The 90,024-nt window shown below is 68.3% G+C and carries 83 protein-coding genes, 3 pseudogenes and 1 riboswitch; of the genes and pseudogenes, 34 read left to right on the plus strand and 52 right to left on the minus strand.

All coding sequences use genetic code 11. The annotated features are described in order from the left end of the window. Positions 1–88: 88 nt before the first annotated feature. Both rraA and A5648_RS12090 read left to right on the plus strand, forming a co-directional pair. A complete protein-coding gene (rraA, locus tag A5648_RS12085) occupies positions 89–562 on the plus strand; it encodes a ribonuclease E activity regulator RraA (RefSeq protein ID WP_065024845.1) in 474 nt (157 codons plus the stop codon). Positions 563–567: 5 nt separating this feature from the next. Then, entirely contained in the window at positions 568–1,287 is a 720-nt protein-coding gene (locus A5648_RS12090) for a YggS family pyridoxal phosphate-dependent enzyme (protein WP_065024775.1), read from the plus strand. On the opposite strand, the gene A5648_RS12095 is transcribed toward A5648_RS12090, so the two are convergent. Both A5648_RS12095 and A5648_RS12100 read right to left on the minus strand, forming a co-directional pair. Next, a complete protein-coding gene (locus A5648_RS12095) occupies positions 1,284–2,843 on the minus strand; it encodes an HNH endonuclease signature motif containing protein (RefSeq protein ID WP_065024776.1) in 1,560 nt (519 codons plus the stop codon). The two genes, A5648_RS12090 and A5648_RS12095, sit on opposite strands and share 4 nt — an antisense overlap. A 162-nt stretch (positions 2,844–3,005) precedes the next feature. Continuing rightward, a complete protein-coding gene (locus A5648_RS12100; RefSeq protein ID WP_065024777.1) occupies positions 3,006–4,475 on the minus strand; it encodes a flavin-containing monooxygenase in 1,470 nt (489 codons plus the stop codon). Between the two features lie 76 nt (positions 4,476–4,551). Between A5648_RS12100 and A5648_RS12105 the strand changes: the two genes are divergently transcribed. Next, the gene (locus A5648_RS12105; RefSeq protein WP_065024778.1) at positions 4,552–5,187 is read left to right on the plus strand and encodes a TetR/AcrR family transcriptional regulator; all 636 of its coding nucleotides are present in this window, start codon (positions 4,552–4,554) and stop codon (positions 5,185–5,187) included. 7 nt (positions 5,188–5,194) lie between these two features. Here the strand turns inward: A5648_RS12105 and A5648_RS12110 are convergent, their stop codons facing one another. After that, positions 5,195–5,620 carry a hypothetical protein gene (locus tag A5648_RS12110; protein WP_065024846.1) on the minus strand — a complete coding sequence of 142 codons (426 nt, stop codon included), beginning with the start codon at positions 5,618–5,620 and terminating at the stop codon, positions 5,195–5,197. A gap of 145 nt (positions 5,621–5,765) precedes the next feature. Between A5648_RS12110 and A5648_RS12115 the strand changes: the two genes are divergently transcribed. Next, on the plus strand, positions 5,766–6,632 hold the full coding sequence (locus A5648_RS12115; RefSeq protein ID WP_065024779.1) for an LLM class F420-dependent oxidoreductase: 867 nt from the start codon (positions 5,766–5,768) through the stop codon (positions 6,630–6,632). A 390-nt stretch (positions 6,633–7,022) separates the two neighbouring features. On the opposite strand, the gene A5648_RS12120 is transcribed toward A5648_RS12115, so the two are convergent. Together A5648_RS12120 and gltB are read right to left on the minus strand one after the other, a co-directional pair. Next, on the minus strand, positions 7,023–8,474 hold the full coding sequence (locus A5648_RS12120; protein WP_065024780.1) for a glutamate synthase subunit beta: 1,452 nt from the start codon (positions 8,472–8,474) through the stop codon (positions 7,023–7,025). Next, the gene (gene gltB / locus A5648_RS12125; protein WP_065024781.1) at positions 8,467–13,062 is read right to left on the minus strand and encodes a glutamate synthase large subunit; all 4,596 of its coding nucleotides are present in this window, start codon (positions 13,060–13,062) and stop codon (positions 8,467–8,469) included. The genes A5648_RS12120 and gltB overlap by 8 nt, the downstream gene beginning before the upstream one ends. Positions 13,063–13,323: 261 nt before the next feature. On the opposite strand from gltB, the gene glnA reads away from it, so the two are divergent. Together glnA and A5648_RS12135 are read left to right on the plus strand one after the other, a co-directional pair. Beyond that, entirely contained in the window at positions 13,324–14,748 is a 1,425-nt protein-coding gene (gene glnA, locus A5648_RS12130) for a type I glutamate--ammonia ligase (protein WP_065024782.1), read from the plus strand. A gap of 103 nt (positions 14,749–14,851) precedes the next feature. Next, positions 14,852–15,904, plus strand: a complete 1,053-nt coding sequence (locus tag A5648_RS12135; protein ID WP_082966452.1) for a MinD/ParA family ATP-binding protein — start codon at positions 14,852–14,854, stop codon at positions 15,902–15,904. Here A5648_RS12135 and A5648_RS12140 read toward each other — a convergent pair. Further along, the gene (locus tag A5648_RS12140; protein ID WP_064853767.1) at positions 15,892–16,347 is read right to left on the minus strand and encodes a MaoC family dehydratase; all 456 of its coding nucleotides are present in this window, start codon (positions 16,345–16,347) and stop codon (positions 15,892–15,894) included. The genes A5648_RS12135 and A5648_RS12140 overlap by 13 nt on opposite strands. A gap of 17 nt (positions 16,348–16,364) precedes the next feature. Continuing rightward, complete coding sequence (locus A5648_RS12145; RefSeq protein ID WP_065024784.1) at positions 16,365–17,567, minus strand: CoA transferase; 1,203 nt, start codon at positions 17,565–17,567, stop codon at positions 16,365–16,367. Positions 17,568–17,792: 225 nt separating this feature from the next. Here A5648_RS12145 and ag85C point away from each other — a divergent pair, with 225 nt between their 5' ends. Continuing rightward, positions 17,793–18,785, plus strand: coding sequence for a diacylglycerol acyltransferase/mycolyltransferase Ag85C (ag85C, locus tag A5648_RS12150; protein ID WP_065024785.1), 993 nt, complete (start codon positions 17,793–17,795; stop codon positions 18,783–18,785). Positions 18,786–18,866: 81 nt separating this feature from the next. Here the strand turns inward: ag85C and A5648_RS12155 are convergent, their stop codons facing one another. Both A5648_RS12155 and A5648_RS12160 read right to left on the minus strand, forming a co-directional pair. Then, positions 18,867–19,547 (minus strand): YoaK family protein, encoded by a 681-nt coding sequence (locus A5648_RS12155; RefSeq protein WP_065024786.1) that lies wholly within the window; start codon positions 19,545–19,547, stop codon positions 18,867–18,869. A gap of 30 nt (positions 19,548–19,577) precedes the next feature. Then, a complete protein-coding gene (locus A5648_RS12160; RefSeq protein WP_065024787.1) occupies positions 19,578–20,621 on the minus strand; it encodes a S1C family serine protease in 1,044 nt (347 codons plus the stop codon). A gap of 138 nt (positions 20,622–20,759) precedes the next feature. On the opposite strand from A5648_RS12160, the gene A5648_RS12165 reads away from it, so the two are divergent. From A5648_RS12165 to A5648_RS12185, 5 genes are all read left to right on the plus strand, one after another. Continuing rightward, complete coding sequence (locus tag A5648_RS12165; protein WP_065024788.1) at positions 20,760–21,167, plus strand: TIGR03668 family PPOX class F420-dependent oxidoreductase; 408 nt, start codon at positions 20,760–20,762, stop codon at positions 21,165–21,167. An 18-nt stretch (positions 21,168–21,185) separates the two neighbouring features. Further along, positions 21,186–21,992 (plus strand): HugZ family protein, encoded by an 807-nt coding sequence (locus A5648_RS12170; RefSeq protein ID WP_065024847.1) that lies wholly within the window; start codon positions 21,186–21,188, stop codon positions 21,990–21,992. A gap of 99 nt (positions 21,993–22,091) precedes the next feature. Continuing rightward, positions 22,092–24,194: an elongation factor G-like protein EF-G2 gene (locus A5648_RS12175; protein WP_065024789.1), complete on the plus strand. Its 2,103-nt coding sequence runs from the start codon at positions 22,092–22,094 to the stop codon at positions 24,192–24,194. Between the two features lie 40 nt (positions 24,195–24,234). Then, on the plus strand, positions 24,235–24,717 hold the full coding sequence (locus A5648_RS12180) for a hypothetical protein (RefSeq protein ID WP_065024790.1): 483 nt from the start codon (positions 24,235–24,237) through the stop codon (positions 24,715–24,717). Between the two features lie 38 nt (positions 24,718–24,755). Further along, on the plus strand, positions 24,756–25,511 hold the full coding sequence (locus A5648_RS12185; protein WP_082966458.1) for a L,D-transpeptidase: 756 nt from the start codon (positions 24,756–24,758) through the stop codon (positions 25,509–25,511). 4 nt (positions 25,512–25,515) lie between these two features. Here the strand turns inward: A5648_RS12185 and A5648_RS24050 are convergent, their stop codons facing one another. The 4 genes from A5648_RS24050 to A5648_RS12200 all read right to left on the minus strand — a co-directional run bounded on the left by A5648_RS24050 (position 25,516) and on the right by A5648_RS12200 (position 32,684). Then, the gene (locus A5648_RS24050; RefSeq protein WP_165607339.1) at positions 25,516–25,692 is read right to left on the minus strand and encodes a hypothetical protein; all 177 of its coding nucleotides are present in this window, start codon (positions 25,690–25,692) and stop codon (positions 25,516–25,518) included. Positions 25,693–26,012: 320 nt separating this feature from the next. After that, complete coding sequence (gene car, locus A5648_RS12190; protein WP_065024791.1) at positions 26,013–29,528, minus strand: carboxylic acid reductase; 3,516 nt, start codon at positions 29,526–29,528, stop codon at positions 26,013–26,015. Positions 29,529–29,685: 157 nt separating this feature from the next. Then, positions 29,686–31,743, minus strand: coding sequence for an acyltransferase family protein (locus A5648_RS12195; protein ID WP_109470780.1), 2,058 nt, complete (start codon positions 31,741–31,743; stop codon positions 29,686–29,688). 146 nt (positions 31,744–31,889) lie between these two features. Continuing rightward, positions 31,890–32,684 (minus strand): rhomboid family intramembrane serine protease, encoded by a 795-nt coding sequence (locus A5648_RS12200; protein WP_065024792.1) that lies wholly within the window; start codon positions 32,682–32,684, stop codon positions 31,890–31,892. 54 nt (positions 32,685–32,738) lie between these two features. On the opposite strand from A5648_RS12200, the gene A5648_RS12205 reads away from it, so the two are divergent. Then, positions 32,739–33,380 (plus strand): class I SAM-dependent methyltransferase, encoded by a 642-nt coding sequence (locus A5648_RS12205; protein ID WP_065024793.1) that lies wholly within the window; start codon positions 32,739–32,741, stop codon positions 33,378–33,380. Between the two features lie 29 nt (positions 33,381–33,409). Next, positions 33,410–33,853: a hypothetical protein gene (locus A5648_RS12210; RefSeq protein WP_065024794.1), complete on the plus strand. Its 444-nt coding sequence runs from the start codon at positions 33,410–33,412 to the stop codon at positions 33,851–33,853. A 7-nt stretch (positions 33,854–33,860) separates the two neighbouring features. On the opposite strand, the gene A5648_RS12215 is transcribed toward A5648_RS12210, so the two are convergent. The 4 genes from A5648_RS12215 to A5648_RS12230 form a co-directional block, all read right to left on the minus strand. After that, a complete protein-coding gene (locus A5648_RS12215; protein ID WP_065024795.1) occupies positions 33,861–34,205 on the minus strand; it encodes a DUF732 domain-containing protein in 345 nt (114 codons plus the stop codon). Then, entirely contained in the window at positions 34,202–35,503 is a 1,302-nt protein-coding gene (locus tag A5648_RS12220) for a PPE family protein (RefSeq protein WP_065024850.1), read from the minus strand. Before A5648_RS12220 ends, A5648_RS12215 begins: the two co-directional genes overlap by 4 nt. Beyond that, positions 35,503–36,762, minus strand: coding sequence for a PPE family protein (locus A5648_RS12225; RefSeq protein ID WP_065024796.1), 1,260 nt, complete (start codon positions 36,760–36,762; stop codon positions 35,503–35,505). The genes A5648_RS12220 and A5648_RS12225 overlap by 1 nt, the downstream gene beginning before the upstream one ends. 196 nt (positions 36,763–36,958) lie before the next feature. Continuing rightward, complete coding sequence (locus tag A5648_RS12230; protein WP_234787405.1) at positions 36,959–37,576, minus strand: TetR/AcrR family transcriptional regulator; 618 nt, start codon at positions 37,574–37,576, stop codon at positions 36,959–36,961. A 123-nt stretch (positions 37,577–37,699) separates the two neighbouring features. Between A5648_RS12230 and A5648_RS12235 the strand changes: the two genes are divergently transcribed. The 4 genes from A5648_RS12235 (at position 37,700) to A5648_RS12250 (ending at position 43,205) form a co-directional block, all read left to right on the plus strand. Next, positions 37,700–38,146 carry an MmpS family transport accessory protein gene (locus A5648_RS12235; protein WP_165607340.1) on the plus strand — a complete coding sequence of 149 codons (447 nt, stop codon included), beginning with the start codon at positions 37,700–37,702 and terminating at the stop codon, positions 38,144–38,146. Further along, positions 38,143–41,058: an RND family transporter gene (locus tag A5648_RS12240; RefSeq protein ID WP_065024798.1), complete on the plus strand. Its 2,916-nt coding sequence runs from the start codon at positions 38,143–38,145 to the stop codon at positions 41,056–41,058. The genes A5648_RS12235 and A5648_RS12240 overlap by 4 nt, the downstream gene beginning before the upstream one ends. 82 nt (positions 41,059–41,140) lie before the next feature. Beyond that, the gene (locus A5648_RS12245; RefSeq protein ID WP_065024799.1) at positions 41,141–42,541 is read left to right on the plus strand and encodes an FAD-dependent oxidoreductase; all 1,401 of its coding nucleotides are present in this window, start codon (positions 41,141–41,143) and stop codon (positions 42,539–42,541) included. Beyond that, positions 42,534–43,205, plus strand: a complete 672-nt coding sequence (locus A5648_RS12250; RefSeq protein WP_065024800.1) for a maleylpyruvate isomerase family mycothiol-dependent enzyme — start codon at positions 42,534–42,536, stop codon at positions 43,203–43,205. The genes A5648_RS12245 and A5648_RS12250 overlap by 8 nt, the downstream gene beginning before the upstream one ends. A gap of 2 nt (positions 43,206–43,207) precedes the next feature. On the opposite strand, the gene A5648_RS12255 is transcribed toward A5648_RS12250, so the two are convergent. From A5648_RS12255 to A5648_RS12270, 4 genes are all read right to left on the minus strand, one after another. Further along, positions 43,208–43,819: a hypothetical protein gene (locus A5648_RS12255; protein ID WP_234787412.1), complete on the minus strand. Its 612-nt coding sequence runs from the start codon at positions 43,817–43,819 to the stop codon at positions 43,208–43,210. Positions 43,820–43,856: 37 nt separating this feature from the next. Then, on the minus strand, positions 43,857–44,699 hold the full coding sequence (locus A5648_RS12260) for an LLM class flavin-dependent oxidoreductase (RefSeq protein ID WP_065024802.1): 843 nt from the start codon (positions 44,697–44,699) through the stop codon (positions 43,857–43,859). A 13-nt stretch (positions 44,700–44,712) separates the two neighbouring features. Continuing rightward, positions 44,713–46,170 carry an aldehyde dehydrogenase family protein gene (locus tag A5648_RS12265; RefSeq protein WP_065024803.1) on the minus strand — a complete coding sequence of 486 codons (1,458 nt, stop codon included), beginning with the start codon at positions 46,168–46,170 and terminating at the stop codon, positions 44,713–44,715. 261 nt (positions 46,171–46,431) lie between these two features. Further along, a complete protein-coding gene (locus tag A5648_RS12270; RefSeq protein WP_065024804.1) occupies positions 46,432–47,370 on the minus strand; it encodes an oxidoreductase in 939 nt (312 codons plus the stop codon). 51 nt (positions 47,371–47,421) lie between these two features. Between A5648_RS12270 and A5648_RS12275 the strand changes: the two genes are divergently transcribed. Continuing rightward, a complete protein-coding gene (locus A5648_RS12275) occupies positions 47,422–48,648 on the plus strand; it encodes a cytochrome P450 (RefSeq protein WP_065024805.1) in 1,227 nt (408 codons plus the stop codon). Between the two features lie 12 nt (positions 48,649–48,660). Here the strand turns inward: A5648_RS12275 and A5648_RS12280 are convergent, their stop codons facing one another. Both A5648_RS12280 and A5648_RS12285 read right to left on the minus strand, forming a co-directional pair. After that, entirely contained in the window at positions 48,661–49,164 is a 504-nt protein-coding gene (locus A5648_RS12280) for an SRPBCC family protein (RefSeq protein ID WP_065024806.1), read from the minus strand. A gap of 27 nt (positions 49,165–49,191) precedes the next feature. Further along, positions 49,192–50,955, minus strand: a complete 1,764-nt coding sequence (locus A5648_RS12285; protein ID WP_065024807.1) for an N-acyl-D-amino-acid deacylase family protein — start codon at positions 50,953–50,955, stop codon at positions 49,192–49,194. 81 nt (positions 50,956–51,036) lie between these two features. On the opposite strand from A5648_RS12285, the gene A5648_RS12290 reads away from it, so the two are divergent. Continuing rightward, positions 51,037–51,630: a TetR/AcrR family transcriptional regulator gene (locus A5648_RS12290; protein WP_234787406.1), complete on the plus strand. Its 594-nt coding sequence runs from the start codon at positions 51,037–51,039 to the stop codon at positions 51,628–51,630. Here A5648_RS12290 and A5648_RS12295 read toward each other — a convergent pair. Genes A5648_RS12295 through A5648_RS12305 form a run of 3 tightly spaced genes read right to left on the minus strand, consistent with a single transcriptional unit; the run spans position 51,625 to position 55,546 of the window. Further along, positions 51,625–52,236 (minus strand): TetR/AcrR family transcriptional regulator, encoded by a 612-nt coding sequence (locus tag A5648_RS12295; RefSeq protein WP_065024809.1) that lies wholly within the window; start codon positions 52,234–52,236, stop codon positions 51,625–51,627. The two genes, A5648_RS12290 and A5648_RS12295, sit on opposite strands and share 6 nt — an antisense overlap. Before the next feature lie 14 nt (positions 52,237–52,250). After that, on the minus strand, positions 52,251–55,112 hold the full coding sequence (locus tag A5648_RS12300; RefSeq protein ID WP_082966454.1) for an RND family transporter: 2,862 nt from the start codon (positions 55,110–55,112) through the stop codon (positions 52,251–52,253). After that, positions 55,109–55,546, minus strand: coding sequence for an MmpS family transport accessory protein (locus A5648_RS12305; protein WP_109470782.1), 438 nt, complete (start codon positions 55,544–55,546; stop codon positions 55,109–55,111). Before A5648_RS12305 ends, A5648_RS12300 begins: the two co-directional genes overlap by 4 nt. Before the next feature lie 212 nt (positions 55,547–55,758). On the opposite strand from A5648_RS12305, the gene A5648_RS12310 reads away from it, so the two are divergent. Beyond that, the gene (locus A5648_RS12310; protein ID WP_065024810.1) at positions 55,759–56,940 is read left to right on the plus strand and encodes an acyl-CoA dehydrogenase family protein; all 1,182 of its coding nucleotides are present in this window, start codon (positions 55,759–55,761) and stop codon (positions 56,938–56,940) included. Positions 56,941–56,949: 9 nt separating this feature from the next. Here A5648_RS12310 and A5648_RS12315 read toward each other — a convergent pair whose 3' ends face one another. From A5648_RS12315 to A5648_RS12335, 5 genes are read right to left on the minus strand one after another with little or no spacing between them, the layout of a single operon-like run. Continuing rightward, positions 56,950–58,203: an amidohydrolase family protein gene (locus A5648_RS12315; protein WP_065024811.1), complete on the minus strand. Its 1,254-nt coding sequence runs from the start codon at positions 58,201–58,203 to the stop codon at positions 56,950–56,952. A 10-nt stretch (positions 58,204–58,213) separates the two neighbouring features. Then, positions 58,214–59,542 carry an amidohydrolase family protein gene (locus A5648_RS12320; RefSeq protein ID WP_234787407.1) on the minus strand — a complete coding sequence of 443 codons (1,329 nt, stop codon included), beginning with the start codon at positions 59,540–59,542 and terminating at the stop codon, positions 58,214–58,216. Then, complete coding sequence (locus A5648_RS12325) at positions 59,496–60,710, minus strand: amidohydrolase family protein (protein WP_065024813.1); 1,215 nt, start codon at positions 60,708–60,710, stop codon at positions 59,496–59,498. Before A5648_RS12325 ends, A5648_RS12320 begins: the two co-directional genes overlap by 47 nt. 4 nt (positions 60,711–60,714) lie before the next feature. Beyond that, positions 60,715–61,518, minus strand: coding sequence for an acetoacetate decarboxylase family protein (locus tag A5648_RS12330; RefSeq protein ID WP_065024814.1), 804 nt, complete (start codon positions 61,516–61,518; stop codon positions 60,715–60,717). Then, positions 61,515–62,465: an SDR family NAD(P)-dependent oxidoreductase gene (locus tag A5648_RS12335; RefSeq protein WP_065024853.1), complete on the minus strand. Its 951-nt coding sequence runs from the start codon at positions 62,463–62,465 to the stop codon at positions 61,515–61,517. The genes A5648_RS12330 and A5648_RS12335 overlap by 4 nt, the downstream gene beginning before the upstream one ends. 60 nt (positions 62,466–62,525) lie before the next feature. Here A5648_RS12335 and A5648_RS12340 point away from each other — a divergent pair, with 60 nt between their 5' ends. Next, positions 62,526–63,416, plus strand: coding sequence for an IclR family transcriptional regulator (locus A5648_RS12340; RefSeq protein ID WP_065024815.1), 891 nt, complete (start codon positions 62,526–62,528; stop codon positions 63,414–63,416). Between the two features lie 10 nt (positions 63,417–63,426). Here A5648_RS12340 and A5648_RS12345 read toward each other — a convergent pair whose 3' ends face one another. Next, on the minus strand, positions 63,427–64,170 hold the full coding sequence (locus A5648_RS12345; protein ID WP_065024816.1) for an SCO6745 family protein: 744 nt from the start codon (positions 64,168–64,170) through the stop codon (positions 63,427–63,429). Positions 64,171–64,198: 28 nt separating this feature from the next. On the opposite strand from A5648_RS12345, the gene A5648_RS12350 reads away from it, so the two are divergent. After that, positions 64,199–64,636, plus strand: a complete 438-nt coding sequence (locus A5648_RS12350) for a hypothetical protein (protein WP_065024817.1) — start codon at positions 64,199–64,201, stop codon at positions 64,634–64,636. A gap of 81 nt (positions 64,637–64,717) precedes the next feature. Next, a complete protein-coding gene (locus tag A5648_RS12355; RefSeq protein ID WP_065024818.1) occupies positions 64,718–65,746 on the plus strand; it encodes a fused (3R)-hydroxyacyl-ACP dehydratase subunits HadA/HadB in 1,029 nt (342 codons plus the stop codon). Between the two features lie 54 nt (positions 65,747–65,800). Here the strand turns inward: A5648_RS12355 and A5648_RS12360 are convergent, their stop codons facing one another. After that, the gene (locus tag A5648_RS12360) at positions 65,801–66,379 is read right to left on the minus strand and encodes a TetR family transcriptional regulator (RefSeq protein WP_065024819.1); all 579 of its coding nucleotides are present in this window, start codon (positions 66,377–66,379) and stop codon (positions 65,801–65,803) included. A 56-nt stretch (positions 66,380–66,435) separates the two neighbouring features. Here A5648_RS12360 and A5648_RS12365 point away from each other — a divergent pair, with 56 nt between their 5' ends. Both A5648_RS12365 and A5648_RS12370 read left to right on the plus strand, forming a co-directional pair. Continuing rightward, positions 66,436–66,930, plus strand: coding sequence for a hypothetical protein (locus A5648_RS12365; RefSeq protein WP_065024820.1), 495 nt, complete (start codon positions 66,436–66,438; stop codon positions 66,928–66,930). Next, positions 66,927–67,793 carry an alpha/beta fold hydrolase gene (locus A5648_RS12370; RefSeq protein WP_065024821.1) on the plus strand — a complete coding sequence of 289 codons (867 nt, stop codon included), beginning with the start codon at positions 66,927–66,929 and terminating at the stop codon, positions 67,791–67,793. Before A5648_RS12365 ends, A5648_RS12370 begins: the two co-directional genes overlap by 4 nt. Here A5648_RS12370 and A5648_RS12375 read toward each other — a convergent pair. Beyond that, a complete protein-coding gene (locus tag A5648_RS12375) occupies positions 67,729–68,265 on the minus strand; it encodes a nuclear transport factor 2 family protein (RefSeq protein WP_065024822.1) in 537 nt (178 codons plus the stop codon). The genes A5648_RS12370 and A5648_RS12375 overlap by 65 nt on opposite strands. Positions 68,266–68,276: 11 nt before the next feature. Further along, positions 68,277–69,128, minus strand: coding sequence for an LLM class F420-dependent oxidoreductase (locus tag A5648_RS12380; protein ID WP_065024823.1), 852 nt, complete (start codon positions 69,126–69,128; stop codon positions 68,277–68,279). Positions 69,129–69,241: 113 nt separating this feature from the next. Here A5648_RS12380 and A5648_RS12385 point away from each other — a divergent pair, with 113 nt between their 5' ends. The 4 genes from A5648_RS12385 to A5648_RS12400 all read left to right on the plus strand — a co-directional run bounded on the left by A5648_RS12385 (position 69,242) and on the right by A5648_RS12400 (position 72,916). After that, a complete protein-coding gene (locus A5648_RS12385) occupies positions 69,242–70,090 on the plus strand; it encodes an SDR family NAD(P)-dependent oxidoreductase (protein WP_065024824.1) in 849 nt (282 codons plus the stop codon). After that, positions 70,071–70,682 carry a TetR family transcriptional regulator gene (locus tag A5648_RS12390; RefSeq protein ID WP_065024825.1) on the plus strand — a complete coding sequence of 204 codons (612 nt, stop codon included), beginning with the start codon at positions 70,071–70,073 and terminating at the stop codon, positions 70,680–70,682. Before A5648_RS12385 ends, A5648_RS12390 begins: the two co-directional genes overlap by 20 nt. Before the next feature lie 266 nt (positions 70,683–70,948). Further along, positions 70,949–71,121, plus strand: a riboswitch (M-box (ykoK) riboswitch). Positions 71,122–71,402: 281 nt separating this feature from the next. Next, positions 71,403–71,702 (plus strand): PE family protein, encoded by a 300-nt coding sequence (locus tag A5648_RS12395; protein WP_065024854.1) that lies wholly within the window; start codon positions 71,403–71,405, stop codon positions 71,700–71,702. 11 nt (positions 71,703–71,713) lie between these two features. Beyond that, positions 71,714–72,916, plus strand: coding sequence for a PPE family protein (locus A5648_RS12400; protein ID WP_234787408.1), 1,203 nt, complete (start codon positions 71,714–71,716; stop codon positions 72,914–72,916). 55 nt (positions 72,917–72,971) lie between these two features. Here A5648_RS12400 and A5648_RS12405 read toward each other — a convergent pair whose 3' ends face one another. The 9 genes from A5648_RS12405 to A5648_RS12445 form a co-directional block, all read right to left on the minus strand. Then, positions 72,972–73,634, minus strand: a complete 663-nt coding sequence (locus tag A5648_RS12405; protein WP_065024826.1) for a hypothetical protein — start codon at positions 73,632–73,634, stop codon at positions 72,972–72,974. A 2-nt stretch (positions 73,635–73,636) separates the two neighbouring features. Continuing rightward, positions 73,637–74,332 carry a DUF1906 domain-containing protein gene (locus A5648_RS12410; protein WP_109470784.1) on the minus strand — a complete coding sequence of 232 codons (696 nt, stop codon included), beginning with the start codon at positions 74,330–74,332 and terminating at the stop codon, positions 73,637–73,639. A 106-nt stretch (positions 74,333–74,438) separates the two neighbouring features. Next, positions 74,439–75,035, minus strand: a complete 597-nt coding sequence (locus A5648_RS12415) for an HD family phosphohydrolase (RefSeq protein WP_065024828.1) — start codon at positions 75,033–75,035, stop codon at positions 74,439–74,441. 30 nt (positions 75,036–75,065) lie between these two features. Continuing rightward, positions 75,066–75,983, minus strand: coding sequence for an LLM class F420-dependent oxidoreductase (locus tag A5648_RS12420; RefSeq protein ID WP_065024829.1), 918 nt, complete (start codon positions 75,981–75,983; stop codon positions 75,066–75,068). 27 nt (positions 75,984–76,010) lie between these two features. Next, positions 76,011–76,826 (minus strand): SDR family NAD(P)-dependent oxidoreductase, encoded by an 816-nt coding sequence (locus tag A5648_RS12425; protein WP_065024830.1) that lies wholly within the window; start codon positions 76,824–76,826, stop codon positions 76,011–76,013. A 28-nt stretch (positions 76,827–76,854) separates the two neighbouring features. Next, positions 76,855–78,297 (minus strand): aldehyde dehydrogenase family protein, encoded by a 1,443-nt coding sequence (locus tag A5648_RS12430; RefSeq protein WP_065024831.1) that lies wholly within the window; start codon positions 78,295–78,297, stop codon positions 76,855–76,857. After that, entirely contained in the window at positions 78,294–78,911 is a 618-nt protein-coding gene (locus A5648_RS12435) for a VOC family protein (protein ID WP_065024832.1), read from the minus strand. Before A5648_RS12435 ends, A5648_RS12430 begins: the two co-directional genes overlap by 4 nt. Further along, positions 78,908–79,855 carry an acyl-CoA thioesterase gene (locus A5648_RS12440; RefSeq protein WP_065024833.1) on the minus strand — a complete coding sequence of 316 codons (948 nt, stop codon included), beginning with the start codon at positions 79,853–79,855 and terminating at the stop codon, positions 78,908–78,910. The genes A5648_RS12435 and A5648_RS12440 overlap by 4 nt, the downstream gene beginning before the upstream one ends. 72 nt (positions 79,856–79,927) lie before the next feature. Then, a complete protein-coding gene (locus tag A5648_RS12445) occupies positions 79,928–80,785 on the minus strand; it encodes a carotenoid biosynthesis protein (RefSeq protein WP_234787409.1) in 858 nt (285 codons plus the stop codon). Positions 80,786–80,861: 76 nt separating this feature from the next. Here A5648_RS12445 and A5648_RS12450 point away from each other — a divergent pair, with 76 nt between their 5' ends. Beyond that, positions 80,862–81,662 carry a DUF1906 domain-containing protein gene (locus A5648_RS12450; protein ID WP_065024835.1) on the plus strand — a complete coding sequence of 267 codons (801 nt, stop codon included), beginning with the start codon at positions 80,862–80,864 and terminating at the stop codon, positions 81,660–81,662. A 29-nt stretch (positions 81,663–81,691) separates the two neighbouring features. Here the strand turns inward: A5648_RS12450 and A5648_RS24640 are convergent. Further along, positions 81,692–82,063 (minus strand): annotated as a pseudogene (locus A5648_RS24640) (DUF4267 domain-containing protein); the annotation flags it as partial. 36 nt (positions 82,064–82,099) lie between these two features. Continuing rightward, positions 82,100–82,819, minus strand: coding sequence for an NUDIX hydrolase (locus A5648_RS12455; RefSeq protein WP_065024836.1), 720 nt, complete (start codon positions 82,817–82,819; stop codon positions 82,100–82,102). 82 nt (positions 82,820–82,901) lie between these two features. Here A5648_RS12455 and A5648_RS12460 point away from each other — a divergent pair. After that, positions 82,902–83,693: pseudogene (locus tag A5648_RS12460) on the plus strand (MBL fold metallo-hydrolase); the annotation flags it as partial. 323 nt (positions 83,694–84,016) lie between these two features. Here A5648_RS12460 and A5648_RS12465 read toward each other — a convergent pair. Next, a complete protein-coding gene (locus A5648_RS12465) occupies positions 84,017–84,463 on the minus strand; it encodes a type II toxin-antitoxin system VapC family toxin (protein WP_234787410.1) in 447 nt (148 codons plus the stop codon). Next, on the minus strand, positions 84,423–84,668 hold the full coding sequence (locus A5648_RS12470; RefSeq protein ID WP_065024839.1) for an AbrB/MazE/SpoVT family DNA-binding domain-containing protein: 246 nt from the start codon (positions 84,666–84,668) through the stop codon (positions 84,423–84,425). The genes A5648_RS12465 and A5648_RS12470 overlap by 41 nt, the downstream gene beginning before the upstream one ends. A 129-nt stretch (positions 84,669–84,797) precedes the next feature. On the opposite strand from A5648_RS12470, the gene A5648_RS12475 reads away from it, so the two are divergent. Together A5648_RS12475 and A5648_RS12480 are read left to right on the plus strand one after the other, a co-directional pair. Continuing rightward, positions 84,798–86,297, plus strand: coding sequence for a bifunctional phosphatase PAP2/diacylglycerol kinase family protein (locus A5648_RS12475; RefSeq protein WP_065024840.1), 1,500 nt, complete (start codon positions 84,798–84,800; stop codon positions 86,295–86,297). Then, positions 86,294–87,388, plus strand: coding sequence for an NAD(P)/FAD-dependent oxidoreductase (locus tag A5648_RS12480; protein ID WP_207511683.1), 1,095 nt, complete (start codon positions 86,294–86,296; stop codon positions 87,386–87,388). Before A5648_RS12475 ends, A5648_RS12480 begins: the two co-directional genes overlap by 4 nt. A 4-nt stretch (positions 87,389–87,392) precedes the next feature. Here the strand turns inward: A5648_RS12480 and A5648_RS12485 are convergent, their stop codons facing one another. The 4 genes and pseudogenes from A5648_RS12485 to A5648_RS12500 all read right to left on the minus strand — a co-directional run. Continuing rightward, positions 87,393–88,772: an acyl-CoA dehydrogenase family protein gene (locus A5648_RS12485; RefSeq protein ID WP_065024841.1), complete on the minus strand. Its 1,380-nt coding sequence runs from the start codon at positions 88,770–88,772 to the stop codon at positions 87,393–87,395. A 104-nt stretch (positions 88,773–88,876) separates the two neighbouring features. After that, positions 88,877–89,362: an SRPBCC family protein gene (locus A5648_RS12490; RefSeq protein WP_065024842.1), complete on the minus strand. Its 486-nt coding sequence runs from the start codon at positions 89,360–89,362 to the stop codon at positions 88,877–88,879. Positions 89,363–89,365: 3 nt separating this feature from the next. After that, the gene (locus A5648_RS12495) at positions 89,366–89,707 is read right to left on the minus strand and encodes an ArsR/SmtB family transcription factor (RefSeq protein ID WP_065024843.1); all 342 of its coding nucleotides are present in this window, start codon (positions 89,705–89,707) and stop codon (positions 89,366–89,368) included. Between the two features lie 39 nt (positions 89,708–89,746). Then, a pseudogene (locus A5648_RS12500) lies at positions 89,747–90,024 on the minus strand (PE-PPE domain-containing protein); the annotation flags it as partial.

Raw genomic sequence — 90,024 nt, forward strand, 5'->3', positions numbered from 1 at the left:
GCACCGACTTGAGCAGCGCGTTGTCCTGGAAGCAGCGGACCGTGCTGATCCGGCCGGCGAACTCGGTGCGGCCGCCGAGTTGGCGGAACTGCAGGTCGCAACTGCGCACGCCGGCGCCGATGTCGTCGACCAGGTCGGCGGTGGGCCGAAAGCCTGCGTTCAAGGGCTCAGCCGCGGCGGCCGCACCGAGTTCGCCGGCCGGATCAGCACGGTCCGCTGCTTCCAGGACAACGCGCTGCTCAAGTCGGTGCTGTCGCAGCCCGGCGACGGCGGGGTGCTGGTGATCGACGGAGCCGGCTCGCTGCATACCGCGCTGGTCGGTGATGTGATCGCCGAGCTGGCCCGCAGCAACGGGTGGGCCGGGCTGATCGTGCATGGCGCCGTGCGCGACGCCGCGACACTGCGCACGCTCGACATCGGCATCAAGGCGCTGGGCACCAATCCCCGCAAGAGCACCAAGACCGGTGCCGGCGAGCGAGACGTCGTCGTAGAACTCGGCGGCATCGCTTTCGTGCCCGGCGAGACCGCTTACAGCGACGACGACGGCATCGTCGTCGTCTAACGCCGATGGACGACGGCCTGCGGGCGCGCTGGGAACGGCTCCGGGACCGGGTCGACGACGCCTGCCGCGCCGCCGGCCGAGATCCCGGCGAGGTCACCGTGCTGCCGGTGAGCAAGACCTTCGGACCGGAGGCGATCCGCGAAGCCGTCGGTTTGGGGCTGCACCGGTTCGGCGAGAACAAGGTCCAGGAGATCCGGGACAAGCACGAGCCGCTGGCCGACTGCGGGATCGACTGGGTGATGATCGGGCACCTGCAGACCAACAAGGCCGGGATGGTGGCGCGGCTGGCCGCCGAGGTGCAGTCGCTGGACCGGCCCAAGCTGGCCGCGGCCCTGGACCGGCAGCTGCGCGCCGAGAACCGGGTCATCGACATGCTGGTGCAGGTCAAGACCTCAGACGAGCCGAGCAAGTACGGCCTGGAGCCCAAGCAGCTGCCGGCGTTCCTCGACGAGCTGGCCGGCTACCCCACGTTGCGGGTGCGGGGATTGATGACGTTGGCCATCAACACCTCCGACGCCGACGTCGTCCGCGGCTGTTTTCGCCGGTTGCGGCAGCTGCGCGACGACGCCGCGGCCCGCGGCCACGACCTGCCGCGGCTGTCGATGGGAATGAGCGGGGACTTCCCGCTGGCGATCGCCGAGGGCGCCACCGAGGTGCGGATCGGCACCGCGATCTTCGGCGCCCGGCCCTACCCCGACTCCTACTACTGGCCGGAACGCAGCTAGCCGTCGTCGGGGTAGCCGTACTGGCGCGCGAGTTCGCCGTAGTCGATGGTGTCGTAGCTGCGCATGAGGCTTTCGAAAACTTCGTCGAAGCCGGGTTCGCCGGGTTGGGGTTCGTCGAGATCGGGCCAGTCCGGTGGTGGTTGCGGATCGGGTACATCATCGTCGGGTTCGCGGCAGCGGATCGTCTGGTGGTAGTCGATGACCGATTCGATGAAGTGAAACGGGTTGGCGCGGGGCTGGCCGTGGTCGAGTTTGGGCGGTGGGATCCATTCGACCCGGCCGGCCTCGCCGAGCCGGGTGGTCCAGCCCTGCTCGCTGGCCATCCGGTTGTCCGGCGCGCAGGCCAGGGCCAGGGAGTCCACATCTGTCTGCCCGTTGCGGGCCCAATCGCCATCGAGGTGATGGGCTTGGCTCAAATACCCGGAGACCGTACAGCCCGGCCGCGTGCAGCCGCGGTCGCGGGCGTGCAGCACGATGCGCTGATCCGCTGAAGCAAGTCGCTTGGTGCGGCCCAGCCACAATGCCCGACCCTGGCCGTCGAAGATCGTCAGATAGTTGTAGGCGTGCGAAGCCATCCGCAGCAGATCACCCATCGGCAACAAGCTGCCGCCGGCGGTGTGGGCCTTGCCGGCGCCGGCCTGCAGCTGGTCCAGAGTGGCCGAGACGATCACCGTGACCGGTAGGCCGTTGAGCCGCCCGAGATCCCCGCAAGCCAGAGTGGCCCGCAAGGCGGCCAACAGCGCATCGTGCTGGCGTTGCTCGCGGGTGCGGTGATCCTGCTCAATCTGCTCCTGCGATGGCGTGCCAGACACGCAGGGCTTCTCATCGGCACTGTTGCACATCCCAGGTGCGCCGAGTTTGGCCAGCACCGGCTCCATGGTGGCTCGCAACTCCGGCGTGATCGTGCCACTGAGGCTGCTCATCCCGTCGGGGCGTTGCGGTCCCAGTCGCAGCCCGCGCCGGGCTTGGCGTTCCCGGTCGTCGGGCTCGTCGCCGTCTTGATCCAGCACAGCGATCAGATGAACAGCCAGGCGTTGAAAGGTCTCCGGGGCGAACAAGGTGGCCAGCTCCGCCAGATCACGCTCGGCGCGCTCGCGAACCGCAGCCGAAACCCCGGCGGGGATCTTGGCCATCGCCGTGCGGGCGATCGCCACCTGCTCCGGGCCGACCTGACCAGCAGCCTGGGCCGCCGCCAACGCTCGCAGTACCGGTTCCAGGGGTTCACCGGTCATCGCGGTGCGCGGGCCCAACTCAGCGGCTTCATCGATGCGCCGCCGGGTTTCTTTCGTGCTGATCCGTAACCGCTCCGACAGCGCCTTGGCCAGCGAGCACCCCGCCAACACCTCCGAATGCCCCTCGGCCACCAGCCGGGCCAGGATCTGGTGATCGATTACCGGCGCCTGCCACGCCAAGGCTTCGCGGCGGACCAGTACCTCCACCAATTCTTCGGAGCTCAACCCATCAAACGAGCACCGCGCCAAGCTGGCGTTAGCCGCCTCAGCCGCATCGAGACACTCCATGATGGTGTCCCGATCTGCCAGCGCATCCCTGCCCATACGTCGAACACTAGTGCGACGGTACGACAGAAAACGGCCCGATCAAGGCATCAGCATTTTAAGAAGACAATGAGGAATCGGAACTCGCCACACCGAGTGTCCGTGCCGTCGTTACCAGCGCATCGGTACCGGCCGGCAGAGCCGGCCGGTACCCGAGCGCAACTAGGCGTTCACGGCAGCGCGCTGCTTGGTGAAGCGCAGTACGTCGTCGTCGACCTTGCCGCGCCGGATCAGCTGCAGGTCCAGCAGGTAGTTCTGCTTGAGCCGCCAGGGCGCGCGCGACCCCGCATTGGGCAGGTAATCCAGGGCCCGAAGCACGTAGCCGGGGGTGAAGTCCATCAGCGGCCGGTTCTCGATATCGCCGGCGGGCTGGCCCGGAACCACCGTTTCGAAGCCGTTGGCGTCCATGTAGTTGAGCACCCGGCAGACGAATTCCGAGACCAGGTCGGCCTTGAGCGTCCAGGACGCGTTGGTGTAGCCGATGGTGAACGCCATGTTCGGCAGCCCGGTGAGCATCAGCCCCTTGTAGGCCATGGTGTCGGTCAGCGCCACGGACTCACCGTTGCGCCGCACGTCGGCCCCGCCGAACAGCTGCAGGTTCAGACCGGTCGCGGTGATGATGATGTCGGCCGGCAGTTCCTCGCCCGAGCTCAGTTTGATGCCGGTCTTGGTGAACCGCTCGATGGTGTCGGTGACGACGTCGGCCTTACCACTGCGGATCGTCTTGAACAGGTCACCGTTGGGCGCCAGGCACAGCCGCTGATCCCAGGGGTTGTAGCTCGGGCCGAAGTGCTTCTCGACGTCGTAGCCCTTCGGCAGCCGCCGCTGGGCCATCGTGAGCAGCGTCTTGCGCATGAACGCCGGGAAGCGCCGCGACAGCTGGTACTGGAAGGTGGAAAAACCGATCGCCTTCCAGCGGTTGGCGACGTGCGCGGCGTGTGCGGGCAGCAGCTTGTTCGCCCGCTCGGCGAACGGGTCGACCAGCGGCAGCGAACCGATGTAGGTCGGCGAGCGCTGCAGCATCGTGACGTGGCCGGCACCGGTGTTGACCAGACTCGGGATCAGCGTCACCGCGGTGGCGCCGGAACCGATCACCACCACCCGCTTGCCCGCGTAGTCCAGGTCCTCGGGCCAGTGCTGCGGGTGCACGATGGTGCCCTCGAAGTCCTCGGCGCCTTCGAACTTCGGCAAGTAGCCCTCGTCGTAGTTGTAGTAGCCGCTGCAGGCGAACAGGAACGAGCAGGTGAGCTGGCTCTCCTTGCCGTCGCTCTGCACGGTGACGGTCCAGCGGTTCTCGGCGTCGGACCAGTCGGCGGCCACCACGTGCTGCCGGTAGCGGATATGGGAGTCGATGCCGTTCTCGGCGGCCGCCTCCTTGATGTAGGCCTTGATCGAGGCGCCGTCGGCGATCGAGTGGGCCGAGCGCCACGGCTTGAACCGGAAGCCGAGGGTGAACATGTCGGAGTCCGAGCGGATGCCCGGGTACTTGAACAGATCCCAGGTGCCACCGAGGTCGTCGCGGCGCTCCAGGATCGCGTAGCTCTTGTTCGGGCAGCGGTTCTGCAGGTGCCAGGCCGCGCTGATGCCGGAGATGCCGGCGCCGACGATCACAACATCGAGGTGTTCAGTCATGCCGACAGGTTATCAACGGGGTGTCGAGTCGGTCAACACCCTGTTGAATTAGTCGACGTCGTGTAAAGTAGCGGCCATGGCCAGCCCCAATGCGACCCGTTATGGACGCCGCGCGACACGGCCGTCCGGCGACGACCGGGAGCTGGCGATCCTGTCCACCGCCGAACGACTGCTCGAGCAGCGGCCGCTGGCCGAGATCTCCGTCGACGACCTGGCCAAGGGCGCCGGGATCTCCCGGCCCACCTTCTACTTCTATTTCAAGTCCAAGGACGCGGTGCTGCTCTCCCTGTTGGAGCCGCTGATCGCGGCCGCCGACTCGGAGTTCGTCGGGGCGGTGCAGCGGCTGCCGACCGACCCGCGCCGAATCTGGCGCAGCGGTATCAAGGCGTTCTTCATCGCATTCAGCTCGCATCGGGCGATCGCCCGGGCCGGCACCGAGGCGCTGGCCACCAGCCCGGAATTCAAGGCGATGTGGAACGGCTTCATGGGCAGATGGATCGACCAGACCGCGACGATGATCACCGCCGAGCGAGAGCGGGGCGCCGCGCCGCACACCATCCCCGCGCTGGACCTGGCTACCTCGCTGAATCAGATGAACGAGCGCACCATGATGGCCGCCTTGGTCGCCGAGGAACCGTCGATCGCCCATGACCGGGTGGTCGACACGCTGACTCACATCTGGGTCAGCAGCATCTACGGCGAAGCGCTGTAAGTCGGGGTCAGAACTCGCCGACGCCGAAACCGGCCAGCAGCACCGCGAAACCGCCGATCTCCCCGACGATGAGCAACACCATGCCGACCTTCAACAGCGGGCCGGCCTTCTCGAACTGGTTGGTGGTGTCGCGCAACGCGCCGTGCAGCATGTAGCTGCCGATCGCGGTGACGAAGAAGTACACCATCACCATCGCCGCGGTCATGTTCACCCAGGTCGGCCAGCCGCTGAGCTCGACGAACACCGCGACCAGCAGCGTGGCGAAGGAGTACAGCAGCGCCGCCCGGTGGGCGATGTCGACGTAGATGTGGGCCTGATGGTTCTCCGAGGTGGCGATCTGCTGGTACTTCCATGCTCCCAGCAGCAGGGCCAGCAGGAAGATCAGCCCGGCCGCCAGCAGAGTCACCTTGGTGTCGATCCCCAGAATCACCATGTCCACGTCGGGGAGCCTATCGGGCGCTGGGTTTCCTCCGCTCGCAGTCCCCCAGCGGGGGCACCCCCAGCGAAAGCCCCCAAATCGGGCCGTCGATGGGCGCTTTCACGTCTGGTCGCGGGAGAAAGGCACTAACGTCGGCGGGATGCGCTTCGCGTTCAAGACCTCCCCGCAGAACACCACCTGGGCCGACATGCTGGCCGTCTGGCAGGCCGCCGACGACATCGACGTCTACGAGTCCGGCTGGACCTTCGACCACTTCTACCCGATCTTCACCGACTCGACCGGGCCGTGCCTGGAGGGCTGGACGACGCTGACGGCGCTGGCCCAGGCCACCACCCGGCTGCGGCTGGGCACCTTGGTCACCGGCATCCACTACCGTCATCCCGCCGTGTTGGCCAATATGGCCGCCGCGCTCGACATCATCTCCGGGGGCCGGCTGGAGTTGGGTATCGGCGCGGGGTGGAACGAGGAGGAGTCCGGCGCCTACGGGATCGAGCTGGGCAGCATCCGCGAGCGCTTCGATCGCTTCGAGGAGGCGTGTGAAGTCCTGGTCAGCCTGTTGAGCACCGAGACCACCACCTTCTCCGGCACCTACTACCAACTGGACAACGCGCGCAACGAGCCCAAGGGCCCGCAACGCCCGCACCCCCCGATCTGCATCGGCGGCAGCGGGGAGAAGCGCACCCTGAAGATCACCGCGCGGTATGCCCAGCATTGGAACTTCGTCGGGGGCACGCCGGCCGAGTTCGCCCGCAAGCGCGATGTGTTGGCCGGTCACTGCGCCGACATCGGCCGCGACCCGGGCGAGATCACCCTGTCTGCGCATCTGCGCCTGGACCCCGACCATGACTACCGCAAGGTGGTCGAGGACGCCGCGGCACTCGGCGCCGAGGGACTGGACCTGGCGATCGTCTATCTACCGGTGCCCTATGACCCGGCGGTGCTCGAACCGTTGGCCGAAGCGATCCGCGATTCCGGGCTGCTGAAGCCGGGCGACCCCGGCGCATGAGGGATCCCGCCCGGATAACGCGTAGCAAACTTTTCAGGCGCAGGGCCCGGTGAAGCCCGGAAGAACCTACGTCGCGTAGCGCAGCAGTTCGTCGGCCGTGATCAGGCGCTCGTGCTTGGCCGGAAACTCACGGCTGCGGCGCGGATACCGCAGCAGTGACCAGGCCATTCGGCCCATCCGGTATCGATATATCGGGTTGACGTACACGGTGAAAGACCCCCGCCCCGGTTCGGACCAGATTGGAATAACGCGGACCAGGTCAACACATTGTTAACGCGGCGCACATTGCTGACCATTAGACACCGCTGTGGTGGCAAACAACACCCGACGCGCCGGAATGTGATACAGAAGTTACTTAAGTGACGGTTGCGGTTCCAGGAGGAAGCTGCCTCAGTGGATCGGCGCCGCGGTCGACGCGATCGGGACGGGCAACGCCGTGGCGCCCATCAGATACCGGTCGGCGGCCGCCGCGGCGGCACGGCCCTCGGCGATCGCCCAGACGATCAGCGACTGCCCGCGCCCCATGTCCCCTGCGACGTAGACACCCGGCACCGCGGTGGCGAACTCCGCGTCGCGCTCCACGGTGCCGCGCGCGGTGAATTCCACCCCCAAGTCACTAAGCAGCGCCGACCGTTCCGGGCCGACGAAACCCATCGCCAGCAGCACCAGATCAGCTTCCAGCTCGAAGTCGGTGCCGTCCACCTTCTCGAAACCGCCGGCCCCGCGGCGGACCTCGTGGGCCCGCAGCCCGGTGACGTGACCGTCGCGACCGAGGAATTCCTCGGTGTTGACCGAGAACACCCGGTCGCCACCCTCCTCGTGCGCCGCCGACGCCCGCATGATCAGCGGCCACATCGGCCACGGCGTGGACGGGTCACGGGTTTCCGGCGGACGCGGCATGATCTCGAACTGGTGCACGCAGGTGCCGCCCTGGCGGTGCACGGTGCCCAGGCAGTCGGCGCCGGTGTCGCCACCGCCGATGATGATCACCTTCTTGCCGTGCGCGGTGATCGGCGGCTCGGACAGGTCCCCGGCCTGCACCCGGTTGGCCCACGGCAGGTACTCCATCGCCTGGTGAATGCCGTCGAGCTCCCGGCCGGGGATCGCCAGGTCGCGCCATGCGGTGGCCCCGCCGGCCAGCACCACGGCGTCGAAGTCGCGGCGCAACTGAGCGGCTGTCACATCCACGCCGACGTTCACGCCCGTGCGGAACACCGTTCCCTCGCCGGCCATCTGTTCCAGCCGCCGGTCGACGATGCGCTTCTCCATCTTGAATTCCGGTATGCCATACCGCAGCAGCCCACCGATGCGGTCGTCGCGCTCGAACACCGTCACCGTGTGTCCGGCCCTGGTGAGCTGCTGTGCGGCGGCCAGCCCGGCCGGCCCGGAGCCCACCACCGCGACGGCCTTGCCGGTTCGGACTGACGGTGGGATCGGTTGTGCCCAACCTTCTTTGAATCCGCGTTCGACGATCTCGTATTCGATCTGCTTGATCGTCACCGGTGGTTGGTTGATACCCAGCACGCAGGCCGGCTCGCACGGGGCCGGACAGAGCCGCCCGGTGAAGTCCGGAAAGTTGTTGGTGGCGTGCAGCCGGTCGAACGCATCACGCCAGCGTCCGGTGCGAACCAGGTCGTTCCATTCCGGGATCAGATTGCCCAGCGGACAGCCGGTGTGGCAGAACGGGATACCGCAGTCCATGCACCGCCCGGCCTGCTCGCGCAGGGTGTCCTCGGCGAAGTCCTGATACACCTCGTTCCAGTCGCCGACTCGCTCGGCGACGGGGCGGCGCGACGGCAGCACACGCAGCGGGAGTTTGAGGAAGCCTTTCGGGTCAGCCATGAGCCGCCGCCATGATCGCCTCGTTCGGGTCAGCGCCGCTCGCCTTCGCCTCGGCCACCGCGGCGAGCACCCGCCGGTAGTCGCGCGGCATCACCTTGACGAAGTGGTGACGATGGGTTTGCCAGTCGGCCAGGATGGCGTGCGCGGGTGCGGAGTCGGTGGCCTCGGCGTGGGCGGCCAGGATGCCGCGCAGCCAGCTGATGTCGTCGCCGTCGAAATCATCGAAGGAATCCAGCTCCACCATCTCGGTATTGAGCCGGCCCGGAAGTTCGGCGTTCGGGTCGTACACGTAAGCGATTCCTCCGGACATCCCGGCGGCGAAGTTGCGCCCGGTGCGGCCCAGCACCACCACTTTGCCGCCGGTCATGTATTCGCAGCCGTGGTCGCCGACGCCCTCCACCACGGCATGCGCCCCGGAGTTGCGCACCGCGAACCGTTCGCCGACCACCCCGCGCAGGAACACCTCACCGCTGGTGGCGCCGAACAGGATCACGTTGCCGCCGATGATGTTGTCCTCGGCGACGTAACCGCCGGGTGCATCGGTCGGTGGCCGGATCGTGATCCGGCCACCCGACAGGCCCTTGGCGACATAGTCGTTGGCGTCACCGAACACCCGCAGGGTGATCCCGGGCGGCAGGAAAGCCCCGAAGCTGTTGCCGGCCGACCCGGTGAAGGTGATGTCGATGGTGCCAGCCGGCAGGCCCTGAGCGCCATAAGCTTTGGTCACCTGGTGGCCGAGCATGGTCCCGACGGTCCGGTTGACGTTGGAGATCGCGGAGGTGAACCGGACCGGGGTGCCCGAGTCGAGCGCCTCGCGGCTCATCACGATCAACTGCTGATCCAGCGCCTTGTCCAGCCCGTGGTCCTGCCCGGAGCTGCAGTACAGGTCCTGGTTCATGAAGGCGGACTCCGGCTCGTGCAGCACCGGATCGAGATCCAGCTTGTGGGCCTTCCAGTGCGCCCGGGCCAACGTGGTGTCCAGCGCGCCCACCTGACCGACCGCTTCGTTGAGGGTGCGGAAGCCCAGCGCCGCAAGGTATTCGCGCACCTCCTCGGCGATGAACCAGAAGAAGTTCTCGACGAACTCGGGTTGGCCGTTGAACCGGCTGCGCAACTCCGGGTTCTGGGTGGCGACCCCGACCGGGCAGGTGTCCAGGTGGCAGACCCGCATCATGATGCAACCCGACACCACCAGCGGTGCGGTGGCGAAGCCGAATTCCTCGGCGCCGAGCAGAGCGGCGATCACCACGTCGCGGCCGGTCTTGAGCTGACCGTCCACCTGCACCACGATCCGGTCCCGAAGGCCGTTGAGCAGCAACGTCTGCTGGGTCTCGGCCAGCCCCAGCTCCCAGGGCGCCCCGGCGTGCTTGAGCGAGGTCAGCGGCGCCGCTCCGGTGCCGCCGTCGTGCCCGGAGATCAGCACCACGTCGGCGTGCGCCTTGGACACCCCGGCGGCCACCGTCCCGACACCGTTCTCCGCGACCAGCTTGACGTGGATGCGGGCGTCCGGGTTGGCGTTCTTCAGGTCGTGGATCAGCTGTTTGAGGTCCTCGATGGAGTAGATGTCGTGGTGCGGCGGGGGCGAGATCAGCCCGACGCCGGGGGTGGCGTGCCGAACCTCGGCGATCCAGGGATACACCTTGTTGCCCGGGAGTTGGCCGCCCTCACCGGGTTTGGCGCCCTGGGCGATCTTGATCTGTAAGTCCGTGCAGTTGACCAGGTAGTCGCTGGTGACCCCGAATCGGGCCGAGGCGACCTGTTTGATCGCGCTGCGCCGCCAGTCTCCGTTCGGCTCGCGCAGGTATCGGTCGGCGTGCTCACCGCCCTCGCCGCAGTTGGACCGGCCGCCGATCCGGTTCATCGCGATCGCCAGGGTCTCGTGCGCCTCAGCGGAGATCGAGCCGTAACTCATCGCGCCGGTCGCGAACCGCTTGACGATCTCGGTGGCCGGTTCCACCTCCTCGATCGGAACCGGCTGCCGTACCCCGGTTTTGAGCTTCAGCAGACCGCGCAGGGTGGCCAGTCGCTCACTTTGATCATCGACCAGCGCGGTGTACTCCTTGAAGACGGCGTACTGCCCGGTGCGGGTGGAGTGCTGCAGTTTGAACACCGTCTCGGGGTTGAACAGGTGGTACTCCCCCTCGCGGCGCCACTGATACTCGCCGCCCACCGGCAGCTGCCGGTGGGCCCGCTCCTCGGGCCGGTCGAGGTAGGCCAGCCGGTGGCGGGCGGCGACGTCGGCGGCGATGTCATCGAGGCTGATGCCGCCGATCGGGCAGTACAGGCCGGCGAAGTATTCGTCGAGCACATCCTGGGAGATGCCCACCGGCTGGAACAGCTGCGCGCCGGTGTAGGAGGCGCGGGTGGAAATACCCATCTTGGACATCACCTTCAGCACGCCCTTGGCGGCGGCCTTGGCGTAGTTGTAAACCGCCTTCTCGTGGTCGAGCCCTTCGATCAGACCCTGATCCAGCATGTCCTCGACGGACTCGAAGGCCAGGTAGGGGTTGACGGCGGCGGCGCCGAAACCCAGCAGCGCCGCCAGGTGGTGCACCTCGCGCGCGTCGCCGGATTCCACCACCAGGCCCACTTTGGTGCGGGTGCGTTCGGCGACCAGATGGTGATGCACCGCCGAGGTGGCCAGCAGCGACGGGATGGGTGCCATCGTCTCGTCGGATTCCCGGTCGGAGATCACGATGAAACAGGCGCCGTCGTCGATCGCCGCCGACGCCCGGGCGCAGACCTGCCGCAACGCCTCGCGCAACCCGGCGCCGCCCTCGGCGACCGGATACAGGCAGTGGATTACGGCCGTGGACAGGCCGTGCCGGCCCCGGGAGCCGATGCGCCCATCGGGGTCCAGGCTGACCAGCTTCGCCAGGTCGGCGTTGCTCAGGATCGGCTGGGGCAACACGACCTGCCGCCACGTGGGTTCTCCGGTCTCGAGCAGGTCGCCCTCGGGCCCGACGGCGCCCTGCAGGCTGGTGATCACCTCTTCGCGGATGGCGTCCAGCGGCGGATTGGTGACCTGGGCGAACATCTGCTGGAAGTAGTCGAACAGCATGCGCGGCCGCGCCGACAGCACTGCCACCGGGGTGTCGGTGCCCATCGACCCGATCGGCTCGGCGCCGGTGCGGGCCATCGGCGCGAGCAACAGGTTCAGTTCTTCGTAGGTATAGCCGAACACCTGTTGGCGCAACAGGATCCGATGGCGTTCCATTCGCGGTGCGTCACCGGGCGGCAGCTCATCGATTCCAATCAGGGCCTCGTCGATCCACTGCTGGTAGGGGCGCTCGGCGGCCAGCGTCGACTTGATCTCGGCGTCGGAGATGATCCGGCCGGCGGCGGTGTCCACCAAAAACATCCGGCCGGGCTGCAGCCGTTGCCGACGCACCACGGTGGCCGGATCCAGGTCGAGCACGCCCGCTTCCGAGGCCATCACCACCAGTCCGTCGTCGGTGACCCAGATCCGCGACGGCCGCAGACCATTGCGGTCCAGCACCGCGCCCACCAGGGTGCCGTCGGTGAAAGTCATCGAGGCCGGGCCGTCCCAGGGCTCCATCAGCGAATCGTGGTACTCATAAAAGGCGCGAGTAGGCCCGTCCATATTCTCGTGCCGCTCCCAGGCTTCCGGGATCATCATCAGCACCGCGTGCGGCAGACTGCGGCCGCCCAGATGCAGCAGTTCGAGCACCTCGTCGAATCGGGCCGTGTCGGAGGCACCCGGGGTGCAGATCGGAAACAGCTTGTCGGCCGCGCTCCCGTCACCGAAGACGTCGGTGCGGATCAGCGCCTCGCGGGCCCGCATCCAGTTCTCGTTGCCGGTGACGGTGTTGATCTCCCCGTTGTGCGCGATGCGCCGAAACGGATGCGCCAGCGGCCAGGACGGAAAGGTGTTGGTGGAGAACCGGGAATGCACGATGCCCAGCGCACTGTGCAGGCGCTCGTCGGCAAGATCGGGATAGAAGGCCTTGAGCTGCGGGGTGGTCAGCATGCCCTTGTAGACCATCGTCCGGCCGGAAAGACTTGGGAAATAGACGGTTTCCCGGCCCGGGCCGTCCTGGCCGGGGCCCTTGCTGCCCAGCTCGTGTTCGGCGCGCTTACGGACCACATAGGCGCGCCGCTCCAGGGCCATCCCGGACGCCCCGCCGATGAAAAGTTGCCGGAAGGTCGGCATCGCGTCGCGGGCCAGGGCGCCCAGCGAGGAGTCGTCGATCGGCACCTCGCGCCACCCGAGCACCTGCAGTCCTTCGGATTCGACGATCTTCTCCACCGCGGCGCAGGCGTTCGCCGCGTCTTTGGCCGACTGCGGCAAGAATGCGATACCGGTGGCATAGGCGCCTTCGTCGGGCAGTTCGAAATCGGTGACCGCACGCAGGAATTGGTCCGGCACCTGGATGAGGATGCCGGCGCCGTCGCCGCTGTGCGGTTCGGCTCCGGCGGCGCCGCGGTGTTCGAGGTTGAGCAGCGCGGTGATCGACTTCTCGACGATACTGCGGCTACGCCGGCCGTGGATGTCGACGACCATGGCGACCCCGCACGCGTCGTGTTCGAACGCGGGGTTGTAGAGCCCGACCCGGCTGGGTGCCATCACTACCTGACCCTTCGCACTTCGGCCTCAATTCGTCTGGCATAGACGATCGATCGAGGGTTGGTCCGTGCGACGTTGAACGGGCGGTTCGCCTGAAATTTGCACAGGCAACGTCACGATATACCCGGATCTGGGCGGCGTGCTACCTGCTGAGCAAATGCTCATACTCACGTTTTGTGTTACCTGCACGCAATAACCAGATGATGTCCAGGAAATGTGGACTGCCTATCGTCTGGCTGTCTGCGCGCAAAGGAGACCACGATGGCCGACGATATATTCAAGCTCGTCGCCGAAGAGTCGGTCGAGTATGTCGACATTCGGTTCTGCGATCTGCCAGGTGTGATGCAACATTTCTCGATCCCGGCATCGGCGCTGGACGAGAGCATCTTCACCGATGGATTGGCGTTCGACGGTTCCTCGATCCGCGGCTTCCAGTCCATCCACGAGTCGGACATGCTGCTGCTGCCCGACCCGGACACCGCATGGATCGATCCGTTCCGGGCGGCCAAAACTCTCAATCTGAACTTCTTTGTGCACGACCCGTTCACCCGCGAGCCCTATTCGCGCGATCCGCGCAACATCGCCCGCAAAGCCGAGAGCTACCTCGCCAGCACCGGCATCGCCGACACCGCCTACTTCGGCGCCGAAGCCGAGTTCTACATCTTCGACTCGGTGAACTTCGACTCGCAGATCAACGGTTCGTCCTACCAGGTGGATTCGGTCGCCGGCTGGTGGAACACCGGTAGGCCCACCGAGTCGGACGGCAGCCCCAACCTCGGGTACAAGGTCCGGCCCAAGGGCGGCTACTTCCCGGTGGCGCCCAATGACCAGTACGTCGACCTGCGCGACGCCATGACCACCAACCTGACCAACGCCGGCTTCATGGTCGAGCGCGGCCACCATGAGGTCGGCACCGGCGGCCAGACCGAGATCAACTACCGGTTCAACACGCTGCTGCACGCCGCCGACGACCTGATGCGGTTCAAGTACATCATCAAGAACACCGCCTGGGCGCACGGCAAAACCGTCACCTTCATGCCCAAACCACTCTTCGGCGACAACGGCTCAGGCATGCACGTCCACCAGTCGGTCTGGCAGGACGGCGAACCCCTGTTCTACGACGAAGCCGGTTACGCCGGGCTGTCGGACGCCGCCCGGTACTACATCGGCGGCATCCTGCACCACGCGCCGTCGCTGCTGGCGTTCACCAACCCCACCATCAACTCCTACAAGCGCTTGGTGCCGCACTACGAGGCGCCGATCAACCTGGTCTACAGCCAGCGCAACCGTTCGGCCTGCGTGCGCATCCCGATCACCGGCACCAACCCGAAGGCCAAGCGGCTGGAGTTCCGTTGCCCGGACTCCTCGGGCAACCCCTACCTGGCGTTCGCCGCCATGCTGATGGCCGGCATCGACGGCGTGAAGAACAAGATCGAGCCGGCCGCCCCGGTCGACAAGGACCTCTACGAACTGCCGCCCGACGAGGCCGCCGACATCCCGCAGGCGCCCACCCAGTTGTCCCAGGTGATCGACCACCTCGAAGCCGACCACGAATACCTCACCGAAGGCGGCGTTTTCACCCCGGACCTGATCGAAACCTGGATCAACTACAAGCGCGAGCACGAGATCGCCCCGATCAACCTGCGCCCGCACCCCTACGAGTTCGCGCTGTACTACGACTGCTGAGCACAGCTGACCCGAGGCTGACCCGGTATCGGCGCCTCCGCGACTAAGCTGCAGGACTATTGGGCCAGTTGGCCGTGCCGTAGCCGTATGCCTCAAGGAGCCTATGAACCCCGACGACGACTTCCGGCGCAGTCGGCCCGCACCGCACCAGTACCAGCAGCAGCAGCAGCACCAACCTTGGGCACCGCCACCACAGCAGCACCCGCCTTACCCGCACCCGCCTCCGGGTCCCCCGCCCCGGCCGCGCCCGGCCCGCGGTTGGCGGCGCCTGGTGCTGTCCGCGACGCTGGGGCTGGTCAATCTGGGTCCATCACCGGCCGAGCGGGAGGAGGCCGCCTACGAGGCGGCCATCCGGTCCATGCCGAACGGCAGTTACAAGGTCGGCGTCCTGGGCAAGGGCGGCGTGGGCAAGACGACGGTGGCGGCCAGCGTCGGTTCGGTGTTCGCCGCGCTGCGCCGGGCCGACCACGTGGTGGCCGTCGATGCCGACACCGCCTTCGGCCGGCTCGGTAGCCGCATCGACCCGCGCGCCACCAGCTCCTACTGGGACCTGGCCGCCGATCAGAGCATGCAGTCGTTCGCCGACATCAGCAGCCGGGTGGGCGCCAACGCCGCGGGACTGTACGTGCTGATCGGCGAGCCGGCCGCGGGTGGGCGCCGGACCCTCGACGCGGCGCTGTACCGGGAGGCGGCGCTGCGCCTGGACCGGCACTTCACCATCTCGATCATCGACTGCGGTTCGACGATGGACTCGCCGGTCACCCAGGAGGCGCTGCGCGACCTGGACGCGCTGATCGTGGTGTCCTCGCCGTGGGCCGACGGGGCCGGCGCGGCCGCCAAGACCATGGAGTGGCTGGCCGACCGCGGCCAGGGCGGTCTGCTGCAGCGCAGCGTGGTGGTACTCAACGACTCCGACGGCCACGCCGACAAACGAACCCGCTCGGCGCTGACCGCGCAGTTCGTCCAACACGGTCAGGCGGTGGTCGAGGTGCCCTTCGACCCGCACCTGCGGCCCGGCGGGGTGATCGACCTGACCAGCGAGATGGCGCCGGCCACCCGCCGTCGCTTCCTGCAGATCGCGGCGATCGTCGCGCGGCACTTCTCCTCGCGGCCTGGCGGCCGGGACACCAAGAGCGGCCCGACTCAGAGCATGTAGCGCACCACGCTCTCGGCGACGCACGCCGGCTTCGTACCGCCCTCGATGGACACCGTGGTCGACAAGGTCACCTGGTGGGCGCCACCGCCGGCGTCGGTCACCTCGACGACCGAGGTCTGGGCCCGGACCTTGGAACCGACCGGCACCGGCGCCGGGAAGCGCACCTTGTTCAGTCCGTAGTTGATCGCCAGCTTGACCCCCTCCAGGCGGTACATCTGGTGCATCAGCTGCGGCAGCATGGCCAACGTCATATACCCGTGCGCGATCGTGGTCCCGAACGGCCCGCCGGCGGCCCGCTCGGGGTCGACGTGAATCCACTGGTGGTCACCGGTCGCGTCGGCGAACAGGTTGACGGCGTCCTGGGTGATGGTCACCCAGTCGCTCTGGCCGATCGGCTCGCCCTGGCATGCCGCGAGTTCCTCGATCGATCGGAAGGTACGCACCTGCTGTCACTCCTTACTTAATCCGTTGCCACCGTGCCGTTTTGGCGCAGTCGGTCGATCTCGTCGATGCTCATTCCCAGCTCGGCCAGCACCTGCCCAGTATCGGCACCCAGCTCCGGCGCCGCCACCGCGGGCGGGTGGGCGCCGTCGAGGGACGCCGGCAGCCCGGCCGCCAGGTAGTCCCCGACCCGGGGCTGATGCAGCGCCGTGAACATCGCGTTGTCGCGCAGCCGCTCGTCGGCGGCCACCTCGGCGAAGCTGCGGTAGCGGTCCCACAGCAGCGAGGTGCCACCCAGGGCCGCTTCGATCTGTGCGCCGGTCCGCTCGGCGAACCAGCCGTTGAACAGCCCGGTCAGCACCTCGCGGTGCCGAAAGCGCTGGCCCTCATCGGTGAAGTCGATGTCGCGCGCCTGGGCCAGTGCGGCAATGACCTTCGTGGTTCCGGTCAGCTCGGTCAGGTCCCGGAAGTGCCGGTCGGTCAGCGTGACGACCATGAAGGACGCCCCGTCGCTGCCGGTGAAGGTCTGGCCGTACTGGCCGTAGAGCGCGTTGCCGATGCGCTCCCGTCGGGTGCCGTTGACCATCGCCTCGGTGAGAAAACCCAGCGCACTGGCGGTACCCAACGCGACGTCCTCCAAGGCCAACCGGATCCGGCAGGCCTCGCCGGTGCGGTCCCGGCGGTGCAGCGCGGCGACCACCGCCAGCGCGCCGTGCAGCCCGCAGGCGATATCCCACGCCGGCAGCACGTGGTTGATCGGTGCGCCATAGGCCGCCGGGCCGGTCACCAGCGGAAAGCCGGTCGCCGCGTTCACGGTGTAGTCGACGGCCGTCGAGCCGTCGGCGCGTCCGAGCACCTCGAGGTGGATCAGGTCAGGGCGTTCGGACACCAGAGTGTCGAACGAAAGCCATTGCCGGCCCGCCATATTCGTCAGCACCACACCGCTTTCGGCGATCAGGCGCCGCACCAGGTGCTGCCCTTCCGGCGCGCGCAGGTCGGCGACCACCGAACGCTTGCCCTTGTTGAGCCCGGTCCAGTAAATGGATGTGCCGTCTTCGGCGACCGGCCAGCGGCGGTAGTCGGCCGCCCCGCCGACCGGGTCGACCCGCACCACGTCGGCGCCCAGCTGTGCCAGCGTCATTCCGGCCAGCGGCACGGCGACGAAACTGGCGATCTCGATGACGCGCACCCCGGCCAGCGGTCGCGGCGCAGTCGGCTGCATGACCTGCTCCTTGCGTCGATGATTACGTCGACTATAGGCCTACCCGGATAGCGGCTCGGCGGGGAGCGAGTCCGCGCCGATTCCCAATCGTTGCCGAACCGCGATATGAAAAGCCGTGGCGGCGAACAGGACACGGCCCGGCACCGTGTTTGACTTCCCGCAGTAGGACAAAACCAGGCATCATTCCGCAGTTTGCGGAGCGACCATTGGGATGGGAAACAAGCTATGAAGAGCGTAGAGAAGTTGCGTCACGCGGCCAGTCGGCTACCGCGCCGGCTGGGGGTCGCGGCGGTGGGGGCCGCGTTGCTGGCCGGTCTCGTCGGAGTTACCGGCGGTTCGGGCGACGCGTCCGCGTTCTCCCGCCCGGGGCTTCCGGTGGAGTACCTGCAGGTGCCCTCGGCGTCGATGGGCCGTGACATCAAAGTGCAGTTCCAGCCGGGCGGCGCGCACGCGGTCTACCTGCTGGACGGGCTGCGCGCCCAGGACGACTTCAACGGCTGGGACATCAACACCCCGGCGTTCGAGGAGTACTACGGCTCGGGCCTGTCGGTGATCATGCCGGTGGGCGGACAGTCCAGCTTCTACTCCGACTGGTACCAGCCGTCGCAGGGCAACGGGCAGAACTACACCTACAAGTGGGAGACCTTCCTGACCCGGGAGATGCCCGCCTGGATGCAGGCCAACAAGAGCGTCTCGCCCAACGGCAACGCCGTGGTGGGATTGTCGATGGCGGGCGGTTCGGCGCTGATCCTGGCGGCCTACTACCCACAGCAGTTCCCCTACGCCGCAGCGCTTTCGGGCTTCCTCAACCCCTCCGAGGGCTGGTGGCCGACGCTGATCGGGCTGGCCATGAACGACGCCGGCGGTTACAACGCCAACAGCATGTGGGGCCCGTCGTCCGACCCGGCCTGGAAGCGTAACGACGCGATGCTGCAGATTCCGCGCCTGGTGGCCAACCGCACCCGCGTCTGGGTGTACTGCGGCAACGGGACACCGAGCGATCTGGGCGGCAACAACATGCCGGCCAAGTTCCTGGAGAGCCTGACGCTGCGCACCAACCAGACCTTCCAGCAGAACTACATGGCTGCCGGCGGCAACAACGGCGTGTTCAACTTCCCGCCCAACGGGACGCACGACTGGCCGTACTGGAACGAGCAGCTGGTCGCGATGAAGCCCGACATCCAGCGAGTGCTGGGCGTGGGCGTCGACCCGACCTGATCGATCCCCCGAAACCGGCGTTTTGCAGAAGAAGCCCGAGAGCGGGTCTGCGAAACGTCGGTTTCGGTGTTTGCGCCGCCTTCACTGCCACATCCCCCGGCGATCGACGTAGCCGTAGGTGTAGCCGGTGGCCAGCACGCAGACGACCGTGGCGATACCCAGCATCCAGGTGCCACCGGCCACCAGACTGATGACACCGCCGACGACCGCCCCGGAGACATAGCCGGCGAAGAGCATGAAGTGCCCGAGCCAGTCGTGAACGGTTCCGCCGCTGAGGTGGCGTTCGATGCCCTGGCCCAGTTTCACTACCGTGCCGGTGACGTAGCTCAACGGCGTCGACACTTCGCCGTCGCGCACGAAGGTGGTGTTCAGCGCGCCGACTCCGAACGCGACCAGCAGGATCGGCAGCAGCGGCAGCGGCAGCGTCGGCCCGCCCTCCACGAGCCAGTCGACCAGCGTCGCCGTCAGCAGCGCGGTCGCGGTCAGCAGCAGCGCGCCGTGCGGATGCTGAGGCCAGACCCGGCGCCGGCACAGCGACGCGATCACCACACCCGCCAGAAAGGAGAACAACAGTGCGGCGGCCGAGATCGACAGCCACTCGTTACCGTCGAACACCCCGAGCACCGCACGTCCGGCGTTGCCGGTCATGAACGTGACGAAGTAGCCCTCGGAATGGGTGTATGCGGTGGCCGCCAGCACCCCGGCCAGGGCGGCAAGCACCCAGGACAGCTTGGTTTCGCTGTCGTAGTACCGACGTATCACGCGCGCCTGGAACTGATGGGGTTACCTAGCTCAGCCGACCGGGCCCGGCACCAGGGTCACCTCGGCGCTGTGCTCGCCGCCCATCGGGGTACGCCAGGTCAGCCTGACGGTGTCGCCCGGGTGTTGCTGGTCGAGCACGTCGGTGAGATCGGTGGCCGAGTTCACCGGCCGGCCGTTGACCGAGGTGATGACGTCGTCCTTGGCGATGCCGCTGGCGGCGGCCGGGGTGCCGTCGAGCACCTGCGCGACCCGCGCCCCGCCGTTGTTGTCGATCACGCCGACACCCATGAACGCCGTCTCACCGATGTGCACGGTGGCTGAGGAGACCCCGGACCGGATCTGGTTGGCGATGGCCATCGCCTGGTTGATCGGGATCGCGTAGCCTTCGCCGCCGGGCTGGGCGAACTTGTAGTTGTCGCTGGCCGCGGTGTTCATCCCGATCACCTGGCCGGCCGCGTTGACCATCGGACCGCCCGAGTCGCCGGGGCGGATTGCGGTGTCCGCCTTGATCATGTTGCTCAGCGTCTCGGTGCTGCCGGTCAGCTCGTCGGCGGCCGACACCGTCTGGTTGAGACCGATGACGTTGCCGGGCACCGCACTCGGCGTCCCGCCCTGGCCGCCGGCGTTGCCCATCGCGACCACCGGGTCACCCACGGCGACCCGCGACGAGTCGCCGATGTTGGCCGCCTGCAGGCCCGAGGCACCCCGCAGCTGCAGCACCGCCACGTCGTGGCTGCGGTCGAAGCCGAGCACGTCGACCTCGTAGGTCTGGCCGTTGCCGACCGACACCACCGTCAGCCCGGTGGCCCCGGCGATGACGTGGTTGTTGGTCAGCACAATGCCGTTCGGATCCAAGACGATGCCGGTTCCGGCACCGACCGCGCTCTGGTAACCCATCTGGGTGTCGATGTTGACCACCGCGGGACCGACCTGAGCGACCGCCGCCGACGGGTCGAGCGGGGGCTTGGGCAGCGACGGCGCCGCCTGAACCGGCGCCGTGGCCAGGCCAAGCCCGGCCACCATCGCTGTCACGCTGAGCAGCCACCACCGGCTAGGGCGATGCGATCCGCTCATTGGGTTACCTCCTGAGGGTCAGGTGCAGGCGCCCCGCCAAATCCCCGCGCGCCGCTCATGCCGGGTTAGCGAAACAAACACAGCAAGCTTAGCGGAACCACCGGTTCTGGCTCCAAGCGATGGCCGTAGGCTGGCGCGATGGGCGGTCTCGACCCGCAAGCCCGGTTTGCGCGGGGCCGGGTGGCGCGGCTGGCGACCGTGGCGCCCGACGGCTCCCCGCACCTGGTGCCGGTGGTGTTCACCCTGCTCGACGACGTGATCTACACCGCGGTGGATGCCAAGCCCAAGACCACCAAGCGGCTGCGCCGCCTGAGAAACATCGAGCGCAATGCGCGGGTCAGCGTCTTGGTGGATCAGTACGACGACGACTGGTCGCAGCTGTGGTGGGTGCGAGCCGACGGGACGGCGACGCTCCACCACGACGGCGCGGCGATGGCGACCGGCTACCAGGCCCTGCGGGCGAAGTATCCGCAGTACCAAACGGTTGCCTTGGCCGGGCCGGTGATCACGATCGCCGTCGAACACTGGGCATCCTGGCGAGCCTGACCGGGTACTGTGCCGGGCATGGCCAACCGGGATCACGGCGACCCGGGCGATGCGCCCTCGGTGCCACCGGCGTTGACGCCCCTGGCGAACGACGCCCGGCCGTCGGCGGCCGAAGAGGCCCGCACGATCACCGCCGCCACCAACGCCGCCACCCTGGCGACGCTGACCTCCGACGGCGACCCGTGGGCGTCGCTGGTCACCTATGCGCTGTTGGGTGGCGCGCCGGTGCTGTGCGTGTCGCAGCTGGCCGAACACGGCCGCAACCTGGTCCGCGATCCGCGGGCCAGCCTCGCCGTGGTGGAGCCCGGCGCGCACGCCGACCCGCTGGCGAGCGGCCGCGTCACGCTGGCCGGGGCGGTTTATCAGCCCGCCGGCGACGACTACGCCGCGGCGCGCGACGCCTACCTGGCGCAGGTGCCGGCCGGCAAGTACTACATCGACTACAGCGACTTCTCGCTGTGGGTGCTGCAGGTGCAGCGGGTGCGCTGGGTGGGCGGATATGGCCGGATGGATTCGGCGACCGGCACGGACTACCTTGCCGCGCAACCGGATCCGGTCGCCCCGCAGGCCGCCGGCGCCATCGCTCACCTCAACGCCGACCACGCCCGGGCATTGGTGGCGATGGCACAGGCGCTGGGCGGATACCCTGACACCACCGAGGCGACCTGCACCGGCGCGGACCGCTACGGCCTGGACCTCCAGGTCGTCACCGAACGCGGGGTGGCCTACACCCGGGTCGGCTACCGGCGCCCGATCGATTCGATCGATGAGCTGCGCGCCGCCGCCGTGGAATTGGTGCGATCAGCCCGCGAACAAAGCCGGTAGTCCCTACCCGCTCGCCGTTTTCCCCGTATTCCTTGTGCTGGGCGGTTCTTGGGGGAAGGCTGGCTATTCAGAGCATGCCGGACACCAGGAGCGGCACCGATGGCAGACAAGACGACCACGCCGGGACACGGGGCGGCGCCGCCCGCCGACAGCCCCGCCGCCATCCGTAACGTCGTGGTAGTCGGCCCATCCGGCGCCGGAAAGACCACCCTGATCGATGCGTTGCTGGTCGCGGCCGGGGTGCTGGCTCGGCCCGGGTCGGTGGCCGGCGGCAACACCGTCTGTGACTACGACGACGCCGAGATCCGCCAGCAGCGGTCGGTGGGACTGGCGCTGGCCTCCCTGCCGCATGCCGGCGTCAAGGTCAACCTGATCGACACCCCGGGGTACGCCGACTTCGTCGGTGAACTGCGGGCCGGATTGCGCGCCGCGGACTGCGCCCTGTTCGTCATCGCCGCGAACGAGACGATCGACGAACCGGCCAAATCGTTGTGGCAGGAGTGCGATCAGGTCGGCATGCCCCGTGCGGTGGTCGTCACGAAACTGGACCACGCTCGGGCGAACTACCCGCAGGTGCTGGCCGCCGCCCAAACCGCGTTCGGCGACAAGGTATTACCGCTGTATCTTCCGGACGGCGACGCACTGATCGGGCTGCTGGGCCCGGATGCGGCGCACGCCGAGGCCGTCGAGGAGCAGCGTGGCGCCCTGATCGAGGGCATCATCGAAGAGTCCGAAGACGAGTCGCTGATGGAGCGTTACCTGGGCGGGGAACAGATCGACCGCGCAGCACTGATCGATGATCTGGAAAAGGCCGTCGCCCGAGGCTCCTTCTTCCCGGTGATCCCGGCATGCAGCACCACCGGGGTCGGCCTGACCGAACTGCTGGACGTCGCCACCAGCGGCTTCCCGTCGCCGCTGGAACACCCGCTGCCGGAGGTCTTCACCCCGCAGGGTGCACCCCATCATGGTCTGCGCTGCGATTGTGCCGAACCGCTGCTGGCGGAGGTGGTCAAGACGACGTCAGACCCCTATGTCGGCCGGATCAGTCTGGTCCGGGTCTTTGCCGGAAGTCTCCGCCCCGACGCGACCGTCCATGTGTCGGGGCATTTTTCAGCGATCTTCGGCCCACAGAGCACCCATGCCGACCACGACGAGGACGAACGCATCGGCACGCTGTCGTTCCCGCTCGGCAAACAGCAGCGGCCGGCGCCGGTCGTGGTGGCCGGCGACATCTGTGCCATCGGCCGGCTCAGCCGGGCCGAGACCGGCGATACGCTGTCGGACAAATCGGAGCCGCTGGTGCTCAAGCCGTGGACCATGCCCGACCCGCTGCTGCCGATCGCCGTGCAGCCCCACGCCAAAACCGATGACGACAAGCTGTCGGTCGGGTTGGCGCGGCTGGCTGCTGAAGACCCGACCCTGCGCATCGAACAGAATCCGGAGACGCACCAGACGGTGCTGTGGTGCATGGGCGAGGCGCATTCGGGCATCGTGCTCGACAGTTTGGCCAACCGCTACGCGGTCGCGGTGGACACCGTCGCCCTGCGGGTGGCGTTGCGGGAGACCTTCGCCACCAAGGCCAAAGGACACGGCCGGCATGTCAAGCAGTCCGGCGGGCACGGCCAGTACGCGGTCTGCGATATCGAGGTCGAACCGCTGGCGCAAGGTTCCGGTTTCGAGTTCGTCAGCCGCGTGGTCGGCGGCTCGGTGCCGCGCCAATTCGTCCCCAGCGTGGAGAAGGGTGTTCGTGCGCAGATGGAGCGCGGTCTCACCGGCGAGGCCGGCGAGGAGGGCTACCCGGTAGTCGACATCCGGGTCACCCTGCTCGACGGCAAGGCGCACAGCGTCGACTCGTCGGATTTCGCGTTCCAGATGGCGGGTGCGGCGGCGCTGCGCGACGCGGCGACAGCCGGCCGGGTGCGGTTGCTCGAGCCGATCGACGACGTCACGGTGCTGGTGCCCGACGACCTGGTCGGTGCGGTGATGGGCGATCTGTCGGCCCGCCGCGCCCGGGTGGTGGGCACCGATAAAGTCGGTGCGGACCGCACACTGGTGAAAGCCGAAGTGCCCCAGACCGAGCTGATCCGGTACGCGGTCGACCTGCGTTCGCTGACGCACGGCGCCGGCTCGTTCACCCGGGTGTTCGCCCGCTACGAGCCGCTGTCGGAGTCGGCGGCCGCGCACGCTTACAGCAACGCCTGATCCGCGCTGGAAACGGCGGGGCCGAATCGAGAGGACACCGATGACGACTATCGCCGGGCTGCCCGCACATGTCCTGCTGTTGCACTTCGTGGTGGTGCTGGTGCCGTTGACCGCGGTCCTGCTCATCCTGTGCGCGGTGTGGCCGGCGGCGCGCCGGAGGCTGGTCTGGCTGGTGGCGATGTTGGCGGGCCTGACGCTGCTGGTCACCCCGGCGACGGTCAACGCCGGCGAATGGCTGGCCGACACCGGCAAGATCGGGGGGTCGCCCGACCTCGACAGGCACATGGCCGCCGGCGAGTACGGCCTCTACATGGCGTTGGGGCTGGCCGTCGCGGCGGCGCTGCTGGCCGGTCTGCACGTGGCCCTCTCCCGCGGCGGCGCGGTGGCGCCGGTGCTGCGGTTGGGGATCGTCGTGGTGGTGATCGCGCTGGCCGGCGGGTCGATGTACGCGATTCACACCATCGGCGAATCCGGGACCAAGGCGGCCTGGGGCAGCCTGCTGGCACCGGCGGAGAATCGCTAAATCTGCGCCGCACCCTGGCGCTTGGCACAATGGATGCCATGTACAGCGTGTGGCGGGGAATTATGGCGATCGCCGGGTCAGTGGCCCTGGTGATGGGGGCGTCGACCGGTATCGGCCAGGCGGCGCAGCCAACACCGGCACCGGGGTTCGCCGTCGCGGCGATCGAGCCGGCCGACGGTGCGGTGGTGGGGGTGGCCTACCCGGTGATCGTGCGGTTCGCCGGGCCGGTCGGTGACCGGGCGGGTGCTGAGCGAGGCATCCACATCGCCTCATCGGGAAACTCCGCCGGCCACTTCGAATGGGTCAGCGACGATGTCGTGCAGTGGGTTCCCGACGGCTACTGGTCACCGCACAGCACGATCAGCGTGGAGGCCCACGGCATGTCGACGGGGTTCGAGACCGGTGACGCGGTGCTGGGGGTCGCCGACATCTCCGACCACACCTTCACCGTCAGCGTCAACGGCGAGACCCTGCGGGTGATGCCGGCATCGATGGGTAAACCCAAGCGCCCCACCCCGATCGGTTCGTTCACCGCATTGTCGAAGGAGCGCAAGATCAAGTTCGATTCGCGCACCATCGGCATTCCGCTCAACGACCCCGAGGGCTACCTGCTCAACGGCGAGTACGCGGTCCGGGTGACCTGGAGCGGGGTGTATGTGCATTCGGCGCCGTGGTCGGTGGACTCGCAGGGGTATTCGAACGTCAGCCACGGCTGCATCAACCTCAGCCCGGACAACGCGGCGTGGTACTTCGACACCGTGCACCTGGGCGACCCGATCGAGGTGCAGGCCTAGCCGTTTAGCAGGCGCCCAGCACGGCCGTCGGCATGTGCGCCACGTAGCGCTCGGCGCGCTGCTGCGGGCCCATCTCCAGCCGAGCACCCAAGGGGCGCAGCCAGCCGGCCATGCGGCGACCGGCCTGACAGACCAGCGAGCCATGGGTCGTCGAAATACGGTGGGTGACAACAAAATCCATGATTTTCTCCTGCCGGGATGCCCGACACGACCCAAGGGGTCGGCGGAATTCGCGGTTCAGGCCGCGGCGGAGACGCCGGGGCCGGTGAGGGACAGACGGATTGGACACGGATACGGCCCGTCGCTGGGACTCACGTAGCCCTCACCTCCTTCCGGCCAAGACATGCGGGGATGTCGTTGTCGTCCATCGTGGCACCGAAATCCGGGACCGTCAAACGCGAACGCGCCAAAGCCTTTCGGCGCGAGCAGTCGCGAAAGCCCCCTGCGAAGGTTCCGTCAGGGGGCTTTCGCGACTGCTCGCCGGGAGAAATCTGTTGAGTGCTACAGCAACCCGAGCAGCTGCAGATCGGTGATGTACTTGACGATCACCGCCGGCGTGACGTGCGGGATGTCTGGATACCCGGCGCCGGTGCTGGTCCTGGCTTCCTGCACCGCAGTCCGGAATCGATCGGTGGGTGCGATCGACCCGCAGATCGGCGGCTGCGGCTTCTGGTAGTTGTGCAGCAGCGGCAGCAGGGACGCCTGACGCTGCCGCTCCGGCAATGCCCGCAGGGTGGTCTCGAACCGCTGCAGCCAGTCGCCGTAGTCGGCGATCCGCCGAATCGGGTAGCCGGCCTCGATCAGCCAGTCCACGAACTCGTCCATGCCCAGGCCGTCGTCGTAGGGGTTCATCACGTGGTAGGTGGCGAACCCGTGACCGGCAGCGGCACCCAAGGTGGTGGACGCCTCGGCGATGAACTCCACCGGCAGCCCGTCGTAGTGGGCGCGGCTGCGGTTGCCCTCGGCGTCCAGCTCGTAGAACGAACCGGGTGCGACACCGGAGGCGACCAGGCTGAACATCATCCGGGTGAACATGTCCGGCAGGTTGAGCTGGCCGGCGTAGCTGGTGTCGGCCAGGATCATGTCGCAGCGGAACACCGCGACCGGCAGGCCGCACAGGTCGTTGGCCTCGCGCAGCAACACCTCCCCGGCCCACTTGCTGTTGCCGTAGCCGTTGGCGTAGCCGTCGTTGATCGCCCGCACCGGGCTCATCACTCGCACGTCGGCGTCCTCGGTGAACTTGCCCAGCGGGATCTGGTCACCGACACCGATGGTGGAGAAGTAGGTGAACGGCTTGATCTTGCCGGTCAGCGCGACCCGGATCAGCTCGGCGGTGCCGACGGCATTCGGGCCGAACAGCTCGCTGTAGGGCAGCACGTGGTTGACCAGCGCTGCCGGGTCGACGATCACGTCGACAGTGTCGGCCAGCCGCTGCCAAACGTCTTGCTCCAGCCCGAGATTCGCCTCGCCCTTGTCGCCGGCCAGCACCTCCAGGTGGGTGGCCGCCAGTTCGGTGTAGCGGGCCAGCAGCTTCGCGTCACCGCTGTCGAAAGTCGCATCGAGCCGACGACGTGCACCCTCATCGGAGCGTGCCCGCACCAGGCAGATCAGCTTGCCGTCTATCGGGGCCAGTCGCTCCAGCCACTCGAGGGCCAGATAGCGGCCCAGGAAGCCGGTCGCGCCGGTCAGCAGTACAGTGCGCACCTGCTCGGACGGACCGGGCAATGAAGGTGCCGCCGCCAGGGTGGCCTCGTCGAGGAACTTGTCCAACGTCAGGTCGGCGGCGGCCACCTCGACGGCATCCCGGCCGTGCACCGAGGCGAATGTCGGCCGTTTCGATCCACTCCGCTGGGCCTCGACGTAGTCGGCCAGCGACGCCAGATCGCTTGCCGGGCTGACGATCACGCCGACCGGAACATCGACATCGAAGATGTCGCGCAGCAGATTGCCGAAGGTCAGGGCCGACAGGGAGTCCCCGCCCAGATCGGTGAAGTGGGTATCGGGGGCCAAGTCGGCGGTCGAGGCGCCCAGCAGTGCGGCCGCGGCCCGGCTGACGGTCTCCAGCGCGGGGCGATCAGCCCCGTGCGCGCGCAGTTCGCTCAGCTCATTGGCCTGGCCCTCGGCCAGCTCGGTGTAGAGCCGTTCGAGGCGAGGGCCGTAGTGCGCCTTCAGTTTTGGCCAGGCCAGCTTGCGGATGCCGGTTAGCAGGCCGTTCTCCAAGGTGAACGGTTCGGTCTCGACGATGAAGTCACGTGGCACCTCGTAGGACTGCAGGCCGGCGTCGCGGGCCACCTGCTGAAGCGACTCGGCGATCGCCGGCTTGAGGCCGGCGGCATCGAAGCGCGCTACGGCGTCCTCAGTGGGCACCACCACAGCCAACAGGTAGGGCTGCGCGCTGTTGCCGTAGACATAGATCTGGCGCACCAGCGCGCTGTTGCCGAACTCGGCCTCCAGCTTGGCCAGGGTGACGAACTCGCCCTGGGCCAGCTTGAGCACGTTGTTGCGCCGGTCGACGTAGACCAGCTGGTCGGGGCCGACCTCGGCGACGACGTCGCCGGTGCGGTAGTAGCCGTCGGCGTCGAACACCTCGGCGGTGATCTCGGGGCGCTTGTAGTAACCGGGGAACAGGTTCTCGCTCTTGAGCAGCAGCTCACCGCGCGGGTGCGGCTTGTCGGTGCCGAAGTAGCCCAGGTCGGGCACGTCGACCAACTTGTAGTCCAGCACCGGGGGCCGCTGCACCACGCCGTCGAAGAGCACCATGCCGGCTTCGGTAGAGCCGTAGCCGTTCAGCACGTGCTGTTGGGTGAGGCCCTCGACCCAGGTGCGCAGTTCTTCGGAGATCGGCGCGGAACCGGTCATCGCGAAGATGCAGCGTCCGCCGAGCAAGTCACGGCGCATCCGCGCGAGCACCTCCGCCTCGGCGGCCGGGTCGCCGGCGGAGGCGTCGAGCTCACTCTGGAAGTGCTGGTAGAGCATCTCCCAGATCCGGGGCACGAAGTTCATCTCGGTGGGCCGCACCAACGCGAGGTCCTCCAAGAAGGTGGAGAGGTCACTGCGGGCGCTGAAGTAGGCGGTGCCGCCGTTGCCGAGGGTGCCGTAGAGGATGCCGCGGCCCATGATGTGGCTCATCGGCATGAAGTTCAGCGTGATCGACGCGGCGCTCGGGCCGAACCAGTTCTTGGCCGACCGCACCCACATCCGCTCCACGTTGCTCTGCGGGTACATCGCCCCCTTCGGTGCGCCGGTGCTGCCGGAGGTGTAGACCAGCAGGGCCAGCGGGTCGCTGTCCTCGCCGGCGTCGCGGGCGGGCATGCCGGCGGGCGACAAAGACCGGCCGCGGCTGAGCAGCTCGGCCAGCGGCTCGACGACGACCTCGACGCCGGCCAGGGCGGCGCGGGCGCCGGCCAGCGCGTCGCGGTGGTCATCGACCTGCTCGTGGAAGTCGAAGACCACCAGGCGGGTGGGGGCGGGGCCGGCGGCCACCAGCTCAACCGCGTCGGCCAGCGAGTCGACGCTGGCAGCAACGACGCGGGGCTCGGTTTCGGCCACGATCGGGGTCAGGGTGTTGACCGCCGCGGAGGTCTGCAGCGGCACCGAGACCGCACCGATCTGGCCCAGCGCCACGTCGATGACGGTGTAGTCGACGCTCGTGAAGCCCAGCACCGCGACCCTGTCTCCGGGCCGGACGGCGGCGGCGACCAGCGCGGTCGCCAGGGCGCGGACCCGCTCGGCCAGCTCGGCGTAGGTGATGGTGTCGTAGCGGGGCAGCAACTGCGCGACGGTGCGACCGGTCGCCGGGTCGGCGACATAGTCGACGGCACGCTGACCCAGCGCGGGCCGGTCGGCGTATCCGGTCAGCACGGTCTGCACCAGCTGCGGCAACCCCAGGCCGGGCCGGCCGGCGGCATCGGCGACGGCGTGGTCGGGCTGGGCGGCGGCGAATTGGGGGTCGGTGGCGGCCAGCTCGGCAACGCGGCGGGCCTGCTGGTCGTCGGAAAAAGAAGTAGCAGTCGTCATAACGGAACCTCTAAATAGATATCTCGCGGAAGTGGTTTGCGAAGGGGCGCGACGCTGCGCCGATAGATACTACGTTAGCAAAACTAAGTTTATTCCAGCACCTGGCGAGCCCTGTGACGTTGCGCTCAGTGCTGGTCACGGGGAGTGCCCCGCCACATCAGCTGATCGACTCCTCCAGCCACGGCAGCAGCCACTTCACCCCTTCGGGAGTGAGGTGAATGCCGTCGCTGCGCACCTTGATGCCGTCGACCTTGGCGGTGTAGGTGCCGTTCGGCCCGAGCTTCTTGTTCAGATCCATCACCGACACGGCGTCGCGCCCAGCGACCACCCGGCGCAGCAGCGCGTTCCAGCGGTCGACGCGCTTGGGATCGTCTTCGGGCCACAGCTTGCCGTCGGGCCGCTCGCCGTAGCGACTGTAGGGCACGGTGGTCACCACCACCCGGCTGCCGGCGGCCTGCAGGACGTCCAGGGCGTGCCGAAGTTCCGCGGTCAGGTAGGCGTCGAAGGTCGGGTCACCGATGTGGGTCCACTGGCCTTCGTTGACCCGGTCCACGGTCTCCCAGCGGCCGGCGAACAGCAGCACCACGTCGGGCCGGTCGGCCCTGACCTGCCGGGCCCACCGGGCCGGCCACCCGTCGCATTCCGACCCCTGCTCGATGGTCTTGCCGGCCCAGCGGTACGGCCCGGCCCGCACGATGCTGCAGCCGACGACGGTGTGGTCGATGAAGTCGTAGCCCGGGGTCGGCGGCAGGTAGTGCATCACGGTCCAGCCGATCGAGTCGCCGAATACCGAGACGGTGCGCGGCCGGTGGGGATCGTGGCGCACTGGCGCCGGACGGGTCCGGGCCGGCGGTGACGGTGACACCGCGGCGGCCGCGGCGATGTCCGGGGTCAGGCCGGTCTCGGCGGTGGGCCGCTCGACGACCGGGACCACGAACACCGTGACCGCCACCGCGGTGGCGCTCACGGCCGCCCCGAGTGGCAGCAGTGACACCTGCGCCGGCCGCCAGCGCCGGATCGGCTCCTCGATGACCCACCACGACACCGCCGCCACACCCACGGTGACGGCGCATCGCGCGGCCAGCAGCGCCCCTCCCGACCACCCGGTGCGCTCGCCGTTGAGCACCAAAAAGATCGGCCAGTGCCACAGGTAGATGCCGTAGGAGATGGTACCCAGCCACACCAGCGGAGCCCAGGCCAGCGCGCGGGCCACTAGCCCGCTCTGGTGCAGCGCAACCGGCGCGATCACCGCGATCGCGGCGACGGCGACCAGGGTCAGCAGCCCTCCCCGGAACTCCGCGGCACTGCCGGTGGCGCGGTGCGCGGCCACCGCCAGCAGGGCCAGCCCGGCCAGCGGCAGCAGCCGCGCGACCCAGCGTCCCCAGCCGGTGCGGATCACCGGCCAGCCGGCGGTCAGCGCGGGCCAGTCCCGCACCAGCAGCGCCGCCGCGGCGGCGCCGATCAGCAGCGCCTGCGCCCGGGTGTCGGTGCCGAAGTAGACCCGGTCGCGGGTGGCATCAGAGGCCATCACCTCGGCCGCTGTCGCCGACACGGCCGCGCCTGCGCTGGCCAACAGAAAGACCGTGAGGCGGACCCCGCCGACGGTGGCCAGGCTGCCGCGGCGCCGGGCACGAAACGCCAGCAGCAGGGCGATCGTGATGAGCAGCAGCGGCCAGAGGAAGTAGTACTGCTCCTCGACGCCCAGCGACCAGGTGTGCTGCAGCGGTGACGGGGTTCCCGCCTCGGTGAAGTAGTCGGTCTGCTGGGCGACGAACCGCCAGTTGGCCACCCAGAAGAACGCGGCGATCGCGTCCTCGCGCAGGCCCACCACCGCGTCGGAGGGCAGCAGCTCGTGGGCGATCGCCACGGTCAGCACCATCAGCACCAGGGCGGGCAGCAGCCGCCGGCCGCGGCGGATCCAGAACCCGCCGAGGTCGATCCGCCCGGTCCGGTGCAGCTCGTCGATCAGCAGCGAGGTGATCAGGAATCCGCTCAGGACGAAGAACAGGTCCACGCCGATGAACCCGCCCGACACCCCGGGGACGCCGCCGTGGTCGGCGAGCACCAGCGCGACGGCTACCGCGCGCAGACCGTCGAGAGCGTGAATGCCCGGCCGTCGCCGGTCGCGCCGAACCCGGTCCGCGGCACGTGCCGTGGCCAACCGGGCGGCACGCGGGGCCGGCGCAACCCAGCGGGACTTGCCCGAAGTGCGCATCGAGGTGGCCCGGCGAGTCCGGCTCCCGGCCGGTCGACTCATCTCATCCTGGTCGCCGTTGGCGCCGATTGGTCGATCCTCTCGCTGGTGGACCACCGAAAGCTTAGGGGGCGAGCAGCCGTCCTAACGGGAGGACACGCTTGAGGTCACGCGACCAATTCGGTAGTGCGCCACCAGATCAGCGCGACGAACAACGCCAGCAGCGCGATGCTGACCAGCGCTTGGACCCGGTTGCGGTGCGCCGGTGCGGGATAGACATAGGCGAACGCCACCAGCAGCCCGGTGATCAGGCCGCCGAGGTGCCCCTGCCAGCTGATCCGCGGGATGGTGAAGGTGAAGACCAGGTTGATCACAATGACGGCGACGACCCAGCCGACGTCCATCCGCAGTCGTCGGCCGACGATCAGCGTCGCGCCGAACAGACCGAAGATGGCTCCCGAGGCGCCGGCGGTGGCGGTGGTCAGCGGCGCCAGTAGATAGACCGCGACCGAGCCGCCCAGCGCGCTGAGCAGGTACAGCGCGCTGAACCGTGCCCGGCCGAGCAGGCCCTCCAACGACGGGCCCACCACATACAGCGCCCACATGTTCAGCAGCAGGTGCATCGCGCCGTAGTGCAGGAACGCCGAGGTCAGCAGGCGGTAGATCTGCCCGTCGGCCACCGCCGGTGACCACAGCACCAGTTCGGAGTCCAGCTGGGCCGACGACATCTGCCCGATGAACGCCAGCACGTTCAGGGCGATCAGGCCGTAGCTGACCACCGGTGTCCCCGAGGCGCGCCGGACCAGCGGGCGGGTCCGGGGCTGCGCGGCGCCGGCCCGCGCGCAGTCCACACAGTGCTGCCCGACGGCGGCACTACGCATGCAGTCGCCGCAGATGTAGCGCTGACACCGCGTGCAGCGCAGCGCGGTGGCCCGGTCGGGGTGCCGGTAGCAGACGGTCATGGGTACAGCCTCTCATCGAGACCCCCTATTCGGCTCAGCGGTAGATTTCACGCTGTGGCAACTCCGACACCGCACCGCGGGTTCAACAACGCCGTCACGCGATTCTGGAGCTTTGCCGCTCCGGCCTATGACACCCGGTTCCTGCAGCGCTGGGTCTACCGCCCGGCCCAGGACGAGCTGATCGCGGCGCTGCGGGCCCATCAGCCGGCCCGAGTCGCCGACATCGCCTGCGGCACCGGCATCCTCGCGGACCGCATCGAACGGGAACTGTCCCCCGAAGCCGTCTACGGGGTGGACATGTCCGCCGGGATGCTCAACGAGGCCCGGGCGCGCTCGACGCGGGTGCAGTGGCTGACCGGCCCCGCCGAGCGCCTGCCGTTCGACGACGGGACCCTCGAGGCGGTGGTGACCAGCTCGGCGTTCCACTTCTTCGACCAGCCCGCGGCGGTCCGGGAGTTCTACCGGGTGCTGGCACCGGGCGGGATGGCCGCGGTGACCGCGCTGAGCCCCCGCCACCCCATTCCGCTGCGCCGGCTGTTGGGCGGCCGGTGGAATCCCGCGCACCAGCCGACGCCGGCCGAGATGCGCACGCTGTTCACCGACGCCGGGTTCACCGTCGCCGACCAGCACCGGGTGGCGCGGCCGGCCTGGACACTGCTGGTGTCGGATCTGATCACCGTCGGCGTCAAGCCGTAAGTCTCCGCTGGTCGGTACCCTCGCGTGGTATGAGACCGATGAAGTTCGCCGCGGCGGTGGCTGTCACGCTCGCCGCGGCTTGGGTCGGCACGGGCTCCGCCGCGGCCGAGCCGACTCCCCCGCCCGCGCCCAAGCAGGTGATCGACACCGACGGCACGTTCGTTGTCGGAAGGGACATCCTGCCGGGGACCTACCGCTCCGATGGGCCTCGCGACGGCAACGCCTGCTACTGGCGCCGGAACAGCGGTGACAAGGTCGTCGACAGCGCGATGACCAAGAAGTCGCAGGTGGTGCTGATCGAGCCCGGCGACACCACATTCCGGACCGACCGCTGCGCGCCCTGGCAACTGACCGAATGCCCGCCCACCTGCGCTCCGGCGCCACAGCAGTCGGCCGGCCTGCCCGACGTGCTGAAGGGCTTTGTGCCGCAGCCCCGGCCGGCCGCTCCCTCGCCCGCTCCCAGCGGCGGATAGCTGGCCGTCACTTCTTGATCAGTTGGTGCGGGCAGTAGGTGTGCGCCGCGATGGCGGCGAACTGCGCCGCGCCGTCGGTGGTGAAGCCGGGATTGTTGGCCTTCAGGTCGGTGATCACCTGCAACGCGGGTTCGCCCCGGTCGACCAGGCCGCAGACCGCGCGGGCGGCTTCGATGGCCTGACTGGTGCTGCTGTAGGTGATCCCGGCCGCGCGCAGCGACTCCAGGAAGGCCGCGTTGTGGACCGCGCCGGCATCCTCGGGCTGGCTGCCCGGTTCGGGGTCGGCGTTCCCCGGAGCGGCGCCGGCCAGGCCCAGGCCGGCCGCAACGGCCAGCGCCAGTAGCGGTTTCACGGGAGTGCCGTCGTCGCTGCGACGGAGCCGGCGGCCCCGGCCTCCTTGGCGGCTTTTTTCAGGTGCACCGCGTGGAAACCGGGCTTCTTCGACAGTTCCTCGAGGAGGTCGTCCAGTCCGGCCTCGTCGATCTGCCAATGCTGGACCGTGTCCTTCTGCTTCTGCAACTGGGCGATGACGCGGTCGAGCTGAACCGGGGCTTGGCCTTTACCGCCTTTGGTGGCGGACCCGCGGATATTGGCGCCGTTGATCAGCTGCGAGCCGGGAGCGCCCAGCGCGCCGCCGGTCAGGGCGCCCAATGCGGCGGGGTTGAGCAACCCGCCCACACCCGCCGTCGGTGCCGCGACTGTGCTGCCGGCCGCCGGCAGTGAGGTGGCGGCCAGCCGGATGGCGGGCGTTGCGGTCGCCCAGCCCTGGGGCACCGACAGCGCCCCGACCGACGGGGCGGTGCCCACGCCGGCCGTCACCGCCCGGACCACGCCTCCGGAAGCAGACCTTGGCCCGCCGCCCAATCCGGCGCCCAGTGCGTTCATCCCGCTTCCGCCCAGCCCGGCTCCCAGCGCCGATTTGGGGACCTCGGGCAACAACGACTGCGGCTTGTAGAACGTCTTCAACTGCACCATGCCGAAGTTGGGTCCGCTGAGCACGACGTTGCCGAGGCCGCCGAACTTCATGACCCCGCCGAGCGCGCCGAACAGGCCCTCGTAGAGGCCGGCGACGTCCGACGCGTCCCCGGCAGCGGCGAGGCCCGGCCCGGTCTGGCCGGCGGCCGAATTGGTGGTCGGCGGCGGCGCGGCGAGCGGCGCCAGCCGGGTGGCCGCCGCCGCGGCGGCCTGGTAGGCGAACATCGCAGCGGCGTCCTGCGCCCACATCTGCGCGTATTGGGCGTCGGCGGCCGCGATCGCCGCGGTGTTCTGCCCGAAGGTGTTCGACGCCAGCAGCGCGGCCCGGATGCTGCGGTTGGCCGCGATCACCGGTGGCGGCACCACGGCGGCCAGCGCGACCTCGAACGCGCTCGCCGCGGCCCCGGCCTGTACCGCGGTCTGGGTGGCCTGCGCGGCGGCGGTCGACATCCAGTCCACGAAGGGTGTCGCCGCGGCGATCATGGCGGTCGCCGAGGTCCCGATCCACGACTCGGCGGTCAGGGAGGTGAGCACCGCGCGGTAGGAGGCCGTCGCGGCGTGCAGTTCGGCGGCCAGCCCCTCCCACGCGGTGGCCGCGGCCAGCAGCGATTCGGGGCCCGGGCCGGCGTACATCTGCCCGGAGGTGACCTCCGGGGGGATCAGCGCGAAATCGATCACGGCGTGGCTCCGTCCTCAGGCACCGGGATGACCAGGATGGTGGCGGTGGTCAGCGCCTCGGTGTCGGGCGCCTTGTCGATCACCCGGGTGGCACCGCCGGCGACGGACTGCACCGCGGTGCCGCCGACGGCGCGACCGGCCAGGCTCGACAGCGCCATCTCGTTGAACATCGCACTCGAGGAGCCCTCGACGGCGAACGCCGAAGCGCTCGAAGCGACCGAACTGCTGGACAGCATCGCCGGCATTGCCTTGCCGGCCGGCGCCGCGGTGGACCAGCTCGCCGGCACCGACAGCGACCCGACCAGACTCGCCTGTCCGGTGCTGGCCGCCACGGTGGTGGCACCGGCCGAGAGCGGCGCCTGGTAGGAGATGTAGCCGCCCGACAGCGGCCCCAGGGCGCCGGTGATCGGGGCCGGACCGCTGAGCAGGCTGGCCACGCCGGGCGGATTCTGGGCCAAACCCACGAGCTGCCCGGCGATCAGCCAGCCGCTGCCGAGGTTGGCGAGGTGACCCAGCGGCGAGTACGGCCCAGTCAGGTCGCCCAGGAACTTGGCGATATCCCCGATGCCGGACCCGATATCACCCGGTGTCGCCTGCGCCGGAGACGCGGTGAGGTCGGTCAGGGTCCTGGGCACCGCCGACAGCAGCTGCGAGACCCTCGACGGCGCGGCCGAGGCGGTCCGCACCCCGGCAGCTTCGGCCGCGGGGACCAGCTGGGACGAATCGGTGGCGGCGTCGGCGGCTTCCGGCGCCGGGTCGAACACGCTGAGCTGGGTCGCGGCCGCGGCCGAACCCGCGTAGCCGTACATGGCGGTGGCGTCTTGGGCCCACATCTCGGCGTAGAGGGCCTCGGTCGCCGCGATCGCCGGGGCATTCTGGCCCAGCAGGTTCGTCGCCACCAGAGTCATCAGCAGGCTGCGGTTGGCCGCGATCACCGGCGGCGGAACATGCGCCGCGAACGCCGCCTCGTACGCCGCGGCCGCCGAAGAGACCTGGGCGGCGGCGTGCTCGACGCGGGTGGCGGTGACACCGATCCACTCCGCATACGGGGTGGCCGCCGTGACCATCGTCAGCGCGGACGGCCCGTGCCAGACACCGGCCAGGTCGGCGATCACCGAGCGGTAGGCCGCGGCCGCGGTGTGCAACTCGCCGGCGAGGGCCTGCCAGGCGGCGGCGGCGGCCAGCAGCGGCCCGGGCCCCGCACCGGAGTACATCAGACCGGAATGCACCTCCGGCGGGATCGCTCCAAATTCCATGTCATCCGACCTCATGTGGGGATTTCGTGGCCAGCAAAGTGGACAGAGGATGAATCTAGGGTGACTCGCTGGAAGATAGCCGGGAGGAAGCTGTGAGCGATCGTGGAGTCCGGTGTGGGGGCGATCACATCCGGAAGGGTGGCATGGGTCCCGGGCGCTTGCAACCGCTGGAGGTCCGTCGGCGCAGGCAGCGGGCTCAGGCCGGTGTCGCGTCGGCGAGCAATAAAGTGGCGGCGTCGACCAGAGTCCGGATCACCTCGTCGGCGCTGAAGTCGCTGAGCCATAGGTTCGGCGCATCGCTGCGGTGCAGCATCGCCACGCCGTGCAAGGCCACCGACAAGGCGGCGGCGACCCGGTCGGAAGCCGGATCAGGCGCGGCGTCCGGCGGTCGCCCACGGCAGGCCAACAAGGCCCGGGTGACGGTGGCGAGCGCCTGGCGAGCCGCCGGCGGCGCTTGACCGTCCTGGGTCATCAGGGCGTAGCGCAGCGGATGACGTTGCGCGAACGACACGTAAACCCGGCAGCCGATCAGTAGGCGCTCGCGCGGATCGGTGGCCGCCTGCACCTGCTCGGCGATCTCCTCGGAGACCTGCACCCAGCTCAACTCGGCGACGGCCTCGAGCACCCGGTCACGATCCTCGAAGTGCGCGTAGACCGACGGCGCTGCGATGCCGGCCTCCCGGGCGATGCGCCGCAGCGAGACCTCACCCTCACTGTCGGCGCCGTCGATCACCCGGGCAGCCGCCGCCAGGATCTCCTCGCGCAGCAATGCGCCGTGACCTCGCAGATTGCGCCGGCGAGCGGGTGTGGGCACGTCATCATCCTAACGACCGTTAGCCATCGGGCGGCTGCGTGCTGGACAACACCGGACGCGCGGGTGTGAGCCGCCACAAACTAACTTTACAGCCGTTTCCTTATGACCGTAAGGTTATCCGCCATGAGCGCATTGCAAAAGCTCCGGTCGCCCCTTGAGCGGCTGTGGATCGTGCTGGTGATCGTCCCGGTCGCGGCCGTGGGCGCACTGGTCATCTACCGGTTCCACGGCGTCTTCGGCGCCGACCACTCGGCCACCGCCGCCGCCGCGGGCGGCGAGATCGTCTCGACCGTCCCGAAGTACGTGACCTACGAGATCTACGGCCCCCGGCACACCTCGGGGATGGTCAGCTATGTCGACGAACGCGCTCAGTCCCGGGAGGCGACGTTCGACTCGCTGCCGTGGTCGCTGACGTTGACCACGACGCAGCCCAGCGTGTTCGCCAATGTCATGGCGCAGGGCGACAGCGACGCGCTGGGTTGCCGGATCACCGTCAACGGCGACCTGCGTGATGAGCAGCGGGGCGACGGCCACAGCGCGGCGACGTTCTGCGTGGTGAAGGCCGCATGAGCGGCCAGCACAGCCCGGGCGGCAAGGCGCCGCTCTACCCGCGGCTGGTCCGTGCCCTGGCCGTCCCGATCATCTTGTTCTGGCTCGCCGCGGCCGCGGCGACCAACCTGCTGGTGCCGCAGCTGGAGATCGTCGGCGCGCGCAACGCGGTCTCACTCTCGCCGCAGGACGCGCCGTCGGTGATGGCGATGAAGCACATCGGCGAGAAGTTCGGCGAGTTCGGTTCCGATTCGGTGCTGATGATCGTGCTGGAAAGCGATGAGCCGCTGGGCGGCCAGGACGGCGCCGCCCACCGCTACTACCAGCGACTGGTGGCGAGCCTGCAGGCCGACACCGCCCACGTCGAGCATGTGCAGGACTTCTGGGGCGACCGGGTCACCTCGGCGGGCTCGCAGAGCGAGGACGGTCGGGCCGCCTACGTGCAGGTGCACCTGGCCGGCAACCAGGGCTCGGCCCAGGGCGTGGAGTCGGTCGACGCGGTGCGCGACATCGTGGAGCACTCCGATCCCCCGGCCGGCCTGCGCTCCTACGTCACCGGCCAGGCCGCCTTGGTCGCCGACACCAACGAGGCCGGCGATGCCTCGATGATCAAGATGACCGGGATCACCCTGGCCGTCATCACGGTGATGCTGCTGGTGGTCTACCGGTCGATCGCCACCACCCTGATCGGGCTGCTGGTCGTCGTCACCGAGATGAGCGTGGCCCGCGGGCTGATCGCGGTGCTGGCCAACTTCCATGTCTTCGCGATCTCCACCTTCGTGGTCAGCATTCTGACCGCCCTGGCCATCGCGGCAGGCACCGACTACTGGATCTTCCTGATCGGGCGCTACCACGAGGCCCGCGGTGCGGGCGAAGACCCCGAAACCGCCCAGCGCACAACGCTGTCCAGCGTCAGCCATGTCATCCTGGGTTCCGGGCTGACCATCGCCGGTGCGATGCTGTGCCTGCATTTCACCCGGCTGAACTACTTCAACACCCTGGCGGTGCCGTGCGCGCTGGGCATGTTCACCATCTTGGCAATGGGGCTGACCTTCGCGCCGGCGGTGCTCGCGGTCAGCGCCCGGTTCGGGCTGCTCGATCCCAAGCGGGCCACCCAGACCGGCGGCTGGCGCAAAGTCGGGACCGCCGTGGTGCGCTGGCCGGCACCGATCCTGGCCGCCGCCGCCGCGGTTGCCGCCGTGGGCGTTCTGGTACTGCCGGGCTACCAGACCAGCTACGACAACCGGCACTACATCCCCTCCGACGTGCCGTCCAACATCGGCTACGCCGCGGCGGAGAAGCACTTCAGCTCGGCGCGGATGAACCCCGACATGCTGATGGTCGAAGCCGACCACGACATGCGCAACCCGCGCGACATGCTGGTGCTGGATCGCGTCGCCCGCAACATCTTCCGGGTTCCCGGCATCGAACGGGTGCAGAGCATCACCCGCCCGCTCGGGCCGCCGATGGAACACGGGTCGGTGCCATTCCAGATCAGTGCGCAGGGCGTCACGATGCGCGAGAACCTGCAGTTCCTCAAGGCGCGCCTCGACGACACCCAGACCATGGCCGATCAACTGTCCTCGATGGTCGCGGTGATGGATAGGCTGCACGGGCTGACGGTCCAGTTGTCCGACGCCACCCACGGCACCGACCAGGCCACCCATGACATGGAAGGCACCATGGCCGAGGTGCGCGACCGGATCGCCGACTTCGACGACCAGGTCCGGCCACTGCGCAACTATTTCTATTGGGAGCCGCACTGTTTCAACATCGGTGTGTGCAACGCGTTCCGGTCGATGTTCGACGCCACCGACGGGTTCGACAAGCTGGCCGAGAACACCACCGCGCTCGCCGATCAGCTGGACCGGGTCGACGGCATCACCCCGGAGATCGCCGCGCAGATCCCGCCGATGATCGCCATCACCACCAACATGCGCGATCTCATGCTGACCATGCACAGCAGCTTCAGCCAGGTGGTCACCCAACTCGAGCAGATGACCGACACCGCCGCGGTGATGGGCCAGGTCTTCGACGACGCCCGCAACGACGACATGTTCTACCTGCCGCCGGAGGCCTTCGACAGCCCGGACTTTCAGCGCGGGATGGAGTTGATGATGTCCCCGGACGGCCAGGCGGCACGCATCCTGATCACCCACGACACCGATCCGGCGACCGTCGACGGCATCTCGCACGTGGACGCCGAACTGCAGGCCGCCAAGGAGGCCGTCAAGGGCACCCCGCTGGCCAAGGCGAAGTTTTATCTGGGCGGCACCGCGGCCACCTACGCCGACATCCAGACCGGCGCGCACTACGACCTGCTGATCGCGGCGATCGCCGCCATCATCCTGATCTTCGTGGTGATGCTGCTGATCACCCGGGCGCTGGTCGCCTCGATCGTGATCGTCGGGACCGTGGTGCTGTCGCTGGCCTCGTCGTTCGGGCTGTCGGTGCTGTTGTGGCAGTACGTGTTCGGCGTCGAGCTGCAGTGGCTGGTGATCGCGATGAGTGTGATCGTGCTGCTCGCGGTGGGCTCGGACTACAACCTGCTGGTGGTGTCGCGGATGAAGGAGGAAATCGGCTCAGGGTCGGGGGCCGGCCTGAAGACCGGGCTGATCCGCGCGATGGGCGCCACCGGCAAGGTGGTCACGGCGGCCGGGATGGTCTTCGCGTTCACCATGATCGCGATGATCGCCAGTGACCTGCGTTCGGTCGGCCAGATCGGCACCACCATCGGGCTGGGTCTGCTGTTCGACACCTTCATCGTCCGCAGCCTGATCACCCCGTCGATCGCGGCGCTGCTCGGCCGCTGGTTCTGGTGGCCGATCAACGTGCACCGTCGCCCGGCCGCCACCCCCGCCGAGTCCCCCGTCCCCGCCGAACGTGAAGGCAGCTTCACGTTCGCGCCGACGGCCCCGCTCCCGGCAGGCTAAGAATCTTACTGTTACGCCAAGATACTCTTATTTTTCTTAATTTGTCTGTATCGTGGGTCCCTTGAATGAGAGGGGCACACCAATGGGCGAATCAACGACCTCTGCGGTCGTGCTGGGTGCTGGGATGGCCGGCCTGCTGGCGGCACGGGTGGCATCGGAGTTCTACGGCTCCGTCACGGTGGTGGACCGCGATCTGCTGCCCGACCACCCGGCGCACCGCAAGGGGGTGCCGCAGGGCCGACACCTGCACAGCTTCCTGTCCGGCGGCACCGGCATCCTCGGTGAGTTGTTTCCCGGCATCCTCGACGACCTCGCCGCCGCCGGCGCGGTAGTCATCGACAACGCCGACCTATCCGGGCGGTATGCCCGGATCGGCCGGCACGAGCTGAACCGGACCGGCAGGCTCGCCGATCGCCGGGCCCTGGCGGTCTACAGCGCGAGCCGGCCGTTCGTGGAGTTTCACATGCGACAGCGCGTGGACAAGCTCGGCAACGTCGCGTTCCTCGACGGCCATGACGCGCTCGAGCCGGTGGTGGAGCACGGGGTCGTCACCGGCGTGCGAATCACGAATCGGCGCAACAGGTTGACGCAGATTCTGCACGCCGATCTGGTCATCGACGCGACGGGGCGATCCGCCCACACCGCCGCGTTCCTCGCCGATCACGGCTTCGGCAGCGTGCCCGAGCAGCGGCTCGAGCCGGCCGCGGGCTACGCGAGTCAATTGCTGCGCATCCCGCCGGGACGGATCACCGACCAGATGGTCTTCATCAACCAGGGCCGGGCCGAGCCTGGGCTGTTGCTGGCGGCCTACGAGCACGACACCTGGATGCTGGCCATCGCCCGCCACGGCGACTATGGCTCTCCCCCAGCCGATTTCACCGCCATGCTGGCCGCAGCCAGGCAGCTGCTGCCGCCGGCCATCATGGCCGGGCTGCGCGACGCCACGCCGGTGGGCGACATCGCGGTCTCCCGTGACACCGGCGCGCTGTGGCACCGCTACGACCGAATGCCGCGCTTCCCCGCCGGACTGGTGGTGATCGGCGACGGCCTGTGCCGGCTCAATCCGCTCCACGGGCAGGGCATGACGATGGCTGCGCTTGAAGCGCTCGCGCTGCGCGACTGCCTGCGGCAGCGCGGATCCGATTTGCCGCAGCGGTTCTTTCGGGCCGCCGCCAGCCGGATCGCACCGATCTGGGCTGCGAACGCATCCAGCGATGCGTCACCCGATCACTCGCACCCGATCCGCCACCGGCTGCGCGGGTGGTTCGCCGACGCGGTGGGAACGGCCGCCGCCCGCGACATCGCCGTCACCGAACGCCTCCTCCGGGTGCGCAACCTCGTCGACCCGGCCTCGCGGCTACGCGACCCGGTGCTGCTGTGGCGGATCCTGCGCGCCAACCTGCCAGGCCCCCGCCTTGCGCACCAGGAACCGCGGGTGGGCACACTGGCTCCGGTCCCGACTGCAGGAGGCTCCCATGCTTGACGCGAGCTACCGCGCCGCTCGCGACCGGGTCGGGGCCTTGGCTGCCGGGCTCGGCGATCACCAGCTGCGGACCCCCGTTCCGGCGACGCCCGGCTGGACGGTGCACGACGTGCTGGCCCATATGGTCGGCGGCGCCGCCGACGTCCTGGCCGGCCGGCTCGACGGCGCGCCGGGCGACTCCTGGACCGCGCGGCACGTCGCCGAACGCCGCGAGCGTCCGGTCGAGGAGTTGCTCGCCGAGTGGGAGCGCGCGGCGCCGGCGGTCGAGTCGAGCCTGCCGCGGCAGTACAAGGGTCCGAACCTGGCCGCGGACGCGATCTGCCACGAAGCCGACCTGCACGAGGCGTTGGGTTTGCCGCGCACCGGCCGCGAGCACTGGCAGCCGTTTCTGGAGGTGATGGTTCAGCTACCCGGCAGGCGCTTGGCCGACACCGCGACGCTCGTGATCACCGACGAGTTGGGGCAGCAATGGCGGAGCGGCTCAGGGGCATCGGTGTTGGAGTTGCGCGCCGACGGCTACGAACTGCTGCGGGGCGTGTTCAGCCGGCGTTCGCGTCGCCAGATCGCCGGCTGGGACTGGTCACTCGAACCGCCTGGTGAAGTGGTCGACCGTTTCGGCGCGTTCGGGCCACGCGACGACGACCAGCCGGTCCCGACCGGCTGAGTTCACCCATTGCAGGAGGTCAGCCGCGGCGGGGAGAACGTCACCGACCCGACTCCGCCGACGATCATTCCGTTCTCGGCCAGCGTCATCGCAGTCACATACGAGCAGGTCTGAATCTCGGTCAGCCCGTCGAGATAGACCACGTCGAAGGTGTACGCGAAGTTGCGCACCAACTGTCCCGCCGTCCAGGGCACGTCGACGACGAAGCCCAACGACGACCCCGACCGGGCGCCGAGCACCCGGGGCCCCGCCTCACCGATGTGCGGCGTGATCGAGAAGGGCACGCCGTCACGCTTGGTACCGGTCAGACCGGTGCTGTTGATCCGGTAGCCGGTGGCGGCCGCGGGCACAGGCGGGCCAGGACGGATATTGGTGCTGAACAGAATCGAGTAGTTCGTGCCGCCGACCACGGCGGTGGTGCTGAAGCTGGTCGAGGTGAACTCCTCGGGCAGTTGCACCACGCAGTTCTCGATCAGTTCGTTCGGATCACCGCATTCCTGCGAGCCGGGCGGCGCCGCCAGGACACGTGGCGCAGTGAGCGCGAGACCGACGGCCGGCACCGACCAGGCGGCGCCGCGCACAAAGGTGCGCCGGGAAATGGACTTGCTCGACATCTCCGTCACGGGTGCCCCTTCCTGCCGGGCGTCGCTGTCATTCTCCCAGGGCCGAAATTACCCGCTTTCCGAATTCGGCGATCGTCTCCGGCGCCGCGAAATCGGAGAACCACACATAGAACCGCTGTGCGCCCTGGCTGCGCAGGCCGGCGAAGTAGTCGACAAGTTCGTCGGCGCGGCCACAGACCAGTCCGGGACCGAGCTGGCTGAACCGGCGGTGCGCCTTGGCGGTCACCGTCTCGGCATCAGCGCTGTCGCCGATGAAGCCGACCATCTGCTGCACCGAGGCACGCGCCGAGCCGACCTTGGGCAGCAGATCCGGCAGTTCGTCAACATGGGTCGCCGGCAGATTCCACCAATCCGCATAGCGGGCCACCAATCCCAGCATCCGCGGGCCGCGCCCGGCCAGCAGCAGCGGGATCGGAGCGCCGGGCGTCGGCAACTGGGTGTCCTCCCCGCCGGCCCAGTAGCGCCGCAGCGCGATCACGGTCTGTTCCAGGGCACTGACCCGCTGGCCGGCGGTCGCTGCACCGAGCCCGAAGCGCGACAGTTCATCGGGCATCGACCCGGAGCCCAGACCCAGCTCGAACCGCCCGCCGGAGGCCTCGGCCAGCGTCACCGCCTGCTTGGCCAGCACCGCCGGATGCCGAAACGCATCACAGAGCACCAGGTGGCCGATCTTCAGCCGTTCGGTGCGGGCGGCGACCCAGGTGGCGATCGTCATCGCCTCCCAGATCGGGGCGTCCGGCGCCATCGGGGTTTCCAGGTGGTCGATGAACGCCACCCCGTCGAAGCCACTGTCCTCGGCGGTACGCGCCCGCAGCACGATGTCGTCGATACTCTGCCTGCTCTGCGGCAGAAACAAGAACCACTCGGTCATCGATTGCCCCGGACTACATCGCCGCCCAGATCGACTTGGTCTTCAGATAGGCCTCGATGCCTTCGGCGCCGAATTCCTTGCCGACGCCGGACTGCTTGTAGCCGCCGAAGGGCACGTTGTGGTCGAACGTCAGCTGGCAGTTCAGCCCCACCATGCCGGCGTTGAGCCGCTTGCCCAGGTTGTGCGCGCGGGCCAGGTTGGTGGTCCAGGCGGTGGCGGCCAGCCCGTAGCTGGTGTCATTGGCCATCGCCACGGCTTCGTCGTCGTCGTCGAACGGCAGAATCGTGACGACCGGGCCGAAGATCTCCTCCTTGTAGAGCCGGCTGGTGGCCGGATCGACGCCGGTGACCACGGTGGGTTTGACGAAGTAGCCCTTGCGGTCCAACCGGTAACCGCCGCTGACGATCTCGACGCCGTCCTGTTTGCCTTGGTCGATGTAGCCCAGTACCCGGTCGAGCTGCTTCTGGCTGACCAGCGGGCTGATCATGGCGCCCTCATCCTTGGGGCCGCCCAGCACCAGATTGTCGCCGATCATCGCGATACCGGCCACCACGCGCTCATAGACGCTGCGCTGCACGAAGACTCGCGAACCGCAGACACAGCCCTGCCCGGAGTGCACGAAGATGCCCATCGAGGCCATCATGATCGCCATGTCCAGGTCGGCGTCCTCGTAGATCAGCACCGGGGACTTGCCGCCCAGCTCGAGGGTGACCTTCTTCAGGTTGTCCGCCGAGTCACGCATGATCTGCTTGCCGACCTCGGTCGAGCCGGTGAAGGCGACCTTCTCCACATCGGGATGCGCGGTGATCGCGGCACCGGCGGTGGCGCCGTAGCCGATCACGAAATTGGTGACGCCCTCGGGCACACCGGCTTGGGAGATCAGCCGCTCCAAGAGCACCGCCGACAGCGGGGTCTCCTCCGCCGGCTTGACGACACTGGAGCACCCGGCGGCCAGGGCCGGGGCGACCTTGGCGCAGGCGTTGAACAGTGGGCCGTTCCACGGGTAGATCAACCCGACGACGCCGTACGGTTCCTTCTGGGTGTAGGCGTGGAAATTGGCGTGGGTACTGTTGACGCCACCCTCCATCTGCACCTGGTAGCTGTTGCCGTTGATCTTGGTGCACCAGCCGGCGTAGTAGCGGAAGAACTCCGCGCAGGTGGACACGATCATCTCGGACTGGGCCGGCGGCATGCCGGCGTCCAGGGATTCCAGCTCGGCGAATTCCTTGGCGTGTTCGTCGATGAGGTCGCCGAGGCGCCACAGCGCTTTGGCGCGCTGGCGGGCCGGGATATCGGTCCACACGCCCGATTCGTAGGCGGCCTTGGCGGCGGCCACCGCCTCATCGACGGCTTCGGGTCCGGCATCGCGGAACTCGGTGATCTGCTCCTCGGTGGCCGGGTCGATCACCGGAATCACCTCGCCGGTGCCGGGCCGCTTCGCCAGATCATCGATTACCGACTGCAGTGCCATGTTCGGACCCTTCCACGAGAGCAAAGATGCTGGGCATCTGCTTAGCATCCGGCGCGCGGCCGGGTCAACAGTGAGACATTTTATCCACAGTCTGTAAAGGTGTGGGGCGTGCTGACGCAGGTCAAGCCGACTCGCGTGAAAAGACGAGAAAGCGGGGGCCTACAAACACGCCCCGCCGCCGGACGGCTTCTTCCGGGCGGCCAACCCGGCCAGGATCGACGACTCCACGCCGCGCCCGCGCGAGCTGGCGAACGGACCGGCTTAGCCGCGGGTCAGCGCGTAGGTGACGCCGGTGAGGTCTTCGGCGATCTTCCAGAGCCGCTGCTGGGCGTCGACGTCGTGGGCGCGGCCGGCGGCGCGGACCAGCACCGGCGGGCCGATCTGCTCGAAACGCCCGCCGGGCCCGTAGAACTGCCCGCCCGCGGCGGTCGGGTCGGTGGCCGCCCGCAGCATCGGCAGTGCGCCGTCGGTGGGGTCCTGGGTGAACCAGCCCGTCAGATGGCGGAAGCGACGGTTGAATACCCAACGCACCGAACGGGATTGCTCGCGCAGGATCCCCGTGCGGGTGCCGCCGGGGTGTGCGGCCAACGAGATCGCCCGACTGCCCACCGCTTCGAGCCTGCGCTGCAGTTCGAACACGGCCATCAGCTGAGCGAGTTTGGACTGGGTGTAGGCCACCGCCGGGGTGAACGACGCCTCCAAGTGCAGATCGTCGAACGAGATCCGGCCGCCCCGGCTGGTTTTGCTGTTCACCGCGATGATCCGCCCCGCCGACGAGGCCAGTACCCGGTCCAGCAGCAGGCCCGTGAACGCAAACGGCCCAAGGAAATTCGTGCCGAAGTCGCCCTCGAAGCCGTCGACGGTCAGCTGCCGGGTCTGGTGCATGACGCCGGCGTTGTTGACCAGGGTGTCGATGACGGGGTAGCCGGCTCGTAACTGCTCCGCGCAGGCGCGCACCGACGCCAGGTCGCTGAGGTCCAGGTGAACCACGTCGATGCGCGCGCCCGGAACCGTCGCGAGAATGTCCTCGCGGGCCGCCGCCGCGGCGTCGCTGTTGCGACAGGCCAGCACCACGGTGGCTCCCAGGCGCGCCAGTCCCCGAGCGACTTCGAGGCCGACGCCGGTGTTCGCCCCGGTCACAACGGCTGTCCGGCCGTCCTGGGACGAGCCGTGCTCCAGGGTCCAGTGCGACGCGTTCACAGGCCGAACTATAGAGGGGACACGGTTTTCGCTGTGTAGGGTCGGTGACTGATGCACGACGACATCGACCTCACCGACCTGGACCGGTTCACGTCCGGCTTCCCGCACCACGTGTTCGACGTGCTACGCCGGGAATCGCCGGTCTGGTTCCATCCGGCCACCGCTCATACGCCCGGCGGTGAAGGATTCTGGGTGCTCAGCCGCTACGCCGACATCGTGGCCGCGGCCACCGACCACGAGACGTTCTCCTCGGAGACCGGCGGCGAGCGCGACGGCGGCGGCACCACGCTGGAGGATATGCCGCTGGGTTTCGCCGTCGGCGCCCTGCTGAACATGATGGACGATCCGCGGCACGCGAAATTCCGAAAGCTGCTGATGCCCAGCATGACTCCGCGAGCACTGCGCGGTATCGAGCAGGATCTTCGCCGGCGCGCGGTCGGCATCGTGGATGCCGCGCTGGCCAAACGGGACTGCGATTTCCTGGTCGACGTCGCCGCCGAGCTGCCGCTGCAGGCGGTCGCGGAGCTGGTGGGTGTCCCGCAGGAAGATCGGCACGAGCTGATGAACTGGGCCAACGTCACGCTGGATTATGAAGATCGCGAGATCGGCGAAGTCAACGACCGGCTGGTGCAGGCCCAGGCCCGGATGGTGGCCTACGGCACGGATCTGCTGGAGCGCAAGCGGGTTCAGCCCGCCGATGACCTGCTCTCGGTGGTGACACACGCGGAGATCGACGGCGCGCCGCTCACCGCCAACGAGCAGCGGATGTTCCTGAGCCTGATCATGGCCGCGGGCAGTGAGACCACGCGCAATTCGATCGCGATCGGGATGGCGGCGCTCAGCGAACACCCCGAGGCGTGGGAACGGTTGCGCGCGGATCGGGAGCTGCTGCCGATGGCCGTCGAGGAGCTGCTGCGCTGGGCATCGTCGACGCCGTATAACCGGCGGACCGCCACCCGCGATGTCGAACTGCACGGCCGGCAGATCCGCGCCGGCGACAAGGTCAGCCTGTGGTGGGCCTCGGCGAATCGCGACGAATCGGTGTTCGCCGATCCCTACACCTTGGATATCGCCCGGAACCCCAACCCGCACTTGACCTTCGGACGCGGCGTACACTTCTGCCTCGGCTCGACCCTGGCCCGTCTCGAGATGCGGGTCATCTTCGACGTGCTGTTGGACCGGGTCGGCGCCGTCACCTTGACGGGGCCGATCGAGTACGTCCGCAGCAACAAGCATGCCGGGGTCCGGCACATGCCGGTCACCATCGAGGCCCGCTGAGGGCGGCTACCCCTATCCGCGTCCCGCCGTGGCAAACCGCTTGTCGGTGTAGCGGCGCAAATTGGCCAGGAAGCGGCGAAACGCCAGATTCATCAGCGGCCCGCTCACCGGGGAGAACAGTTTCGCCGGTCCGGTCAGCCGGTTGGCCAGGGTCCAGGTGAGCCGGCAGCCTTGGGCGGTGGCCTCGATGCGATAGTCCTCGACGAAGACCGCCAGCGCCGAGGTCGAGCTCGCGTTGAAGCGAAAGGCCATGTGGCGGCCCGGTTCCCAGGCCAGGAACTCCTCGTCGCCGACGATGCCGCCGCGCATGTCGACGACGCGGGTGGTGCCGACGCCGTGCGGTTCGGGACTGGTCCAGGTCACGTTGGTGATCACCGAGGCCCAGTGCGGCCAGGCTTTGGCGTCGGCGAGCACCTCCCAGATCTCGTCGGGCGTCACCGCCAGCTCGACGCTGTTGCTGAACCGCTGCGGCGCCCCCTCGAGAAATTCGAGGCCGACCTGCTCACACGGGTACATCCGAGACAACTGCTGCTTCCTTTCCAGTTAGCGCGCGCCGCGCACCAGACGGCCCGGCCGCGCGCCGGTGTCGGCGCCGTGGCGCCGGGTGACGGTACCGCTGACGATCGTGGCAACATACCCGCTCGCGCCCTGCAGCAGCCGGCGCCCACCGGCCGGCAGGTCATAGGCCATCCGGGCCGGGTGCAGGGTCAGCGCCGCCATGTCGATCACATTGATGTCGGCCTTCTTGCCGACCTCGATGACCCCGCGATCAGTCAGGCCGAACAACTGCGCGGTGTCCCGGCACTGCTTGCGCACCACGTACTCCAGCGGCAGCTTGTCCCCGCGATGCCGATCCCGGGCCCAGTGGGTGAGCAGGTAGGTGGGATAGGAGGCGTCGCAGATCATTCCGCAGTGCGCGCCGCCGTCGGAGAGCCCCAGCACGCCTGCGGGATGGGTGAGCATCTCGCGGATCGCATCGTGGTTGCCGTCGGCGTAGTTGAAGAACGGCAGCATCAGCATGGCCCCGGCATCAGCCTGCAACATCAGGTCATACAGCGTGGACAACGGATTCTCGCCGCGCGTGGCCGCGATCGCCGCCACCGAGCGGTCCGGGGTCGGCTCGTAGTCCGGCGGATCACCCAGGTCATAGATGCGATGCAGCGAGTGCTGCACCAACGCGAACATCGCGTCGAACTGCACGGAGGCGTCGGGCGGCAGATCCTCTTCGGACAGGATCGCAGCCTTGACCGCCGGTTCGGCGAGCCGCTGCGCGAGTTCCTCGCGACTGCACTCGGCTTTCAGCCGCCGGTAGGTCGGCCGATGGGTGAACGCGTGGTGCCCGGGGAAACCGAGCAGCATCCCGAACGGCCGCGCGGCGATCTGCGGATACAACGCACTGCCGGCCTGGTGGGCGGCCGCGGAGACGTCGAGCTGCTCTCGCCACAGATTCGGGTCGGCGTCGACCTGGATCAGCGCGAACGACACCGGCCGGTCGATCTCGCCGGCGAGGCGCTGCATCCATTCGAGCTCTTTCTTCGGCGCGACGATATCCTCACCGGCCGCACCTTGCGGGGCCAACTCGAACACCGCCTGCCCGCCGGCCGCCATGGCCCGGCCCAACCCGAACAGTTCATCTTCGGCGGCAAAGGTTCCGGGCACCGGTTCGCCGTCCATCGCCCGGTGCGCCAGCGTGCGGGACGTCGAAAAGCCCAGTGCGCCAGCCTCGATGGCCTCCTGTACCAGTCGGCTCATCGCGGCGATGTCCTCCGGGGTGGCCGGCTCGTTGCGGGCACCGCGCTCTCCCATGGCGTAGGCGCGGATCGCCCCGTGCGCGACCTGGCTGCCGACGTCGACGGCGAGGTTCTGCCGGTCAAGGACGTCGAGGTATTCGGGGTAGCTCTCCCAGCCCCAGGTGATGCCTTCGGTCAGCGCGGTACCCGGGATGTCTTCGACGCCCTCCATCAGTTTGATCAGCCACTCCTCGCGGCCCGGCTTCACCGGGGCGAAGCCGACGCCGCAGTTGCCGGTGACCACCGTTGTCACGCCATGTCCGCTGGACGGCTCCAGCAGGGCGTCCCAGCTGACCTGCCCGTCGTAGTGGGTGTGGATGTCGACGAATCCCGGCGCGACCACCCGGCCGGTGGCGTCGATCGTCTCCGCTGCGGCACCGGTCAGGCCGGGGTCATCGGTTCCGGTACGGCGATGGACCGCCACGATGCGCCCCCCGGAGATCCCCACGTCGGCCAGGTAGCGGTCGGCGCCCGTCCCGTCGACGACGGTGCCACCGGTGATCGTGAGGTCATACACGGCCGTCTCCTTCGATAGTGGTGTCGGGCGCGCCGACGAACGACGTTGATCAATTTGTACACATCTCGATAATGTGTGCAAGTGCTTGGCGAGACAGCCTCCAGAACGCCGCCGGCGCCGATGCTGGCCGCGGCGACCGATACCTTGCGCCAGGTCGGTCCCCGGCGTTTCAGCCTCACCGCCGTCGCCGAAGCGGCCGGCGTGTCCCGGGGCACCGTGCACAACGTCTTCGGGACCCGCGATGCCGCCATCGCCGCGGCACTCGATCACCTGTCCGCGGCGTTCATCGAGACCATGGCCGCCGAGGTGAACGAGCTGGACACCCTGGCCGAGCAGGTCGCAGCCGCCGCGGTGCTGATCTCGGCGCATCGCCGCAGATCAGCCGCCGAGCCGCGCGCGATCAATCAGAGCGTGCTGGTGCTGCTGCTGGAACACGGCGGCGAGGAGCTGATGCGGCGCTCGGTTGCACTGTGGGCCCCACTGGTACGCGCCGCACAACGCAGCGGCGAGGTCAGCAGCGAACTCGATGCCGGCCGCGCCAGCGAATGGATCGTGCGGGTGCTCTTCAGCTTCGAACTGCTCCCGCCGATGCGGGTGAATCTGGACAGCCCCCGAGCTGTGCGTCGCTTCGTCAGCGACCACATCGTGGCCGGCCTGAACGGGACACTGTCATGACCCGAACGACGGTGCACCAACCGCCGGCAACACCAAGGTGTCGATGACCTGTCGGACGAACGCGGCATCCAGGACCTGGCCCCGGACGACTTGTAGCAGCCCCATGGCCAGCACGACGTCGGCGACCATCGACCAATCCCGGTCGCCGTCGATCTCACCGCGAGCCGCGGCCCGCCCCAGGATTGTGGCGACCATGCCCTTGCCTTTGACGAGCACCAGATCGTCGACCGCGGCAGCCAATTCGGGCTCGTGAACGGCTTCCAAGGCGACGCGCAAGACCAAGTCGCTGGGGACCGGGTCTTGATCGTTGCGCCCAACGTGTTCGATGAGGGCGCCGAGATCGCCGGCCAGGCTGCCGGTATCGGGGATGTCCCTGGTGAGCAGATCGGGCCGCCAATAGATGAGTGCATCGGTGACCAGCGCGGCCTTGGATGACCAACGGCGATAGATGGCGGCCTTGCCGACACCGGCTCGCGCAGCGATGTCGTTCATGTTGGCCGCGTCGTAGCCATGCTCAGATACGACGGCCAACGCGGCGTCCAGGATCGCCGGATCACGGGACCGGTCTAGCCGCCCGTCGGTGCGCTGGCGCAGTCTCGATTCCATTTGGCTGACAGCTTTCACGCGTTGATCGGTTGGGGAATGGGGTCGGTACGGGCGGGTTCGGGCTGTGGGTCGTGCTTGGCGCGGAAGGTGTTCAGCGGCCACCAGAACCAGTGCCCCAACGCGGCGGCGATCGCGGGGGTCATGAAGGCACGCACGATGAAGGTGTCGACCAGTAGGCCCAGCGCGATCGCGGTGCCCAGCTGCCCGATCACACGCAGGTCGCTGACCAGCATCGAGGCCATGGTCGCGGCGAACACCACCCCGGCTGCGGTGACCACCCGACCGGAGGCTCCCATGCCCCGGATTATCCCGGTGTTGAGTCCGGCCGGGATTTCCTCTTTGAGCCGCGATACCAACAGCAGGTTGTAGTCCGAGCCCACGGCCAGCAGGATGATGACGGTCAGCGGCAACACGATCCACTGCAGTCCGAGGCCGAGGATGTCCTGCCACAGCAGCACCGACAGCCCACATGCGGTGCCCAGTGATGCCAGCACGGTGCCGACGATGACCAGGGCGGCCACCAGGCTGCGGGTGATCAGCAGCATGATCGAGAAAATCAGGATCAACGTGGCGATCCCGGCGATCGTCAAGTCGATCTTCACGCCTTCTTGCATGTCGCTGTACATCGAGGCGGTACCCGCCAGCGATACTTTCGCCGATTCCAGCGGTGTGCCCTTGATCGCGTCGGCGACGGCTTCCTTGATGCCCTGCACGTGCTTGATGCCCTCGACCGAGGCGGGGTCGCCCTGGTGGGTGATGATGAACCGCACCGCCGTGCCGTCGGAGGAGACGAACATCTTCAGGCCGCGTTTGAAGTCTGGGTTGTCGAAGACTTCCGGTGGGAGATAAAAGGAGTCGTCGTTCTTGGCCTCGTCGAAGAACTTGCCCATCAGCGTCGATCCTTCGGCGCCCTCCTGCATGTGGCGCTGGATCCCCGACATCGCGCTGTGGGTGGCCAGCATGAACCCGCGCATGTTCTTCATCGACTCGATCGTCTTGGGCAGATCCGCCAGCATCTGCGGCATCAGGGTGTCGAGTTTGTCGACGTCTTTGACGGTGACGCCCATGTCGTCGGTCATGATGTCGACGTCGTCGAGCATGTCGAAGACCGAACGCAGCGCTGCGCACGCCGGGATGTCGAAACAGTGTGGCTCCCAGGAGAAGTAACTCCGGAACGGCCGGAAGAAGTCGTCGAAATCAGCGACGTGCTGGCGCACCGTTTCGATGTCGCTGAGCAGCACGTGCATGTCGGCGGTCATGTCATGGGTGGCGTCGGTCATCTGGGTCATCACGCCGTACATGTGTTCCATGACGGCGATGGTGCGGCCCATCTCGTCGGCCTGCTCGAGCATCGAGGCCATGCTGTCGTTCATGAATTTCGCCGTCTGCAAGGTACTGGAGTTGCCCATGGCGATGACGAACGGAATGGAGCTGTGCTCGATCGGTGCGCCCAGCGGCCGGGTGATGGTCTGCACCCGCCCGATGCCGCGCTCGTGGAAGACGCTCTTGGCGATCCGGTCGATGACAAGCATGTCGGCGGGGTTGCGTAGGTCGTGGTCGGCCTCGACCATGAGCAGTTCGGGATTCATGCGCGCCTTGGAGAAATGCCGTTCGGCCGCGGTCTGCGCCACGTTGGCCGGGATCTCCTCGGGGGTGAACTTCTGGTCGTTGTAGTTCGGCACGTACGTCGCCAGGCTGACGAAACCGATCACCGCGATAAAAGACGTCACCACGATGATCGGTTTCGGCCACCTCGTCACAAAGGTGCCGATGGTCCGCCACCCTCGTTCCGAGGCCCGTCGGGTGGGATCGAAGATGCCGAACCTGGATCCGACCACGAGTACCGCCGGAGCCAACGTCAAACCGGCCACCATCGTTGCGGTCAAGGCAATGGCACACGGCAGCCCCATCGAGTGGAAATAGGGCAGCTTCGTCGCGGTCAGACACAGGCAGGCGCCCACGATCGTCAGCCCTGAACCCACGATTACGTGAACCACACCGTGATAGGCACTGTAGAACGCGTCTTCACGGTTCTGGCCGCGAGAACGGGCTTCCTGGTAGCGGCCCAGCAAGAAGATGAAATAGTCGGTTCCCGCGGCGATCGTCAGCATCGTCACCATGCTCACCGCGTACGGGGTCAGCCCGATGATGTTCAGATGGCCGGCGGTGGCCACGATGCCTTCTGCGGCATAAAGCTCGAAGCGAACCAGGATCAGACCGACGATCGCGCTCCGCAGCGACCGGTAGATGACCAGCAGCATCAGGAAGATGACGCCGATGGTGACCGCCGTCATCAGTTCCATGCTGTTGTGGGCGGCGATCAGCGTGTCGGTGTTGAGGGCGGTGTTGCCGGCCACGTGAGCCTTTACACCCGGCGGCGCCGGCACACTGTTGACGATGTCACGCACCGCGGCCACCGACTTATGGCTGCGGCCGGTGCCCTGGGAACCATCGAGGAATAGCTGTACATAGGCGGCCTTGCCGTCCGGGCTCTGGGAGCCGGCAGCGGTCAGCGGGTCACTCCAGAAATCTTGAGCGAATTGCACATGTTCGTCGGCTTTGAGCTTGGCGACGATCTGGTCGTAGTACTCGTGCGCACTATCACCGAGCTTGTCATCGCCCTCGATGACAACCATCGCCGAGGAGTCGGTATCGAACTCCTCGAACTTGTGCCCGATGTTCATCATGTCCTTGTAGGCCGGCGCGTCCAGCGGCGACATCGGCACCGAACGCTTGGCGGCCACCTCGCCGAGCCCCGGCACGAACAGCGTCGTCCCGATCGCTACCAGCAGCCAAAACAAGATGATGGGAACCGACAAGACCCGCAGCAGGTGGGCGATACGGGAACGCGGTTGCCGTGAATTGTCGGTGCTCATACCGACTTCACCAGGCAGTAGATGAACGGCTCGTACTGGTCGATGCTGCGGTCGTCGCGGACTTCACCATCGACGATCACCCGGCAACGCAGGTGGCCCATGCCGGCATCACCCTGCGCCACGATGTTCGCCGACATCGAGGGCAGCGTCGTGACGATGGTGTGCGACCACGGCAGCGGAGCGTCCTCGACCAGATGCGGCTGCCCATCCTCGTCGAGGAAGTTGAGGCTGACCGTGCCACCCGAGGGTGCCGTCACCTCGTAGGTGATGTGCTTGGGGTTGAACGGCTTGGTCTCGTCGGCGTTCGCATCACCGCTTGACGCGTAAGCGTTGGCGCCGAAACTATCCCGCACCCGCACGACGACGTATGCGCCGAGTGCGGTCACGACGACCAGAAGCAGCGGGATCCACAGTTTCTTGAGCAGTCCGTACACCCGCCGCCTCCTGTGTCTACCCCGCACCGTCGCGTGGCGGCGAGCATGGGCGGAACTCGGGTTCCGCCTGGGTCGGAGTGAAATGTACCCCATCACACCGCCGGGTTTATAGCGATTCCGCTGCCCTTTTCCCCAGACACCGGCCGCCGACGGTGCCATCATCACCTGCAGCAGACCATCGTTTTTGAAGTCCACAACGTAAGGACGACAACATGGGTGAGCGAGTAATCGACCGGCTGATGGGCATCGCCGACCAGTTGCGCGAGCAGGCCGGCGAGGCGGAGAAGATCGGCCGGTTGACCGATCAGACGGTCAAGGCGATGAAGGACGCGGGCTCGATCCGCCTGCTGCAGTCGGCCAAGCACGGCGGATATCAGGCGCATCCACGCGAGTGGGCCGAGACCGTGATGGCCACCGCGGCGCTGGACCCCTCCGCGGGCTGGGTCACCGGTGTGGTCGGCGTGCATCCCTACCAGCTGGCCTACGCCGATCCGCGGGTCGGCGAGGAGGTATGGGCCGAGGACGTCGACACCTGGATGGCCTCGCCGTATGCGCCGCAAGGCGTGGCCACACCGGTCGAGGGCGGTTACGTGTTCAACGGCCGCTGGGGGTTCAGTTCCGGCACCGACCACTGCGACTGGATCATTCTCGGGGCCATGGTCGGCGGTGCCGACGGCATCCCGGTCATGCCGCCGGCCATCCTGCACATGATCCTGCCCCGCACCGACTACGAGATCGTCGACGACTCCTGGGATGTGGTGGGGCTGCGCGGAACCGGATCCAAGGATGTCATCGTCAAAGACGCGTTTGTGCCCGGCTACCGCACGATGGACGGGATGAAGGTGATGGACGGCAGTGCCCAGCGCGAGGCCGGCATGACCGACCCGCTGTATCTGATGCCGTGGTCGACGATGTTCCCGCTCGGCATCTCCTCGGCGGTCATCGGCATCGCCGAAGGCGCCCTGGCCGCGCACCTGGAGTATCAGCGGGAACGCGTGAGTGCCACCGGAACCGCGATCAAAGACGACCCGTATGTCATGTACGCGGTCGGCGAGGCGGCCGCCGACATCAACGCCGCCCGCCAGGAGCTGCTGGCCAACGCCGACCGGATCTACGACATGGTCGCCGCCGGCAGGGAGGTGAGCTTCGCCGACCGCGCCGCGGGACGCCGCACCCAGGTTCGTGCGGTGTGGCGTGCGGTGCAGGCCGTCGACCAAATTTTCGCGCGCTCCGGTGGTAACGCGCTACGGATGGATAAACCGCTGCAACGGTATTGGCGCGATGCGCACGCCGGGCTCAACCATGCGATCCATGTGCCCGGGACCACGTTCCACGCCTCGGCGTTGAGTTCGCTGGGCATCGAGCCGGAGGGCCCGTTGCGGGCGATGATCTGAGCGGAAACGCTACCCGCGGGCCGGCGCCAATCGCTTGAGTGCCAGTCCGCCTTCGAACGGCCGGTAGCCGAATCCGCCGGGGGAAAGGTAGCCGGTGTCGCCCAGCGGTGTCGCGACTTCGGCGACCGTCGGCCCGATCTTGGCGGCGACGGGTGCCAGCGCGTCGAGGTCGAAACGGTACAGCCGGGCGGCAGTGGTGCCCAGGATCTTTCGGCACTCGTCCTCGGTCCGGTCGTGCAATGCCCAGCGGATGGCCAGCTTGGAGTGCGGCGCGAAGCCCTCCTCGTGGGGATAGTCACTGCCCCACATGATGTGGTCGGCACCCAGGTAATCGATCATTGCCGCGTCGTAGGGTGTCAGCTCGCTGGCCAGGTAGACATTCCGCCGGGCGTATTCGCTGGGCAGCAGCGTCATTGCGTCGACGGACGACCCGCCGAACATCCCGTAGGTGCGATTGTTCGCCTCGGACTTCATCGTGGGCACCATGGCGTCGAGCACCATCAGTTGCTGCTGCACCCACAGGGTGCCCTGCTCGGTCGGTACGAATCGCAGGGCGGGGTAGCGCTCGAAGACGCCGGCGAGGATGAGATGGCTCAGCGTGCGCTGCGCCCACAGCGCCATCTCGGTGATCAGCACCGCGTTGGAGGCCGGCTGGTCCATCGGCATCTCGGGGCTGCCGGCGCCGGCGTGCTGCACCACGGTCAGATCCAGCTCCGCACACAGTTTCCAGATCGGTTCGTAGCGGGTGTGAAACAGCGGGGCCACCTGCGGGTCACCCGGCGATACGGCCGGGATCAGCACGCCGCCGAAGCACGCCTGCTCGGCGCCCCACCGAATCTCGTTGAGCGCCAGGTCAATGTCGTTGGGAAAGACCTGGATCAGGCCGCGGCGCCGGGCCGGGGCCAACGCGCAGAAGTCGACTTGCCACCGGTTGTGGGCCTGCACACCGGCCCAGCGCTTCTCGAACTCGTCACGCGTGCGCGGCAGGCTGATGGTGATGTTGGGCGTGGTCGGGAAGAACGGGGGAACGGTGTTGGGCAGCAGGACCTCCGCGGCGACTCCGTCGGCGTCCATCTCCGCGATCCGCAGCTCGTGGTCCCAGTTCCGGTTGGCGGTGGCGACGATGAGATCGTCGAACGGACTGCTGTAGGTCTTGGCCCAGGCGTCGAACTCGTCGTGCAGCGATGCCGGCAGATACGGTTTGTAGCCGTAGAGATCGGCCCCGGCGTGGGTGTCGGTGGAGATGACGACGTAGCGATCCATCGTTGATTCCTCAGTTCTGCACCAGATCGGGGATCGGTTCGGCGTCGGTCAGCCAGTGCCGGCCGGTCCGTCGGGCCGCGTCCCACTTGGGCATGCTCACCGCATCGTCTTGCCCGAGGTCCGCCGGGGTGGGGCCGATGCGCTCGGCCAGCGGGGCCAGGGCATCCAGATCGAAGTGGTACAGCTCGGCCGCCGCCAGGCCGAGCATCTGCCGGGTCTCCTCGATCGGGATATCCCAAAATGAGCGTCGCAGCCACTCGCGGGTATGCGGCCACGTCCCCTCCGGATGCGGGAAGTCGTTGCCCCACAACAGGTTAGCGACACCGATCTCGTAGCGCCGGGCCAGCTCCCGGCGCTCGGTGGTGGTGGCCCCGATGAAACAGTTCCGGTCGAAGTAGGCCGACGGCGGCATCGTCAGATCGCCTTCCATGTGCCGGCTCATCTTCTTGGCCGAGTGCTCCCGCAGAAACCGGGTGTCCATCAGCCAGAGCAGATCGTTGGCCCAGAAGGCACCGCATTCGGTGACTCCCCAGCGCAGCCCGGGGAAACGTTCGAACACCCCCGACCACAGCGCGAACCACAACGGCCGCGCGCCCCACCAGCGCACCTCTGTGACGTAGATGCCCAGGTGCCCGCCGTACTCTTCTTGCGGGGCGGGCCCGGAGTGGGTGTGCACCGGCATCTGCAGGTCTTGGCAGGCCGCCCAGACCTTGTCGTAGCGGCGGTCGTGATAGGGCGGGTAGCCGACCCAGCGTGCCGGGATCAGGATCCCGCCCCGCAGACCGGATTCCGCGGCGCGGGTGATCTCGGCCACCGCCGCGTCCACGTCGGCCAGGACCGGCACCACCGCGACCCCGGCCCGGCGCTCGGGGCTGTGGCTGCACAGTTCGGCCAGCCAGCGGTTGTGGGCCCGTGCACCGGCCATGGCGCGCCCCGGGTCCAGGTCGCCCGACTGGCCCAGGCCCGCCCCGAACGGGGCCCCGGCGACCCCGGTCACCGCATCGGCGTCGGGGAAGATGACCTCGCCGACCACCCCGTCGCCGTCGAGTTCCCGGTCCCGCAGGGCGACGTCCCAGCCCCCGGCGATCCCCTCACCGTGCTCGGTGAACCACTCTTCGGCGAATTCCTCGTCGATGAATCCGCCGGCCTGGGCCGCGGCGGTCTTCTCCGCGAGATACGTCTCGAAGTCGTCGCGGTATTCGGGATCGACGTATTCGCGATAACGCTCGGTCGGGAGTTCGGCATGGGTGTCAGCGGAGATGATGAGATACGGGTCCACAATTAACCTTTCGCTACCAGGTGCGGATGGGATCGGGCTCGAAGACGGTGCTGCTGGCATCGGCGGGCACCGCGGCCAGCGGCTCGGAAACCTCGGCCACGCTCGGTCCGATGCGGTCGGTCAACGGCGCCAGCGCCGCCAGGTCGAAGCCGTAGACGGCCGCCGCGTTCCCGCCCACCATGGCCGCCACTTCGGCTGGCGGGACATGGGCGAAGGTGTGACGCAACGCTTCCCGGGTATAGGGCGCGGTTCCTTCGTAGTGCGGGTAGTCGCTTCCCCACATGATCTTCTCGACGCCGATGGCGTGCCGTTCGGTGCACTCGACGGGACGCATGAAGCTGGCGCCGACGTAGCACTGCCGAGACCAGTACTCGCTGGGCTTGTGGCTCAGCGAGCCGGCGGTGGGCCCCGCGAAGCGGGCGATCGCCGAGCCCGGTCGCGCGTAGCGGGCGGCCGCGACGTCGAGCGAGTCGAGCGTCGCCGGTATCCATCCGGCGCCCTGTTCGGTGAAGACCACGGTGAGGTCCGGGTGGCGATCCAAGACGCCGGAGAAGATCAGGTGCCACAGCGCCCGGTGCGCATACCAGTGGGTCTCGTACACCCACACCGCGAACGAGCTGCCCCAGCCATCGGTCGGGGTCGGTCCGGCGGAGCCGCCGTGGTGGTTGACCACCACGCCCGCCTCGTCGCAGGCCGCCCACAGCGGCGCCCAATGCTCGGCGTAGAGCTGCGGGATGGCGGCGCCGGGGGCCACTCCGGGCAGCAGCACCCCGCCGCGCAGCCCCAGTTCGGCGATCTGCGCAATCTCGGCGATCGCTTCGTCGAGGTCTTCGAGCAGGATCTGGCCCACCCCGGCACGGCGCAGCGGCGACAGGGAGCAGAAGTCAGCCAGCCAGCGATTGTGCGCCCGCAGTCCGGCCCAGCGCAGCTCGACCTCTCGGGCGGTCTCCGGCGGCGGGGCGGCCAGGCTCCCGCTGGGAAAGAACGGCGGCACGGTATTGGGGTAGACGACCTCGCCGGCAACACCTTCCGCGTCCAGCTCAGCGTCGCGTCGCTCGCTGTTCCAGCTGCGTTCGGCGTCGGGCTCGGTGAGGTCGCCGAACGGGTTGACGTAAGTCTTCGCCCAGCCGTCGAATTCGTCCCGATAGCCCGGATCCAGGTATTGGCGGTAGTCGAGCAGGTCGGCACCGGCGTGGCAGTCGGCAGAGATGACCGTGTAGCGGTCCATGCGCCTATGCCCGCACCGACTCGGGCCTCGGGGCGGCCAGCAGGGCCACATCGTCGTAGCGCTGGTGCACGTAGGGCAGCAGCCATTCGGCCGGCACCCGCTCGGCGATCCGCCCCACCTGCACGGTGCGGCGCCGGCACCAGGTGATCGACCGGATCTCGCGGATCACGATGTCGGCCACCGGATCCAGCGCCGACTCCCCCAATTCGAGGGTGCCGTCGATGTCCTCCAGGACCTCGTAGTGGCGGTGGTATTCGCCGTAGACCAGGTGCGGGTCGGTGATGCCGTTGCCGTCGGGGGCCCGCAGGAACTTGAAGTAGAACTCGGTGTTGATCTGGTCGGGCGGCAACTCTGCCGGGCCGGTGACCCGGCCATTGACGGTGACCAGCTGGTGGCCCAGCCGGTCCACACCGGCGCTGACGCGATCGCCGTCGCGTTGCACCTCGATATGAGCGATCTTTTTGGGCTCGCCGAACGTTTCACGTCCGCCGGTGACCGATTGTTCGGTGGACTGCGGCATGAACAGCGGATAGTCGCCGGCCATGTCGCCGTGCCGGGCAGTCACCGAGAACACCGCCGAGGTGAACGTCGGCATGCCGTCGATTCGGACCCGCTGCAACTGCACTCGCACCAGCGGTTCGGCCGGGGGCGCCAGCGGCTTGGGCAGTACAGCCGCGACGATCTCCGGATCGGTGAGATAGGTGATGGTCACCGCCTCGGTGGCGATGGGCGCCTTGGTGGCGTCGATTTCGTGGTCGACCCGCTCCTCCGGCGGCCGAGGACCGTAACGGACTGCGGTGGCACTCAACGCTTTCCTCCGTTCTCCGAGGTGCTGTCGGCATGCTGACTCAGCACGTCGACCAGGTAGTCGGGCTCGCTGCGCGCCAGGATCGACGCGGCCTTGGCGCTCACGACCTGATCGGCGGGGGTGGGCGGGCCCATCATCCAGAAGCGGTCTGTCGCAATGCCGTCGATCACCTGCTCGGCGACTGACTCGAGCGGGGTGAACTCGACATGGGCGCCGGCCGCCTCGAAGCGGTCCACCACCTTGGCCAGGGTCGTCTCGGGGGTGCGGCGCTGCTGGGTCGCGGCGTAGCGCTGCGGGCGGTGCCGCCACGACTCCCAGATACCGGTATTCAAAAAGCCACCCGGGAACAGGACATGCGCCCGCACCCGTGTCCCGGTCATCTCCAGGTGGGTGTAGAGGCTTTCGGTCAGGCACAGCACCGCCGCCTTGGTCATCGGGTAGACGGCGGTGGCCGGCCCGCCCAGGGCGCCGCGGGCGATCGGCGCGAACCCGCCGTTGCCCGAGCAGGTGTTGATCACGTGTCCCTCGCCGGCCTCGAGCAGGATCGGCACGAAAGCCTTGATGCCGTGGATCACGCCGAGCACGTTGACGTCGATTCCCCACCGCCAATCGGCCAGGTCGTGCTCCCACAGGTAGCCCTCGGAGACCGCGCCGGTGCCGGCGTTGTTGCACACCACGTGCACAGCGCCGAAGCGCTCCAGCGCCGCCTTGGCCAGTGCTTCGACCGAGTCGTAGTCGGTGACGTCGGCGATCACCCCGACGGCCTCAATGCCCTCGTCCTGCAGCGCCCGGGTCGCCTCGTCCAGTGGATCGGCGAGCACATCGGCGAGCACCACCTTCATGCCCTCGCGGCCGAACCGCCTGCCCAGGGCTCGGCCGATCCCACCGGCTCCGCCGGTGACCACCGCCGTCTTGCCTCGAAGGTCGACCATTGTGGCCATCGTCACATGGTCGCGCATACCACCGCAAGGAGTCGCACTATGCGACTCCCACGCTAGGGTTCTGCCATGGCGCCGCGTCCCTCCCCGCAGACCGAACGGGTGGTGAACCTGTTCGACCACCTGACCGGTCTCGGGAATGAGGGCATGACGCTGGCCGAGATATCGCGCCAGTTGGGCGTGCACAAGGCCAGCTGCCACTCGATGCTGGCCGAACTGCTGCGGGCCGGCTGGCTGCTGCGAGACCCGGTTCGCAAGACCTACCACCTCGGCCCCGCTCTGGTCCGGCTCGGCCGAGAAGCAGCGGGCCGCTATCCGGCCCTGGTGCTGGCCCGCTCGGCGATGGCCGAGCTGTCGGCGGCCACCGGCGCGCATTGCGTCGCCTTCTCGGTCAGCGGTGACCACTCCACCGTCGTCGATCAGGTCCGCAGCCCCCAGGGCGGCGGTCACCCGATGCCCATCGGCACTCAGTTCCCGCACCGCCCGCCCTACGGGGCGTCGATCGTCGCCTGGTCCGGGCCGGATACCCGGGAGCAGTGGCTGGCCGCCCTTCCCGAGGACGCGCGAGGCCACTACCGCCAGGCGCTGGCCGCCGCCGAACAACGCGGCTACGCGGTCGGGCTGCACATTCTGCCCGACCTACGCCTGCAGGAACTGGCGCTGATCGTGCGCAGCGCCGAGGTGCGCTCCACCCGCCTGAGCCAGCTGACGCAGCAATTGACCGAGGAACTGATCCGCACCGAGGAGTGGTTCCCGATCAGCCTGGCGCCCGAGCGCACCTACAAGGTCAGCCACATCGACTCCCCCATCCTGGGGCCGGGATCCCGGGTCGCCCTGATGTTGAGTCTGGTTCCCAGCGCCGACCCACTGAGCGGCGCGGCGGTCACCCGACTGGGGACGCAGCTGCAAGCGGCGACCCGCCGGCTCAGCGCCGCCCTGGCCGACGAACCGCCGGATTAATGCGGTTAGGTCAGCCCGGAACGGCGGACTGCATCGACGCCAGCGCGTCGGTGCTCAACCGGGCCAGCTCCTCGGCTTCTCCCGCGGTCAGGGCGGCCGCGAACAGCTCCGCCATGCGCCGGTTGGTCGCCTGTTCGATCTGGTCGTAGCGGTCCTTCTTGCCGGCACCGTCGGCGAACGGCTCGGGCCAGCCGAACATCGCGGCGTACTGCGGCCCCTTGTTGAGCATGTGCGCCTCGATCGGGGAGATGCCGGAGATGACGAGCGCATTGAAATGCACGCCGGCCCGCAGCTCCCGCAGGATGAACATCACCTGCAGCGCCCGGCCTGTGGCATCGTCGGCCAGCGGCATCGCCCGCCAGCCGGCGAACAGCGGCAGCCCCGCGATAGGGGTCGCGGCGATGACCTTCTCCCCCAGTTCGGCGATCCGATCCAGCCCCTGGGCGCCGGCGAAATACTTGCGCCCGAACTCGGCCGTCTGGGCCCAATACTGTTGGGCCGCACCGGCAGCGCCGCGCACCGCGACACCCTCGTCCCACATCGCGCTCAGTGCAGTCGGTTCGAACACTGCGAACACCGCACCGACGGTGGCGCCGGCGGCCTCGCCCAGCACGCCACCGCGTCCGGCGACATAACCGGCGAGTGGATTCTGATAGCCGGCGGCGATGCTGTCGGCGAAGGTTTCCGGATGCAGCATGAACACCGCGACGGCCTGCTCCATCGCCGCACCGGTGGCAGCGGCCGACGTCTCCATATCGCTCACCTGGCTAGGCTGACACAAAATGAGCACAGTTGTCTTGCATACCGAGCTACCGCTTTCAGCGGAGCACGCCGCTGCGTTGGCACGCAAACCCGAATTGATGCAATTCGTTCTCGCGCCGGTCCTGAAATTGCCGGCACTGGCCGCCCCTGACCTCCTCGAGGTGGGAACCCGCGCGTCGGCGCGGCTGTGGTGGTTCGGTGTGATCCCGGCGTGGACCCACCACCTCGAGATCAAAGAGCGCGACGATCTGATGATCTACACCAACGAGCACGGCGGTCCGGTGCATACCTGGAACCATCGCCTCACCTTCACCCCCGTCGATGAGCATCGCTGCCGCTACACCGATGAGATCGAAACCGATGCCGGCGTCAAAGGATTGGCTACTCGCCTGTTCATCCGGTTGATGTTCGCCCACCGACACCGCCGTTGGCGCAGCCTTGCTGCCATCCTCGCCTGACCTCCGCCGGCACCGGGTGGGCGCGCTAGGGTGCTCTGGTCGGGTCCAGCAAACAAGCCGACAGAACGGTTGAGCACATCCATGACCGCAGCAGACGCATCGCCGATGGAAGCCCGGGTTGGCCACTACTACCAGATGGACGGCACCTACCTGGTCGGCCGGGAGAAGGTACGCGAGTACGCCCGAGCGGTGCAGGACTACCACCCGTCGCACTGGGACGTCGCCGCGGCGGCGGAGCTGGGCTACTCGGACGTGGTGGCGCCGCTGACCTTCACCTCGACCCCGGGCATGAGCTGCAACCGCGAGATGTTCGAGTCGGTGGTCGTCGGCTACGACACCTACATGCAGACCGAAGAGGTCTTCGAGCAGCACCGGCCGATCGTCGCCGGCGACGAGCTGAAGATCGACGTCGAGCTGACCTCGGTGCGCCGGATCGCCGGCCGCGACCTGATCACCGTCACCAACACCTTCACCGACAGCGCCGGCGAGCGGGTGCACACGCTGCACACCACCGTCGTCGGGGTGACCGCTGAGGACATCGGCCCGGACGTCAAGTCGGCCGTGCACAACGCGATGATGCATGACGTCAACATCCTCGGCATCGGTGAATCCGATGCCGCCTACGAGAAGACGCTGCGGCCCGGGGACGCGGCCCCGCTGTCCGAGGGCGGCGTTTCCCGGACCCCGGCGACACCGTCCTTCGACGAGGTGAAGGTCGGCGACGTGCTGCCGGTGCGGCACACCCGGCTGTCCCGGGGCGACCTGGTGAACTACGCCGGCGTGGCCGGTGACGCCAACCCGATCCACTGGGACGAGGAGATCGCCAAGCTGGCCGGTCTGCCCGACGTGATCGCCCACGGCATGCTCACCATGGGCCTGGGCGCGGGCTTCGCCTCCGCCTGGACCGGTGACCCGGGGGCGGTCACCCGGTATGCGGTGCGACTGTCGGCGCCGGCGGTGGTGTCGGCCAAAGAGGGCGCCGACATCGAGTTCAGCGGCAAGATCAAGTCGCTGGATCCGGAGACCCGCAGCGGGGTCATCCTGGTCGGCGCGAAAACGGCGGAGAAGAAGATCTTCGGCCTGGCGACGTTGCACGTCCGGTTCCGCTGAGCGCCTGAGCTATCCGATCGGCGTGAACCCGACAGCTGCCGGGACCGGCCGCCGCTAGTCGCCGGCGAGCAGCCTGCGGGCGACATCGGCGGCCAACGCCGCGGTATCGGCATCGGGGCCGCCGGCCGCCAAACTGCGACGTACCAAGGCCAACGGCGCGTCGATGACGGCCAACAGCACCCGGTCGCGATCGCCCGCCGGGAACCGGGCCAGGAAGCCGTCGAGCGCTTCGGCCGCGCGCCGGTCCAGCGCGTCGGCGTCTGCCACGACCGCGGCCGAGCAGTCGGCGCTGACGAAATCGGAGCGGCTGTAGCGAGCCAGCAGGGCGGCGGCTTCCCGGTGGTCGGCGCTCCAGCGCAGCACGTGGCGCGCGGCGGCGACGCCGATCCCCACCGGGTCGCCGTCGGCGGCGAGCACCGGCAGGAAGTCGTCGTGGAAGCGGCGCACCGGCGTCAGCCAGGCCTCGGCCAGCAGGTCACGCCGCGTCGGAAACCGGTGATACACCGACCCGCTGGGCGCGCCGACCGCGTGGGCGACCGCGGTCGCAGTGGCCGCCCCCGGCCCGCCCGCCAGGATCAGCCGGATGGCCGCGTCGACGAAGTCGTCCGCGGCGAACTTCTCTGGCATAGGCATGAAGTAGAGAGTACTCTCTAATCAATTAGCGAATCTTCTCTAGATTGGAGTGTGGGATGCGAGTCGACAATGTGCACAGTCGGGTGTTCACCGTCGATAGCCTCGACCGGGTGGGCGCTTTGATAGACAGCCTCGCCGGCGACGACGATCGCCTGTGGCCCCGGGAGAACTGGCCGGCGATACGACTGGACCGGCCCTTGGCGGTCGGTGCGACGGGCGGGCACGGACCGATCCGCTATGACGTCAGCGCATACCAGCCGGCCCGGCGGATTCGGTTCGCCTTCCGCCGGCCCGCCGGGCTGGACGGCTATCACGAGTGGGAAGCCCGGGCGGTGGCCGCCGGTTACGAGCTGCGTCACCGCCTCGTCGCGAACACCGTGGGCTGGACCCGGCTGAGCTGGCCCTTGGTCTGGCGCTGGCTGCATGACGCGCTCGTCGAGGACGCCCTGGACAAGGCGGCGGCGAACCTGGGCTGTCGCGGGCCGCGCCGCTCGTGGTCGGTGTACGTGCGGATGTTGCGACGCACCGCGACTCTGCGGGGCCGCCCGTGATCTTCGACAACTACACCGACCTCACCGTCGCCGGCGGCCCGGTGCGGTGCTACCGCGGCGGCGATACCGGGTTGCCGCTGCTGCTGCTGCACGGGGCGATGCTCGACACCGCGCAGGGGGTATGGCGCCGGGTCGCGCCGGCGCTGGCGGCCGATTTCCGGGTGCACGTGATCGATCTGCCCCGCCATGGGGCCAGCAGGCCGTGGCACGGTGTGCTCGACGACGCCTTCTTTCGCCGCTTCCTCGCCGAACTGCTCGACACGCTGGAACTGCCGCGGGCGGCGTTCATCGGGCTGTCGCTGGGCGCCGGTATCGCCACCGGCTTCGCCCTGGCGCACCCCGAGCGGGTGAGCGCCCTGGTCGCGGTCGGGCCCGGCGGACTCGATGCCAAACGCCCGGCGCAGTTCTTGACCTGGCTGGTCATGCGCACACCCGGCCTACTGCGCGCGGGCTCCTGGTACCTGGCCCGCTCTCCCGCCGCCATCCGCCGGTCCATGATCGCCAATCTGTCTGCGGCAGAGCGCACTCCGGACTTCAACGTCATCGTCGCCGCCGCGGTGGATGAGGCCCGTGCCAAGCACTGGCACGGCGAGAAGGCGCTGGACGACTGGCAGATCCAGGCCTACGGCCCGACCTCGATGCGGCTCAATCTCCTACCCGAGCTGCCGCGTCTGTCGATGCCGACGCTGTGGGTGCGCGGCGCCGACGATCCGCTGGTCGGCGCCGCTGAACTGGCGAAAGCTCATGCCGCCAGCCCTCATTCGCAGCTGGCCACCATCGCCGGTGCCGGGCACATCGTCAGCTACGACCGGCCCGACGAGTTCGTCCGCCTGGTTCGGGAGTTTCTCGAATCCGTCCCCTGACTCCATCCACCAATAGGGCGCGGCTCTCGGCGCTGCCGTCCAGGCGGCGAGTGATCCGTGTGACGATCTGCCACCGTCCGGTCTCGGCTTCCCGTCTGAGGTGGAAGTAGTTGGCGCCCCCGCGCGCCACCTGGTAGCCGGTCTCCCGTTTGACCAACAGCGTCGACGCGCACACCGCGACCGCGTCGTCGCCGTGCACGGTGACCACGGCGGGCCCGAGGAAATGCACGCAGCCGCGGTTGATCAGATCCTGATGTCCCGACGAGCGCACCATCGCCGCGATGTCGTCGCGGCCCTGCATGAGCCAGTCCTCGACGTCGTACACCCCGTCATCAGCCCACAGGGCGGCGGCGCATTCGGCATCGCCGGTATCGACCAGTGGACCGTAGGAGGCGATCAACCGCTCGATCGCGCGTTCGTCCTCGATCCGCTGTAGCCGGCGCTCCAGGTCGGCCAGCCGTTGCTCATTCATGGGCGCTCCGTTCACGCGAGGTTGGTGAGCTGCGCAAGAGCCGCCAGCTGCTCACGAAAGTGCGCGGGGGATCGTGCGGAGATCGCACAGCTGACATCGGTGGCCCCGGCTTCGGCAAGGCGGCCGATCTGCTCGGTGGCCTGCTGCGGGGCGCCGATCGGGTCCAGCGGTGGTGTCGCCAGCACGACGGTGAAATCGTCGGGGAGTGCCACGGAGCCAAGCAGTTTCGCGATCTCGGCCGGTGCGAGGCCGAACGGCGTCCAGCCGTCACCCAATTCCACGGCGCGCCGAAGGGACCGGCGCGTGCGTCCCCCCACCCAGATCGGCACTCGTGGTTGCAGCGCGCAGGGTTCCACGATCATCGCGTCATACCGGTAGTAGGGCCCGTCATAGGAGGGCCGACTGTTCGACAAGGATGCCCGCAGGGCTCGCATCGCGTCGTCGGCGCGGGCGCCGCGATCCTCCCACTCGCAGCCGAGCAGGTCGAACTCCTCGCGCAGCGAACCGACCCCGACGCCGAGGGTGAGCCGGCCGCCGCTGATCCGATCCAGGGTCCCGTAGCGCTTGGCTATCTCCAGGGGATGGTGGTAGCCCAGCACCACCACCGACGTCACCAGCCGAATCCGCGAGGTTCGCGCGGCCAGAAAAGCCAAGGTGGCCAACGGGTCCCAATAGGTTGCGCCGCGGACGGCGGCCACTTCGACCGGTACGGCGACGTGCTCGGAGCAGGTGAGATGGGCGAACCCCAGTTCATCGGCGGCAGCGGCTATCTCGGCGACATCCTCGATGCTGCCGCCGGCTTCCCAGTCGGACGCCGTGCCGGGGACCTGGATGACGACCGGTGTGAAGAGGCCGACGCGCATCAATGGGTCCGCGGGGCGTCGTACCGCACTCGTTTCATGCACTTTCCTTGCGCCGCGTGGCTGGGGTAACCTCGGGGATAAACTAAAGTGAATTTTAGTTATGGAGGCAGCTGTTGTCCAGCGGTGACCACCCGGCTTGGGAGCCGCAGTACGGGCCCTGGGCAGTGATCGCAGGAGGCTCCGAAGGCGTCGGTGCGGAGTTCGCCCTGTTGCTCGCCCGTGCGGGGATCAACCTGGTCCTGATCGCGCGCAAGCCGGCACCGCTGCGCGACACCGCTGATCGCTGCCGGGAGCTCGACGTGGACGTCCGCGAACTGGCCCTGGATCTGTCGCGGGCCGACAGCGTCGCGCAGATCATTGCGGCCACAACGGATCTCGAGGTCGGGCTGCTGATCTACAACGCGGGCGCCAACACCCACAGCGCGGAGTTCCTCGACGGCGACCTGGCAGCCTTCCACCAGGTGATCGATCTGAACGTGACGACCCCGCTGGCGCTGATCCATCACTTCGCCGGCCCGATGCGCGCTCGGCGCCGCGGCGGCGTACTGCTGATCGGCTCGCTCACCGGTTATCTGGGCTCGGCGCGGCACACCGTGTACGGCGGCGTGAAAGCGTTCACCCGGATCTATGCCGAGGGCCTGTGGCTGGAACTGCGTCAGTACAACGTGCACGTTCTCGAACTCGTGCTCGGCGTCACCAAGACCCCGGCCATGCAGCGGGTCGGACTGAACTTCGACATTCCCGGGATGCGGGTGTCCGATCCCGCGGACGTGGCCCGCGAAGGTCTCATGCAACTCCCCCACGGACCCGTGCAGGTCGTCGCCGCCCACGCCGACAACCCGGCACTGCACGCCGGATCGGATCGGGCCGAAGCCGTCCTCGCTTCCCACCGGATGATGCAGAAGCTGCTGCGCGGCACGCCGTCTGCGGCGCGAGGCACCGATGCCCCGGCCCCCGAGTGACCGCGAGCCGGCAACCCCCCGGACCCCCGCGCAGCGCCAGCGCTGCGATCGGATCCTCGCCACCGCTGCCCTGCTCGGTGCCCGCGACGGGCTGGAAGGCGTCCGGATGCAGGACGTGGCGGACCAATCGGCGGTGTCGATCACCACGGTCTACCGCTACTACCCGACGAAGCATCATCTGTTCTCGGCACTGCTGCTGCACTACACCCGCGCCGTCAAACCACCTGGGCCGCCCACGAGGTGTCCGGCCGCCGATGTCACCGAACTCATGGTCGGCGTCTGCCGCAGCATGCTGGCCCGGCCGCTGCTGGCCCGGGCGATGATCACCTCGGTCAACGCCCGGCGGGCGGAGTCCGCCGCCAGCGGCGACTTCAACCTGCGCAGCACCATCGTGTCCGTTGCCGGGATCACTGAGCCGACGGCGGAGGACACCCAGCTCGGACTGCTGGTCGAGCAGTGCGCCTACGGCATCCTGTCGTGGGCGGTGATGGGCGAGACCACACCCGCGCAGGCTGAGGCCGACATGCGCCGCGCATGCGAGCTGCTGTTGGCGCCCTGGCGGGACACCCGGCTGCCCGTTACCGACGCATAGCGCATTGCCACGCCGCGCACAGCGAGTTCTACGCTGACTCAACGGCGCGCCTCTAGCAAGCGGATCGCCTCTGATGAATGTGATTGAGAGACAGCGTATTTCGACTATCACTGCGTCGACCCGACGTCCGCTTCGGGCTCGCGTGACGTTTCCCTGCGAAATGCGCTGGTTTCCAGTCGGTTTCCACGTCGCTATTGCGCCGGTGCAATAGGAGCGGCACGCCGGTCGGGTTGACTCCGCCCACCGTTGCTGCCACCATGGCGGCGAACGCACCTCGTTAGGCGAGGCGTCTGTACGGATACAGGCCACTGACCTCCAACGTCGAGAGACGCCCAGGGTCAGGACAGCTCCTCCCGGCTTAAGGGTTGAGCCCAAGTGGCTTCCGGATTCTGGCCGGATACGCCGTGCAGTGCTGAAACTCTGACGAGAGGGGTGCCGGCCGACTGTTCTGTCGGCCCGGCTCTCCCTGATGTGCATGCCGTGCCGGCATCCCCGTGTGCCCTGGCCGTGAGGAGGTGAGAGCGACATTGAGTCCGAGCGATAGTCCTTATCCGAGTTCGACGATCACTTCGTTCGAACCCGTTCGCGGCGCCGCCTTCGCTTCCTGAATCGGTTGGCCCCGTCCCCTACCCGCGCTGTCCGCCCACCGGCCTGAGCGCGTCTTCCGCGCGCGAATTTCATCACCCAGCAGTGTAATTCGCGATTCTTAAAGGAGTTTTGATGTCTTTTGTGTCCGCACTTCCCGACGAACTGACCGCGACAGCGGCCGATCTGCGCGGTATCGGCGACGCGGTGACCGCGCAGAGCACGGCCGCCGCCGGCCCGACGACCGGGGTGGTCCCGGCGGCCGCCGACGAGGTCTCTGCCCTGACCGCCGCGCAGTTCGCCCGACATGCACAGACGTACCAGGCGATCAGCAAGCGGGCCGCAGTGGTGCACGAACTATTCGTGACCACGCTGCAGCGCAGCGCGCAGTCCTATGCAGCGACCGACGCTGCCAACGTCATCTCGATCTGGTGAAAGGCGTTCTGATGATGGATTACGGAGCAGTTCCCCCGGAAATCAATTCCGCCCGCATGTACGCCGGTCCCGGCGCCGGGCCGATGCTGTCCGCCGCCGGCGCCTGGAACCTACTGGCCACGGAATTGCGTTCTGCGACGATATCTTTCGAATGGGCGGTAGCGAGTCTGGTCAGCCAAGGCTGGTGGGGTCCGTCGGCGTCGGCGATGACTGCGGCCGCTGAGCCGTACATCAGCTGGATGAGCGTCACCGCCGAACAGGCAGAGCAGACCGCGGCGCAGGCCTACGCCGCCGCCGACGCCTACGCGTCGGCCTACGCCATGACGGTGCCGCCGCCGGCCATCGCGGACAATCGGGTGATGTTGGCGGCATTGGTCAAGACCAACGCTCTGGGGCAGAACACGCCGGCGATCGCGGCGACCGAAGCCCGCTACGCGCAGATGTGGGCGCAGGACGCCGTCGCGATGTACAGCTACGCCGCCGCTTCAGCCACCGCCACCCAATTGATTCCGTTCGCGGTAGCGCCGGAGACCACCAGTCCGGAAGAGCAGGGCAGTTCGGGCGCCCTGCCCGCCGACACCGGTGCGCACGACCAGGTGCCCGGCGCACTGCGCAGCATGGCGTCGCCGGCCGAGGGCACGAGGCCGACGGACCCGGATTGGCATTGGACGAAGTTCTTCGACGGCCTCTTCGACGGAACCTGGGGCCATGACGACGGCTCGGGCCTGAATATCAATGCGCAGCTGTGGAACACGATCGCCGCAACCGGGATCTTCGACCCGGGCGGGAACCTCGAGGGCTTCGCGGGTCTGGCCACGCTCGGGTTTTTGGCCCGCGGGATGGAGGGCGGCACAGCCGCCCTTACTGGTGGCGGGCTCAGCTCCGCGCCAGGTATGACATTGGCGTCAACCGAGGCCGCCGGCCGCGCTGCCGGAGCTGCGGTCGGCGGCGCAGGCTCGACGGTGTCGGCCGGAGTGGGCAGAGCAACCCTGGTCGGGTCCTTGTCCGCGCCACCGAACTGGGCGACAGCCGTCCCGGCAGCTGCGCCGACGGCCGGAACGGGCAGTGGCTGGACGGTCGCCCCGGAGAGCAGGGCGATGACCGCCATGCCGCCGCCGATGCCCGGTGGCGGGCGTAGCGGCAGCTTCGGGCTCGGCACGCCGCGCTATGGCGTCAAACCCACCGTGATGCCGCGTCCGGTCGTGGTCGGGTAGCTACATCGGTGCGGGTTGGCGTGCCGCGGCGGGGGCGATATGGCCGCCTTGGTCACTATGGCCTGCGCGGCATCGCCAGCGCCGTTCCGAGAATCCAGGCGAAGAACAACCCCGGCATCCCGGTGATCGAAAAACCCTCCAGCGACAGCGGTCCGTCGTCGACGATGAACGCCAGCAGGAGCAGCGGATGCACCACGGCGGCGGCCAGCGCGAGGTGGGCGGTGTACCGCGGCAGCACCCGGTGGGTATACACCGCGACGGCGAATGCCCCCAGCGCCACCACGGTGGGCATTCCCGACATGGCCAGCAACCCAAAGGTCAGGTCGTAGAGCAGTCCCGCTACCTCCGGGCTGTGCTGCTGCCGATAGAGCAGCAGGTCGAAGGCGGTGAAGCCGCTCAGCAGCAGGGTCACGCAGCCGACGAAACCGGCGGCAAAACACAGCGGCAGCATCGACCGCACCGGAAGGCGGTCGCGCAGATACGTCCACACCGCCGCGCCGAACACCAGCCAGATCGTCACGCCGATCGTATTGAGCAGCATCGTCACGACGAGTCGATCGTGGTGAACCACGGCCCACTGCGTCACCTCGGTGGCCAGCGTCTGGGTGCCCGGGAACGACCAGATCGGATACACCACCAGCGTGAGCGCGGGAAGGACGAATCCGATGGTGCCGGACCAGCGCGCCACCCGGGCGACGTCCCACGGCTTGTCACTCATGATCAGCGAACCAGATCCCACTGGCCGAAGTCGGGCGCCAGGACGTCATCCACGTCGACGTGGATGTCGTCGATCATGAAGCCCGGATCGGTTGCGGTGACGACTTCTCGCTGGAAGAGCACGGCCGCCGGTTCGCGATCACCGCCCGACCACGCCTTGGTCTGCCATGCCCACCGGTGGCCCGGGCTGGTCGAGTGCCCGATGACACCGTCGGCGATCGCCCACCCGAGCTGGCGGGCGCCGCCGTAGATCCCGGTGCGCGCCGCGCCCAACACCGAGTTGATGCCGCGAAACCACTGCACCGCTTGCCTTTTCCACACCTCGGCATTGATATCTTCGTCGACACTGAAGAAGATCGGCGCTGAGTCGGGGCCTCCGGCGGCGTTGTGCAGCCGGAGCGCGGTGCGGGCGTCGGCCACTCCCCCGTCGTGACCGCGGGTGAAGTCCGACGGGGAGTTCTCCCATCCGGGTTTGCCGTACTGGTAGCAGCTGACGACCTGCAGGCCGGCGGCCCGGAGCCGGTCTGCATAGTCGCGGGTGACCGGCTTGAAATCGAACGTGGCGCCCGGCCGCAGCTCCGAAACATAGACCAGGGCCCCGGCGAAGCCGGCCGCTTTGATCTGCTCGGGCTGAACCAGCCGGTCGGCGAAGTCGATGAGCTGCACACCTTCGGCCGCCGCTGCCGGGTTGCCGATCATTGCCCCGAGGGCGCCGGGGACGGCCAGTGCCGGCCCGAGCAGCGCGGTATACCGCAGGACTTCGCGCCGGGAAACCGATCGCCTCACAGGGGAAGGGTAACCGTCGTCAGCGATCTTGTCCGGCGTGGCCCGAGCGCACCAGGGCGTTGCCGGGACGCAAGAACCCGGGCTGCTGCAATCGGCGGGCCGCCCGCACCACGCCCGAGGGGATCACCCGCTTGAAGAAGACGCCGGCGTCGAAGGTGCCGCGCACCTCGCTGACGTAGGAGCGCGGCAGGCCGAACCTGATCAGGCCCTGGCTCACGTCGACGAGGTCGGCCCGGCGAATCGCCTCGACCAGCGGCGCGTACGGGCGGGAGGAACCGTATCCGGCCAGCCGATGATGCTGGGCGATGATGAGCGCCAACTCGTTCGACCACGCCTGGCGGCCGGTCTTCTGCAGCCAGGCGTCTTGGGCCTCGATTGAGGGCACCAGGTAGTCGATCGTGTCGAATGCGGCCAGGTCGTGAAATGCCGCGGCGATCGCGAGCTTCTCGTCGCGGTCGGGACTCTCCGGTGTCAGCGCGCGGGCGAAATTGAAGATCCGGTAGACGTGGGCTTTGTAGGCGTCCCAACCGATGTCGTCACCGTGGGCCCGGTGGCGGTGTGACTCGAGGATCTGCTCGGCCAGCGGCACATTGCGGATGATCTGCGGCACAGCCACGCTCCCACACTAATGCCGTTGGAGCATTTCTTACCGGGCCTTCGTGATCACCGATTCGCCGAATTGCTCGATCGCCTCGATTGCGCGGGTGAGGCTGTCGCCGGGAACGGCGACCTGTACCCAGGTGACCCCCACATCGGCGAGGCGCCCCAGACCGTCCAGATAGGCGCTCGCGTCGAAGTCGTCGTAGCCGAGGCGGCCCCCGGCCAGATTGGAAAAGCAGATGTCGATCGCCGACCAATCCCGGTTCGCCTGATCGCAGCGCCGCCGCAAATCCTCGATCCCCGCGGCCAGGGCGTCGAGGGAATCCATGGCGGCAGTCCGGGCGGTGCCGGCAAGGCCCGCCGGCGCCGCGAACGGTGCCCATCCGTCACCGCGGGTGGCGGCCCGTTGCCGGGCCTTGCCGGTGTTGCCGCCGATCCAGATCGGCGGGCAACTCGTCGGACGCGGGTGCGCGGTGATTCCTCGGGCAGAAAAGTGCCTGCCCTCAAATGACACGTCGTCCCCGGTCCAGATGGCTCGGATGACGTCCAGACTCTCTTCGACCAGTGCGGTGCGCTCATCGAAATCCACACCTAACGCCGCGAATTCACCCTTGAGGTAGCCGACACCGACGGCCAGGGTGAACCTGCCGCCGGACAACAGATCCAGCGTGGCCCCGGACTTCGCCACCACGAACGGGTTCCGGTAGGGAAGCACGACGACGTTCGGGATGAATCGCAGCGTTCGGGTGTGTGCCGCCGCGAACCCCATGGCCACGAACGGGTCCAGGCTGTCGTGGCCGCCGGCATCGAGCCAGCGCTGCGTCGGCGCCGGGTGGTCGGTGAAACCCATGGCGTCGAAACCGGCGGCTTCAGCGGCCTTCGCCACCGCGGTCACCCCGTGCGGGGACACCAGTTGCGGGTCGCAGGGATGCGTGATGATCGGGTAGGTGAACGCGAACCGCATACGGGTCCCTTCGGCTCTGAACGGTAGCTAGCTGGTGGGCGGCGGCCCGAGGATGTAGTCGCCGCTGTCCGGATGGTGATACCACCCGCCCGCGGCGTGTGTGCCGCCGTCGACGTGCAGCGTCTGGCCGGTCACATACGAACTGAGCTCGCCGGCCAGAAACACGGCGGCGCCGGCCATCTCGTCGACATGGCCGGTCCGGCCCATCGGGATCATGTGGTCGGCGTTGGCCAGCATCTCCGCCGAGCCGACGCGCGCGATCCCTTCGGTGAGCGTGAGGTCTGGGGCCAGGCAGTTGACTCGGATGCCGTGCGGCGCCAACTCCAGCGCCGCGGTCTTGGTGAAGTTGACGACGCCCGCTTTCGCCGCCGCGTAAGCCGCGTAACCGGGTGCGGCGCGGGTGCCCTCGATGCTGGCGATGTTGATGATGCTGCCCGACGCACCGTGTTGCACCAGGGCCTGCGCGACGCGCTGCGTGCAGAGCAGGACCTGGGTCAGATTAGAGCGGATCAGGGTGTCCCACCCCTTCGGCGCGGTTTCCAGCAACGGCGAGGCGAACACCCCGCCGGCGTTGTTGACCAGAACCGTCGGCAGCCCTACCTCGGCAACGGTTCTGGCCAACGCCGCATCGACCTGGACGGGATCGCGGACATCGATCGCACAGGCCAGACCTCCGACCACGGCAGCCGTGCTCTCCGCGGCCTGCGGGTCGCGCTCCCAGATCACCACTCGGGCACCGAATTCCGCGAAGGACTCGGCGATGCCGCGGCCGATCCCGTTGCCGCCTCCGGTGACGACCGCTACCCGACCGTCTAAGGCCGACGCGTCTTTGCGCAGTACCACCAGCCACCTCCGGGCAGTGTCGACGCGGTCAGAGGCTGATGTAGACCGACTTGGTGTTGAAGTAGGCCTCCAGGCCCTTGCGGCCGCGCTCGCCGCCCCAACCGGATTGCTTGTGCCCGCAGATCGGCATGGAGGGGTCGGCGGCCAGGGCGGAGTTCACCCAGATCTGGCCGCCGCGAAGCTGGTTCGCGACGCGGTGGGCGCGACTGAGGTTCTCGGTCCAGATGGCGCCAGCCAGGCCGTACTCGGTGTCGTTGGCGGCGGCGATCGCCTCGTCCTCCTCGTCGAAGGGGATCACCGATCCCACCGGGCCGAAGATCTCCTCGCGGATCAGCCGCATGTCGGGCGTGGTGTTGGTGATGATCGTCGCCTCGTAGAAGTAGCCGCGCCGATCCATCGGCTTGCCGCCGGTGATCACCTGCGCGCCGGCGGCCACCCCGTCGTTGACGATGCCTGCCACGCGTTGGCGCTGCTTCTCACTGATCAGCGGGCCCAGCACCGAGTTGGGGTCGTCGCTGCCGCCCATCGGCAGCATCTGAGCGAAGTTGGCCAGGCCGTCGACGACCTGGTCGTAGATTCCGCGCTGGACGTAGATCCGCGAAGTGCAGGAACAGTTTTGGCCCGAGCCGGCCAGCAGCCCCATGCCGGCCATCATGATGGCCTTGTCGAGATTGGCGTCGTCGAACATGATCAGCGGCGACTTGCCGCCGAGTTCCAGGGTGAGGCGCTTGAGGTTGCCGGCGGCCGCCTTGACGATCAGCCGCCCCACCTCGGTGGACCCGGTGAACGAGATCTTGTCGACGTCCGGGTGTGCGGTCAGTGCCGCACCGGTGGTCTCGCCGTATCCGGTCACCACGTTCAGCACGCCGTCGGGCAGGCCGGCCTCGCGGAAGATCTCTTCGAGCTTCAACGCGGTCAGCGGGGTCTCCTCGGCGGGCTTGAGCACACAGCTGCAGCCCGCCGCCAACGCCGGCGCCACCTTGAGCATCGCGACGAAGAACGGCCCGTTCCACGGGATGATCAGACCGACGACACCGACCGGCTCGAGCTGGGTGAAGGTGTGGTACTCCTCGAAGTGGCCGAGCAACCCGTCAGAGACCAGGTTGGCCGACTCGCCGTGAATTTTGCCGACCCAACCGGCGTAGTAGGTCAACATCTCCTGGGAGACCTTGATGATCTGGCTGGCCCCCATCGCGGTCATCCCGTTGTCGCGGGACTCGATCTCGGCGAGTTCGGCGGTGCGCTCTTTGATGATTTCAGCGGCGCGGAACATGATCTCGGCGCGGCGCGCGGCGGGCAGCTTGCGCCACACCCCTGATTCGAAGCTTTCCCGTGCCCGGGCCACCGCCGCGTCGACGGCGGCCTGGTCGGAGTCGGCGACCTCGGCGATCTGCTCCTCGGTTGACGGGTTGAAGACCGGGATTATCCCGCCGGTTGCGGTCACCGGGTCGGTTTCGATGGTGCTGCTCACTGGTGTTCGTCCTTTCCTGTGCCCCGTTCGTCGGGAACGCGGTAGCCGTCGCGGGTGAGGATTCGGATTGGGTCGGTGCCGTCCCAGGTTTCGCAGGTGCGAGCGATCTTGGCGACGTGGGTTCGGAAACTCGGCTTGTCTTCGACGATCTCGGTGAAGAATCCGAAATCGGCGAATGTATTGATGAAGGCCACGCGCTGCCCGACATTGGTCAGCTCACAGCTCAGTTCGTAGCCCTGGTCGAGGTAGTGGGCGAGCTTCGCGTCGTAGTCGCGGGTCAGGCTGGAGACCTGGTGGAAGCCGAACGGGTTGTCGCCGTGTAGCTTCGCCATCTCGGCGAATACCGAATTGCCCCGGGTGAAGTCCTGGATCAGCTCGATCTGTACGGGCCCGGCCTGTACGACGCCGATGTGGACGTCGATGCCGGCGTCGGCGCCACGGTAGCGGCAGGTGCTCTGCACGCGCGGCATGATGTGAAACGGGCCGACGCCGAAGACCTGCACCCAGCGGGCCGCGGCACGCATCAGGTCGGGCACCACGAAGCCCAGTTGGAACAACCGGAATTCACCTTCGGGCCAACGCTCTTCGAACAGCGGATGAGCGGCGGCGGTCACGTCGCGCGCCTGGTGATCGGCCGGACCAGGACTTCCTGAGCGGTGCTGGCCACGTGCCGGCCCGCGGCGTCGACGATGGTGCCCTGCACCAGGGCGCGATGCCCGCCGACGGCGACCGTCTGCTGGGTGTAGGAATGCCACTGGTCGAATTGCACCGGACGGTGCAGCCAAAGGGTGTGGTCGAGGGTCAGCCCTCGGTGGGTGGCGTAGCTGACCGAGTGCGGGTGCGAGCGCAAGGCCATATCCACCAGCAGATAGTCGCTGGCGTAGCCCAGCAACGCCGCATGCTCCTGGTGGCCGCCGGTGACCTTGCGCGGCAGGCGCATCCAGTGGACGCGCTGCCCGGGTGCCTGTGCGCCGCCGAGGAAGATCGGCGCTTCGCCGATGCGCATCTCCAGCGGAGGCGGCGTGTCGATCCAGGTACTTCCCGGGGCGGCCAGCCCTGCCGGGGCACGCTGCGCCCAATGCTGCAGCAACGGCAGCGATTCCGGTGTGGCCGTCGGCTCCACCGCGGTGAGGACATCGGCGCCCTCCGGATTGTCGAAGGACACCGTCGCCGTCACCAGGGCCTGACCGCCTTGCTCGACGACGACGTGGCGCACCGACATCGAGCGTCCGTCGCGGGTGCGCTCGACGATGATGTCCAGCGGTGCGCTCGAGTCACCGGGCCGCAGGAACGACGCGTGAATCGAATGCGGACTCAGGCCGGTGACGGTGGCCGCGGCCGCGCACATCGCCTGCGCGACGAGTTGTCCGCCGAAGATCCGGCCGAACCGGGCGGCCTCGCTGAGCGCGCGGAATCGGCCGTCGTCGAGCGCCTCCAGCGTGAGCACCTGTTGCAGCTCATCGAGGGCGCGCAGGATGCCCAGTTCCAGCGGGCTACCCGACCCGCGGAGGGGACCGCTGAATTCGGCTTGGGCGGTGGCCTCAGGCGGCGACGACATGGGCCTCCTCGACGGATCGCCGACCCGGGAACCGGCGGCGTCACCTGAGTTAAGTCAACCGCTTGACTTATGTCAAGGGCGGTTCGCCGTTGTCGCCGGAAACAGCCGCGCGACGCTGATCGCCACGACCAGGCCCATCGTGAACCACGCCGTCGCGGAACAGGTCGCATAGATGTCGGACAGCGGAACGACCCTGCCGCCCTGCAGCGTCGCGGTCCCATCACCCACGCGGAGCATCTCGAGGTTGACCTGCAATGCGAGTCCGAACCAGATGACGGCCGGCATCAACAGCGTCGATCGCGTGGAGAAGCGGGGGTCACGGCGCCAGCGTCCTTCCACCAACGAAAACACCTGGAACAGCACCCATCCGGTGAACAACCACCCGAAATAGTTGCTCAGCGGGACGCCGAGGGCACCGCTGGGCGACCCGTAGGAGTACAAGCCGCGAGCGTAGGCCGCGATCGGATCGATCACCAGGTCATATCCGCCGAGGATGAGGGTGGCCACGACGGGCGTCACGAGCACGAACACCCGGCGGTCGCGGTTGTCGCCGACGATCACCCGGGCCAGGACCCACGCCACCCAGGCCAGCACCACCCAGCCGAACACCACCGTGAAGGGCACCCCGAGCGCGCGGGGGCCTTCGAAGTGATGAACGTAGGAGCCGAACGGGAAACCGGTCGCCACACTGCAGGCCTCGAAGCCGAACGCCACGACCGCGGCAAGCGCGAGGTAGCCAAGTGCTCCGGCGGGCCGGTAGAGCATCAGGGTATGCAGCACCACGAACGCTGCCAGCGCGGCACCGTAAACGGCTTCGGCCACAGCCTGTCTCGGTGATCCGATGTTCAATGCCGCTGTTATGGTCGCCGCCAACCAGATCGCGACCAGAGACCAGCCGGCCAGCACCTGCCATCGAGTACGTATCGACACGGGCGCATGGTATCTGCGGAGGATGCCTCGGCGTGGGCAACACCGGTAACAGCAGCCACATTGTTAACATCGGGCGATGCAGAACTACCCGGTGACCCGTCGCGCGTCGCGCCCGGTCTCCCGGCGCGACGCACTGCGGTACGCCTCCGCTGCGGCGCTCGCCGGGGTAGGCGCGGCATCCGCGGTCTCCGGCACGCCGACCGCCTCGGCCGCCGCGCCCACGCTGATCGACTACGCGATGCGCCAGATTCCCGCGCAGGACATCCGCGCCGCCGGCCATGCCGGGGTGATCAACTACGTGTCGACGTCACGTCCTGGATCGAACTTCGGCGCCAAACCCATCACCCGCCCCTACGCCGAGTCCTTGACCGCCGCGGGACTGGTGATCGTCAGCAACTACCAGTACGGCAAGCCCGGTGGGACGGCGCCGTCGGACTTCACCCGCGGCTACGCCGGCGGCGTCGCCGACGCGCAGACCGCCTGGAATCTGCACACCGCGGCCGGCGGCGGGCGCAGCGCGCCGATCTTCTTCAGCGTCGACGACGACATCAATCGCGATACCTGGAACAACGTTGCGCTACAGTGGTTTCGCGGTATCAATTCGGTGATCGGGGTGCAGCGCACCGGCGTCTACGGCGGCGTCAACGTCTGCCAGTGGGCCGCCGCCGACGGGGTGATCGGCAACTCGCGCACCCCCGGACACCGCTGGGCCTGGCAGACCCGATCCTGGTCTCGCGGGCAGATATTTCCCGGCGCGGTTCTTTTCCAGCGCATCGTGAGCACCGCGTCGACGCCTGGCCCGATCGTCGGCGGGATCGAGGTCGACGTCAACGACGTGTTGGCCCAGGACTGCGGACAGTGGAACCTGCATCCGTGAGGTAGTGGCCGCACAGAGCACGACGCGGCGCTGCGATCGCGACGCGTGGCGCCCCACAGCCCCACCCCGATGCCGACAACCGCTCCACCGAGGCCGATGATCTGCTGTCCGCGCTTGAGATCGCCATGCACGCTCATCCCGCCCAGCAGGTCGGCCGCATCGGCGCCACCGGATGCCAAAAACCAACCCCGGGTGTTTCGGCCCCGCAACGCCGCGGTCAGCAGCAGCCCTCCGATCAGGGCGTCGCGGTAACCCATGGAACGAAGCAACAGTCGCGCGGACGGGCCCGGGTCATCCGGCTCCCCCCACCACCGGTTCGACCGAAGCGGGTCGGCGAGGAAGGACAGACCCGAGGCCAGCCGTATGGCGCCGGCAGCAAGCGCAGCGCGGTCTTTGATCATGCACCGCAGCCTAGGTCCGGTCGCCGGCGCCCGGACCTACTTCCAGGCGAACACCGGCTGTTCCAACTCGTCGACCCGGTCGGATCGGCCCTCCAGGCACAGCCACCGCAACTGCAGCAGCACGGCCCCGGTCGGCGCGTGGATCAGGTCATTGCCCAACGGAATCTGCACGACCGGGCGTGAGCTCTCCGGAATGTCGATGAACCGCGGCGAATCGTCGCGCTGCAGTTGGTGCAGTCCCACCCGGTAGGCCGCCACCACCTCGTCGGGCGCGGGCCGAGGCTCCAGGCGTCCACCGCCCCAGATCACCACCGGCGTGATGACGTATCCCGACCGTGTCGGGTAGTCGTCGAGCAGGCCCAGCACGGCCGAGTCGGGCAAACTGATGCCGAGCTCCTCGTCCAGCTCGCGCAGCGCGGCATCGACCGCGGTCTCGCCGGGATCGAGCCGGCCACCGGGCAGCGCCCACTGAGCGGCGTGCGAATTGAGCCGAGACGCCCTGCGGCACAGGAAGAAAGCCGCACCGCCGGAGACATCGATCATGCGGCCGTCGAGGCCGGCCTCCGGCAGAGGCCGACCGGCGATCCAGTCGTCCACCGGCGCGGGATCAACCCGGTCCTCGCCGATGTCGGAGTCCACGATCACCACCGCGACGGCCGCGTGCCGCTTGGTCGGGTCGGTCACGGTTCGGCGGTGGTGCCCACCCAGATGGGTCCGGATCTGCTCCTGCAGCGCCTGGTCGTAGCTGATTGTCACCGCTTGACCATAGGACTACGCACTTTCCAGGGCGCGCCCGATCACCTGGACAGGTGATTCTCGACCCGGATCGCAACAGCTCACCGCGGCGACGATGGCCACCAACGTCGACGCCGCGGACCTGACGCGCTGGCTGGACGACATGTTCCTGCCGCCGGAGGTGATCAACTGGCCGCTCAACGTGGTCGTGGTGCGCACCGGCGACCGAACCATCCTCGTCGACGCCGGTCTGGGCGTGGAGTTTCCGGACTTCCCGCGGGCGGGGCAGACCGTCCAGCGGCTAGAGGCCGCCGGCATCGATCCCTCGGCGGTGACCGATGTGGTGCTGACCCACCTGCACATGGACCACGTGGGTGGATTGCTCACCGACGGGCTGAAGGCGCGCCTGCGCCCGGATCTGCGGATTCATCTAGCCGCCGCCGAGGCGGAGTTCTGGGAGGCGCCGGACTTCTCCGGTACCCAGATGCCGGCGCCGGTGCCCGTTGCGCTCCGGTCGATCGCCACGCGGTTCTTGGACGAATACCGCGACCGGCTGCGTCCGTTCGAGACGGAGTACGAGGTCGCGCCGGGAGTGCTGGTCTGCCGCACCGGCGGCCACACACCCGGGCACAGCGTGGTCCGCCTGGCCACGGGAGGCGACCGCCTCACGTTTGCCGGGGACGCCATCTTCCAGGTCGGGTTCGAGAATCCGGGATGGCACAACGGGTTCGAACACGACCCCGAGGAAGCGGCTCGGGTCCGGGTTCGTCTTCTGCAGGAGCTGGCGTCGACCCGCGAGTCGCTGGTGGCCACCCACCTGCCGTTCCCATCGGTGTGCCGGGTGGCCGTCGCCGGCAACGCCTTCCGCTGCGTACCAGCCGTCTGGGATTACTGAGCGGTGGACGGCTCGATCAGGCGCCGATCGACAAGAAGAATGCAAGGGTGAGCAGCACGACGCACGCGATGCACACCGAGACTCCCAGGGTCGCTGACGCCATAGCTCGGTTCCAATCTGTGATGAGTTCCTGGTCGACGGCCGATCTGCGCAGTTCGCGCAGGTGACGGCCTGCCGGATCGTCACCAAGCTAGCCGTACGGCTTGGTGGACGTCAACAAAGGTCATCGCCGGTGAACGCGCTCAGCCCGCTATCGAATCGCGGATGTCGAGCACTGCCATGTTCGCCGCTGCGCGGCCGCGCTGCCGCTCAAGGTGAGCTTCTCAGTCGACGAACCGGTATGGCACATCGAGTACGCGATAGGTGCGCTCTGCCCGACGGTCACGAGTGAGCAGTACGCGCTGGTTGGTCGATGCCGCCTGACCGACGAGCGCGTCGTACACGGATCCGCCGACGATCTCGAGGTCGGCGAGCCGCTCAAAGAGCTCGCTGGTGGCAGCTGCGTCGAGCCAGCACTTGGCCGGGAATGCCTGCGCCAGTACCGAGGCCGCTTGAGTTGCGTTCAGGCGTAGCGGGAGAGGGAGACGAGTAAGGACCGAATACGTCTCGAATCTCGCGTGGCCTGCGAGCGCGGCGCGACGTTGTACGAGGGCTCGGCGGCAGACCGTGTGGGCTTCGTGGGTCGAATCAAGCGCGGCGACGGCAACACTGGTGTCGCAGGCCCACAGGTCATCGCTGGATGTCATCGCGAAGTCGGCGCACATCGTCATCGGTCAGTACCGCACCCTCCACCGGGCCGAGCACCGGAAGACCGTCACGCGTTTCGATCGGGCGGGGACGCCGCTGGACGGGCTCAATCCGCAGACCAGATCCGTCCGGAATCAGTTCGAGCTCCGTGTCGGGGGTGATGCCGAGCGCCACCCGCAGCGCTTTGGGAATGACCAGCCGGCCCAGGCGGTCCACTGTCACGTTCATGGCACCAAATTACCAGTGGATTGGCAAAATGGTCGCGGCGATGCGTTTCCCGGCCGGTAAGCGGGTATAGGGCTACGGCACGGCACCTGCAGTGGGCCGGCGGACGGAGGAATCCCTGCTGTGGTCAGAATGACGCCCTTGCGGCGCCGACGTTCCGGGCTTCGCCAGATCACCCAAGGCCTCGGCGAGCTCGACGCCGAGGTGTTCAGGGCGATCGCACACTCGCCCAGCCGACTGCTCGACAGCACCATGCCGCCGCTGACCCGCGCCGCCGACCACTCCAAACTGTGGCTGGCCCTCGCGGCGGTGATGGCCGCGACCGGCCGCTCGTCCGCCCAGCGCGCCGCCGCCCGCGGGGTGGTCAGCCTGGCTCTCACCAGCCTGGTGACCAACCAGGTGGTCAAGCGGATCCGGCCCCGGGCACGCCCGGACATCCTGCAGGTCCCCTTGCTGCGCCGCGCGCGCCGGCTGCCGCTGTCGAACTCGTTGCCGTCGGGGCACTCCGCCAGTGCCGCCGCGTTCGCCACCGGGGTGGGGTTGGAGAGCCCGCTGCTGGGGCTTCCGATCGCCGGGCTGGCCGGCCTGGTGGGCCTGTCCCGGATCGCCACCGGTGCCCACTACCCCGGCGATGTGCTCGCCGGGCTGGGCATCGGAGCATCCATGGCGGTGGCCGGGGCGAAACTGGTGCCGCCGATCCCGTCACTGCCCCCGCAACACGTCGGTACCCTGCGGGTCGCCTGCCCGCCGCGCCCCGACGGCGCCGGCGTGACCCTGGTGGTCAACCCCCGCTCCGGCGGCGGGCGCGCCGGCGAGGTCGCCGAGGAGGTGCGCACAGCACTACCGGCCGTCTCCGTCGTCGAACTCGGTCCCGACGACGACGTGGCCGAAGCGTTACGCCTGGCGGCCGATTCCGCCGAGGTGCTGGCGATCGCCGGCGGCGACGGGTCGGTGGCCGCCGCCGCCGGCGTCGCGGTGGAGCGCGATCTGCCACTGGCGGTGTTTCCCGGCGGTACTTTGAACCACTTCGCCAAGGACATCGGCTGCGATACCACCGCGAAAACCGTCCGGGCCATCGCCGAGGGCAGCTTGTCCCGGGTGGACGTGGTCCAGTTCAACGACGAGACGACCGTGGTCAACACCGCCAGCGTCGGCGCATACCCGGCGTTCGTTCGCCGTCGCGAACGACTGCAGCGCAAGGTCGGCAAGCCGGTGGCCAGCGCCTACGCGATGCTGATGACGCTGCGGCGCGAACAACCGGTCCGCATCACCTACGACGACAAGACGCTGCAGACGTCGCTGTTCTTCCTCGGAAACTCCGCCTATCTGCCGGTCGGCTTCGCTCCGGCCGTACGGAACCGGATGGACGACGGGCTGCTGGACGTGCGGATCCTGGAAACCGGGCGGCCGTGGTCCACGCTGCGAATGCTGGTCGCCCTGCTGACCGGACGGCTGCAGCGCAGTCGGCTCTACCACGAGCTGCAGGTTCCGCAGTTCCGGTTCACCGCACCCGACGGCCCGGTGCCCCTCGCCCGCGACGGAGAGGTCGACAGCCCTTGCGCGCAGGCCGAATTCACCGTGCGCTATCGCGCGTTGCAGGTCTTTCGACCGAGGCCGCCGGGGCGGCGGTGACGGCCGTCGACGTCGGCGTGGTCGGCGGCGGGATCGTCGGCCTGAGCACCGCGTACGCCCTGGCCGAGCTGGGTGCCACGGTGCGCGTGTATGAACGCGGCGTGCCGGGCGACGGCCAGTCCGGTGGCGAATCCCGGATCTTTCGGCACGCCCACGACGACGCGCGGCTGGTCGCACTGGCGCGGGCCAGTCGAGCGATCTGGGCGGAGTGGGCCGAATGCGCCGGCACCGAACTGGTCTCGTCCGACGGCGCGGTCGCCATCGGCCCCGCGGTGAGCAAGCGGCTGGCGACCCTTGACGAGGCGGGCGGGGTGCCGGTCCGCCGCATCGACGGCGCGGAGTTGCGCGCCCTGCTGCCGCCGCTGGCCGACTACGACGGGCCGGCGATGCTGGATGAGGCCGGCGGGTCGATCCGCACCCGGGCGGCGATCGGCGCACTCACCGGGTGGCTGGGTGAGCGGTTGGTCGCCGACGAGGTGCTGGCGGTGCGCCCGACCCGCAGCGGCACGGCCGAGGTGCTGACCGGTGGCGCCCGCACCGAGCATTCCGCGGTGGTGGTGTGCGCCGGACGTGGCACCGCCGGGCTGGCGCGCGGCGTCGGGTTGGCGCTGCCGGTGCGGTTGTCCGCGCACGTCCGGCTGACCTTCGGCGTCACTGAGCCCGCCGAGTCTCTGGCCTGTCTGCAGGACAGCAGTGGCGCATTCGGCGAGACCGGCACCTATGCCGCCGCGCTGCCCGACAACCGCCACTACGCCGTCGGGCTCAGTGAGAGCGTCGGCGTGGATCCCGACGGCGGCTTCCCCGACCCCGCGGAGCTGACCGCATTGGCCGAGCGGGCGGTGGCCTACGCGCGCCGCGCACTGCCGGGACTGGATCCGGCTCCGGTGGGGTACCGCCACTGCTGGGTCACCCGGGTGCCCTGGAGCGACGACGGTTTCGCGGCCTGGCACCGCGACGGCTTGGTATTCGTCGCCGGCCACAATCTGTTCAAGCAGGCTCCAGCGATCGGGCGGGCGGTGGCGCGACTGGCGCTGGGTGAGCAGCCCGAGGTGGATTTGCGGCCCGAGTGCCGGCTGGGCGCGGGTTCGTGAGCCGTTATCTCGGGGGCCGCAACAGCTTCATGGCGGCCCGCAGCACCGGTGCGGGGATGCGGTCCTGCATCGCCAGTGCGCCGGCGGCCGCGCGGGTGCGCAGCGGTGCGCCGCGCCCGAACATCCGGTTCAACGGCCCGCCGGACGGCTCGATCTCGACGTGCAGCGGCGGAGTGCCGACAGCGGCGCCCAGCGCTTGGGCGATCACCATCCGCTGAATCTCGCTGGTGCCTTCGAAGATGGTGTACAGCTTGGCATCTCGGTACCACTTCTCCACCGGATGCTCGGTGATGTAGCCCCAGCCGCCCAGTGTCTGGATGGCGCGCTCGGTGACGCGCACGGCCGCTTCGCTGGCGGCCAGCTTGGCCATCGATCCCTCGCCGCGGCCGAAGCTGATCCCGTTGGCCGCCATCCAGGACGCCCGCCAGGTCAGCAGCCGCGCCGCATCGATCGCGGTGGCCAACTCAGCCAGCGGGAACGCGATGCCCTGGTTGTCGATGATGGGGCCGCCGAAGGCCTCTCGGCGAGTGGCGTAGTCGGTCGCGTATTCCAGTGCGGCGCGGGCGATGCCGATCGCCTGGGCGGCGACCATCGGCCGGGTTTGCTCGAAGGTGCCCAGCGTGGCCGATCCGGAATGTGCTCCCCCTGCGACAATTTCGCGCGCTTTGGCGAGTTTGTGGTCGAGTTTGTCCTGCCCGCCGAGCAGATTCTCCGCCGGGATGCGGGCACCGTCGAAGCGCAGTTCGGCGGTGTGGGACGCTCGGCAGCCCAGCTTGTCGAGTTTGCGCACCATCTCCAGTCCGGGGGTGCCGCCGGGCACAATGAACAGCGCCTGGCCGCGGTGGCCCAGCTCCGGGTCGACGACGGCGTTGACCACGTGCACGTTGGCGATGCCGCCGTTGCCGATCCACATCTTGTGGCCGTCGATGATCCAGTCGTCACCGTCGCGGCGGGCGGTGGTGCGCAGGTTACGGACGTCGCTGCCGCCTTCGGGCTCGGAGATCGCCAGGGCCGCGAGTTTGAGATCACCTGGCGTGCCGAAGCATTCCGGCGCCCACTGCAGCATCTGTTCGCCGGTGGCAGCCTGTCCGATCGCCGAGAGCGCGAGTGCGGGCATCACGATCGCCAAACCGATTCCGGCACAGCCCCAGAACAACTCTTCCATGAACATTGGCAACGACAAGCCGGTCGAGTCGCCGATCAGGTCTCGGTAGAACAGCGGGCTGTAAAAACCCTGGGCGGCGGCCTCCTCGAGCACCGGCCACGGGAATTCCTGGCGCTGGTCGTAGTCGAGGGCGACCGGCCGGATGACCGATTCGGCGAATTGGTGGGTGCGGCGGGCAAGGTCGTGCTGCGCCACCGTCGGCGTGAGATCGAAGCCCATGGACCGGTCCCCTAAGCCGTCTGGGCCGGCCTCGATGTCGCCCGCCCGAACACCTGGGATTGCCGGTTCTCCGCCGGGTCAAACGCCTCGGCCGGCGGGGCGGGTCAGGGGGCGAGCAAGTCGTCGATCTGGTTGACCGCCGATGTGGTGCCCTCGACGACGCCCATTTCCAACACCTTCTGGAGGTCCGCCGCGGACTCGAAGGTGCTCACGTAGGTTGCGCGGGTACCGCCGTTGTCCGTGGCGAAGGTGTAGACGTTTCTGGAGATCGGTAACCCGGGTTCCGGGTTGAAGTCCAGGTCCGCGAAGCCATCGACGAAGGAGAAACTCCTGGGCTCGTCGACGGCGGTGATCTGCCAGTAGCCCGCGTACTTCTCGCCGTCCGGGCCGGTCATGAAGTACGTGGTGCGGCTCCCGGGAGTGAGGTCGTGGTCGACCACGGTCGCGGGGTGCGACGGCGGCCCCCAGATTTTCTCCAGCTGTCGCGGGTCGGCGTAGATCTGCCAGATTCGCTGCACCGGTGCGGCGAAGTCGGCGGTGATGGTCAGGGTGAGGTTCTCGAGGTCCTGCTGGACGTCGGTCACGGGCATGGTTCAGTCCTCCTTGGTCTTCTCGGATGAGATGAGTTCGTCGATGCGCGCGATGCGACCGCGCCAAACCTGTTCCAGCTCAGTGAGCATCGAGGCCACCGACCGTACCGCCGCGACGTCACCGCGGGCCAACTGCTCGCGACCGCTGCGTCGCTTGCTGAGCAGGCCGGACTTCTCCAGGACGGCGACGTGCTTCTGCACCGCGGCGAAGCTCATCTCGTAGTTCCCCGCGAGTGCGGAAACCGAGTGCTCCCCGGCCAGCACACGGCGCAGGATGTCACGGCGGGTGCGGTCGGCGAGCGCGTGGAACAGAGCGTCCACCCGGTCCTCGTCGAGCACGGTCATGTGGTTATCGTACAACCATTTGGTTGTACGTTGTCAAGATCAGAGCTCCGGCGGGAACCAGTAGTCGAGCGTCGTCTCGACCCCGCCCCAGTCGATGCCCATCCAGTCGGTGAAGAAGCTTTCGATGTTGCCGAAGGCGTTGTAAACGAAGGCCACAAACGAATTGAACAGGGCGTCTATCCCGGCGCTGTCGAGCAACCCGCTACCGAACGCGTTGAGCCAGGCGCCGAACTGGTCGATGTCACCGGAGATGTCGATGTTGGTGAGCATGCCGTCGGTGGTGGCCAAATGGTTGGCGACCTGATCTGGCGTGAGCC

The organism is Mycolicibacter sinensis (assembly GCF_001673565.1).
In the GTDB taxonomy this organism is placed as follows: Bacteria; Actinomycetota; Actinomycetes; order Mycobacteriales; family Mycobacteriaceae; genus Mycobacterium; species Mycobacterium sinense_C.

Bases quoted from the DNA above. Each gene is read 5' to 3' on its own strand.
- A5648_RS12295 (WP_065024809.1), bottom strand. From the start codon at position 52,236: ATGGAATCGAGACTGCGCCAGCGCACCGACGGGCGGCTAGACCGGTCC.
- A5648_RS12110 (WP_065024846.1), bottom strand. From the start codon at position 5,620: ATGGTGATTCTGGGGATCGACACCAAGGTGACTCTGCTGGCGGCCGGG.
- A5648_RS12135 (WP_082966452.1), top strand. From the start codon at position 14,852: ATGAACCCCGACGACGACTTCCGGCGCAGTCGGCCCGCACCGCACCAG.
- A5648_RS12490 (WP_065024842.1), bottom strand. From the start codon at position 89,362: ATGCCCGTGACCGACGTCCAGCAGGACCTCGAGAACCTCACCCTGACC.
- A5648_RS12450 (WP_065024835.1), top strand. From the start codon at position 80,862: ATGCAGAACTACCCGGTGACCCGTCGCGCGTCGCGCCCGGTCTCCCGG.
- A5648_RS12350 (WP_065024817.1), top strand. From the start codon at position 64,199: ATGAGCACAGTTGTCTTGCATACCGAGCTACCGCTTTCAGCGGAGCAC.
- A5648_RS12300 (WP_082966454.1), bottom strand. From the start codon at position 55,112: ATGAGCACCGACAATTCACGGCAACCGCGTTCCCGTATCGCCCACCTG.
- A5648_RS12095 (WP_065024776.1), bottom strand. From the start codon at position 2,843: ATGGGCAGGGATGCGCTGGCAGATCGGGACACCATCATGGAGTGTCTC.
- A5648_RS12400 (WP_234787408.1), top strand. From the start codon at position 71,714: ATGATGGATTACGGAGCAGTTCCCCCGGAAATCAATTCCGCCCGCATG.
- A5648_RS12340 (WP_065024815.1), top strand. From the start codon at position 62,526: ATGGCGCCGCGTCCCTCCCCGCAGACCGAACGGGTGGTGAACCTGTTC.
- A5648_RS12210 (WP_065024794.1), top strand. From the start codon at position 33,410: ATGAGACCGATGAAGTTCGCCGCGGCGGTGGCTGTCACGCTCGCCGCG.
- A5648_RS12265 (WP_065024803.1), bottom strand. From the start codon at position 46,170: ATGGCACTGCAGTCGGTAATCGATGATCTGGCGAAGCGGCCCGGCACC.
- A5648_RS12200 (WP_065024792.1), bottom strand. From the start codon at position 32,684: ATGACCGTCTGCTACCGGCACCCCGACCGGGCCACCGCGCTGCGCTGC.
- A5648_RS12320 (WP_234787407.1), bottom strand. From the start codon at position 59,542: ATGCCAGCAGCACCGTCTTCGAGCCCGATCCCATCCGCACCTGGTAGC.
- A5648_RS12240 (WP_065024798.1), top strand. From the start codon at position 38,143: ATGAGCGGCCAGCACAGCCCGGGCGGCAAGGCGCCGCTCTACCCGCGG.
- A5648_RS12145 (WP_065024784.1), bottom strand. From the start codon at position 17,567: ATGCAGCCGACTGCGCCGCGACCGCTGGCCGGGGTGCGCGTCATCGAG.
- A5648_RS12380 (WP_065024823.1), bottom strand. From the start codon at position 69,128: ATGCGCGTCGGCCTCTTCACACCGGTCGTCATCCAGGTCCCCGGCACG.
- A5648_RS12355 (WP_065024818.1), top strand. From the start codon at position 64,718: ATGACCGCAGCAGACGCATCGCCGATGGAAGCCCGGGTTGGCCACTAC.
- gltB (WP_065024781.1), bottom strand. From the start codon at position 13,062: ATGGCACCCAGCCGGGTCGGGCTCTACAACCCCGCGTTCGAACACGAC.
- A5648_RS12315 (WP_065024811.1), bottom strand. From the start codon at position 58,203: ATGGATCGCTACGTCGTCATCTCCACCGACACCCACGCCGGGGCCGAT.
- glnA (WP_065024782.1), top strand. From the start codon at position 13,324: ATGGCCGACGATATATTCAAGCTCGTCGCCGAAGAGTCGGTCGAGTAT.
- A5648_RS12160 (WP_065024787.1), bottom strand. From the start codon at position 20,621: ATGAGCGGATCGCATCGCCCTAGCCGGTGGTGGCTGCTCAGCGTGACA.
- A5648_RS12475 (WP_065024840.1), top strand. From the start codon at position 84,798: ATGACGCCCTTGCGGCGCCGACGTTCCGGGCTTCGCCAGATCACCCAA.
- A5648_RS12275 (WP_065024805.1), top strand. From the start codon at position 47,422: ATGCACGACGACATCGACCTCACCGACCTGGACCGGTTCACGTCCGGC.
- A5648_RS12375 (WP_065024822.1), bottom strand. From the start codon at position 68,265: ATGAATGAGCAACGGCTGGCCGACCTGGAGCGCCGGCTACAGCGGATC.
- A5648_RS12115 (WP_065024779.1), top strand. From the start codon at position 5,766: ATGCGCTTCGCGTTCAAGACCTCCCCGCAGAACACCACCTGGGCCGAC.
- A5648_RS12405 (WP_065024826.1), bottom strand. From the start codon at position 73,634: ATGAGTGACAAGCCGTGGGACGTCGCCCGGGTGGCGCGCTGGTCCGGC.
- A5648_RS12440 (WP_065024833.1), bottom strand. From the start codon at position 79,855: ATGTCGTCGCCGCCTGAGGCCACCGCCCAAGCCGAATTCAGCGGTCCC.
- A5648_RS12255 (WP_234787412.1), bottom strand. From the start codon at position 43,819: ATGTCGAGCAAGTCCATTTCCCGGCGCACCTTTGTGCGCGGCGCCGCC.
- A5648_RS12090 (WP_065024775.1), top strand. From the start codon at position 568: ATGGACGACGGCCTGCGGGCGCGCTGGGAACGGCTCCGGGACCGGGTC.
- car (WP_065024791.1), bottom strand. From the start codon at position 29,528: ATGACGACTGCTACTTCTTTTTCCGACGACCAGCAGGCCCGCCGCGTT.
- A5648_RS12120 (WP_065024780.1), bottom strand. From the start codon at position 8,474: ATGGCTGACCCGAAAGGCTTCCTCAAACTCCCGCTGCGTGTGCTGCCG.
- A5648_RS12410 (WP_109470784.1), bottom strand. From the start codon at position 74,332: ATGATCGGCAACCCGGCAGCGGCGGCCGAAGGTGTGCAGCTCATCGAC.
- A5648_RS12390 (WP_065024825.1), top strand. From the start codon at position 70,071: ATGCCCCGGCCCCCGAGTGACCGCGAGCCGGCAACCCCCCGGACCCCC.
- A5648_RS12180 (WP_065024790.1), top strand. From the start codon at position 24,235: ATGACGACTATCGCCGGGCTGCCCGCACATGTCCTGCTGTTGCACTTC.
- A5648_RS12470 (WP_065024839.1), bottom strand. From the start codon at position 84,668: ATGAACGTGACAGTGGACCGCCTGGGCCGGCTGGTCATTCCCAAAGCG.
- A5648_RS12395 (WP_065024854.1), top strand. From the start codon at position 71,403: ATGTCTTTTGTGTCCGCACTTCCCGACGAACTGACCGCGACAGCGGCC.
- ag85C (WP_065024785.1), top strand. From the start codon at position 17,793: ATGAAGAGCGTAGAGAAGTTGCGTCACGCGGCCAGTCGGCTACCGCGC.
- A5648_RS12485 (WP_065024841.1), bottom strand. From the start codon at position 88,772: ATGGGCTTCGATCTCACGCCGACGGTGGCGCAGCACGACCTTGCCCGC.
- A5648_RS12420 (WP_065024829.1), bottom strand. From the start codon at position 75,983: ATGCGGTTCGCGTTCACCTACCCGATCATCACGCATCCCTGCGACCCG.
- A5648_RS12225 (WP_065024796.1), bottom strand. From the start codon at position 36,762: ATGGAATTTGGAGCGATCCCGCCGGAGGTGCATTCCGGTCTGATGTAC.
- A5648_RS12250 (WP_065024800.1), top strand. From the start codon at position 42,534: ATGCTTGACGCGAGCTACCGCGCCGCTCGCGACCGGGTCGGGGCCTTG.
- A5648_RS12105 (WP_065024778.1), top strand. From the start codon at position 4,552: ATGGCCAGCCCCAATGCGACCCGTTATGGACGCCGCGCGACACGGCCG.
- A5648_RS12235 (WP_165607340.1), top strand. From the start codon at position 37,700: ATGAGCGCATTGCAAAAGCTCCGGTCGCCCCTTGAGCGGCTGTGGATC.
- A5648_RS12310 (WP_065024810.1), top strand. From the start codon at position 55,759: ATGGGTGAGCGAGTAATCGACCGGCTGATGGGCATCGCCGACCAGTTG.
- A5648_RS12465 (WP_234787410.1), bottom strand. From the start codon at position 84,463: ATGACGATGTGCGCCGACTTCGCGATGACATCCAGCGATGACCTGTGG.
- A5648_RS12360 (WP_065024819.1), bottom strand. From the start codon at position 66,379: ATGCCTATGCCAGAGAAGTTCGCCGCGGACGACTTCGTCGACGCGGCC.
- A5648_RS12175 (WP_065024789.1), top strand. From the start codon at position 22,092: ATGGCAGACAAGACGACCACGCCGGGACACGGGGCGGCGCCGCCCGCC.
- A5648_RS12185 (WP_082966458.1), top strand. From the start codon at position 24,756: ATGTACAGCGTGTGGCGGGGAATTATGGCGATCGCCGGGTCAGTGGCC.
- A5648_RS24050 (WP_165607339.1), bottom strand. From the start codon at position 25,692: ATGGATTTTGTTGTCACCCACCGTATTTCGACGACCCATGGCTCGCTG.
- A5648_RS12165 (WP_065024788.1), top strand. From the start codon at position 20,760: ATGGGCGGTCTCGACCCGCAAGCCCGGTTTGCGCGGGGCCGGGTGGCG.
- A5648_RS12100 (WP_065024777.1), bottom strand. From the start codon at position 4,475: ATGACTGAACACCTCGATGTTGTGATCGTCGGCGCCGGCATCTCCGGC.
- A5648_RS12495 (WP_065024843.1), bottom strand. From the start codon at position 89,707: ATGACCGTGCTCGACGAGGACCGGGTGGACGCTCTGTTCCACGCGCTC.
- A5648_RS12365 (WP_065024820.1), top strand. From the start codon at position 66,436: ATGCGAGTCGACAATGTGCACAGTCGGGTGTTCACCGTCGATAGCCTC.
- A5648_RS12260 (WP_065024802.1), bottom strand. From the start codon at position 44,699: ATGACCGAGTGGTTCTTGTTTCTGCCGCAGAGCAGGCAGAGTATCGAC.
- A5648_RS12280 (WP_065024806.1), bottom strand. From the start codon at position 49,164: ATGTACCCGTGTGAGCAGGTCGGCCTCGAATTTCTCGAGGGGGCGCCG.
- A5648_RS12345 (WP_065024816.1), bottom strand. From the start codon at position 64,170: ATGGAGACGTCGGCCGCTGCCACCGGTGCGGCGATGGAGCAGGCCGTC.
- A5648_RS12170 (WP_065024847.1), top strand. From the start codon at position 21,186: ATGGCCAACCGGGATCACGGCGACCCGGGCGATGCGCCCTCGGTGCCA.
- A5648_RS12325 (WP_065024813.1), bottom strand. From the start codon at position 60,710: ATGGACCGCTACACGGTCATCTCTGCCGACTGCCACGCCGGTGCCGAC.
- A5648_RS12245 (WP_065024799.1), top strand. From the start codon at position 41,141: ATGGGCGAATCAACGACCTCTGCGGTCGTGCTGGGTGCTGGGATGGCC.
- A5648_RS12195 (WP_109470780.1), bottom strand. From the start codon at position 31,743: ATGCGCACTTCGGGCAAGTCCCGCTGGGTTGCGCCGGCCCCGCGTGCC.